We start from the raw sequence: 115,343 nt of genomic DNA, 5'->3' as shown, positions 1-115,343 counted from the left end.
CGCGGGCCGTTCCGGCCTGATCATGGCCAAGTGACACCGGACCCGCGTCGAGGCCGGACCCGCGCTGACGCCGGACCCCGCGTCTGACGCAGGCCCCGCGCGGACGCGGATCCGTACCGGTCCGGGCGTTCCTACGGCACGACCGTGACCGGCCAGCGGCCCGCCTTCACCAGCCGGATCGCCACCGAACCGACGATCCGGTGCCCCGCCTGTTCGGAGGCCCCCACCACCACGGCGTCCGCCTTCAGCTCGTCCGCGGCGGTGACCAGACCGTTGTAGGGGTCGCCGCGGAAGGTGTGGAACTCCCAGCGCACATCGAATATGTCCTTCACCCGCTCGGCGGCGTCGCGGATGTACCGGATCAGATCCTCGGCGATCTCGTCGGTCGTCCCCGCGACCGGCACCCCGAGCGCCGCTCCCGCCGCCATCACCGGCTGGACGTACACCACCGCGAGCAGCGCCCGCTGCCGCCGCGCCAGACCCCCGGCGTACGCCGCGGCGCGCAGCGAGGAGTCGGAGCCGTCCACACCGACGACGATGACCTTGGGACCGTCCGTCCCGCGCTCGAACCGATGCGCGTGCTGCTCTTCCGTCACGGCTGCGAGGCTATCGGAACCCGCAGGTCCCCCGGCCCCGGGGGGAGCGGAACGGATCCGCTCGACGGGCGGGGCACCGCCGCTCTTCCTACAGTCGGAACCATGAGTGCCACCGTGGAGGCCCGCCCACCGAAGACCGCCAGCGGCCCGGCACGGCCGCCCAGGAACGGCTTCCTCAGCAAGGTGCCCGAAGGCTTCGCGACCTTCTTCGCCGCCATCGGGCTGCTCTGCGCCCTGCTCGCCTTCATCCCCCCGGTGCGCGCGGTGCTGCGCCCCGTCGTGCGGTTCCTCGACCTTCTGATCATCCCGGTCAGCGCCAACCTCGCGTACGCCGTCTTCCTCTTCCTGCTCGCCGCCGCGACGGCCGCCCGCAAGAAGATCGCCTGGTGGCTCGTGGTCGTCTACCTCGGGCTGCTCGTCCTGACCGACGCCCTCGGGGTCGCCGCCGGCCTCTACGCCGCCTCGATCCCCTCGCTGATCGTCTGCGGGATCCTGCTCGCGCTGCTGATCGTGGCCCGCCGCGAGTTCTACGCCGACTCGCGGCGCGCCGCCGTACGGCGGGCCCTGCTCGTCCTGGTCGCCGGGCTCGTCGTGGCGATCCTGGTCGGCTGGGGCCTGGTCGAACTGGTCCCGGGCACCCTGGTGGAGAGCCAGCGGCTGCTGTGGGCCGCCAACCGGGTCTGCGGCGGACTCGTCTCCGGGCGATCCTTCGACGGCCGTCCGCCGCACTGGCTGTTCTTCGTCCTCGGCCTGTTCGGCGCTCTCGCCCTGCTCAACGCGGCCGCCACGCTCTTCCGCTCCCAGCGCCTGGTCGCGGCCCTGCACGGCGACGAGGAGTCACGGATCCGCGCCCTGCTCCAGGCGTACGGCGGCGACGACTCCCTCGGCTACTTCGCCACCCGCCGGGACAAGGCCGTCGTCTTCTCGCCCAGCGGCAAGGCGGCCGTCACCTATCGCGTCGAGGCGGGGGTGTGCCTCGCCAGCGGGGATCCCGTCGGCGACCGGGAGGCCTGGCCGCACGCCATCGACGCCTGGCTGGACATCGCCCGCCGCTACGCCTGGGCGCCCGCCGCCATGGGCGCCTCCGAAGAGGGCGCCAAGGCGTTCGCCCGCTCCGGGCTCGGCGCCCTCCAGCTCGGCGACGAGGCGATCCTGCACGTCGCCGGCTTCGACCTGTCCGGCCGCGACATGCGCGTCACCCGGCAGGCCGTCAACCGCGTCAAACGCTCCGGCGCCACCTGCCGGGTCCGCCGGCACTCCAGCCTGTCCGACAGCGAGATGGAGGAGATCGTGGGCCGCGCGGACGCGTGGCGCGACACCGAGACCGAGCGCGGCTTCTCGATGGCCCTGGACCGGCTCGGCGACCCCGAGGACGGCGACTGCCTGCTCGTCGAGGCGATGGGGTCGGACGGCAAGCTCCTCGCGCTGCTCTCCCTCGTGCCCTGGGGCCGCGACGGCATCTCCCTCGACCTCATGCGCCGCGACCGCAGCGCGCCCAACGGAGTCATGGAGTTCATGGTCGCGGAGGTGTGCGCGGTCGCCGGCAAGTTCGGGGTGCGGCGCATCTCCCTCAACTTCGCCGTGTTCCGCTCGGTCTTCGAGGAGGGCGCCCGCATCGGCGCCGGCCCGGTCCTCAGGCTCTGGCGCAGGCTGCTGCTGTTCTTCTCGAGGTGGTGGCAGCTGGAGGCCCTCTACCGCTCCAACGCCAAGTACCACCCGGAGTGGTACCCGCGCTTCATCTGCTACGGCGACACCGGCGCCCTCGCCCGCATCGGCCTGGCGTCCGCCATCGCCGAGGGCTTCGTGTCCGTACCCTCGCTGCGCAGTCTGTGGGGCAAGGGACACGCGAAGGGCGGCCCCGCGCCCGCCACGACCGCGGGGCTGCCGTCGCTGGCGGCCCTCGGCCTGGACGCGGAGGGCGGGGCCGGAACCGGCGATCCCGCCACCGGCCTGCCCGACCAGGTCCGCGTGCGGTACCGCAAACTCGACCGGCTGCGTGCCGAGGGCACCGACCCCTATCCGGTCGGCATCCCGCCCCGCACCCACGTCCTGGCCGACGTCCGCGGCGGCGAGGACGTGACCGTCGCCGGACGCGTGATGCTCGTACGCGACTTCGGCGGCATCCTCTTCGCCGTGCTGCGTGACTGGTCGGGCGATCTCCAGATCGCCCTCACCCGCAAGGAGTCCGGCGCCGCGCTCGACCGCTTCCGCCAGGTGATCGACATCGGAGATCACATCAGCGCCGACGGTCTCGCGGGCGCGAGCGACACCGGGGAGCCCACGGTCTTCGTCACCTCCTGGCAGCTCACCGGCAAGTGCCTGCACCCGCTGCCCGACAAGCGCAAGGGCCTCGCCGACCCGGAGGCGAAGGTCCGCCGCCGCTATCTCGACCTGGTCTCCAGCCCGGCCGCGCGCGATGTCGTACGCGCCCGCTCCACGGCGGTCCAGGCGCTGCGCCAGGGACTGCTCGACCGCGGCTACCTGGAGGTCGAGACCCCGATGCTCCAGCAGATCCACGGCGGCGCCAACGCCCGGCCGTTCACCACCCACATCAACGCCTACGACCTGAACCTGTATCTGCGCATCGCGCCCGAGCTCTACCTCAAACGGCTGTGCGTCGGCGGTATGGAGAAGGTGTTCGAGCTGGGCCGCACCTTCCGCAACGAGGGTGTCTCCTACAAGCACAACCCCGAGTTCACGATGCTGGAGGCCTACCAGGCCTTCGCCGACTACGACGTGATGCTCGACCTCGTCCGCGAGCTGATCCAGGGCGCCGCGACCGCCGCGTTCGGCTCGCCGATCGCCCGCAAGGACGGCACCGAGTACGACATCTCCGGGGACTGGCCCGTCAAGACGGTGTACGGCGCGGTCTCGGAGGCGCTGGGGGACGAGATCGACGCCGACACGAGTCTGGAGCGGCTGCTGCGGCTGTGCGATCGCGCGGGCGTGCCGTACACACCGGACGACGGACGCGGTGACGTCGTCCTGGAGATGTACGAGCGTCTCGTGGAGGAGAAGACGAAGCTGCCCACGTTCTACAAGGACTTCCCGACCGACGTCTCCCCGCTCACCCGGCAGCACCGCACCGACCCGAGGCTCGCGGAACGCTGGGACCTCGTCGCGTTCGGTACTGAACTGGGCACCGCCTACTCGGAGTTGACCGACCCGGTAGAGCAGCGCCGCCGGCTCACCGAGCAGTCGCTGCTGGCCGCCGGGGGAGACCCCGAGGCGATGGAGCTGGACGAGGACTTCCTCGACGCGCTGGAGTACGCCATGCCGCCCACCGGCGGGCTCGGGATCGGCGTCGACCGGCTCGTCATGTTCCTGACCGGGCTGACGATCCGGGAGACGCTGCCGTTCCCGCTGGTCCGGCGCCGCTGAATGGTCCAGCCGGGTGCATTCGTGAGGCCGTACCGGTGTTGCTCGGCCCGGCGGCCCCTCCGCCGGGTGACTGATTAGTCATGAAAAAGGATCAGCTGATTAATCGGCGCCGGGCGTTGATCGCCGGTGCCGCCGTCCTGGGGGCGGCCGGCGCCGCGGGCACAGCCCGTGTCCTGACCGCCGGCCAGGCCGCGGAGCCGGCGCGGAACTTTCCGCTCTCCGGCCCGCCCGCCTCCCGGGCCCTCAAGCCCTCCGTCTACCGTCTCCAGCCGCTCGCCGGATACGGCCCGCCGCCGCGCGGTACACAGCTGCGGACCCTCGTCAGGAACGAGCCCTTCATGCGGGTGTCGGGGCGCGGCCGCACGATGGTGCTGACCTTCGACGACGGTCCCGACCCGCACTACACCCCCGAGATCCTGCGCGCCCTGCGCGAGTACGACGTCCACGCCATGTTCTTCGTGTGCGGGATGATGGCCGCCGACAACAAGGACCTGCTGGGCGAGATGGCCGACGACGGACACATCGTCGGCAACCACACCTGGAGCCATCCGCTGCTCACCAAGCTCCCGCGCTCCGCGATCCGCTCCGAGATCGGGCGCACCAGCGACGTGATCGAGGAAGCCTACGGCGAGCCGCCCGCCTGGTTCCGGGCGCCGTACGGGGAGTGGAACCGCGCGACCTACCAGATCGGCGCCGAACTCGGCATGGAGCCGATGGCCTGGACGATCGACACGCTCGACTGGTCGAGGCCGGGGACCCGGGCGATCGTCGGCACGGTCCAGAAGGAGGCCGCCCCGGGCGTCGTCGTCCTCCAGCACGACGCCGGCGGCGACCGCTCGCAGAGCGTCCAGGCGCTGCGCACCTATCTCCCGCGCCTGCTGGACGCCGGGTACCACATGACGGTGCCGCACCGGAAGAACGTGTAGAACCGGGAAAGGCCCCGCGCACTGTGTGTCGCGGGGCTTTCGGCCGGGGCGCCGGGCGGGAGGCGGAACGCCTCGCCGACCGGCTTTTCGCGCGCCCGGTCCCGGAATCCTCAGCGCACCTCGGAAAGGCGCGCGAAAACGACCACGTTCCCGTCGTACCCGTGCTGCTTGGAGAAACCGCCGCCGCACGTGATGACGCGCAATTCGGGGGTGCCCTTGCTGTTGTACACGCGGTCGCCGGGGAAATCGCTCTTCGCGAAGACCTCGATGCCGTAGATCTCGAACACCGCGGTCTTTCCGTCCTTGCGCAGGACCTCGACCTTGTTGCCCTTCTTGAGCGCCCCGAGTCCGTAGAAGACGGCGGGGCCCCGCATGTTGTCGACATGGCCCACGACCACGGCCGTGCCCTTCTCGCCGGGCGACACCGCACCGGTGAACCAGCCGGCGAGATTCGGGTCGTCGGGCGGTGGCGCGTCGACCCAGCCGTCCAGGTCCAGACCGACCGGCATCACCGGGGCGTCGACGCGGATGGCCGGGATTCGCACCCGGTCGACCACGGAGTACGGCAGCGAGGCCGGAGTCTTCGGGAACGTGCCGACCGGCGTGCGGCTGTCCGCCGCGGCGGCCGAGGCCGGCTGCGGGGGGCCCACGTCGAACTCACCGGAACCGTTCCGAATGAGTGCGAGGCCGGTCAGCAGGACAAGCGCTATCACGCCCCAAGGAGCGCGCTTCCTCTGCCGCTCCTCCTCTTCGGCCAGCTCGGACGCAGACATTCGCAATCCCCTCTCGACGCGGCCGTCGCCTCGTCATCCGCGCATATGAGCACGCTAATGGCAGCGAAGCCGCCCGGCGACGGGACGCGGGCGAACGGGTGGTGCGAGGAATGCCCCGTGCGCCATCCGAGTTGCCGTGACCAGGAATTTTCTGACAGTCCGTGACCTGCGGCAATATCCGATTGTGCGGAATTCTCTCGGCGTGTCCTCTCACCAGGACGGACCATTCCCGAAATGCGGCCCCGTGCACGGCATCTGAGGGTCTGACTGGGAGGCGCTTTCTCGCCGATCCACCGGGGACGGTTCCCGGGGCGCCCCCGCGGAGGAACACATGCGTACTACTCGTGCCCTGGCGGTGTCCGCCGCCGCGGTCGCCGCCTTGGGGCTCGCCGCCCCGATGGCCGCGGCGTGGAACACGCCGAGCAACATCGTCGCGATGCCCAGTGTCATCGCCCGCGGCGGCCAGCTGACCGTCACGGTCGACGGCTGCCCGAGGGGAGGCACGATGACCTCTCCCGCGTTCCGTCAGACGAGACTCTCGCCGCTCCTGGGCAGCCAGAACGAGTCGTCCAGCGGTACGGCCACCATCAACCAGGACGCCCGTCCCGGCTCGTACGACATCACCGTCAACTGCGACGGGACGGGTCCGCTGACCCGCCCGGCCGCCTTCACCGTCATCGGCGGTGTGCGCGGCGGCCTCGGCGGCAGCAGCACCACCGGTGCCACGCCCACCGACATGGCGATCGGCGGCGGTCTGGTGGCCGCGGCGGCCGCCGGCGGCGGGGTGTTCTGGATGCGGCGCAGGTCGGAGCGGCACATCTGACCGTTCCGCCGGCGAGCGGCCGGTCCCGCCCCCTTCGGAGGCAGGCCGTCCGCCGCGCGGGGCGCACGTGAAGCCCTTCGCTCCGGACCCGTCCGACCGGGTCCGGGGTGAAGGGCTGTGCCGTTCCGTCAGGTCTCGTCGGAGGAGGTGCGCCGACGGGACAGGTACCAGGCCGTGCCCACGGAACCGGCGATGAGCGCCGCGCCCATGCCGATCTCCTTGAGGTCGAAGCCGCCGACGCTGCCGCCGACCCCTGCCCGGACACCCCGCTGGAGGGGTACGGGTGTCGGGGTGACCGGCCGGCCGCCGGCGATGGTCAGACCGGTGCTGCCGCTCGCTCCGCCGCACGAGAACGTCACGTCGTACACGGCCCCGGGTCTGGCGTCCCAGTCGACCATGGCGGTGGCCGAGGACTGCCCCGGCGGGATGGTGACGGTGTCGAAGACCCCGGACGTCACCGTGGCGGTTCCCCTGCACCCGCCGTCCCGCTTCAGCAGCAGGGACACCTGACCGCCCGCGGCGATGGTCGACGGCTGGACGCTGAAGGCGAACGGGGTGATCGGGGTGAGGCCGTGGTCCCCGTCACCGGCGAGGGCGGCGGGTGCGGCGAAGGTCAGGGCGGTCACGCCCAGCAGTGCGGCCGAAGCGACGCGTATCGCGCGCATGGTGAGCCTCCAGGTCCCCGAGGAGCCTTGCTGCGGACCTTTTCCGCTCGCGCCAGAAATGCACCTCGACGATCGAAACGCTAGGAAAGGGCAGGCCGGGGCGCGATCCCAGTAGCGCGAACGGGGCAATTGTGTGGGCCGTTCGAGGGACGGCGCGCGTGCGGACGGGGGACGCGCACGGCGTGGCGCACGTCCCCGGAACCGCCGGACCAGCTAGTGCGGATCAGCCGGGAATCTGCGGGAACAGTGAGGTGAAGGGTTCCGCCGACGCCGTGATCCCGCGGCTGTAGGGCGAGTCGAAGTCCCAGATCAGGAAGAGCAGGAAGGCGATCAGGGCGGAGAACAGCCCGGCCAGGATCAGTTCCCGCGCGGTACGCCGGATCTGGAGCGCGAAGATCATTCCGACCGTGACCACGGCGCCGGTGATCAGTCCGAACCACACCACCCCCGGCATGGTCGCCCCCGTGGAGCCGGCGCGGGCGCTCCGCGCGGTGTCGGCCGCCGTCACCTGGTCGAGGAGCGGCTGGTACGCCTGTGCCTCGAAGTCCGACTTCGGCCGGTAGTCGGTCACGTCGTGCCTGACCCGGTCGAGGAGACGGCCGCCCTCGGCGCTCACCCGGCCCTGTTCGGCCATCGTCCTCCACTCGGTGGTGACCACGTAGTGGACGTAGGTGTCGACGTCACCGCGGATCCGGTCACGGACGTCGGGCGGGTAGACCCGGACCCGTTCGTGGATCTCGTGCAGGGCCTGGGCCTCCGACTGCACCTGGCTCTGGGCGCCGCCGCGGGCCTCCCAGACACCGGCGATCGCCAGCCCGAGGACGATGGCGTACACCACGCCGATCATCATCGTCATGTACTCGATGACGTCCGGCGTCTCGGTGGGGTCCTCGTCCTCGCGGGCCCTGCGATGGCGTACGAGGGTCACGGCGAGGACCACGAGGCACGCGGCCGCCATCGCGAGGGCGAGAACAAGCCAATCCGACAAAGTGTGCCTCCAGGGGTCAGCGCGGGCGCAGCGCGGCGACGGCTAGCACCGCGGGCGCGGTGATGAGCAGGGTGAACGAGACCAGCGAAGGACCGTTGCGGGGCGCGTGCTTGTGCGCCGGGGCGCGGTACGCCGGATAACTGACCGGAACCGGCGGCGGAGCGGGGCGAGCGCTCGGTGTCGGTGTCGGTGCGGGCTTCGGCGCGGGTCTCGGTGCCACGACCGGAGCCGGCCGCGGCGGCAGGGGCCTCGGCTTCGGTCTCGGTGCCGGCGGAGGGGGCGGAGGCGGAGGTGGTGGCACGGGCTTCGGCGCGTGGGTGGGCGCCGGGGGTGGTGCCGGCGTCGGCTTGGGCGGCGGCGGGGGCGGGGGCGGAGGCGGTGGCGGCGGGGTCGGCGTGGGTGTCGGGGGGCAGGGCGGGGTCGGGGCCGGGCACCGGATCGGGTGTCCGGCGACGGCGACGGCCCCGTCGCCCGCCACGGCCACCGCGGTGATCCCGTCACCGTCCTGACCCGTCGAGGCGTAGGCGCAGGCGTCGGCCGCGGCCGTTCCGCTCGGCGCGCCGACCAGGAGCCAGGTGAGCGCCGTCAGCGCCAGTACCCGTATGACGAGGGCGGATCGGGTCCGCTGAGGTGCGTGCACGACGGAGATCATGGGGCGCGAGCGACCGGGTCACCCCGAAGTGTCCTGGATTGGCCACGAATTGGGTACCTGGGGCACCCGGTGGCTGACGCGCCGGGCCGGGAAGCGGCGGCGCCGGTCGAATGTGTGTGCGATCCGCGTCGAACGCGTCAGGGCCTTCCGAAAGAAATTTGGGGCCCGTTTGAACACTCCTGCACCTCCCGCCCGTACCTAGGGCCATGCGCGGCGCTGCAGGGCGCTGCAACACTTATGCGAACAGCGGGAGTTACCAATGAAGACCTCCTGGCGGAGCGCCTCACTCGTAGCGTCAGCTGCGGCCGTGCTGGCGCTCACGACGGCGTGTGGTCAGGAAAATGGCAACGCTTCCACGGGTACCCAGAACGTGGGCGCCACCGCGGCGGCAGGCGGTTACGGGTCCACCACCACCGCCGGTGCGGGCAACGGCTACGGAGCCGATTCCAAGGACGAGAGCGCCGCCGCCAAGCCGGAGGCCGCGGGCAACCTGACCGTGACCGAAAGCGTCAAGCTCGGCAAGGTGCTGACCGACGGCGCCGGATTCACCCTCTACCGCTTCGACAAGGACACCGCCGAGCCGCCGAAGTCGAGCTGTGACGGTGCCTGCGCGACCGCCTGGCCGCCCGTGCCCGCCGCCGGAGCCGAGGCTGCCACCGGCGTCGACAAGGCCCTGCTCGGCGAGGTCACCCGCACCGACGGCACGAAGCAGCTCACCATCGGCGGCTGGCCCATGTACCGCTTCGCCAAGGACACGAAGGCCGGTGACGCCAACGGCCAGAACGTGGGCGGCACTTGGTTCGCCTCGGCCCCCGACGGCAAGAAGGCCACGCTGGCCGCCCTTCCGGGTCTGTCGGTCCGCAAGGACCCGAAGCTCGGCGACATCGTCGTCGACAAGAACGGCATGACCGTCTACCGCTTCATGAAGGACCAGGCCTGGCCCGTCTCGAAGTCGGCCTGCACGGGCGCCTGCCTGGAGAAGTGGCCCGCCGTCGCCCCGGTCCCCGCGAGCGACACCAAGGGCGTCCAGAAGAAGGGCCTGATGGGCTTCACCCGCCCGGACGGCGTCAAGCAGATGACGGTCAACTGCTGGCCGATCTACACCTTCTCCGGTGACAGCGCCCCCGGCGACACCAACGGTCAGGGCGTGGGCGGCACCTGGTACGCCGTCTCGCCCGACGGAAAGCCGGTCGGCGCGGCCAAGTAGGGCATCAACTCCCCACGGTAGGACGTCAACTCCCCACGGTTGATCGGTTCGCCCGAACGAACGCGCCGCCAAGGGTCCGCCCCCTCCACCGGAGGGGGCGGACCCTTGTGCACCCACTGAGTGTCCCTGGCGGACCGGCCCTCGCGCATCCGGTGCGGGTCACGGGCGGCCCGGCCCGGCGCGCACCCGGTGCCCGCCGAAAGGTTCCGGCCGTCGCCGGAACGTGAAAGATCCGCCCTGTTGCCCGGATGTGAAAGAACGCTTCGGCCCGCTCCGGGACTTGACCACGCTTCGTGACTCCGCCGAGCTTTTTGGAATGCTTCGGAATGATTTCGCGGAGGCGGTGAGTGGCGTGCGCGGTATACGTTCGCAGTTGCCAATTCGGCACGTGCCCGAGGCAGTGACCGGGAACGGACGGTCAATTTCCGGTTTGACTCGCCCCTTTGGCGGGCGATCAGTAGCCTCTGCTCGAACACCGGATCGTCCGTGCCGTCGCCTACGCCTTGGAGAGATAGATGGAGCGTCCCGCCTGGGCCCCTCGCAGCATTGACATCTCAGTGCCGAGCGTGTCCCGGATATACGACTACTACCTGGGCGGTTCGCACAACTTCGAGGTGGATCGGGAAGCGGCGCGCAAGGCGATGGAGTTCATGCCGGGCCTTCCCAAGGTCATGCAGGCGAACCGGGCGTTCATGCGCCGGGCCGTGCGCCACGCGGCCGGCGAGGGCATCGACCAGTTCCTCGACATCGGCTCCGGCATCCCGACGTTCGGCAACGTCCACGAGATCGCCCAGGCCGCCCGGCCCGGCGCACGGGTCGTCTACGTCGACCACGACCCGGTTGCCGTCGCACACAGCCAGGCCGTGCTGCGGGACAACGAGGACGCGGACGTCGTCGCCGCGGACCTGCTCAAGCCCCAGGAAATCCTGGCGAGCCAGCCGGTTCAGCGGCTGATCGACCTGAACCGGCCGGTCGCGCTCCTTCTCGTTGCCATACTTCACTTCGTGGAAGACGCGGACGACCCGTACCGGGCGGTGGCCGAACTGCGCGACGCCCTCGCGCCGGGAAGCATGCTCGTCGTCACGCATGCCTCGTTCGAGGGAATTCCGCTCCCGCGGGAGCAGGCCGAGGGCACGGTCGACGTCTACAAGGACATCCGCAACCCGCTGATCATGCGCACGCGCGAGGAGATCGCGCGGTTCTTCGAGGGGTACGACATGGTGGAACCCGGACTGGTGCCGATGCCGGACTGGCGGCCCGACACGGCACCCGAGGACGAGGATCCCTATTCATTCTCCGGGTTCGGCGGCGTGGGACGCACGGCGTGAGCGCCGAGCCGGACGGGCCGGAGGACAGACTTCGCCGGTTCGCGACGATCTGGAGCCGCGCGGTCTTTCCCGTCACCTCCACCTCGCTGACCCGGCCGGAGTTCGAGGAACAACTGCTGCCGCTCGCGAGACGGCTGAGTGAGGCCCTGCGGGCCAGGACCTTCGAGGCGGTCGAGGGGCGGAGCGTCGGCGCCGCACTCGTCGCCGCGCACTGCACGGACCCCGAGGCCCTCAGCCGGGCGCTCGACTGCGTCGACGCCTACCTCGTGCTCTACTGCGGCGAGGACGGTCCCAAGGAGGCGCTGCGGACCCGCTCCGTACGGCTCCAGCACGCCATGGCCGCCGGATACGCCGAGGCACTGCGCGAGCGGACGCTCGCCGAACAACAGGCCATCTCGCAGGCGGCGTTGACCGCGCGAAGCGCCGTCGCCGAGGCACTGCACGACAGTGAGGCCCGCTTCCGCGCGGTGTTCGAGGGCGCGGCCATAGGCATCGGCATCGCCGACCTCGAAGGCAACATCCTCCAGGTCAACGGAGCCCTGCTGCGTATGTTCGGCGGCTCCGAGCAGACCATGCGCGGGCGCCGGGTCTTCGAATGGACGCACGCCGAGGACGCCCCGCAGGTGTGGCGGCTGTACGAGGAACTGGTGCGCGGCGAGCGCGAGCACTACCACGTCGAGAAGGCGTTCTACCGCCCCGACGGCACCGCCCTGTGGACCAACCTGACGGTCTCGCTGCTGCGCGACGCGGACGGCGCCCCCCAGTACCAGCTGGCGCTGATGGAGGACACCACCGAGCGGCGGCTGCTCAATCTGCGGCTGCGCTACGAGGCTACCCACGACGCGCTCACCGGACTGCCCAACCGGACCCTGTTCTTCGAGCGTCTGGAGAAGGCGCTGGCCGCGGGGGAGGGACAGCGCTTCGGGCTCTGCTACCTCGACCTCGACGGCTTCAAGACCATCAACGACAGCCTCGGGCACGCGGCCGGCGACCGGCTGCTCGTCGAGGTCGCCGACCGCCTCCAGTCCTGCGCCACGGCCCCCGGCGAGATGGTCGCCAGGCTCGGCGGCGACGAGTTCGTTGCCCTGACCACAGGACCGGACACCGAGCGCGAGGTCGACGAACTCGCCGGCCGCATCATGAACGCGCTCGTCACCCCGATCAGCATCGACGGCCGCGACCTGACCGTGCGCGGCAGCGTCGGCATCGTCGAGGGCCCGGCCGGGGAGCGCGGCGCCGCCGAGGTGCTGCGCAGCGCCGACATCACGATGTACCGGGCCAAGTCCGCGGGCGGCAACCGCTTCGAGCTGGCCGACCCCGAGGCCGACGCCCGCGCCATCACCCGCAACGGACTCACCACGGCGCTCCCCGCCGCCCTGGACCGGGGCGAGTTCTTCATCGAGTACCAGCCGCTGGTGCACCTCGGCGACGGCAGCGTACGGGGTGCGGAGGCGCTGGTGCGCTGGCTGCACCCGCAGCACGGCGTCCTCGGACCCGACCGTTTCATTCCGCTCGCCGAGCACACCGGACTGATCGTGCCGCTCGGCCGCTGGGTCCTGGAGCAGTCGGTCCGGCAGGCCCGCAGCTGGCAGGAACGGCACACCGGCTCGGGCCCGCTGCGCGTCAACGTCAATCTCTCGCCGTGTCAGCTCACTCATCCGGGCCTGGTCCAGGACACGGTCGACATCCTGGAGCGTGAGGGTCTCGACGCCCGGGCGCTGTGCCTGGAGGTCACCGAGTCCGCGCTGATCGGCGCGGACGACGATCTGCTCAAACCGTTGCGCCGGCTCGCCGAGATGGGCGTCGACATCGCGCTCGACGACTTCGGCACCGGCTACTCGAACCTCGCCAACCTCCGGCGTCTGCCGGTCAGCATCCTCAAGCTGGACCGGTCGTTCACCCAGGGCATGCAGCAGTTCCCGGCGGATCCGGTCGACCTGAAGATCGTCGAGGGCATCGTCTCCCTCGCCCACAGTCTCGACCTGGCGGTCACGGTCGAGGGCGTGGAGACCGGAGCGCAGGCCGAGCAGCTGCGGATACTGGGCTGTGACACCGCCCAGGGCTGGTACTACGCCCGTCCGGGACCGCCGGAGCGGCTGCACGAGCTGGCGCTGGTCGACGCCGTCGGCTGAACGCCCCGCGTGGCGCGCCCTCCCGGACCGGGGGCGCGCCGCACCGCCGGCTCGCGGGACGTCTCGCGCGTGCGGCTCTGCGTATGTCTCATGGACAGGAGGCACACCCACACATGGAGCTGAGGCGGATGAGCACCGAATTTCAGGGCAGAACGGCTGTCGTCACCGGAGCCAGCAAGGGGATCGGACTGGCGGTCGCGGAGGCACTGACCGGCGCGGGCGCGACGGTGATCGCCGGTTCCCGCGGCACCTCCGCCGGCCTCGACGCCCTGGTGGCGAAGGGGAACGTGCGATGGGTGCCGGTCGACCTCGCCGAACCCGACGCCGCGGGCAGGCTCGTCGAGGCGGCGGCCGGGCGGATCGACGTCCTGGTCAACAACGTGGGCACGGCCCCCGCCCGCACCGAGGGCTTCCTGTCGGTCACCGACGAGGAATGGCTGCGCACGCTCGACCTGAACCTGCTCACGGCCGTACGGGTCACCCGTGCGGCCCTGCCGTCGATGCTGGCGGCCGGACAGGGCTCGATCGTGACGATCGGCTCGGTCAACGCCACTCTGCCGGACCCGCTGGTCATCGACTACAGCGCGGGCAAGGCGGCGCTGGTCGCGTTCTCCAAGGCGCTGTCCAAGGAGGTCGGGCCGCAGGGCGTCCGCGTCAACACGGTCAGCCCCGGTCCCGTGGAGACCGACCTGTGGCTCGGCGGCGGGGGAGTGGCCGCGACGGTCTCGGCCGCCGCGGGACTCACCCCGCAGGACGTGGTCGCCAAGGCCTCCGGCGCGACCGTCACCGGCCGCTTCTCCGAGCCCGCCGAGGTGGCCGGCCTGGTGCTCTTCCTCGCCGGGGACCGCGCCCGCAACATCACCGGCAGCGACTTCGTGATCGACGGCGGCCTCATCCCGACCTGGTGAGTCCGGCCCGGTGAGCCCGGGCGTGCCGTGCCGCGCGCCCGCGGCGGGGCGCCGTCAGCGTTCCAGCAGCATCCGCTGGAGCTCCCGGGCCGCCCGGGGCGGCGCCACATCGCTGCGGTGCGCCAGCGCGATGGTCCGCTCGAGTCCCGGCGGGGCCAACGGCGTCACCCGCAGCCCCGGCCCGGACCGCGCGGCCACCATGCGCGGTACGACGGCCACGCCGAGGCCGGCCCGGACGAAGCCCAGAACCGCGTCCATCTCCCCGCCCTCGACCGCGAAGTCGGGCTCGAAGCCCTCGGCGCGACAGGCGCCGACGGTCAGTTCCCGCAGGTCGTAGCCGTGCCGGAACATCACCAGACGCTCGCCCTCCAGATCGGCGACACGCACCGCGCTCCGGCCCTCACCGGGTGCCGGGGCATCCGGTGACGACACCACCACCAGGTCCTCGCGCAGCAGCTCCACGGTGGTCAGCGCGGGGGACGGCGTGGGCAGGGGCAGGACGACGAGGGCGAGGTCGAGAGCGCCGCGCGCGAGTTCCCGTACGAGATCGTGCGAGCCGCCCTCCTCGATCAGCAGCCGGATGCCCGGATAGCGGTCGTGGAAGGCGCGCAGCACGTCGGGCAGCAGACCGGTGCACAGGCTCGGGGTCGCGCCGAGCCGCACCCGGCCGCTGCGCAGCTGGGCCAGCTCCTGGACCTCGTGCCGGGCCGTGTCCGCGTCGGCGAGGATGCGCCGGGCCAGCGGCAGCAGCGCCTCGCCCGCGTCGGTCAGGGTGATGTTCCCGCGCGCCCGCAGGAAGAGATCAACCCCCAACTCCCGCTCCAGCGCCTTGATCTGCTGGGAGAGAGAAGGCTGCGCGACATGCACCAGCTCGGCGGCCCGGGTGAAATGCCGGGTCTCCGCGACGGCGACGAAGTACTGGAGCTGTTGGAACTGCACCCTTCGACGATAGCCCATGTCTATGGAAACAAGCTGTTCCATGTCTTGGACTGATCGGTTCCTCGCGGCCTACCGTCTCTTCCCATGGCTCTGGCAACGCGGACGGACCGACGGTCGTCCATGGCGCGCACCGTGTGGGACAGCTCCGTCGGCAAGAAGACCGTGATGGCCGTCAGCGGCCTGATCATGCTGCTCTACCTGATCGCCCACATGATCGGGAACCTGAAGATCTACTTCGGCGCGGGGGAGTTCAACCACTACGCCCACTGGCTGCGCACCGTGGGCGAACCCTTCATGCACTACGAGTGGACGCTGTGGCTCGTCCGCGTGGTCCTGGTCGTCGCCGTGATCGCGCACGCCACGTCCGCGTACCAGCTCAGCCGCCGTGACATCAAGGCCCGGCCCGGCAAGTACGTGCACAAGAAGCGAGGAGCGAGCTATGCCACCCGCACGATGCGCTGGGGCGGGATCATCCTCGGCCTGTTCATCGTCTGGCACCTCCTCGACCTGACCACCGGCACCGTGCACTCGGGCGGCTTCCAGGAGGGCCACCCGTACCAGAACGTCGTGGACACCTTCTCCACCTGGTACGGCGACGTCATCTACATCGTCGCGATGCTCGCGCTCGGCCTGCACATCCGGCACGGCTTCTGGAGCGCCGCCCAGACCCTCGGGGCCGGCAGCCGCACCCGCGACCGTGCCCTCAAGACCATCGCGAACGCCCTCGCGCTGCTGCTCACGGCTGGCTTCATCGCCGTGCCCGTGGGCGTCATGACCGGAGTGGTGAGCTGAAATGACCTCTGAATACGCCCACTTCACGACCGGGGAGCCGGTCGCCGACACCAAGGCACCGGCCGGTCCGGTCGAAGAACGCTGGGACAGGCGCCGGTTCGAGGCCAAGCTGGTCAACCCGGCCAACCGCCGCAAGCACACCGTGATCGTCGTCGGCACCGGACTCGCCGGCGGCTCCGCGGGCGCCACCCTCGCCGAACAGGGCTACCACGTCGTCCAGTTCTGCTACCAGGACTCGCCCCGCCGCGCCCACTCGATCGCCGCGCAGGGCGGCATCAACGCGGCGAAGAACTACCGCAACGACGGCGACTCCGTGCACCGGCTCTTCTACGACACCGTCAAGGGCGGCGACTTCAGGGCCCGCGAGTCCAACGTCCGCCGCCTGGCGCAGATCTCGGTCGAGATCATCGACCAGTGCGTCGCCCAGGGCGTGCCCTTCGCCCGCGAGTACGGCGGCCTGCTCGACACCCGCTCCTTCGGCGGCGTCCAGGTCTCCCGCACCTTCTACGCCCGCGGCCAGACCGGCCAGCAGCTCCTGCTCGGCGCGTACCAGGCGCTGTCCCGGCAGATCGCCGCAGGGAACGTCGAGATGCACCCGCGCACCGAGATGCTGGACCTGATCGTCGTCGACGGACGGGCCCGCGGCATCGTCGCCCGCGACCTGATCACCGGCAGGATCGACACCTACTACGCGGACGCCGTCGTCCTGGCGAGCGGCGGCTACGGCAACGTCTTCTACCTCTCGACGAACGCCATGAACTCCAACGCCACCGCGATCTGGCGGGCCCACCGGCGCGGCGCGTACTTCGCCAACCCCTGCTTCACCCAGATCCACCCCACCTGCATCCCGCGCACCGGCGACCACCAGTCCAAGCTGACGCTGATGAGCGAGTCGCTGCGCAACGACGGCCGTATCTGGGTCCCGAAGGCACACGGCGACACCCGCCCGCCGAACGAGATCCCCGAGGACGAGCGCGACTACTACCTGGAACGCATCTACCCCTCCTTCGGCAACCTCGTGCCCCGCGACATCGCCTCCCGCGCCGCCAAGAACGTCTGCGACGAGGGCAGGGGAGTGGGCCCCGGCGGCCAGGGCGTCTACCTCGACTTCGCGGACGCCGTCAGGCGCATGGGCCGCGAGGCGGTCGAGGAGAAGTACGGCAACCTCTTCGACATGTACGCCCGGATCACCGCCGAGGACCCGTACACCGTGCCCATGCGGATCTACCCCGCCGTGCACTACACGATGGGCGGACTGTGGGTCGACTACGACCTCCAGACCACCGTCCCCGGCCTGTTCGCCGTCGGCGAGGCCAACTTCTCCGACCACGGCGCGAACCGGCTCGGCGCCTCCGCCCTCATGCAGGGACTCGCCGACGGCTACTTCGTCCTGCCGTCGACGATCAACGACTACCTCGCCCGCAACCCGCACCACACCGGGATCACCGATGAACACCCGGCGGTGCAGGAGGTGCTGGCGGACACCGAGGACCGGCTGCGGCTCCTGCTCGCCGTCGACGGCGACCGCACCCCCGACTCCTTCCACCGCGAACTCGGCGAACTCATGTGGGAGTTCTGCGGGATGGCCCGCACGGAGACGGGACTGCGCAAGGCCCTGGAGCGCATCCCGCAGATCCGCGAGGAGTTCTGGCGGCGCATCAAGGTCCCCGGCACGGGCGAGGAGTTCAACCAGTCGCTGGAGAAGGCCAACCGGATCGTCGACTACCTGGAACTCGCCGAGCTGATGTGCCTCGACGCGCTGAACCGCGCCGAGTCCTGCGGCGGTCACTTCCGCGAGGAGTCCCAGACCCCGGACGGCGAGGCGGCGCGCCGGGACGAGGAGTTCTCGTACGCGGCCGCCTGGGAGTTCACCGACACCGGCGCCGCACCCGTCCTGCACAAGGAAGACCTGGTCTTCGAGTACGTCCACCCCACCCAGCGGAGCTACGCATGAAGCTCACTCTGCGCGTCTGGCGGCAGAAGAACGCCGACGCCGACGGAGCGATGTCCACGTACGAGGTGGACGGCATCTCGGCCGACATGTCCTTCCTGGAGATGCTCGACACCCTCAACGAAGAACTCATCCTCGCCGGCGACGACCCCGTCGCCTTCGACCACGACTGCCGCGAGGGCATCTGCGGCGCGTGCAGCCTGGTCATCAACGGCGACGCGCACGGACCCGAGCGCACCACCACCTGCCAGCTGCACATGCGTTCCTTCCACGACGGCGACACGATCGACATCGAGCCCTGGCGGGCCACCGCCTTCCCGGTCGTCAAGGACCTCGTCGTCGACCGCTCCGCGTTCGACCGGATCATCCAGGCCGGCGGCTACATCACCGCCCCGACGGGAGCCGCGCCCGAGGCGCACGCCACCCCCGTCCCCAAGCCCGACGCCGACTTCGCCTTCGAGCACGCCGAGTGCATCGGCTGCGGCGCCTGCGTCGCGGCCTGCCCGAACGGCGCCGCGATGCTGTTCACCTCAGCCAAGATCAACCACCTGAACGTGCTGCCCCAGGGCGCCCCCGAGCGGGAGACCCGGGTGCTCGACATGGTGGCGCGGATGGACGACGAGGGCTTCGGCGGCTGCACCCTCACCGGCGAGTGCGCGACCGCCTGCCCCAAGGGCATCCCGCTGTTCTCCATCACCAGCATGAACAAGGAGTGGCTGCGCGCCACCCGCAAGGCGGGCAAGCGTTAGGCCCGAAGTCGTTCGCCGTACGGTGCGGACGGGCGGGACCGGGTGTGGTGCTCACACCCCGGTCCCGTCTCGCTTTCCGGGTCACCCCTGTCATTCAGCATCCTCACATCCGCCCTCCTGGCACTGGTCACGCGCACGCCAACCTGCGTCGGAAGAACAGGAGCGCGCAGACCGTTCGGATCCGGCCTGCCTCCCCCGAGCCCTCGACTCCGTTCGAGCGGGGGGTACCCCCTCCGCCGAACCGGCCCGTGACCAGGAGAGTGCCATGACCGGCGTTTCCACCCTCGACACCCCGACCCAACCCGTCGCCCCCACCCGCTACACCGTCACCCTGGCCCGCGACGAGGCCGACGTCCGGGCCGCGCAACGGCTCCGCCACGACGTCTTCGCCGGGGAGATGGGCGCCCTCCTGAACACCCCGCAGCCGGGTCTCGACATCGATGCCTTCGACGCGTACTGCGACCACCTGCTGGTCCGCGACACGCAGACAGGCCAGGTCGTCGGCACCTACCGGCTGCTGCCCCCCGACCGTGCCGCGATCGCCGGACGGCTTTACTCGGAGAGCGAGTTCGACCTCGGTCCGCTGGCCGGAATACGCCCCGGACTGGTCGAGGTGGGCCGCTCCTGCGTCCACCCCGACCACCGCGACGGCGCGGTCATCGGCCTGATCTGGGCCGGGATAGCCCGGTACATGATCGACGGCGGCCACGAATGGCTCGCCGGCTGCTGCTCCGTACCGCTCGCCGACGGCGGCACCCTCGCCGCGGGCACCTGGGACCGGGTGCGGGACAAGCACCTGGCCCCGGAGGAGTTCCGCGTCCGCCCGCTGCTGCCCTGGAGCGCCGAGGGCGTCGCCCGCCCCGCCCGCACCGAACTGCCCCCGCTGCTGCGCGGCTATCTGCGCCTGGGCGCCTGGGTGTGCGGCGAGCCCGCGCACGACACGGACTTCGGGGTCGCCGACATGTACGTGCTGCTGTCGATGCGCCGGGTCAACCCGCGCTACCTGCGGCACTTCCTCTCGCTCGTCCCCGCCTGATGAGCACGCCCCGCACCGGAGCCCCCCGGCTCACGGCTCCCGGCCGTCCCCGGTCCGGCGGAAGGCCGCGAGCGGCGGTGCTCCCCGGAATCGTCCCCGCGCCCCGGCGGCCCGCAGCCGGGCCCGTCCAGGGGGCCGGCCCCTGGCTGCCCACCGCACCCTGCTCACCGCGCGGCTGCGTGGAGTCCGCGAGGCCCTGGACGGGTGTGCCCCGGGCCGTCCTGCGGCTGGCCGCACTCCTGGCCGTCGTCGTCCTCGGGGTCGCCCTGCTGCCTCTCGTCGCCCGGCTGCGGGTCCGGCCGCGCCGGAGGTGGATCCGCCGCTGGTGCCTGGCCGTGGTGCGCACGGCCGGGGTCCGGACGCGGATCACCGGAGCCGCCCGGCCCACCGGCGGCGTCCTGATCGTGTCCAACCACATCTCGTGGCTGGACATCCCGCTGCTCGCCGCCGTCCGCCCGGCGCGGATGGTCGCCAAGACCGAGGTGCGCGGCTGGCCCGTGCTGGGCGCGCTGGCGGCCCGCGGCGGCACGCTGTTCATCGACCGCGACCGGCTGCGCGCCCTGCCCGCAACGGTGCGGGAGGTCTCCGAGACCCTGCGCGGCGGCTCGGCCGTCGCCGCGTTCCCGGAGGGCAGCACCTGGTGCGGCCGGGCCGGGGGCCGCTACCGCAGGGCCCTCTTCCAGGCCGCCCTGGACGCCGGCGTGCCGGTCCAGCCCGTGCGCATCCGGTACCGGTTCGCCGACGGAGCGGCCAGCACCGCGCCCGCGTTCGTCGGCGAGGACTCGCTGCTCGCCTCGCTGTGGCGTGTGGTGTCGGCGCGCGGCCTGGTGGCCGAGGTCGTCCTGTGGCCCCCGCTCCCGGCGGGCAGCCACCCCGACCGCCGGTCCCTGGCCGAGGCGGCCCAGGGCGCTTCCGGCGGCCCCGCCCCACGCGCCGTGGCACACGCCCTGGACGATCGGGCAGCCCCGGCCCCCGCGGTCTGATCCGGAGACCGCCAGGGAACCCGGACGACACCCTGCGTCGCCTGCTTCGGCCCTAGCGGAGCCCTGAGAGTGCCCGGGCGAGGTAGGGCGCCGTCCGGCCGGCCGCCGTCGCCACCCGCTCGGGTGGCCCGGCGGCCACGATCCGGCCGCCCTCGTCACCCCCGCCCGGGCCGAGGTCGATGACCCAGTCGGCTCCCGCCACCACCGTCATGTCGTGCTCCACCACCACGACGGTGTGACCGGCGTCCACGAGTCCGTGCAACTGGGCCGTCAGCACCTCGACATCGGCCGGATGCAGTCCCGTCGTCGGCTCGTCGAGGAGATAGAAGGTGTGCCCCCGCCGGACCCGCTGCAACTCGCTCGCCAGCTTGATGCGCTGGGCCTCGCCGCCCGACAGCTCCGTGGCGGGCTGGCCGAGCCGCAGATAGCCGAGGCCCACGTCGAGCAGCGTGTCGAGGCTGCGGGTGACGGCCGGGGTGTCCGCGTCGGCGAAGAACCGCGCCGCCGCCTCGACCGTGAGATCCAGGACCTGCGCGATGTTCCTTCCCCGGTACGTCACTTCGAGGGTCTCGGGGTTGTAGCGCGCGCCGCCGCAGTCCGGGCAAGGGGCGTAGGTGCTGGGCAGGAACAGCAGCTCCACACTGACGAAGCCCTCGCCCTGGCAGGTCTCGCAGCGTCCCCCGGCCACGTTGAAGGAGAACCGGCCCACACCGTAGCCGCGTTCCCCGGCCGCCTCGGTCCCGGCGAACACCTTGCGCACGACGTCGAACAGCCCCGTATAGGTGGCGAGATTGGAGCGGGGAGTGCGGCCGATGGGCTTCTGGTCGACGCTGACCAGCCGTCCGACGCCCGCCAGTTCCTCGCTCACCTCGCCGATCAGCGTGGACTTCCCGGAGCCCGAGACCCCGGTGACCGCGGTGAACACGCCGAGCGGGAACTCGGCGGTGACCCCGCGCAGATTGTGCCGGGTCACCGGGCCGACCGACACCTGCCCCCGGGGCGGGCGCACCGGGCGCGCCGGTGCGGGGGAGCGGTCGAAGAGGAAGCGTGCCGTCGCGGAGTCCCGTACGCCCTCCAGGGCGGCGACCGGTCCGCTGTGCAGGACCCGCCCGCCGTGCTCCCCGGCCCCCGGGCCCACGTCGACCAGCCAGTCCGCGCCGCGCACGACATCGAAGTGATGCTCCACGACGAACACCGAGTTGCCTGCGGCCTTCAGCCGTTCCAGCACGGTGAGCAGGGCCTCGGTGTCCGCCGGGTGCAGCCCGGCGGACGGCTCGTCGAGGACGTACACCACCCCGAACAGCCCGGACCGCAACTGCGTGGCCAGACGCAGCCGTTGGAGTTCACCCGCCGAGAGGGTCGGGGTGGCCCGGTCGAGACTGAGGTAGCCGAGTCCGAGCTCCACGACGGGGGCGATACGGGAGGCGAGATCCTCGGTCAGGACCCGGGCGGTCTCGGAGTCGCCCGTGAGGGACTTCGCCAGTTCGACCAGCGGCAGCGCGGCCAGCTCGGCGATGTCGCGTCCCGCGAAGGTCACGGCCAGGGCCTCGGGCCGCAGCCTGCTTCCGCCGCACGCCGGACAGGGAGCGGCGGCCAGGAAGCGCTCGGCCTTGGCCCGCAGCGTGGCGCTCTTCGTGTCGGAGAAGGTCTTCAGGACATAGCGCCGAGCGCTCATGTACGTGCCCTGGTAAGGGCGTTGGATCCGCTCGGCCTCGCGCACCGGATGCACCGTGACCACCGGCTGCTCGTCCGTGAACAGGATCCACTCCCGCTCCTCGGCGGGCAGTTCGCGCCAGGGCCGGTCCACGTCGTGGCCGAGGGTGTCGAGGATGTCCCGCAGGTTCTTGCCCTGCCACGCCCCGGGCCAGGCCGCGACGGCACCCTCACGGATCGACAGCGCCGGATCGGGGACCAGCAACTCCTCGGTCGTACGGTGGACCTGGCCGAGACCGTGGCACTCGGGGCACGCCCCCGCGGCCGTGTTCGGCGAGAACGCGTCCGAGTCGAGCCGCTCGGCGCCCGCCGGATACCGGCCCGCGCGCGAGAACAGCATCCGCAGCGAGTTGGACAGATTGGTGACCGTGCCCACGGAGGAGCGCGAGGTGGGCGCCGATCTGCGCTGCTGGAGGGACACCGCCGGCGGCAGCCCGGTGATCTCCCCGACCTTCGGCGCCCCCACCTGATGGATCAGCCGCCGCGCGTACGGGGCGACCGACTCGAAGTACCGCCGCTGCGCCTCGGCGTAGATCGTGCCGAAGGCCAGCGAGGACTTCCCGGACCCCGACACCCCCGTGAACACCACGAGGAGGTTCCGCGGGACGTCGACGTCGACACCTCGCAGATTGTGCTCCCGGGCGCCGCGGACGCGGACGTGGGAGTGGGGGTGGCCGTCGGGGCTGGGCATCGGCGGAACTCCTGGGGGCGGCCCGTACCGCGGCCGGTGGGCCGCGGCCCGGCCGTCGGCGAGGCGGGGGCAAACCCCACGATTCTAGGCCGGGCCGGGTCTCGCTACCCGGGCACGTCGGACGCGGACGGAAGGCCGTCGGCGCGGAAGGCCGTCGGACCGGTCGCCTGGAGGACCTTCACGGTCGCCGGGAGGACCTTCACGGTCGCCGAGAGGACTTTCACGGCCGCCCGATCGACCGGCCCGGAAGCGCCCGTGCCGGTCATGACGGCACGTCCTCGAGGTCCAGGAGCTGCCGCTTGCGCTCCAGGCCCCCGGCGTAGCCCGTGAGCGCGCCGCTCGCGCCGATCACCCGGTGGCAGGGGCGGACGATCAGCAGCGGGTTCGCCCCGATCGCCGTACCGACGGCACGGACCGCGGCCCGGGACGCGCCGATCAGCGCGGCGACCTCCCCGTAGCTGACGGTGGTGCCGTACGGGATGGTCTCCAGGGCCTTCCAGACGCGCCGCTGGAAGTCGCTGCCGCTCGTCACGTACTCGATGTCGAAGGCGGTCAGCCGGCCGTCGAAGTACGAGCTCAGCTGGGAGACGATCTCCCGGAAGGCGTCCGCGTCCGGGCTCCAGCCGTCCTGCACGACCGCGCCGTACTTCTGGTCCGGCACGGACAGCGCGGCGAGCGCGGTGCCGCCCTTGGCCGTGGCGGACTCCTCACCCACCAGCAGCAGTCGGCCGAGCGGGCTGTCCATGGTCGTGTAGACCGTCATCGGTCCGGTCCTTTCCGAGTTCTCGCAGCGTGTTCACCCTCAACAGTGCGCCCTGCGCGGCCTTCCGTCCGGCGGGATTCGGACAGAGCGCTGAGCGGACGGTCCGGCGACGTCGTACCGGACGCGTTCCTTTCGCCCGCTGGGGTCGCGCCCGGGCCGGTGCGGGCACACGATCGAAGTCGACCACTCCGCACGCCCCAGGAGTCCCCATGGTCTGGATCCCGCAGATCTCCGACCTCGTCGGCCGGCTCGGCGACGCCGAGCTCGCCGACGCCCTGCGCGACCCGGCGGCGGCCACCGTACCCGTCGCCCTCGACGATCCGGAGGCCGGCCGGATCAGCGGGGTCGGCGTCCTGGGGGCCTGGCTGGACGTGCAGGACACCTGGAGGGCGGAACGGAAGGTCGAGATCGAGGAGGTCGCCGTCACGCTCGGTGAGCGGCGGGGTGTGGGGGAATGGGTCGTGCATCTGGAGGGCGGGGAGGGCGGGCGCATCGGGCTGCCCGTGGCGGCCGCCGTGGACCTCGCCTCCGCGCTGCCGGTGCGGATCCACCACTCCCGCCTGCCGCTGCTCGGCCGTCATGCGGTGCGCCGTCCCATGGTGCCGCCGGACCCGTCGGCGCACGCCTCCGACGTCGTGGGCGCCTATCTGGCCGCCCTGGGGGCCGGGGACACCGCGGCCGTCGTCGCAGCCTTCGCGCCGGACGGGACCTTCCGCGGGCCGGCCGCCGACGCGCACCGGCACACCGGGACCAAGGAGCTGGCCGAGCTCCACGACACCCTCTTCGCCTCGGGCGGCGGCATCCCGCTCACGCTGTGCACCGTGACCGAGGACGGTGTCCGCAGCGCGTTCGAGTACGTCCTCGACCGCTGGGGCACCGGGGGTCTGCCTCCCCGGCCGGGCCTCGCGGTCTGTGCCCGGGGCAGTGATGGCCTGATCGTGTCGGCGCGGGTGTACGGCGACGTGGAAGGCCCCGCGGAGTAGGGCTGCCGGGTGTCCACCGCGGGCAGGGATCTGTCCTCGGATCTCCCGGCACCACCCCGGGAGCTCGTCCCCGGATCTTCCCGCCCCACCCCGGGAGTGCGTTCCCGGATCTCCACGCCCCACCCCACCGGCAGCGAGAGCAGGAGTGAGCATGCGGTACGAGAAGCTCGGTTCGACGGGCCTGGACGTCTCCCGGATCTGCCTTGGCTGCATGAGTTTCGGCCTGCCCGACCGGGGCGTCCACGAATGGACTCTCGACGAGGAGGCCTCGCGCCCCCTGATCCGCCAGGCACTCGAAGCCGGGATCACCTTCTTCGACACGGCCAACGTGTACTCGGACGGCACGAGTGAGGAGATCGTGGGACGGGCGCTCGCCGAGTTCGCGCGTCGCGACGAGATCGTCATCGCCAGCAAGGTCAACGGCGCGATGCACGAGGGCCCCAACGGCCGTGGCCTGTCCCGCAAGGCGATCATGGCGGAGATCGACAACAGTCTGCGCCGCCTCGGCACCGACTACATCGACCTCTACCAGATCCACCGCTTCGACCGCCGCACCCCTGTCGAGGAGACGATGGAGGCGCTGCACGACGTGGTCAAGGCGGGCAAAGTCCGTTACATCGGGGCGAGTTCGATGTACGCGTGGGAGTTCTCCAAGGCCCAGTACACGGCCACGCTGCACGGCTGGACCCGGTTCGTGGCCATGCAGAACCACTACAACCTGCTCTACCGCGAGGAGGAGCGGGAGATGCTGCCGCTCTGCGCCGACCAGGGTGTCGGCGTCCTGCCGTGGAGCCCGCTCGCCCGCGGCCGGCTCACCCGTGACTGGGACACGTCCACCGAACGCAGCCGGGGCGACGAGTTCGGCCGGAAGTTGTACCGGGACGGCGACCGCGAGATCGTCGACGCGGTCGGGCGGATCGCCGCCGAGCGCGGGGTGCCGCGTGCCAGGGTCGCGCTCGCCTGGCTGCTGCGGCGCGACGGTGTGACCGCGCCCATCGTCGGCGCCACCAAGGCGGGGCACGTCGAGGACGCTGTCGCCTCGCTCGGCCTGGAGCTCTCGGACAAGGAGACCGAGGAGCTGGAACAGCCGTACACGCCTCGCGCGATCAGCGGTCACTGACGCCTACGAGCCGCCGTGGCGCCGGCTGTCCCGAAACGCCGACGCCCCGGCCGCCGCGGCCGGGCCGGCCTTCTCCGGGCGTCCGTCACGGCCACGACGGCCGTGCCGGAGAGGCAGGAATTACGTGCGGAAAGGCGCTCGGATGAGCGCGTGAGAGCGCTCCCATTGTGGAGGCTTCGGGACGGAAGGTCGAGCCGTCGGGTTTCCGAATTTCTTTTGGCGCGGGGCGACTGACATTTGGTCAATATTCTCGGCGATGCCGTATTAAGAGAAAGTCCGGGATCGCTTGTTCCCGCTCGTCGCCCTGTGCAAAGGTGGGCGTTGTCGGTGTGCAGACAATATCGACCTCGTTCTGCACGCGTGCGGCGCGCCCGCTTCCCCTCGCCCGAAAGGGCTGTCAGGGGTGGTCGTTCGCGACGTCACCCTCATGAGCGGACCATCCGCTTCGAACGGGCGGTCTACATACCCATTGGTATGGACTATTTGCCGCGCTGCCTTTGGAAGGAAAGCGGAAGTGAATGACGGAACGCTGTCTCATTCATCCGACCCCGGCCGCTTGTTCGAGATATCGGATGAACGGCTCGCGGCGGAGCTGAAGAGGCAGGGAGGCGCACCCGCGAACTATCCTGTCGGAGAACTCCTGGACCGCCACTGGGAGGCGGTCTTCTCTTACGCGCGGCTGTGCACCGGCGGCGTACGTCCCGCCGGAATGCTGACCACCGCCTCATTCACGCGCCTGTTCGGGGATTCGCTGCACCAGGGCGGGCCGAGCGCCGCCTGGCGGCCTCAACTGCTCGTCACCGTCCGCCGCATAGCGGCCGAATGGCTCATGGACCCGAGGCGGGAGCTGCTCCACCCCGAGCTGCTGGCCGAGGCCGACCGTGAGGACGCCGAGGACCGTGCGGCGGCCCGGCTGCTTCCGCCCGAGGACAGACGCCTGATCTCCCGAGCGTTCCAGCGGCTGCCCGAACCGGCCCGCTGTCTGTTGTGGCACGGGGAGGTGGAGGCCGAACGACCTGAGGTCCCTGCCGCGCTGCTGGGCATCTTCCCCGAGGACGCCGTCACCGAACTGGAGCGGGCCAGGGAGCGGCTGCGCCAGGAGTGTCTGGAGATCCACCACGAACTGGCCCCCAGCCAGGAGTGCCGCCGCTACCATCGCATGCTCGACGTCTCCTTCCGGCGCGGCGGCATGGACCTCGACCCCGACCTGCGCGGTCATATGGACGAGTGCGGCCACTGCCGGTACGCGGCCGACCAGTTGAGCCGGTTCAACGGCGAACTCGCGATCCCGCTCGCCGAGGCGGTGCTCGGCTGGGGCGCGCACGCCTATGTCGCCTCACGCCAGGAGCGGGCCGAGGCGGCCGGGGAGACGGCCCCGCAGCCGCAGGGTGACCGGGCCGGCCAAGGTACGGCCTTCGCCTGGGGAGACGGTGGTCCGGCCTTCGCTCGGGGAGCGATGGGTGCGGACGGCGGCTCGGACTTCGCCGGGGGAGTGACGGGTGCGGACGGTGGTCCGGCCTTCGACGGCGGGGCCACGGGTGCCGGGAGCGGCCCAGCCGCCGGGACCGCCCACATCGTCGAGTTCCTGCCCGGCGCCGAGGACGTACGCCCTCCGGGCCTGCCTTCGCGCACCCCGTCCGACGCCGCTCAGTACACCGGCAGCCCGCCCACGGTCCTCGACGCGACCGCGCCGCAGCCGGCCGAGCGGGAAGCGCCCGCACCCGACGGGGAGGGCCGCCTCTCCCGCCGCCGGGGCGCGCCCCGCTCCGGCTCGGGAGCGCGTGCCTCCCGCCGGGCTTCCGGGCACAAGGCGTCCCGGCGCGCGCCCGGACGCCGCAACGTCGCCGTCGCCGTGCTGACCCTCGGCGCGCTGATCATGGTCCCGGTGGTCCTGTGGGCATCCGACACCGACTCGACGTCCCGGCACGGAACGACCGACGGCGGCCACTCCTCCGCGGCACCGGGCCGGGGAACGAACCCGTCGTGGGCACGCACCGGCGAGAACAAGGACGGCACCGTACGCGGCCGGCTGCGCAACGCCGCGACCGGGCTGTGCGTCGGCTTCGCCGGAACAGCGCCCGCGAGCGGTGCCGAGGCCCGGCTCGTCCCGTGCTCCTCGGACTCGGCGACCCAGTGGTCGTACGCCTCGGACGGGCTGCTGCGCGACGCGGACCACCCGAGCCTGTGTCTCGACTCGCACCTGGGCTACTCCGTCCAACTGGCCGCCTGTACGGGCACGTCGCAGCCCGGCACCAAGAACGTCCGCTACGACTTCACCCTCCAGGGCGTGCTCGTACCGCGCTGGAACCAGGATCTGGCTCTCGCCCCCGCCTCGGTCACGGGGGAGTCGGCGCTCCTTCTGAAACTCCGCACGGACGAGCGGATACAGCACTGGACGCTCGACACCTCGGCGCCCTCGCTCCAACTGGAGGTCGTCAACTGGGACTCCACGGACGGTGACGCGAAGGGCCCCTCAACCCGGGAGCCGTCGTCGACGGCACCGGCATCCGCCGGCACCCGGACACCCACCGCCACTCCCGGCCAGGCCACTTCGTCCCCCGAGCCGTCCGGTGACGTCGGCGACTCCTGCGTCTCCGCGTCCGCCTTCTGTTCCGGCGATGGGCTCAACGGCTCGGCCCAGGACGGTGGTTACGGTACGAGCTCCGGGGCCGGCGGCTACGGATCGTTCGGCGGAGGGGGCCGGGGCGGCCGCCGGTGACGTCACGGACTCCGGCGGCCCCTGCCGTCGGGCCGTCAGGGTGCAGCGGTGCCGGAGGACGCGGAGCTCGCTGATCCGGCTGTGCCCGCCGTGCCTGATGTGCCTGCCGTGCCCGCCGCGCCCAGGAACTCGGCCCAGCCGCCGAGCGGTGACTGCCCGGGGGTGAGTGTGCGCAACTTCCGCAGGACCGCGGGGTCCTGGACCTCCAGCCACTGCACGAGCTGGCGGAAGGAGACCATCCTGACGTCGTCGTGGCCCGCCATCCGGGAGAGCGACTCCTCGACGGCGTCCATGTAGATGCCGCCGTTCCAGCGCTCGAAGTGGTTGCCTATGAAGAACGGGGCCCGGTTGCTCTCGTAGGCGCGGCGGAAGCCGGCGAGGTAGCTGTCTCGGGCCTGCGTGCGCCAGGCGTCGTACCGCGTGCGGTCGCCGAGGGGGTTGGCGTTCGACTGATTGGCCATCAGGTTGTAGTCCATCGACAGGACTTGGAAGGAGTGGCCGGGGAAGGGAATGGACTGGAGCGGGAAGTCCCAGAGCTTGCCGCCCTGTACCTTCCCGGGCCACATCTGGAGTCCGCCGGGCGAGCTGGCGTCGTACTTCCAGCCCAGAGCGGCGGCGGTCGGCAGCAGACTGGACTGCCCCTCGAGACAGGGTGTGCGGCCGCCGGTCAGCTCCTTCTCGTAGTCGAACGGCAGCGGTTCGAGGTCGGTGAAGCCGGTGTTGGTCCGCCACTCGCCGACGAACTTCTTCGCCTGATCTATCTCGCTGCGCCACTCGGCGGGCGACCAGCGGCGCACCCCGTCGGCGCCGCAGAAGTGACCGTTGAAGTGGGTCCCGATCTCGTGGCCCTCCAGCCAGGCCGCGCGTATCTGCTGGAGCGTCGCGTGGATGTGCCGGTCGGAGAGGTAGCCGATGGCGGAGGCGCCGACGGGGTGCTGCGGCGGGTGGTAGAGGTGCTTCTTCGACTCCGGCAGGGTGTAGATGCCGCTGAGGAAGAACGTCATCGACGCCCCGTGGTCGGCGGCGACCTTGCGGAAGCGGGAGAAGAGCTTGTTGCTCAGTTCGCCCGCGCCGTCCCAGGAGAAGACGACGAACTGCGGCGGGCGTTCACCGGGCTTCAGCCGCTCCGCCTTCGGCTGCTTCGGCTGGGCTCCGGTGTCCGCCGTGGAACCGTCGCCGATCGTCCTGACCTTCGGGGCGCGCGCCGGGGCGTCGCCGCCGCTTCCCACGGACCAGTCCCTGGCCGAGCAGGCCGAAAGGGCTCCCAGCGCGCCGGCCGAGGCCGTCGCGGCCAGAAGTCGCCTGCGTGAGACACCGCTCATGATTCATCCCCCGATGTTCTTGGTACCGGCCTGGGTCGAGGAACCGGTGCCTTTGTCCGAGACGCTCCGTTCGCGGGGTGCGTCAAACGGTGGGATGCGTGAAATTCCGGAAAGGGTCGCGGGAAGCGGGACACGTTGCCGTTCTGTGACAAACCCGCCACCCGAGGGACGGGTGGCGGGCAGAGGGACGCCCTCCGGCGCGGCAACGGCGGGGCGCGGGGACGCGTCGCCCCGCTGCCGCTGCCGCTGCCGCTGGTTCCGCTGTCGGAGTGCCGGCGGTGGAGGCGCTACCGCCGGTGGTGTCGCCGTCGCCGCTGCCGCCGAGGTCGCCGGCGCCCGGGTGCCGGCGTTCGGTCAGGGAGCGGTTCCGGGGCTGAGGACCGTCAGACGGACCGACGACGCGTTGCCGGACACGGGCACCTTGCCCTGCGTCCACGTCACCGTGAGGGAGTCCAGCTCGTCGGGCGGAGTGACGATCAGCGAGGCGGGAGTCGCCGTGTTCGCCCCGCTGATCTCCGGGTTGGAGAAGGTCAGCCCCGACCACGCGCTGTGCCCGGGCGCCAGCACGATCGTCGTCGGCGAGCCCGGGGACCGCTGGGGGTCGGGTCCGAGCTGCTTGCCCGAGGCGTCGACGAAGGCCGCGCCGGGGTAGCCGCGCACGGTGCAGGTGCGCCCGGACTTGTTGGTCAGGACGAGCGGGAAGTTCTCCTGCCGCGCGCCGGGGTCGTTGCGGCCGACGGAGGCGCGCAGCTCCGAGGTGTGGCAGCGCCCGCCGCCCGCGGCGCTTCCGGAGGTGGCCGAGGCCGAGGCCGACCCGCTCCCCGTCCTGGTGCCGGTACCCGTACCCGTCTTCTTCGACGGCGCGCTCGCGGCCGGGCTGGCCGCGCCGGAGGAGCCCCCCTTGGTGCTCGTGTCGCCGGAAGCCGGTCCGGCCGTGCCGGGAAGTGTCTTCGGCGACCCCTGGGGGGTCCCGTTGCCGCAGGCGGTCAGCAGGCTCAGCAGGGTGACACCCGCGAGCAGCGCGGCCCGCCGGGCGGCGGGTGTACGACGGTGCGCGGGCACCGAGCCGGGCCGGTCCGTGTCCGCCACCGTGCGCGGGAAGGTCGACATGTCACCACTCCTTGCAGATCTCCGTACGAGCTCATCGCACAGGCGCGGGGTGCGTCGCGCCCCGTCACTACTCTTGGATGCGCCCGGGGGCCGAAAAGTTCGCGGGATCGCCGACGGGTTCAGCCGGGACCGCCCGCCCAGGATCAGGCCTTGAGGCGCAGGGAACCGATGACCCCGTCGGCCGTGTCTTCGTCGCCGCTCTCCTGGCGGATCTGGACGTACACCTCGGGGTGACCGCCGCCCCCCGCGGCGGTCAACGCGGCCTCGGTGAGGCGGCCCTCCTTGCCAGGACAGCCGTCCCAGGTCCGTATCAGCCCCTGCCAGCGCGTGCCGGAGTAGGAGCGGCTTCCGGCGTAGTGGCATCCCGGGTGCGTGATGGCGCGGACCTCGCCGGTCACGTCCCCGTGTTCGCTGAGACCGACGAAGGCTCCGTCGACGTCCGCGTGAAGGTCCGGCCAGCTCGCCAGGCGGTTCGCGACGACGAGGCCCGGTTCCGTGCCGCCCCCGAGTCCCAGCGACCGTGGATTCCACCCCGAGTCGCGCAACTGCCCGCCCCAGGCGGCCGGTACCTCCAGCGTGATCCGGCCCGTGCCGTCCGCGACCGGGAGGCTTCCGGCAGCGGGCTCGTTCGACAGCAGTACGGCGGTGACGCCGACCGCGCAGGCGACGGCGACACCGGTCAGCGCGAGGAGCGTGGTGCGCCGGCTCCGCCCGGACGCGGGGGCGCCCCCGCCCGCGGCCTCCCCGGCCAGTCGTTCGAGCTCCGCCGCGAATACGGCGGCGCTCGGCCAGCGCCGCTCCCGGTCGGGTTCCATGGCGCGCAGCAGTGCCCGGCCGACCTCCGGACCGACGTCCGTACGGAGCCGGTCGGGGCGCTCGACCTTGCCGGGCGGGCCCGGAACCGAACCGGTGACGAGGTGGTGGCCGAGGGCGCCCAGGCTGTACACGTCGGCCCGTGCGTCGATGCCGGAGCCGGGCCGCGCCTGTTCGGGCGGGGTGTAGCCGGCCGAGCCCGCCGCGATGGTGAGTCCGGAGGCCTGGGCCAGGCTCTTGGCGAGCCCGAGGTCGGCCAGCAGCACCCGGTCCGCTCCGCCGGGTGTGGTGCGCAGCAGCACGTTGGACGGCTTGATGTCCCGGTGCACGATCCCGGCCGAGTGCAGCGCGGCAGCACCCAGCGCCGCCAGCGCCGTCAGCCGCAGTGCCTCGGCGACGGGCAGTGGCCCGGCCTCGATCCGGTCGGCGAGGGTGCCCCCATCGGCGTACTCCATGACGAAGTAGGGCCTGCCGTCGGGGAGTTCGCCGATGTCGTAGACCTGCACGACGCGGCTGGAGTCGGCCTTGCGCAGCAGCCGGGCCTCGGAGAGGAAGCGTTCCCGGATGTCCAGGCGGTCGACCCAGTTCTCGGTGAGGACCTTGACCGCGACGGGGGCGTCGAGAACGTCGTCGCGGGCGAGCCAGACCACGCCGAACCCACCGGCGCCCAGGCGCCGTTCGAGGCGGTAGCGGCCGATCCGCTCCAGGGAGTGCATACGACTATCATGCCTGGCCTCTGATCGGCATCGAGGGGAGCACCAGGTGGGGGACACGGGGAACACCGAGGAGCTCGCGCTGCGGGCGGCGGCCGGGGACCGGGCGGCACTCGACGTCCTGCTCCGGCAGGTCCGGCCCGAGGTCGTTCTGCGGTGCGGGCGCTTTCTGCCCTGCCGTGAGGACGCCGAGGAGGCGGCCCAGGACGTACTGCTCCAAGTCGCCCGGAAGATAACGGCGTTCGAGGGCCGCAGCCGGTTCAGCACCTGGCTGTACACGGTGGTCGCCAACTGCGCCCGGCAGAAGTACCGCGAGCTGAAGCGCCGTGCCGCCGAGCGGCCGGAGGCCATCGACGCCGCCCGGTACGTGGATCCTCGCACGACGAGTGTGATCGCGGGTTCCAGGATCGATCTCCTGGAGGCGCTTGAGCGGCTGGAGCGTGAACACCCGCATCTGGTGGAGGCGTTGGTCTACCGCGACATCTGCCAGCTGGAGTACGCGGAGGTCGCCGAACGCGTCGGCATCCCGCTCGGCACGCTCAAGTCCCGTCTGCACGAGGCCCGCAGAAGGGTCAGGCCCTGGCTGTCGGACGCGTCCTGAGCGACAGGCCGGCGGGCGGTCGAAGCGGATTCCCGCCGGGTCCGGGGAACCCGCCGGGTCCGGGAATCCGGCGGGTCCGGGAATCCGGCGGGTCCGGGAATCCGGCGGGTCCGGGAATCCGGCGGGTCCGGGAACCCGGCGGGTCCGGGAACCCGGTGTTCCCGCCGGGTCCGGGACCCGGCGGGAACCGGTTCGCCGCCTGCCGCCCGGTCGGTCAGCGCTGGGTGTAGATGAAGCCGATCTTGTCGACCTCGTCCCCCGCACGGCCGTGGAAGCCCGCGATCTGCCGGCCGCTCGGCGCGGTGCGGGTCACGCAGTCCGAAGTCGTCGTGCCCCCGGCCAGAGTGCGGCCGAGGTTCGTGGCGAACTTCACGTAGAAGATGCGGGTGTGGCTGTCCTTCACGCCTTCGCACAGCTGCGCGGAGGTGACGTATTCACCGCTGCCGAGCGTCAGTGAGGTGGCCGTACCGCCGGTGCCGCCGTGCGTGAACGTGGTGCCGTCGCTCAGCGTCAGCCCCATGCGGTCGACCCGTGCGCCGCTGCCGATGGACACGACGGACGCGCGGGCGCCGGCCGGCACGCGGGCGATGTCGTTGAAGTAGTCGCCGTGCGGCCCGCCGAACTGGTCGCTGAGCTGGAAGGCGGTGTTCCGCGACCAGGTGAACGACGCCGTGATCGGGTCGTGGTCGGAGAGCATCAGGCCGCCGGAGGTCAGGAAGCGCGTGTGCTCGTTGTGATAGTTCGTGGCGCCGAGCGTGACGAGCTTGCTGCCGCGGAAGAGGATCTTGTCGACGACCTCGCAGGTGTCGGGCACGGTGGTGCCGCTCTGGTCGCAGACGAGGGCGTCGCTTCCCTTGGCGGGCGCGGTGCCGCCACGGACGAGCTGGACCCAGGCGTCCGTCAGCCCGTTGGCGGCGGCGAACTCCGCGATGGTGTCGCCGGAGCGGGTGTAGCGGGTGTTCGTGTCGCCCATGACGACGACGGCGTTGCCCGCGGAACGGGTGCTGATGAACGAGGTGAGCTGGCTGAGGTTGTCGGCGCGGGAGGCCAGGTCGCCGTCGTTGGTGCCCGCGTTGGTGTGCACGTTGTAGAAGTCGACGTAGACGCCCTCGGCGAGGCGCTCGCGCATGAAGGTGAAGCCCTTGGGCGTGAGGCAGTCGCCGGAGTCGATCTGGCAGGAGTTCCAGCCGACCCGCTCGAAGTCGTCGGTGTCGTACGAGATCTTCGAGAGGGTGTTGAGACCGCTGCCGATGCCCGCGCCCCCGCTGGTCGGGGTGCGGTAGGCGTGTGCGGTGTCGGCCGCGTACAGGGCCGCGTGGTAGTTGAAGTCCTCCTCGACATGGACGATGTCGTAGGGGGCGATGAGCCCGCCGATCGCCGTGGTCGCGGCCTGGCGGGGTGTCGGCGCGCTGGAGATGCCGTCGGGCAGCCCGGCGACGTTGTAGCTGAGCACACTGAACGTGCCCGAGTCGGCGGCCGCGGCGGGAGACGCGGCGGCGGTGAGTCCGCCGAGTGCGGCGGCCGCGGCCACCGCACCGGCGAGAAGTCTGCGAAGAGGGGACATCGGGGGTTGTCTCCTGGGGACGAAGGGGCGTCAAGAACCGACCGAGAAGGTGGCGTCGGCCTTGTCGGTGGAGGTGGAGATCGGATCGATGCGCAGCACGAAGTCTGCGTGCCTGAGGTAACGGTCAGGTTGGTTGTAGGAGCGGAACGATGACCACGACGTGTCGGCCAGGCCCGCGGTCCGGTAGAACGTGGCGTCCTGCGCGAACGTCGTGGTCCCGTCGTTGACGTCGAGCGCCATCTGGTAGTTGCTGTGCCGCAGGTGGCGCGTGGGGTAGTTGACCGAGCGGAACGAGACGCCCGCCGTGTCGGCGAGTCCGGGGACCAGCGTCCACTGCGAGTCCGCGTACGGGTCGAAGGGGTATTCGTCGATCCGGCCGACGTAGTTGGAGTGCCGGACGTAACGGGCCGGATAGTTGTAGGACTTGAGCCGGTTCCAGGCGGGAGCGCCCCACTTGGCGAGGAGGTTGTCGTACTCCGTCGTGGTGACGGGCTGGATGCTCGCGTGCTTGGAGTTCAGCGGCTGGGTGTAGAGCCGCTGGTCGACCGCCGTCCAGGTGCCGCTCGCGAGATCGGCCGACTGCCAGGCGTAGAACACCCCGTTGGGCGTGTACGTGTCTCCCCAGAGGTGCCAAGTCCCGGTCGACTGGCTTCTGATGAGGATCGGCGCCTCGGTGCCGCCGTGCGCGACCGGTGTGCTGAACACGGTGAAGCTGCCCGGGTTCAGGGACGTCGACCTGGCGCCCACCAGAGTCTGGTCCTTCTTGAAATAGAGGTAGTTCACGCCCCCGACGCCCACGGCGAGATCGCCGTCGATCACGTCGTAGCCCGGGTCGAAGAAGACCTGCGCGGCCGACGCCGTCACGAAGTCGGACGTGTAGTTGACCATGATGACGTTGTGGCCACTGGAATCGACCGCGGAGTAGATGATCCCGTACTGGCCGCGCCCCGCGTCCCAGTACGCCTCGGGCGCCCAGCTGTGAGTGGCCATGTCGTGCAGCTTCAGCCGGCGGTAGCCGCTGAAGGTCCGCAGGTCGGCGGAGTCCCAGATGTGGACGTACTGGCTCTGGAGGCTCCAGTCGGTGCCCTTGAGGTCGGTGGCGAGCACCACGAACGTGCCGTCCTGCCTGCGCAGGATGAACGGATCGCGCAGTCCGCCGGTGCCGCCGGACGGCGTCACGACGGGCTTGTTCTGGTTCAGCGGTGTCCACTGGAGGGAGTCGGGGCTGACGGCCAGATGCAGGCCGTAGTCCGCTCCGTCGCCGTTCGGCGACTCGGTGAAGTAGCCCATCACGTAGGCGGTTCCGGCCGCGGCGCGGGCGGTCGGGGTGCCGAGGGCGAAGGCGGCGGTGAGGCCGGCCATCGCCCCCAGCGCGACACGCCGGGAGGGCTGAAGGTGCCTGTCGTTCATGCCGGTCTCCTCGATGCTCGAGCCTCGGCGCCGGAACACGCCCACACCGGAGGTCCGGTCGCGCGGTGGGGTGTGCGAGGACGCCGTCAGCGGGCGGAAGCCGGTCACGCCGTCCGGCTCGCGACGTCGACGGGACCGACTCGGTTCGAAATATCGAATGCTGTGCGACATGCTGTGCGAGGGATTACGGTAAGGGCTTACTCGTGATGTGAACAGGGTCTGAAGAGACGCAAGTTGAACGTGTTCCCGCCGCTTCGCTTTCCCGGGGCGGGTTGTTGTGGCCCGCTCGCCACAGGAACCCGTCCGGCCGGAACCCGCGCTTTCGGATCTCCCGCAGCCGGAGCCCTGTCGCCAGAACCGGTGTTGCCTGAGCCGGAGCACTGTTGCGTGAGCCGGAGCCCTGTCGCCGGCATCGGTGTTGCCGGAGCCGTCGTTGCCCGAGCCGTCGTTGTCGGAGCCGCTGTCTAGGCTGGTCCGCGTGAAGGATCAGAGCAGCAGACCATTCGCCGTGTTCGATCTGGACGGCACACTCGCGGACACCGCGCACCGGCAGCGGTTCCTGGAGCGCGCGCCCCGGGACTGGGACGCCTTCTTCGCGGCGGCGTCCGATGATCCGCCGCTCGCGGAGGGCGTCGCGCTCGCGCTGAGCAGCGCGCGGGAGTGCGAGGTGGTCTATCTGACCGGCCGCCCCGAGCGATGCCGGCGGGCGAGCGTGGACTGGCTGGCCGAGCACGGCCTGCCCGAGGGGCGCATGTGGATGCGGCGCAACGACGACCGCAGGCCCGCCCGCCGCACCAAACTGGAGATCCTTCGCCGGCTCGCCCGCGACCGGGAGATCCGCGTGCTCGTCGACGACGACGAATTCGTCTGCGAGGAGGCGGAGCGGGCCGGCTTCACGGTCGTACGGGCACGGTGGGCTGCCTCGTCGGCGGCGCTGAAGGACGCACAGGAGCGGGAGGGGCGGACCTGAGGGGCTTCTCGGTGGGTGGGGGACCCCGGCTGCGGGGGTCGGGTCAGTCGGCGTCCTCCAGCCGGAAACCGAGCTTCAGACCGACCTGGTAGTGCTCGATCCGCCCGTTCTCGATCTGGCCCCTGACCTGTGTGACCTCGAACCAGTCGAGATTGCGCAGGGTCTGCGACGCCCGGGTGACCCCGTTGCGAATGGCCTGGTCGATGCCTTCGTGGGAGGTCCCGACGATCTCGGTGACCCGGTAGGTGTTCTCGGACATGCGGCTGCTCCTCTCCGCCGTGGCGGGAGTGCCAGGCGTGATTCCACGGTGCCCCACCGGATGGCGCTCCGCGAGACGGCGGGGTGTCGCGGGTGATGCGGGGGCGCCCGGGGCGGCTCCGGGGACCGGACGGGCCGTCGGCCAGGGTGTGCTTGAGTTGGTCCCGGAGCCCCCGGAGCCCCCGGAGCCCTGCGCCCCTGGCCTCGCTGCCCATGCCTCATCCACTCCGCGGAAGGGAACCGGACGTCGTGCACGTACTGATCCTGGGTGGTACGACCGAGGCCCGTCGGCTCGCCGAGAGCCTGGCGGCGGGGACGCGCCCGGACCTCCGGGTGACGAGCTCGCTGGCAGGACGGGTGGGCGCGCCCCGGCTGCCGCCCGGCGAGGTGCGGGTGGGCGGCTTCGGCGGCGCGGAGGGGCTGGCGCGGTGGCTGAGCGAGCACGCGGTGGACGCGGTCGTCGACGCCACGCATCCGTTCGCCGGAACCATCAGCTCCAACGCGGCCTCGGCGGCGGCCGGCACCGGTGTTCCCCTGCTCGCCCTGCGGCGCCCCGGCTGGGTCCCGGTCGCGGGCGACGTCTGGCACGAGACCGGGTCCTTGGAGGAGGCCGCCGAACTCCTGCCCTCGCTGGGCCGCAGGGTGTTCCTGACGACGGGCCGGCTGGGTCTGGCGGCCTTCGCGGCCCTGGAGGACCTGTGGTTCCTCGTACGCTCCGTGGACGCGCCCGGTGCACCGGCGCCGGCCCGTATGGAGGTGCTGCTCGACCGCGGCCCGTTCACGCTCCAGGGAGAGCGGGAGCTGCTGCTGCGCCACGCCGTCGACGTCGTCGTGACAAAGGACAGCGGCGGCCACGCCACGGCACCGAAACTCACCGCGGCCCGTGAGGCCGGCCTCCCGGTGGTCGTGATCCGCCGGCCGCCGGTGCCCACCGGCATCCCGGTCGTGACGGCCCCCGAGGCAGCCGCCGCCTGGATCACGGAGCGGCTCCGCCCGAACGTCTCCCCGCGCCGGACGGAACCGTGACGGGCGAGGCACGTATCTCAGGGTGACGTGCTGCCGAAGGACCGGACCGGCGCCGCCCTTGGCGCCAGGTCGGCGTCCTACGACTTGCCGGTCCCGGTCCCGGACCTGGTTCCGCACCCGGTTCCGGTCACTCCTCCTCGCTCGCGATCGCGTTGATCGCGGCCGCTGCGATGGCGCTGCCGCCGCGGCGGCCCCGTACGACCAAGTGGTCGAGGGCGGAGGGGTGTTCGGTCAGGGCTTCCTTGGACTCGGCCGCGCCGACGAAGCCCACGGGGACGCCGATGACCGCGGCGGGGCGTGGCGCGCCCTCCTCGATCAGCTCCAGGAGGCGGAAGAGCGCGGTGGGGGCGTTGCCGACGGCCACCACGGCGCCGTCCAGGTGATCGCGCCACAGTTCCAGGGCGGCCGCGCTGCGCGTGGTGCCCAGTCGCGCCGCCAGGTCGGGCACCGCCGGGTCGGAGAGCGTGCAGATCACCTCGTTGTCCGCGGGCAGCCGCCTGCGCGTGATCCCGCTCGCGACCATGGAGACGTCACAGAGGATCGGCGCGCCCGAACGCAGGGCTTCGCGGGCGCGGGCCACGACGTCGGGCGTGTGGGCGAGGTCGCGGACGAGGTCCACCATGCCGCAGGCGTGGATCATCCGGACCGCCACCTGGCTGACATCGGCGGGCAACCCCGAGAGGTCTGCTTCCGCACGGATGGTGGCAAAGGACTCGCGGTAGATGGCCGCGCCGTCCTTCTCGTAGTCGAACACTGTCTTCTCGCTCATCCGTTGACGTTCTGGTTCGGGCGCGTGCCGCCGCCGGAGATCCACCCGAGGGCGCGGGCATCGGCGTGAGCATACCGATCATCATCAGGCGGCAAGGCAGGCAGGCAGGCAGGGGCCGAGGCAGGCGGCACGGTGAGCAGCAAGGCAGCAAGGCAGGCGGCGTGAAGGAAGGGCTCCTGCGAAGGTGTGCTTCGCAGGAGCCCCCAGGAGCCCCTTCGCGCGGCGCGGCCAGGTCCGGCGCCCGTTTCCTGGAGTGCGGTCAGCGAGCCGTGGCGAGGATCAGGGTGAATCCCGCCTCGGGGTCGGCCCAGAGCCGATCGGTGTGCAGGCCCGCGTCGGCCATCTCCGACCGCAGGCCGTCGACGGTGAACTTCGCGCTGCGCTCGGTGATCCACTCCTCCCCGTGCTCGAACGGCACCGACAGGCCGAGCCCCCGGATCTTCACGCGCTGTTCCGCCCGGCTGCGCAGCCTCATCTCGATGTGGCTCTCGTCGCCGTTCCACACCGCGACATGGTCGAAGCTGTCCAGGTCGAAGTCGGCGTCCAGTTCGTGGTTCAGGACGTGCAGCAGGTTCTTGTCGAACTCGGCCGTGACCCCTTGGGCGTCGTCGTAGGCGGACACCATCTCGTCCACGTCCTTGACCAGATCCGCGCCGATCAGCAGGAAGTCCTCGGGGCGCATGATGTCCCGGAGCCCGCGCAGGAAGGGGCCGCGGGTGGACCGGCGGAAGTTGCCCAGGGTGCTGCCGAGGAAGGCGATCAGGCGTGAACCGCTGTCGGGCAGTTCGGGCAGGACGAGGGGAGCGGTGAAGTCGGCGCGCAGGGCGTGCAGACTGATCCCCGGGTAGTTCTCCACGAGTTGGGCGCTCGCCCGGTGCAGCGCGTCCGCGCTGACGTCGACCGGAACGTACCGAAGCTCAGCCGGTCCCAGCGCCTCGATGATCAGCTTGGTCTTGGTCGAACTCCCGGATCCGAGCTCGACGAGGCTGCGGGCCGACGTGCGGGCCGCGATGTCGCCGGCGTGCAGTCGCAGCAGCCCCAGTTCGGCACGCCACAGCGGGTATTCGGGGAGCTGGGTGATCTGCTCGAAGAGGTCGCTGCCCCGGGCGTCGTAGAACCAGGTGGGCGCCGTGGACTTCGGGGTGCTGGTCAGCCCGTCGTGGATGTCGGCGTTCAGCGCCCTGGCGTAGTGCTCGGTGTCGAGGGTGTCGGTGTAGCCGTAGGCGCGGGTGCCGGTCATGAGTGCCTCTCTTCGGTCGACGTCGACGTCGCAACGGCGGAGTGCCGGGAGCGCGGTTCACCTGCCGAAGCGGCGGCACAGGCGGCCGGGGCGGCCCTGCGCGCACCGGAGAGCGTGTACGGGGGTGCTGGCGTGGTGTCCTCGTGAAGCGTGGGGGTCAACAGGAACGGACTCACGTACGGGGCTCCTTGCGCTGTGCGGATGCCATGTCGTCGCTCATGTCCTTGAGGGGGGTGAGCAGGACGTCGGTGCGGTTCGCGGTGAGAAGGGTGCGGTCGGGTACCTCGCGCCAGAGGGGGTCGTCGTCGTGCGGCTCGGAGGCCACGAGGGTGCGGCGGCCGGGCTCGATCAGATACCAGAGGGTGTCGCCCCAGGCCGTCGCGGTGATCGTCTCGCCGTTGGTGAGCAGCAGGTTGAGCCGGGACCCGGGTGCCGCCTCGGCCACCTCCACAACGGTGTCGGCCAGCGCCTGGCCCTCCTCGTCACCGGCACGCAGCCGGTGCAGGACCAGGGCCCACACGAACGCCGAGTCGCACCTGGCCTCCAGCGACAGCAACTCGGCCGGAGACAGGGCCGATACGAGCGGGGCGAGCGTGTCGGGCCAGCCGCGGACCGCGCCGTTGTGGCTGAACAGCCAGGGGCCCGCGGCGAACGGCGCCGCCGCGGCCTCCCCGTCCGCGCCCGCCACGGTCGCGTCCCGCACCGCGGCGAGCAGCGCCCGCGTCCCGACCACCCGGGCCAGGTCCGCGAACGACTGGTCGCCCCAGATCGGTCCCGTGCGCCGGTAGCGTGCCGGGACCGGATCCCCGGCGGCGTACCAACCCACTCCGAAACCATCTGCGTTGACGGTCCCGTGCCGCTGGCGCCGGGGTGCCCACGACTGCCGGTACAGGCTGTGTTCCGGTGTCACGAGGAGCGTGCCCAGTCTCTCCTCGCCGCCCAGGAACGCCAGATGACGGCACATCAGGCGTCCCCGTCCCTGGCGGTGCGGAACCCGGAGAAGATCTGCCGGCGGATCGGGTAGTCCCAGTTGCGGAACGTGCCCCGGCAGGCCACCTGGTCCACCGCGAACGAACCGCCGCGCAGCACCTTGTACTCCGGGCCGAAGAACACCTCCGAGTACTCCCGGTAGGGGAACGCGACGAACCCGGGGTAGGGCTCCAGATCGCTCGACGTCCATTCCCACACGTCGCCGATCAACTGTCGTACGCCGAGCGGTGAGGCACCCGCGGGATAGCTGCCCGCCGGGGCCGGGCGCAGATGGCGCTGGCCCAGGTTGGCGTGGACCGGCGAGGGGTCCTCGTCGCCCCACGGGTAGCGGGTGGAACGGTCCGACACCGGGTCGTGACGGGCCGCCTTCTCCCACTCGGCCTCGGTGGGCAGCCGCCGCCCCGCCCAGCGCGCGTACGCGTCGGCCTCGTACCAGCACACGTGCAGCACCGGCTCCTCGGGCGGCACGGCCTCCGTCACCCCGAAGCGGCGCCGCAGCCACTGTCCGCCCTCGCGCCGCCAGAACAGCGGCGCCTCGATCCCGTGCGCGCGGATGTGGTCGAAGCCCGCGGGAGTCCACCAGCGTTCCTCGTCGTAGCCGCCGTCCTCGATGAAGGACCGGTACGCGCCGTTGGTGACCGGAGTGGTGTCGATGAAGAACGACGGGACCGTGCGCCGGTGCGCGGGGCGTTCGTTGTCGAGCGCCCACGGTTCGGTGGAGGTCCCCATCACGAACGTCCCCCCGGGCACCAGGACTTCGGCGGGTCCGGCGAGGGGTGGGGCGGGCGCGGGGTCCGGTGCCGTGAGGGCGGTGGGGCCCCGCCGGAGCTGATGGGTGATCAGCATGGTCTCGTCGTGCTGCTGTTCGTGCTGCGCGATCATGCCGAACGCGAATCCCGACTCGGTCAGCCGGGTGCCCTCGAACGCGGCGCCCTCCAGGACGCCCAGCGCCCGGCCGCGCACCTCGGCCGCGTACGTACGGGCCTCGGCGGGCGGCAGCAGCGGCAGGGATGGCCGTTCGGCGCGTGCGTGCTCGAACGCGTCGTAGAGCCCGTCTATCTCGGGCCGCATCGCCTCGCGCCCGGCGACCGCGCGCAGGAGCCACAGCTCCTCCTGGTTGCCGATGTGCGCGAGGTCCCACACGAGCGGGGACATCAACGGCGAGTGCTGCGCCGTCAGTTCGGGGTCCTCCACACACGAGGTGAGCAGGGCCGTGCGGTCGCGGGCGGTGGTGAGCGCGTCCAGCGCGCGTCGCCGGAGCGACTCCGGATCCGTGCGCGGACCGGAAGCGGTCGTGCCGGTCATGTGCTGATGTCCTTCCCGTCGGACAGACCGTGCGGACGGCCTGCCGGGCGGCGCCCGGATCCGCGGTCGTGATGGGACGCGGCCGCGCCGGCCAGGTCGTCGGCGGGGCAGCGGCCCCGGGCCACATAACGCTCGGTGAAGGAGGCCACCGCGTCGAGGACCTCGATGGTCGCGCCGAGCCGGGGCAGCGCCTCGTAAGCCGCCGCGAAGCAGACCGCCGCGACCTCGCGCAGCTCCGGATCGCTGAGGCCGTACCGCGCCGCGTCGTGCCACAGCGGGTTGCGCGGCGCCGGAGCGGGGCCTGCCCGCTCCGCGAGAGGCTTGACGGTCCGGTAGGCGACCTCGGCCGCTTCCGGGTCGTCGAACAGCGCCGCCGTCACCGCGAGCGGCACGATCCAGCCGTCCTCACCCGGCTGCGCGTCGATCATGCGGAGCTCCAGATGGCCGCGCGGCCGTACCGGCGGGAACAGCGTGGTCATGTGGTACGCCAGGTCCGCCCGGTCCGGTGGCGCGGCGGACCGCGTCCAGTCCCGGAAACTGAGGTTCTCCGGCACCTCCCAGGGTGCCTCGGACCCTCGTACGCACATCACCGGCGCGTCCAGCACGCGCCGGGCCCAGGCCGCGCGGGGATCGCCGTCCAGGGGCGGCGCGTCGGTCCGCCCGGGGTCCATCGACGCCCACAGCGACTGACGGGTGGAGCGCCAGCCGGTATGACGTCCGTGGGCCATCGGGGAGTGGGCGAACGCGGCCAGCAGGACCGCGCCGAGCTGATGGGCCAGCCACCAGCGGCGCCCGTGCCCGAGCGGGCCCGGTTCCTCGTATCCGGCGTCCACGCACACCTGGACCGAGGCCGACGTGCACATCATGGCTCGGCCCTCGGGCCCGGCGCGGTCGAGATACCGCTCCATGGCGTCGTACCTGGGATCATGGAGATAGCGGCTCGGGGGATTCCATGGATCCTGGCCGAAACCGCTGAGGCCGAGATCCGCCTCGCGCAACGTGGCGCGGACGGCGTCGAGATCGGCCGAGACGGAGCCCACGCACTCCATCAGGGAAGTGGCGGGGGCGGAGCTGAGCTCCAGTTGTCCGCCGGGTTCGACGGTGAGCGCCGAACGCAGGGACAGGGGGCGCAAGGCGGCATAGGCCGCTTCGAGTCGTTCGGGTGATACGGGGAGCCGCGGCCCGCGCAGCTCGTGGACCAGCCATTCCACCTCGACACCGAGCAGGCGGGGCGGACCGGTCTTGAAGCAGATGCCACGGACCAGCGCCTCCACCTCGGCCTCGGTGACAGCGGAGCGTCGTCGCTCCGTACAGTCACTCACCGAATCGGACATGTCGGGATCCTCCTGAGATTCCACCATGCCGCCGGCCCCGGGGTCTGATGGGCCGGACCGACAATGACCGTTCCACCCAAGACCTTCTCGCCGGTTCGCACAAGGGTGCAAATCGTTTCTTTGGGGACCGGGAAGCGCTGTTTGCGGGGTCGGGAAACTCTGTTGCGCCGCACGACCAGCATCGCTCACGATGCGTTCATGGGCACGACGGGGGAAAGCACGCAGGCCGCGCCCGTGGCGCGTACGGGGGTCGCGCCATGAGCGCGCGCCTGCGTGCGATCGCCCGGGAGACCGAGGAGATAGTGGCGGCCGGCGGCTACCGCGGCCCCTCCGGGGGCAGGGTGTCCATCGCCGCTGCGGTCGAGGCCGCGCGCGCCGGGACACTGCTGCACGGACCGGAGCCGGTGGGGACACCGTCGGTGACGAAGGTCGTGACAGCGTTCGAGGTCACGGGCGAGAGCAGCCTGGAGGCGGCCCGACGGCTGACCTCCGGGGGCGCGGACCCGGTCGCCGTGCTGAACTTCTCCTCGGCGCGCAATCCCGGCGGCGGCTATCTGAACGGGGCGCAGGCCCAGGAAGAGGCCCTGTGCCGGGCCTCCGCGCTGTACACCTGTCTGCTGCGGGCCCGTGGTTTCTACGATCATCACCGCGCCCACCGTGACGCGTTCTACACGGACCGTGTCATTCACTCACCCGGCGTACCGGTGATCCGGGACGACCGCGGCCGGCTCCTCGACGAGCCGTTCGCGGCCGGATTCCTGACCGCGGCGGCCCCGAACGCCGGGGTCGTCCTGCGCACCGCCCCGCGGCGGGCGGCCGACCTGCCGGGCGCGCTGGCGGTCCGCGCCGAACGCGTCCTGGAGACGGCCGCCGCCCACGGCTACCGTCGCCTGGTCCTCGGAGCCTGGGGCTGCGGGGTGTTCCAGAACGACCCCGCGCAGGTGGCGCGGGCCTTCCACGGAGTCCTGGCCGGGGGCCGCCTGGAGGGGTACTTCGACCACGTGGTGTTCGGCATCCTGGACCGCACCCCGGGCCGGACCACACACGAGGCCTTCGACCGTGTGTTCGCATCCGGACTCCGGGGAGCGTGAACCACCCGTCCTCGCTTTCGCCCGGCGCCTGCCCCGCGGCGGGCCCCATGCCCGGTACCAGCCCCCACGCGGCCGTCGCCGAAGGGCGCTCAGCGCCAGCCGTACAGCTCCCGCAGCCGGTGCACCACGGAGTTGAACCGCATCCGGTCCATCGCGCACGCCTCCCGCCGCATGCCCTCCTCGTGCAGCCGCAGCACGCGGTCCAGGTTCACCCAGGAGTCGCGTCCGGTCCGGTCCCACGGTCCGCTGCCGATGGCCACCCACTCGCGGTCGCCGTCGTGCCGCTTGCTGGAGAGCTGGACGGCGAGCAGGGTGCCCGCGGCCTCCCGGGCCACGACCATGACCGGGCGGTCCTTGCCCCGGCCGTCGTTCTCCTCGAAGGGCACCCACGTCCAGACGATCTCACCGGGATCGGGGTCGCCGTCGTGCGCGGGGGAGTACTCGGTCCTCACGGGGCCGACCTCACGGGGCTCGGCCTCGGTGGTCGCGGAGGGGCCGTAGCGGCCGGGGACGTCTTCTTCGGTCTCATCCGTAAACGCGTTCACGCGGGCCACGGTAGAGCCTGCGTCCGAGGTCACGGCGGGCGGGGCCGGTGACCGGAGAGCTCGGCACGGACCCGGGACCCGGTCCGACTTCCCTGCTGCGCCCGTCGTACGGCACCACCCGGGCCGGTGGAACGGCGCCGGGCGTACGGGAGCTGTGACCCAACTCCCGTACGCCCGCGCCCTACTGTTCAGAACCGCTGGTGCACGTGCGCCTCAGCGCGCCGGCCTCATCCCTCCTTCTCCACGGGCACCTTCTCGCTGACCGGTGCCGTGAACCCGTTGAGTTCCGCCTTCGGGTTCTTGGCCGGGCCCCCCTCCGGGTTCATCGAGGCGAGCAACTGGCGTGCCAGCCCCAGGCCGGTGCCGCCCATGGTCAGGGCCTTGGCGAACATGTCCGCCATACCGTCCGCCCCGTTGAGCAGCACCATGTGATCCACGTTGCCGAACGCGCTCGCGCCCGCCTGGACGATCTCCGGCCAGTTCTCGGCGAGTTGCTGGGCGACGACGGCCTCCTGGTTCTCGGCCAGCGCGGCGGCCCGGGCCTGGATGGTCTCCGCCTCCGCGAGACCCTGGGCCCGGGTGGCCTCTGCTGCCGCGAGACCCTTGGCCTGGGCCGCGGCGGCCTCTGCCTCGCCGGTCGCGCGGGTCGCCGTGGCGGCGGCCGCACCCCGTGCCTTGGTCGCCTCGGCCTCGGCGTTCGCGGCCGTCTTGACCCGCGTCGCCTCCGCCACGGCGGCCAGTTCGGTCTCCTTGGCCTTGGCCTGCGCCGCCGAGATCCGCGCGTCGCGCTCGGCCTCGGCCCGTGCCCGGATCTCGTACGCGTGGGCGTCCGCGGGCTTGCGGACGTCCGCCTGGAGCTGCTGCTCGCGACGGTGCGCCTCGAGCTCGGCGACCCGCGTCTCCTGGACGACGACATCCTGCTGAGCGGCGGCCGCCGCGAGCGGTCCGGCCATCTGGGCCGTCGCCGCCGCCTTGTCCCGCTCGGCCTGGTAACCGGCCTGCTGGATCTCGCTGTCCCGGGTCGCCTCCGACATCCGCGCCGCGGCCTTCTGCTCCGCCTCGGTGGCCAGTCGGTTCGCCTCGGCCTGCGCGATACGCGCGTCACGCTGCACGGCGGCGGCGTGCGGCATGGCCAGGTTCCTGATGTACCCGGTCGGGTCCTCGATCTCGTGGATCTGGAGCGAGTCGACGATCAGACCGAGCTTCTCCATCTCCGTACCGCACGCGGCACGGGTCTGGCCGGTCAGCTTCTCCCGGTCGCGGATCATGTCCTCGACGGTCAACCCGCCGACGATGGACCGCAGATGACCGGCGAACACGTTGTGGACCCGCTCCGCCATCATCTTCTGCTGATCGAGGAAGCGACGGCTCGCGTTGGCGATCGACACGAAGTCGTCGCCCACCTTGAAGATGACCACGCCCCGCACCTTGAGCGGAATGCCCTGGGTGGTCACGCAGTCCACGTGCAGCTCGGTCTCGTTCAGGTCGAGCGAGATCTTCCGCACCGCCTGCACGCCGGGGACTACCAGCGTGCCGCGCCCCGTCACGATGCGGAAACCCATGCCTTCTTCGAGACCCTCGGTCCGATGCTTCGAACCGGAGATGACCAACGCTTCGTTGGGCTCCGCGACACGCCACATGAGCTTGAAGACCACAACGATGAAGATCAGCGCGAGGACAACCGTCCCCGCAACGACGCCGACAACCATCGGCATACGCCCCCTTTTGATGGTGCCCTATCGGCACCGAACGAAGGGAGTGTGCTCCTCGCCGACACCGTGGTACAGGGCTCGGCGATTCCTTGTTGCGTTCTTGACGCATACGGCTCTCACCTGGGACAAGCGCAGCTCAACTGTCATATGAACTGAGCGAGTTCGTCGGTTTCGGCGTGGGGCGGCCGGAGCCGTGGGGGAGCGGGATTCGGCTGTGGGGAGCGGGAGCGGGGGCGGGGGCGGGAGTCGGTTGTCCGGAGCGGTAGTCAGCTGTCGTACGCGGCCGAGACGTAGACCGTGCGCGGGGGCAGGTACTCCACCACCATCACCACCGTGCCCCGCTCGATGCGGTCCCGCGGCGCGGCCGGATATGCGAGGAAGTGCTCGGCGCCGCCGCGCACCCGGACCATCACCTCACCGACGAGCCCGGGTCCGACCGTGCCGGTGACCCGTCCCATCAAACCGACCATCGAGGCATCGTCCATGGTCACAGCGTAAGGCCGGAACTCGCCTACACGGCCGTGGAGTTCGCGACGGCTTCGTGCGGAGGCCACAGTTCGTGCCAGCGCCGGTCCGCCTCCAGCTGCGCGGCCAGCGACACCAGCAGCGGCTCGCTGTCCGCCGGGCCGAGCAACTGCGCGCCCACCGGCAGTCCTTCGCCGACGAAGCCCGCGGGGACGTTGACGCCCGGCCAGCCGAGGATGTTCCACGGCCAGGCGTACGGGCAGGCCGCGATCATGGCCCGGTCGGTGCCGAGACCGCTCAGGCCGAGCATCGAGCCGATCCGCGGCGGGGGAGCGGCGGTCGTCGGCGCGAGCAGCACGTCGTACGTGCCGAAGAGCGCGCCGACGCGCCGTTGAAGCCGCACCTCCGCACGGCGGGCCGCCCGCAGCGGAGCACCGCCCAGCAGCCGGCCGAGGCGCGCCGCGTCGTGGGTGCGCCGGTCCAGGAGCTCGGGGAACGGCGAGGTGCGCACGCGTTCGGCGATGCCCGCCGTGGCCCGTGGGACGAACGTGAGCCCGATCGGCCCGTAGCGCGGCTCGGCCTCCTCGACCGTGTGCCCGAGCGCGGCGAGCCGCTCCGCGAGCGCGAGGACCTTCGCCCGTACGGCGGGGTCCAGTCGCGCGGGCAGCGCGGTGAAGGGCGGTTTCAGCGACAGAGCGATGCGCAGCCGGCCCGGATCGCGGCCCACGGCGTCGTGGACGCGCAGCGCGGCGGGCCGGTGCAGATCGCCTTCGTGGCTGCCGCTCACCGCGTCCAGCAGCAGGGCCGCGTCGGCGACCGTGCGGGCGAGCGTGCCGTTGACCGTGATGCCCTGGAAGGACTCCGGGAGCGGCCAGGTGGAGATGCGGCCGCGCTGCGGCTTGATGCCGACGAGATGGGTCCAGGCGGCCGGGATGCGTACGGAGCCCGCCCCGTCCGAGCCCAGTGCCGCGGGTACCAGGCCCGCCGCCACGGCGGCCGCGGAGCCCCCGGAGGAACCGCCCGGCGTGTGCCCGTGATGCCAGGGATTGCGGGTCTCGCCGAAGGCCGGGCCCTCGGTGAACGGCCACTGGCCCAGCTCGCAGGCATTGGTCTTGCCGACCACGACGGCCCCGGCCGCGCGCAGTCGTCGTACCGCCTCGCCGTCCTCGGCCACCGGGGGAAAGTCACCCCGGCAGCCGAACGCGGTGGGTTCGCCCGCCACGTCCATGTCGTCCTTGACCGCGACCGGCACCCCGAGCAGGGGTCGCCGCCCGCCCGCCGCCAGCTCCTTGTCCGCCGCGTCCGCCTCCGCGAGGGCGGCCTCCGCGCGCACCAGCCGGAAGGCGTTCACCGTGGGCCGGGCCGCCTCGATCCGGGCGAGCGCCCGCTCGACCAGCTCGCGCGAACTCACCTCGCCCGCGGCCAGCGCACGCGTGCTCTCCGTCAGTCCTGGGGCACGGTCGGGAGCCATCCGGGTCACCTCCGATACGGTCGTTTACCGAACGGTAACCTGTGGGGCGGCGCTGCGGTAAGGGGACCGCAACCCTCTTTGCGGAAGCCGGAGTTCCGTGAAATCGAACGCCGATCGGGTGCCCCGGCGCACGGCGGTGCCGGGGCCCTCTGCGAGGATGCCTGGCGTCATGGTGCAGATACCGAACCAGTCCGCCCAGCCGGCGCCCGCACGTCGACCCGTACCGACCAGTGCCGACGTGGCACGCCTCGCGGGTGTCTCGCGCGCGACCGTCTCGTACGTCCTGAACAACACCAGCGCCGTCCGGATCAGCGAACCCACCCGGCGCCGGGTCCGTGAGGCCGCAGAGGAACTCGGGTACGTTCCGCACGCGGCCGCCCGCAGTCTGCGCGCCGGGCACAGCCGCATGGTCCTGATGCCCGCCCCGACGATCCCCGTGGGTCCGCTCTACCACCAGTTCTTCGCCGAACTCCAGTCGGAGCTCGGGCGGCTCGACTACACCGTCGTGCAGCACGGCAGCGTCGGTCTGCACGGCGACGAGGCCGCCCGCGCCTGGGCCGAGCTGCGCCCCGTCGCCGTCCTGGTGCCCGGCAGCGGCCTCGGACCCCAGGGGGTGGCGGTGCTCAAGCGGGCCGGCGCCCGCGCCGTGTTCACCCTGGGCCCCGAACGGGTCGAGGGCGCCCACGCGCTGCTCATGAACCACGACCGGGTCGGCCGCTGCGCGGGTGCCCATCTGCTGTCCGCGGGCCGCCGCAGCGTCGGTGTGGTCATGCCCGAGGAGAGCGGCCTGGAGATCTTCTCCAGGCCCCGCCTCGACGGCGTACGGCAGGCCTTGAGCGACACGGACGCGACGGTGACGGAACTGCCGCTGGCGTACGAGGAGGAGGCCGCCGCCCGGCTCGCCGCGCGCTGGCGCTCCCTCGGCCTCGACGCCGTCTTCGGGTACAACGACGAGTACGCGATGCTCCTCATGCGCGCCCTTCAGGACGAAGGTGTCGCCGTGCCGGACGAGACCGCCGTCGTCGGCGCCGACGACCTCATGCTCGGCCGGCTGCTGAGACCCCGGCTCAGCACCGTGCGCCTGGACCTGCCCTCCGGCCGCGACCTCGCGGAACTGGTGGACCGGGCGGTCCGTGAGCCGGGTGCCGAGCCCGAGACGCACGAGGTGCTGGGCGCACGAGTCGTGCACCGCGCGTCGAGCTGAGAGAGGCTGGTGCCGCAGGGGGCAAGGTTCGCCCGGTCCGTGCGCGGCCGGACCGGTCCCCGTGCCGGAGCCCGGCCCCGGCGGCATCGGACAGCGGAGGCGCGTCATGCGGACCACGGTCGGCATCATCGGCGGAGGCCCGGCGGGGCTTCTGCTGGCCCGGCTGCTGCACCGGACGGGCATCGACTGTGTGGTCCTCGAGAGCAGGACGCGCGCGTACGTCGAGCGGCGCCAGCGGGCCGGCATGCTGGAGCAGGGCACGGTCGACGTCCTGCGCGCGTGCGGAGCGGGCGGGCGGCTGGACGCCGAGGGCCTGGTCCACCAGGGGATCGAGCTGCGCTTCGAGGGGGAGCGCCATCACATCGACTTCCCCGGACTCACCGGCGGCCGGACCGTCACGATCTACGCCCAGACGGAGATCGTGAAGGATCTGGTCGCCCTCCAACTCGCCGGCGAGCCACCTCTGTTGTTCGAGGCCGAGGCGCTCGGCGTGGAGAAGCCGGAGAGCACCTCGCCCGTCGTACGGTTCCTGCACGCGGGGCGCGAGCGCACGCTGGCCTGCGACTGGGTGGTGGGCTGCGACGGCGGTCACGGTGTCGCGCGCTCCGCGTTCCCGGCCGGGTCGGGCCGCTCGTTCGCCCACGACTACCCGTATTCCTGGCTCGGCGTACTCGCCGATGTGCCGCCCTCCTGCGAGGAGTTGATCTATGCCCGGGGTACTCGCGGCTTCGCCCTGCACAGCATGCGCTCCCCGTCGGTGTCCCGGCTCTACCTCCAGGTCCCGAACGGCACCGATCCCGCCGACTGGCCCGACGGGCGGGTCTGGGACGAACTGGCCGCGCGTTTCGCGATCGACGGGGACTGGCGGCTGGAACGCGGGCCGGTCACGGCCAAGTCGGTCACTCCCATGCGTAGTTGGGTGCACGAGCCAATGCGCCACGGGCGGCTGTTCCTGGCCGGGGACGCCGCCCACATCGTGCCGCCCACCGGCGCCAAGGGCCTCAACCTCGCGGTGTCCGACGTACGGCTCCTGGCGCGCGGCTTCGCCGAGCTGCACCACTCCGGGTCAACCGAACTGCTCGACAGTTACTCGGAGTTGGCCCTTCAACGTGTCTGGCAGGCCACACGCTTCTCGTACGACATGACTAGAATGTTGCACGCTCAACCAGATGGGGACGCCTTCGAGAACCGGATGCAACTCGCGCGACTGCGCCGGATCACCGTGTCCCGTCCCGCCGCCGCCGAACTGGCCGCGAACTACACGGGACTTCCGCTGCCCGAACCGCAGGGCCCGACGGGTCCCGCCGGTGATCAGTGAACGATCGGAGAGCCGACATGCCGTTGCTCGACCCCACGACCTGGCAGTCCCGCCCGCTCCGGGGCGACGAGTACACCGTCACCGAACCCGCCACCGGCGAGGGCCTCGGCACCCTCACCCTCGCCGCCGCCGAGGACGTCGCGACGGCCGCGCGGACCGCCCGCGCCGCCCAGAGCGAGTGGGCCAGGGCCCCGCACTTCGTCCGCGCCGCCGTACTGCGCCGGGCGGGCGACCTCTTCGCCGCGCACGCCGACGAACTGCGCGACTGGATCGTGCGGGAGTCCGGCTCCATCCCGGGCAAGGCCGACTTCGAGCTGCACGTCGCCGCGCAGGAGTGCTACGAGGCGGCCGCCCTCGCCTCCCGCCCGACCGGCCAGGTCCTGCCGTCGGAGGCGCCGCGTCTGTCGTACACGCGCCGCGTCCCGGTCGACGTCGTGGGCGTGATCGCGCCCTTCAACGCGCCGCTGATCCTCTCGATCCGCTCGGTCGCCCCGGCGCTCGCCCTCGGCAACGGCGTCGTGCTGAAGCCGGATCCGCGCACCGCCGTGTGCGGCGGCCTCGCGCTCGAAGCCGTCTTCGCCGAGGCGGGCCTGCCGGAGGGGCTGCTCCAGGTCGTACCCGGCGGACCCGAGGCCGGCCAGGCCCTGGTCGCCGACCCGCTGGTTCCGGTCGTCTCCTTCACCGGCTCGACCGCCGCGGGGCGTGCGGTGGGTGAGGCGGCCGGCCGCCATCTCAAGCGCGCGCACCTGGAGTTGGGCGGAAACTCCGCCCTTGTCGTCCTCGAGGACGCCGATCTCGACGCGGTGATCTCCACGGCGGCCTGGGGCTCGTTCTTCCACCAGGGCCAGATCTGCATGACGACCGGCCGTCATCTGGTCCACGCCTCGCTGTACGAGGAGTACGTCGAGCGGCTCGCCGCCAAGGCCGACTCGCTGGCCGTCGGCGACCCGCACCGCGAACAGGTGCACCTGGGCCCCATCATCGACGACGCCCAACTCGCCAAGATCCGGGGGCTGGTCGAGTCCAGCACGGCGAACGGCGCGAAGCTGGCGGCGGGCGGCACGCACGAGAGGCTCTTCTACCGGCCGACCGTGCTGGCCGGCGTCGACGACACGACGCCGGCGTACGCGCAGGAGGTCTTCGGCCCGGTCGCGCCGGTCCGCTCCTTCGGCACCCTCGACGAGGCGGCGGCCCTGGCCGCGACGGGACCGTACGGCCTCTCCCTGGGCATCGTCACCAGGGACACCGCACGCGGCCTCGCACTCGCCGAACGCATCCCGACCGGAATCGTGCACATCAACGACCAGACGGTCAACGACGAGGCCGTCGCCCCCTTCGGCGGTACCGCCGCCTCCGGCACCGGCGCCCGCTTCGGCGGCGAGGCCAATCTGGACGCCTTCACCGACCTGCGGTGGACGACGGTGCGCGGGGATGTGGCGGGCTACCCCTTCTAGAACCTCGGGGGCCGGGGCCGAAGCCGGGGGTCCAGGTAGGTTCGGGGGTCCAGGTTCGGGTGCACCGCACCTGGACCCCCGAACCACCCGCTGTCCATAGCCTGCCCGGTGCAGCCGGCCCAGGGCCGGGCGGACGGGAATTGTCAGACAGGCACTGGAGCCGGGGCGCCCAGCCTGTCCGGCGTTCGTGGCCTATTCGGCGTTCTTGGCCTGCTGAGCCGCGACGGACTTGCGCACCTCTTCCATGTCCAGTTTCCGGGCCTGCCCGATGACGTCGTCCAGGGCGGCCGCGGGCAGCGAGCCGGGCTGGGCGAAGATCGCGACCTGGTCGCGGACGATCATCAGGGTCGGGATCGACTGGATGTCGAAGGCCGCAGCCAGCTCCGGCTGGGCCTCCGTGTCCACCTTGGCGAAGACCAGGTCCGGGTTGGCCTCGGCGGCCTTCTCGTAGACCGGGGCGAACTGACGGCACGGCCCGCACCAGGACGCCCAGAAGTCGATCAGGACGAACTCGTTGTCCGTGACCGTCTGGTCGAAGTTCTCCTTGGTGAGCTCAACGGTGCTGCTCATTCCATTTCCCTCTTCCTCGCGTCCGGGTCATGCCGGTCAGCACAACGCCTCCCACCGGGGGCCTATTCCGGGCCCGTACCCGTGTGGCCACGGCGCACACCAGCAACCAGACTGGCCCCATGACGGAAACGGAATCCATCGCCTACGACGTCGTGGTGCTCGGTGCCGGACCCGTGGGGGAGAACGTCGCCGACCGTGCTCGCGCCGCCGGCCTCTCCACCGCGGTCGTGGAGAGCGAACTGGCCGGCGGCGAGTGCTCGTACTGGGCGTGCATGCCCAGCAAGGCCCTCCTCCGCCCGGTGATCGCCCGCGCCGACGCCCGCCGCGTACCCGGCCTCGCCGCCGCCGTACAAGGCCCACTCGACGCCTCCGCGGTGCTCGCGCGCCGCGACTACTTCACCTCGAACTGGAAGGACGACGGCCAGCTCGCCTGGCTGGACGGCATCGGAGCCGACTTCTACCGCGGACACGGCCGGCTCGCCGGACCGCGCACCGTGACGGTCGACGGGCCCGACGGAGAGCGCCGTGTGCTGACCGCCCGGCGAGCGGTGGCCGTCTGCACCGGCACCCGCGCCCAGCTCCCCGACCTGCCCGGCCTCGCCCAGGTCAAGCCCTGGACGAGCCGCGAGGCAACCAGCGCCCACGCCGTGCCCGGACGGCTGATCGTGGTGGGCGGTGGTGTCGTCGCCGCCGAGATGGCCACGGCCTGGCAGGCGCTCGGCTCGCAGGTCACCCTCCTGGTCCGCGGCAAGGGCCTGCTGCCCCGTATGGAGCCCTTCGCCGGGGAGCTGGTCGCCGAGGCGCTGACCGAGGCGGGCGCGGACGTGCGCACCGGCACCTCGGTGACCGCCGTCTCGCGCGAGGGCTCCACGGTGGTGGCCCTCACGGACACCGGTGACCGCGTCGAGGCCGACGAGATCCTGTTCGCGACCGGCCGCGCGCCTCGAACGGATGACCTAGGCCTGGAGACGGTCGGCCTGGAGCCGGGCAAGTGGATCGAGGTCGACGACAGTCTTCGGGTCATCGGCAGCGAATGGCTGTACGCGGTCGGCGACGTCAACCACCGCGCGCTGCTCACCCACCAGGGCAAGTACCAGGCCCGGATCGCCGGTGCCGCCATCGCCGCCCGTGCCGCGGGAGTACCGCTGCTGGAGACGGACGCCTGGGGCGCGCACTCCGCGACCGCCGACCACGCGGCCGTACCGCAGTGCGTCTTCACCGACCCGGAGGCGGCGGCCGTGGGCCTCTCCCTCGCGGAGGCCGAGCAGGCCGGTCACCGGGTCCGGTCCGTGGACGTCGACATGGCCTCGGTGGCCGGCGCGGGTCTGTACGCGGACGGCTACCGGGGCAAGGCCCGCATGGTCGTCGACCTCGACCGCGAGATCGTCCTCGGCCTCACCATGGTCGGGCCCGGCGTCGGCGAACTGATCCACTCCGCGACCGTCGCCGTAGTCGGCCAGGTGCCCGTCGACCGCCTGTGGCACGCGGTCCCGTCCTACCCGACGGTCAGCGAGGTGTGGCTGAGGCTCCTGGAGGCGTACCGGGACGCGTGAGCCGGGGGCGGCACACCGAGGGCGACGAGGGCCGACTGCCCGGGGACGCGCGCCGGGCGACGAGGACCGGGTGACGAGGACCGGGCGACGAGGGTCGGGCTGATCGGGGAGGAGCACCGGGCGTCGCGCCGCTTCGCGCGCCGCCCGGTGTGCCGCCGTACTCCCCGCTGTCAGTACAGTGACACCAGCTCCCGGTACTCCTCGCTCCAAAGATCCTCGTCGGCGTCCGGGAGCAGCAGCACCCGGTCGGGACGCAGGGCGTCGATGGCTCCCGCGTCGTGGGTGACCATGACCAGTGCGCCCGGATACGTGGCCACCGCCGCCAGGACCTCGGCGCGGGAGGCCGGATCCAGGTTGTTGGTGGGCTCGTCCAGGAGGAGCACGTTCGCGCCCGAGTGGACGAGACCCGCCAGGGCCAGCCTGGTCTTCTCGCCCCCGGAGAGGACCCCGACCCGCTTGTCGGCGTCGTCGCCCGTGAAGAGGAACGAGCCGAGCACCCCCCGCACCTCGCCGTCGCCGAGATGCGGCGCGGCCGCGGCCAGATGGTCGCGGACCGTTCCGGCGGGGTCGAGCGTGTCGTGTTCCTGCGCGAAGTAGCCGACGCGCAGCCCGTGCCCGCGCACCACGCGCCCACCGTCCGGCTCGTCGTGACCGGCGAGCAGCCGCAGCAGCGTGGTCTTGCCCGAGCCGTTCGGGCCGAGGATCACCAGACGGCTGCCCCGGTCGACGGCGAGGTCGACGCCCCCGAGGACGCGCAGATCGCCGTACGACTTGGCCAGCGCCACCGCGCCGAGCGGCATCCGTCCGCACGGGGCCGGTTCGGGCAGCCGGATCCGGGCCACCTTGTCCGTCTTCCGGACCGGATCGAGACCGGCGAGCAGACGGTCGGCGCGGCGGTCCATGTTCCTGGCGGCCACGGCCGTGGCCACGTGCGAGCGCATCCTGTCGGCCTGAGCGTGCAGCGATGCCGCCTTCCGCTCGGCGTTCGCCCGCTCCCGGGCCCGCCGTCGCTCGTCGGCGTCGCGCTGGGCGAGGTAGGCGGCCCAGCCCGTGTTGTGGACGTCGAGCGTGGCGCGGTGCGGGTCCAGATGGAAGACGCGGTTGACCACGTCGGCCAGCAGGGAGGTGTCGTGGCTGATGAGGACGAGCCCCGCCTGACGGGTTGCCAGGAACCCGCGCAGCCAGGCGATCGAGTCGGCGTCCAGATGGTTCGTCGGCTCGTCGAGGAGCAGGACGCCGTCGTCCGCGAACAGGATGCGGGCCAGTTCGACGCGTCGCCGCTGTCCGCCGGACAGGGTGCCGATCGGCTGGTCCAGCACCCGGGCCGGCAGACCGAGACCCGCTGCGACCCGGGCCGCCTCGGCCTCGGCCGCGTACCCGCCGCGCGCCTGGAACTCGGCCTCGGCACGCGCGTAGGCGTTCATCGCACGTTCGGATCCGTCGGCCATCGCGGTCTCGGCCGCCCGCAGGGCCCGTACGGCACGGTCGAGGCCGCGGGCCGACAGGATCCGGGCGGTGACCGTGACCGCGGGGTCCGCCGCGGCCGGGTCCTGGGCGAGGTGACCGACCGTTCCGGTACGGGACACGGAACCGGCGGCGGGGCGCAGGAGCCCCGCGAGCGTGCTCAGAAGGGTGGTCTTGCCCGCGCCGTTGCGGCCGACCAGGCCGACGCGGTCGCCGGGGGAGATGGTGAAGGAGATGCCGGACAGCAACAGACGGGCGCCGACGCGCACGTCGACACCGCGAACGGTGATCATGGGAAAACGCTCCAGAAGTCAATCGGCTCGAGGACACACGTGTGGCGTGGAAGCGGGTCCTGGAGCTAAGAGACGCGGGGCGTAGACATACCGGCAGGCTAACGGAGGCGGGGGCGGGGCGCCCGGGAATTACCGGCCGGAGTGACCGGCTGGGGAGGCTCGACGGGTCGGGCGTCAGGCCGGGTGCCGGGTCGAGTGCCGAGTCGGCGGCCGTGCCGGCCGCCGGTTCCGAGGCCAGGTGACTGGTGCGGGTGCCGGTGCGGTGTCGGTGCAGGTGCCGGGTGCCGAGGCTGGGTGCCGGTGCCGGTGCCGGTGCCTGGTGCGGGTGCGCGGGTGCCGAGGCCGGGTGTCAGCTCGGGAGGTCGAAGCCCAGGACCTTGGCCGCCTGCTCCGGCGTCGGCTGGGACCACAGTTCCGCTGTCGCCTGGTTCGAGGACAGCGAGCGCAGTTCCGCGTGGTCGAGGTAGAGCACGCCGTCCAGGTGGTCCGTCTCGTGCTGGACGATGCGCGCCGGCCAGCCGCTGAAGACCTCCTCGACCGCCTGCCCGTGCTCGTCGAGCGCCGTCAGCCGTACGTCGGTGTGCCGGGCCACCACGGCCTGCCAGCCCGGAACGCTCAGGCAGCCCTCGAAGAACGCCGCCCGCCCCGGACCGATCCCCTCGTACGACGGATTGACCAGCACACGGAAGGGCTGCGGCACCCGCCCGCGTACGAGGCGTACCTCGTCCGAGACCGGCGCCGGGTCCTCGATGACGGCGATGCGCAGCGGCACCCCGACCTGCGGCGCGGCGAGACCGACGCCCGGTGCCGCGTGCATCGTGGCGCGCAGGGCGGCGACGAACCGGGCCAGCAGCACCGCGTCCAGCTGCCCGTCGAACGGCTCCGTGCCCCGGCGCAGCACGGGATCACCGGCCGCGACGATCGGCAACGGACCCTCGTGGACGAGGAGTTCTTCGACCATGTCGCTCAGGGTGATGCGCGGGCCGCTGCGGTCACGTTCTGATGCCATCGAGCCAGGATGCCAAGAGGACGCAAAGCGATCGAGGCGGCACGGGCGGAGTCCGGCGACTTTCCCTGTGTGGCACGGGTCACAGCGCGACGTCGTGTCGGCTCCGGGCTGCGCCCGTCAGACGCGCCGGCGTCGCCGCGGACGTCGCGTCAGGGGTCGAACCGGGCCCGTGGGGAGGGATCGCGGACACCGCCGCGTCCTCGAACAGGGCATCCGCCTCGACTCCGTGGCGGACACCCTGCCCCCGGGGCGATCCCGAGACAGCCGGGGTCGATCCCGAGACCGCCGGGGTCGATCCCGGGATCATCGGGCCCGACCCCGGACTCACCTGGGGCGGCTCAGGTCAGGCTTCCTCGAACTCGCCCCCGAGCGCCGACGCGATCCGCAGGTGTGACGCCGCCTCGTCGGGGCGGCCGAGGCGCTGGAGTGTGCGGCCCAGCATCAGCCGGGCGTAGTGCTCGACCGGGTCGAGCTCCACGAGTGTGCGCAACTCCGTCTCGGCGCGGCGCAGTTGGGCCGAGTGGTAGTAGGAGCGTGCCAGCAGCAGCCGGGGCCCGGTCTGCTCCGGCACCTCCTCGACCAGTCCGCCCAGCACGCGGGCCGCCGCCGAGTAGTCCTTGGCCTCGAAGAACATCCGCGCCCGCTCCCAGCGCTCCGCGGCCGTCCCGTGGTCGTAGTACGTCGTGTTCACTGCCGACCTCCTTCGACGGGCCAGAACCACGACGATTGGTTGAATATTCCACGACCTTCCACGACCTTCCGCGGCTGTGAGCGGTCGAGGTGTCCGAGATGCCTGAGTGCGGCTCTGGAGGTCCCGGCGGTCCTCCGGCCGGCTACGCGCCCGCGAGTTCCGCGTTGGCGCGCTCCGTCACGAGGGCCAGCACGCGCCCCGCGGTGGCCAGGTCCTCGGCCGGGATCCCCGCGTACACCCGAGCCGCGATGTCGTCACCCGCGGTGCGGATCGACTCGAACAGTTCACGGCCGGCGTCCGTGAGGGACACCTGGTGGGGCGTCGGCTCCTCCAGGAGCTTCAGCGCCGTCATCTCCTCGACGGCCCGCCGGGCCGCCGACTCCTCGATCTTCAGTCCGTCGGACAGCCGGCCCACGACCCGCGCCCGCTCGGCGGTCCCGCCGTCGTCGGACACGGCCCGCAGAGCCACGGACTGCTCGAAGGTGGTGCCGCTGCGGGCCAGTACCCGCTCCAGGGCGGCGCGGCTCGCGTAGTGGGCGAGCCCGATGGCCCGGCCGTTGACAGGCGGAACAGAGGTGGTCATGACTACTCCTCGGGTGAAACCACTTCGGAAGGTGGTGAAGCCTCGCCGGAACGCGGCTCGGCTGCGGTGCGCGGATCGAGCGGTACGTCGAGCAGGGTGGCCAGTTCGCGACTGAACGCCCGTGTGCGTTCGCCGCCGAGGCCGCCCAGCGGTTCGAGAAGCTGCTCCAGCAGGCCCTGGACCACGGTGATGGCGCGCAGGGTGACCGCGCGCCCGTCCTCGGTGAGGGACAGCCGCACCGCGCGGGGGTCCGCCGGGTCCCGGGTGCGGTCGAGAAGTCCGGCCGCCTCCAGGGAACGGGCCAGCTTCGAGACGTAGAGCGGTTCGAGTCCGGTGTGGTCGGCGAGCCGGCGCTGACTGGGCTGCTCTCCGGCCCTGTGCATGCTGTACAGCGACGCCATCAGCGAGTACTGCGCGTGCGTCAGGCCCAGCGGGCCCACCGCCCGGTCCACCGCGACGCGCCATTTCATCGACAGGCGCCAGACGAGGAATCCGGGTGTCGCGTTCTCGGAAACCGACTTCGCTGAACTCATGCAAGAAACAGTACATGGCTATTATGTCCATGGCTACTATTTCCGCGAAGCTCGGCTTCGGTCCTGCCGCATGCCGGTGTGCCCGGTCGATCGTGGAGTTGATCGAGGCGGTCCGTTCCCCCCGGCTTGCGGCCGACTCACCTCGACCTGCCGCACGATCAATGATCAGAGTGCTCGCTGCCGGACTCGCACGCCGGGTCCGCCGCGAACCGGCTCAGCCGGTGGGTGGTCGGCTGGACCAGGCGGCCGCACAGGGTGTCGATCCGGATCATCGACAGGTCGATTCGCGCCTCCCGGAGGCTGCGCAGGTACGCGCGCAGCTCCGCCTGGTCCCGAGTCTCGAAGATCACTTCCCACCGTCCCGCATCAGGTGCGGTACGAGCAGCGAGCCGTTGCCTCTCGGCGTCCTGTCGCCGCTTCCTCTTCCGCTGTCCTGGCACCGGCCCAGAATCACTGGTCGGCTTCGGAGCGGCAAGGCAATTGAACCGAGGGCGCGTCCCCGCTCAGTGATCATTTGGCATACAAACTCCAGGCCGAGGCGTTGGTCTCGCCTTCGATCCCGGCTTCGGTCCCGGTCTCGGTCTCGGCTTCGATCTCGGCTTCGTCCTCGAACGGCCCCGGTCGAGGCGTGTCGAGGCGTGTCGGGTCTACGGGCCCGGGGCCCGGGGTCCCGGGCCGCCGCGCCGGTTCTGAGTCAAGTGCCCCCCAATGTGCGGATCGATGGACTGACGAGAGGCGTCCGGCGGGGCTAGGTTGTGGGGCATGAGCAATCTTGATCGGGAGGCGGTTCCCGCCCTCTGCGGTGGCCGCGGGTTCGTGGTGGCCGAGCCGGTGCGCGAACTCCTCAGCCCCCGCCGGGTCAAGCTCGGCGAGGCGACCGAGGTCCGCCGTCTGCTGCCCAACCTGGGCCGGCGCATGGTCGGCGCCTGGTGCTTCGTCGATCACTACGGGCCCGACGACATCGCCGGCGAGCCCGGCATGCAGGTCCCGCCGCACCCCCACATGGGCCTCCAGACCGTCAGCTGGCTGCACGAGGGCGAGGTGCTGCACCGCGACTCCACGGGCAGCCTCCAGACGATCCGCCCGCGCGAACTCGGCCTCATGACCTCGGGCCGCGCCATCAGTCACTCCGAGGAGAGCCCGCGCGCGCACTCCCGCCTGCTGCACGGCGCGCAGCTCTGGGTCGCGCTGCCGGACAACCACCGGCACACCGAGCCGCACTTCGAACACCACGCCGAACTGCCCGTCGTCACCGCCCCCGGCCTGCGGGCCACGCTCCTGCTGGGCACGCTCGACGGCGCGGCCTCGCCCGGCACGACGTACACACCGATCGTCGGCGCCGATCTGGCCCTGACGGGCGGCGCGGACGTTCGCCTGCCGCTGGAGCCCGACTTCGAGTACGCCGTGCTCGCCATGTCCGGAGAGGCAGAGATCGACGGCGTACCCGTGCTCCCCGGCTCCATGCTCTACCTCGGCTGCGGCCGCACCGAACTCCCGCTGCGCGCCACGACCGACGCGGGTCTCATGCTGCTGGGCGGTGAGCCGTTCGAGGAGGAGCTGATCATGTGGTGGAACTTCATCGGGCGGTCCAATGAGGACATCGCCCAGGCCCGTTCGGACTGGATGAAGGGCTCCCGATTCGGTGAGGTGGTGGGGTACGACGGGGCACCACTGACCGCTCCCGAACTCCCGCCTGTCCCGCTGAAACCGCGCGGGAGGGTGCGCTGACCTGGGGTTCCAGCTCTAGTGCACGCCTCTCGCGGGACGCGGTTGTCCCCGCTCGGCACCCGGTGTTCCCGAGGGGCGATCGCTCCTCGGGAACGCATCGACGGACAAAGCCGCGCTCTCATGTCTGGACATCTGCAGACGGATTTAGTCAGCCTAATACTGCCCCAGTGCTGGCTTTCCTGACGGAACGTCAGCACTATTGCGTTGCTGTCACAGCTGTTGGAGCACCCGCCCCGGAGCTGGCGCTCGCGTGTTGGCCAGGCCGATGCTGACCTTGGTGCCTTGCGCTGGGGCAAGGCACGACCACGTGCCTGGGCAGCGATGCTGAGGAGAGGTCCGTGACGAGGGGGCTTTGTGGGAATCCGCCAATGCCCCGGCGTGCTGCTGCTGCCCTACTCACCCCTTGGGCGGACCGCCATGGGGAGAGTGCAGTTGTAGCGACGGGTCCCGGAAGCGGCTTGTCGGCAAGTCGGGCTCTGCTTCAGAACGGGTGAGTGGCAGTCAGCAGATTCTTCGTCTGCTGGTGGTACACGGGTGTGCTGCCTGCTGACCTGCGCAGATGGCGTACGCCAGAGGTTCTGCGCGGTGCTTTGGCCCGCGACTGGTCCGGATCTTGGATTGAGAGAGGAGGCAGGATGGTCTCCAGCCGGAGATGAGGCAGACGGTCCCGGCGTGCGGTGCCTCGGCCGTCATCAACGGCCTTAGCTGATTAGCTGGTTCGGGATCGGAGTGCAGCGAGATGAACAGGCCGGACACGAGGGGGCCGTCTTTGCTGCGGATTTGGTCGGCGACCATGTCGAACCATTGACCGTCGTCGACCTGAGTCGGGCCGACCTTCAGGGCCGCCTGCGCAGCGGGATGCTCCTCGTGCGCCCGGATCGGCACGTTGCATGGGCCGCCGACGCGGTACCCACTGATCCGGGGAGCGTTCTGGACCGCGTCAGAAGTGGGCCAGGGCCTGCCGGTTGCCGTCCTCTCCCAGCCGCGCGGCCATCGGTTCCACCGACTTGCGCCGCCCGTCCAGCAGCAGGCCGCGCAGGCAGACCCTTCCCCCCTGACGCTGATCCGCCCGCGAAAACGGCTCGAACTGACCAGGCGCCACCAGGACCTGTGTGGCGGATCGGGTCGCAGACGCGGGGTCTGGCACGCTCTCCCTCAAGCTCTTCGAGCAGGGGGTGCCCTCAGCGGCGTTGTCGTCACTCGCCGACTCCCCCACGCTCGACACAACCTCGCGCGGGGGACCCCCCCATGGCGTCGGCTCCCTCCTCCGCCTTGCGGCTGCACGCACCAGAACCCGCTCCCCTGGGTCTATGAGGCGCCGCAGCTTTCCTCCGACCTGATCCGCCGGACAGGCCCTGGCCGACTTGATCGGCGTCATCGGCCGGGGCGGAACCGCTGGCGCCGAATCGGCCTTCACTGTGGCTGCTTCGAAGGGTTCTGTTGCGGCACTTGGCCGTATGGCGGTCGCTGGGGGCACGCCGCCGGAGGGCGAGGAGATCCGCCGTGTCCCGACCGGCGACCCGGCATGGGCGTGATCCGCCACCTGGACGTGAGCTCCGGCCGCGCGGGCAGGTCGCGATCATGCGGGGCGCACCGGTGCCGATGAGGGGCAGGGGCACCCCTGTCCGGTCGGCGTTCTGTGTGTTCGGATCCTTGACCCCTGCCCGGCCCTCCATAATGCTGTGTTGCGGCAAGTGAGATACGTGCCGTAATAAGCAACATTTGAATCGGGTCTCGTACCAGCTGAGGAGTGGCCATGACTCACCGGGTCCGTGCTGTCGTCGCGCGGGGGAAGGGCGCCCCCGTCAGCCTGGAAACGATCATCGTGCCCGACCCCGGCCCGGGCGAGGCGCTGGTGAAGATCGAGGCCTGCGGGGTCTGTCACACCGATCTGCACTATCGCGAGGGTGGCATCAGCGACGACTTCCCGTTCCTGCTGGGCCACGAGGCCGCGGGTGTCGTGGAGTCGGTGGGAGAGGGCGTCACCGACGTCGCTCCGGGTGACTTCGTCATCCTCAACTGGCGTGCCGTGTGCGGGCAGTGCCGGGCCTGTCTGCGTGGACGGCCGCAGTACTGCTTCAACACCCACAACGCGAAGCAGAAGATGACCTTGACCGACGGCACCGAGCTGTCCCCGGCCCTGGGTATCGGCGCGTTCGCGGAGAAGACGCTGGTGGCGGTGGGGCAGTGCACCAAGGTCGACCGGGCGGCATCGGCGGCCGCCGCCGGACTGCTGGGCTGCGGAGTGATGGCGGGCATCGGCGCGGCCATCAACACCGGCAACGTCGGACGCGGTGACAGCGTGGCGGTCATCGGCTGCGGTGGTGTGGGGGACGCGGCGATCGCCGGTGCCCGGCTCGCCGGGGCGGCCACCGTCATCGCGGTCGATATCGATGACCGGAAACTCGAGACTGCGAAGAAGATCGGCGCGACCCACACCGTCAACTCCAAGCAGGGCGATCCGGTGGAGGCCATCCGCGAGCTGACCGGCGGCTTCGGCGCGGACGTCGTCATCGAGGCGGTCGGCCGCCCGGAGACGTACAAGCAGGCCTTCTACGCCCGCGACCTGGCCGGCACTGTTGTCCTCGTCGGCGTACCGACCCCGGAGATGAAGCTCGAACTGCCGCTGCTGGACGTCTTCGGCCGGGGCGGCGCGCTGAAGTCCTCCTGGTACGGCGACTGCCTGCCCTCCCGTGACTTCCCGATGCTCATCGATCTCTACCTGCAGGGCCGACTGGATCTGGACGCCTTCGTCACGGAGACCATCGCACTGGACGACGTCGAGAAGGCCTTCGAGCGGATGCACGGCGGCGACGTACTGCGCTCGGTGGTGGTCTTCTGATGGCCGGCATGGCGGGTGCGCGCATCGAACGCCTCGTCACCTCGGGGACGTTCTCCCTGGACGGTGGCACCTGGGAGACAACAATGTCTGGATCATCGGTGACGACACCGAGGCCGTCGTCATCGACGCCGCGCACGACGCCGAGGTGATTGCCGAAGCCCTCGGCGGACGCACGCTGCGGGCCATCGTGTGCACTCACGCCCACAACGACCACATCGACGCAGCCCCCGAACTCGCCGACCGTACCGGAGCTCCGATCCTGCTCCACAGCGACGACCTGCCGCTGTGGAAGCAGACCCACCCGGAGCGGTCACCCGACGGCGAACTGGCCGACGGGCAGGTCGTCACGGTGGCGGGTGTCGAGCTGACCGTGCTGCACACTCCCGGCCACGCCCCCGGCGCGGTGTGCCTGTACGCGCCGGGCCTGCAGGCACTCTTCAGCGGTGACACGCTCTTCGCGGGCGGACCGGGGGCGACGGGAAGGTCGTACAGCCATTTCGGCACGATCGTCGAATCGATCCGGGACCGGCTGCTGACCCTGCCGGGCGACACGGTCGTGCACACCGGGCACGGGGAGACGACCACCATCGCCGCCGAGGCCCCGCGTCTTCAGGAATGGATCGACCGCGGATTCTGACCGCTGCCGACCGCGCGGCGGCGGCCTCGTCTCGACATTCGAAGACGCTCAGCACTTGTTGACGTCTCAGCACTCGATGACGTTGACCGCGAGTCCTCCGCGAGAGGTCTCCTTGTCCTTGGCCTTCATGTCGGCACCGGTCTCGCGCATCGTGTTGATGACCTTGTCGAGTGAGACCACATGGGTGCCGTCGCCGCGCAGCGCCATTCGTGCCGCATTGATCGCCTTGACGGATGCGAGGGCGTTCCGCTCGATGCAGGGGATCTGGACCAGGCCTCCGACCGGGTCGCAGGTCAGCCCGAGATTGTGCTCCATGCCGATCTCCGCGGCGTTCTCGACCTGCTCCGGCGTGCCGCCGAGCGCCTCGGCGAGACCGGCGGCGGCCATGGAGCAGGCGGATCCGACCTCGCCCTGGCAGCCCACCTCGGCCCCGGAGATCGACGCGTTCTCCTTGAACAGCGCCCCGACCGCGCCAGCGGCGAGCAGAAAGCGGACGACTCCGTCCTCGTCGGCCCCGGGAACGAAGCGCGTGTAGTAGTGCAGTACCGCGGGCACGATCCCGGCCGCACCGTTGGTGGGCGCGGTGACCACGCGACCGCCCGAGGCGTTCTCCTCGTTGACGGCCAGCGCGAAGAGGTTGACCCAGTCCATGATGTGCAGCGGATCCACATCCTCGGAGTCCTCGGCGAGGCTGCGCAGCAGCTGCGGGGCACGGCGGGGCACCTGCAGCCGCCCGGGCAGGGTGGTCTCGGTCCGTGAACAGCCGCGCTCCACGCACTCCTGCATCACCCTCCAGATCCGCAGCAGGCCGGCGCGCACGTCGCTCTCGCTCCGCCGGGACAGCTCGTTGGTGAGCATCACCCTGCTGATCGGCAGGCTGGTCTCGTAGGCGCGCAGCAGCAGTTCGGATGCCGAGCCGAAGCGGAGCGGTACCGGGGTGTCGTCGGGCATGATGCGGTCGGCACCCGTCGCGCTCCCGTCCACCACGAAGCCCCCGCCCACCGAGTAGTACGTGCGCGCCCTCACCTCGCGGTCATCGTGGTCCCGGGCCGTGAACACCATGCCGTTGGGGTGGAACGGCAGCGTGCGGCGACGGTGCAGTACCAGGTGCTCGCGCTCGCGGAACTCCACCTCCCGGCGGCCCAGCAGCCGCAACCGGCCGGCCTCGTGGATCCGGTGCACCCTTTTGTCCACGGTGTCGGTGTCGACGGTTTCCGGATCCTCGCCTTCGAGGCCGAGGAGTACGGCCGTGCCGCTGCCGTGGCCGTGACCGGTGGCGCCGAGCGATCCGAAGAGTTCTGCCCGGACCGAGGCGGTGTGGGGGAGCAGGTCGTCTTCGTGTAGCTCGGTGGCGAAGAGGCTGGCGGCCTTCATGGGCCCGACGGTGTGGGAACTCGACGGTCCGATGCCCACCTTGAACAGGTCGAAGACGCTGAGCGCCCGCCGGTTCCTTCTGCGGTGGGTTGCCTATGGCGCAAAGCGTTGCGTAAAAAGCAACATTGAACAAGGGGTCGGCCTGTCCTCTGGATGCCTTGACAAGGGTTTGGGGCCGCCCTCAAACTGACGTTGCGCTTACCGCAATCCGTTTCGCTATACGCACCGAGGTGTCATGATGATTCCCGCGTGCCTTCTCGTGGATCTGCCGCGAGGCGAGGCCTACCGGCTAGACATCGATCCGCCGGTTTCGGTGTTCCACACCGATGACGGCGAGGTCTTCGCCATCGATGACACCTGCACCCACCAGGACGCGTCGCTCGCCGACGGCTGGCTGGAGGGCTGCGAGGTGGAATGCCCGCTGCATGCTTCGAAGTTCGACCTCCGGACCGGAGCCGTCGACGCCCCGCCGGCCAAGCGTCCGGTCCGCACCCATGAGGTCCTCATCGAGGACGGCACGATCTACGTCCGGCCGTCCACGGAGGCACCCAACCTGCCGCCCTGTGTTGCGTCCCGGCTCGCCGGAGGTCCCGCGTGAGGACAGTGGCCGTGGTGGGTGCCTCGCTGGCCGGTCTGTCGGCGGCGCGCTCGTTGCGGAGACGGGGGTACGACGGGCGGCTGGTCGTCATCGGCGACGAACCGCACCGCCCGTACGACAGGCCGCCGCTGTCCAAGGAGTTCCTGGCCGGTGACATCGGCGAAGCCGATCTCGCGCTGGAGTCGGACGACGAGGACCTGCAGGCCGAGTGGCTGCTCGGCGCCCGCGCCGCCGGACTCGACAGCGCGGATCGCGCCGTGCGGCTCGCCGACGGCCGCGAGGTCCGGGCCGACGGCTTCGTCATCGCGACCGGCGCGGCCGCGCGGACGCTGCCCGGCACCGACGGCCTGGCCGGGGTGCACACATTGCGCACCCTGGACGACGCCCGCGCCCTGCGGGACGAACTGGCCCTGGGCGGGCGGCTGGTCGTGATCGGCGGCGGGTTCATCGGTGCCGAGGTCGCCTCCACCGCCTCCGCTCTCGGACTCGACGTGACGGTGGTCGAGGCGGCGCCGACGCCGCTCGCCGGACCGCTCGGCGAGACCATGGGCGGCATCGTCTCCGCCCTCCATGCGGACCACGGCGTACGGCTGTTGTGCGGCGTGGGGGTCAAGGGGCTGAGAGGGGAGAGCCGGGTCGACGCCGTCCTGCTCGAGGACGGCCGCAGTATCCCCGCCGACACCGTCGTCGTCGGTGTCGGCGCGCGTCCGTGCGTCGAGTGGCTGGAAGGATCCGGCGTCGCGCTCGACAACGGCGTCAAGTGCGGCGCGGACGGCCGCACCAGCCTCGCCGGTGTGGTCGCCGTCGGTGACTGCGCCTCCTGGTACGACCCCCACGCGGGGATCCACCGCCGTGTCGAGCACTGGACCGGTGCGCGCGAGCGGCCCGACGTGGCCGTGGCCACGCTGTTGTCGTGGGGTGCGGCGGAGCCGGGTGTGCCCCGGCCGCCGTACTTCTGGTCGGACCAGTACGGCGTGAAGATCCAGTTCGCCGGTCATTCAGCCGGTGCCGACAGTGTGACGGTCGAGGAAGGCGTCCCGGGCGACCGCAGCTTTCTGGCCGTCTACCGTCGTGCCGGGCATCCGGTCGCCGTGCTCGCGATGAACCAGCCGCGGCTTTTCATGCGTTGGCGCAAGCAGCTCACCGCCGCGACATCTTGACATCATCGATGCGGCATTTCATGCTCCTGTTGCGTATAGCACGCAGCGTTGCTCCATACAAAACGCCGTCCGGAGTCGCTCTTCCCGGCGCGTGAATGACCGATCCACGACGTTCTCCGAGGAGTGCACTGTGACCTCGACCAGCCTGCCGGACAGCCTGATCGCCACCCTGCCCGGCTCCTCCTACACGGATCCGGGGACCTTCGCCCAGGAGCAGGAGCGCATCTTCGAAACGATGTGGATCTGCGCCCTACGCTCCTCGGATCTGGCCAAACCCGGCGCCTTCCGGACCGTCGAGGTGGGCCGCGAGAGCATCCTGCTCACGCGCGCACGGGACAACTCCATACGCGCCTTCTTCAACGTCTGCCGCCACCGTGGAGCCAAGCTCTGCACCGAGGAGGCCGGCGAGGTCAAGCGCGCCTTCCAGTGCCCCTACCACGCCTGGACGTACGACCTGACGGGCAAACTCGTCGCCGCGCCCAACCTCACCAAGATGCCCGACGTCAGCCGCACGGAGTACGGCCTGGCGAGCGCGGCGACCCATGAATGGCTCGGCTATGTGTGGGTGTGCCTCGCGGAGAACCCGCCTCCCTTCGAGGACGTCGTGCAGGACGTCGTCGCACGCCTCGGCGACACCGAGTCGATCGAGCACTACGACATGGAGAACCTCGAGGTCGGCAAGCGGATCGTCTATGACGTCAAGGCGAACTGGAAGCTGATCGTCGAGAACTTCATGGAGTGCTACCACTGCGCCACGATCCACCCCGAACTCACCGAGGTACTCCCGGAGTTCGCCGACGGGTACGCCGCTCAGTACTACGTGGGTCACGGCGCGGAGTTCGGCGCCCAGGTCAAGGGCTTCACCATTGACGGCTCCGAGGGACTGGACCGCATTCCGGGGGTCTCCGAGGCGCAGGACCGCCGCTACTACGCGATCACCGTCAGGCCGCAGGTGTTCATCAACCTCGTCCCCGACCATGTGATCTTCCACCGGATGTACCCGGTCGCCGCGGACCGCACGATCGTCGAGTGCGACTGGCTCTACCTCAAGCACGTCGTCGAAAGCAGCAAGGATGTCAGCCGGTCGGTGGAGCTCTTCGACCGCGTCAACCGGCAGGACTTCGACGCGTGCGAGCGCTGTCAGCCCGCGATGAGCTCCCGGCTGTACGCCAAGGGCGGCGTACTGGTGCCCAGCGAGCACCACATCGGCGAGTTCCACGACTGGGTCCAGGAGCGTCTCGGGGCAGGGCAGTCGCAGTAGCAGCGGTTCTCGGCGGGTCTACGGCGGCGGCTGAAGGTGCCGTCGGTGGCGGCGCCCGGGCGTTCAGCCCAGGTAGCCCATCCGATGGCTGATCTCCTCCGCGCCCTTGACCAGCACCGGAGCGAGCTCGTGCATGCGCTCCTCGGTGAACCGGTATGCGGGGCCGGAGGCGCTGAGTGCCGCGATGACCTCTCCGTCCCGGTCACGGACCGGTGCGGCCATGGCGTGGAGCCCGATCTCCAGCTCCTCCAGGGTCCAGGCGTAGCCACGCTCCCGAGCCTCGGCGAGATTCTTCTCGAGCTTCGTCTTCGAGGTCAGGGTGTGCGGGGTCACCTTCTTCAGGCCGGCCTCGGACAGTAGCGCGGCGCGCTGCTTGGCGGGCATGTGGGCCAGCAGGATCTTGCCGCTGGACGTGGCGTGCAACGGGGTCAGCTGGCCGATCCAGTTGTGCGCGGTGACGGCCCCCGGGCCGCGCACCTGGTACAGGTTGATCGCGTAGTGCTCCTGCATCACGGCGATGTTGACGGTCTCGCCGATCTCCTCGGCGAGGCGCTCGCAGACCGGGCGGCCCTGCTGGGTGATGTCGATGCGTCCCGTGACCCCGCCGGCCAGGCGTACGATGCCGAAGCCGAGGCGGTATTTGCCGCGCTCGCCCGCCTGCTCCACCAGACCGCGCGCCTCCAGGGCGCCGAGCAGTCGGAACGCGGTCGACTTGTGAACATCGATCTCGGCGGCCACCTCGCTGACGCCGGCCTCGCCGCGCTGGGCCAGGATTTCCAGCACGCTGATGGCGCGGTCGACGGACTGTACCCCGCCGGACTGCGAACCTGTCGTTTCGGTATCTGGACTGTAGTTGCTCATAGCGAAACTATACGCGCAGTAAACAACAGCATGGCAAGCAACAGCATTGAAACGCAGACCATGCAAGTTGCGTTGCTCGCAACCTAGTGCGTATAGCGATACCCGTACTAGCATGCCACGCGTATCTACGGCGCGAGCGAGACGAGGCACCATGGCTCCCCTGCAATACGACTTCGTCATCGTCGGCGGTGGATCCGCCGGCAGCGCACTGGCGAACCGACTCTCCGCCGACCCGGGCAACCAGGTGCTTGTCCTGGAGGCCGGCCGGCCCGACTACCCGTGGGATGTCTTCATCCACATGCCCGCGGCGCTGACCTATCCGATCGGCAGCCGGTTCTACGACTGGAAGTACGAGTCCGAACCCGAGCCTCACATGGGCGACCGGCGCATCTACCACGCGCGCGGCAAGGTGCTGGGCGGTTCCAGCAGCATCAACGGCATGATCTTTCAGCGTGGCAACCCCATGGACTACGAGCGCTGGGCCGCCGATGCCGGCATGGAGTCCTGGGACTACGCGCACTGTCTGCCGTACTTCAAGCGGATGGAGAACTGTCTCGCGGCCGACCCCGACGACGAGTTCCGCGGCCACGACGGCCCCCTCGTCCTCGAACGCGGCCCCGCCTCCAACCCGCTGTTCACCGCCTTCCTCAAGGCCGTCCAGGAGGCGGGTTACCCCCGCACCGACGATGTCAACGGCTATCAGCAGGAGGGTTTCGCCCCCTTCGACCGCAACGTCCACAGGGGACGCCGTCTGTCGGCCTCGAAGGCGTACCTCAAGCTCGCGAAGAAGCGGCCCAACCTCACCGTCACCACCCGCGCCCTGGTCACCCGCGTCCTCTTCGAGGGCAAGCGTGCTGTCGGTGTCGAGTACCGGCGGCGCGGAAAGGTCCAGCAGGTGCGAGCCCGCGAGGTCATCCTCTGCGGCGGCGCGATCAACTCCCCTCAGCTGCTGCAGCTCTCCGGCGTCGGCAACGCCGAGGAACTGAGCGCGATCGGCATCGACGTCGTCCACGACCTCCCGGGCGTCGGCGAGAACATGCAGGACCACCTGGAGGTGTACATCCAGTACGCCTGCAAGCAGCCCGTCTCCATGCAGCCGTACATGGCGAAGTGGCGCGCCCCCTTCATCGGCCTGCAATGGCTCTTCCGCAAGGGCCCCGCCTCGACCAACCACTTCGAGGCCGGCGGCTTTGCCCGCAGCAACGAGGACGTGGACTACCCCAACCTGATGTTCCACTTCCTGCCGATCGCGGTCCGCTACGACGGCTCCTCGCCCGCCGGCGGGCACGGCTACCAGGTGCACGTCGGTCCCATGTACTCCGACGCCATCGGCTCGGTGAAGATCAAGAGCAAGGACCCGAACGAGCACCCGGCGCTGCGCTTCAACTACCTGTCCACGGAACAGGACCGCCGCGAGTGGGTCGAGTCGATCCGCGTTGCCCGCAAGCTCCTCAACCAGCCCGCGCTGGCCCCGTACAACGACGGGGAGATCTCCCCCGGCCCGTCAGTGGAGAGCGACGAGGAGATCCTCGCCTGGGTCGCGACGGAGGGTGAGACCGCCCTGCACCCCTCGTGCACCTGCAAGATGGGCACCGACGAGATGTCCGTCGTCGACCCCACCAGCATGCGCGTGCACGGTGTGGAGGGACTGCGCGTCGTCGACGCGTCGGTGATGCCCTATGTCACCAACGGCAACATCTACGCGCCGGTGATGATGATCGCGGAGAAGGCGGCCGACCTCATCCTGGACAAGGACCCATTGGCCCCTTCCAAGGCCGCGTACTACCGGTACCGCGACGCCCAGAAGCAGGCCGGTTAGACCTTGGACGTCGAACACTTCCGGGCGCTGCTGCATAGCGTCCGCTACGAGGTGCTGCCCGCGAAGGCGACCGAGGACAAGGTCCTCGCCCATGTCCCGCGCGACGTCGTCGTCACCGTGACGGCGTCGCCGGTCAAGGGCCTGGAACCGACGCTCGACCTCGCCACCCGGCTCACGGCGCACGGCTGTCGCGTCGTCCCGCACGTGCCCGCGCGGCTGCTGCGGGACGACGCGCATCTGAAGGATGTCGTCGACCGGCTCCGGGAGGCGGGCATCGACGACGTCTTCGTCCCGGCCGGCGACGCCGATCCGCCGGCGGGGGCCTACGACGGGGCACTACCGGCGCTGCGCAGGCTGAGCGAGCTGGGCAGCCCCTTCGCTCATGTCGGCATCACCGGTTACCCCGAGAGCCACCCGCTCATCCACGACGACCTCACCATCCAGGCGATGTGGGACAAGCGCGCGTACGCCACGTACATCGTGAGCAACCTCTGCTTCGACCCGCGCGTGCTGGGTGACTGGGTCGGCCGGATACGCCGCCGCGATATCACCCTGCCCGTCCACGTGGGCGTCGCGGGGCCGGTGCAGCGGGCGAAGCTGCTGTCCATGGCGGCGAAGATCGGGGTGGGGGAGTCGACGCGCTTTCTGACCAAGCACGCCTCGTGGTTCCTGCGCTTCGCGACACCCGGCGGTTACTCGCCCGAGCGGCTGCTCGCCCGTTCCGCGGGCGCGCTCTCTTCTCCCTCGGCGGGGGTCGCCGGCCTGCACCTCTTCACCTTCAACCAGATCGCCGAGACCGAGCGGTGGCGCTGCGCTGTGCTTGACCGGTTGGGAGGGTAGCTACTTGCCCCTGAAAAAGCGTTCGGCCTGGTAGCAGGGCTGATGTGGAGAAGCGGCGGCATCTCGTCAATCTGCCGGTGGCCTCCGCTACCGGCTAAGGACGGTCATCCGGTGGAGGTTGTAGGCGAAGATCCCGAGTCCGGCCCAGGTCTGGGCGTCGGCCAGGCGGCGGAGGCGGGTGCGGCGGAATCCGAAGCTGCGCTTGAGGTGGCTGATACGGGCCTCGATGCCGACTCTCCAGTTGCGCATCCGTCGGAACGGGCGGCTGCGTTCGTACTCCCGGCGGGCCTTGCCCGGGGTGCCGTTGCGTTGGAGACCGATCCGCCCAACTCCGAGCTCGGCGAGTGCCCGGTCGTTGGCCGCGGTGCCGAAGCCGCGGTCGGCGACCACGGTTGCCGGCACCCAGCCGGTCAGCGTGGTCACCCGCTCGACCGCAGGCACCAGTTGCGGGGCATCGGCCGGGTTCCCGCGGTGGACTTGGTGGTCGGCGACGAATCCGTGTTCGTCCTCGGCCACCAGCGCGGTGTAGCCGAACTGGGTGGGATGCTGGGGCTTGCCCTTGCGGATCGGCCGGGCGTCCGGGTCGGCCAGCGACACCAGCCGGTCGGGGATCGTGCGGATCCCCGTCAGCCGTAACGCGGTCTGTTCCAGCAGGCGTCGGGTGCCCGCCACCGTCCCGGCCAGCTCACCGACCAGATGCGCCAGTCGTCCCGAAGGCCGCCCGCGCAGTGCACGCCGTGCGTTGCGCTCCACGGCGGCCACGTCCCGCAGCGTCGCACGGGCGATGGCGGCGACCTCGCCGGTGAGCCGGTCGATCTCGCCCAGCGCCTGACCGGTGCGCCGCCGCAGAGTGCGGGAGATCTGCTTCAGGCGGCGGCCTGCCGACCGGCTGCGATCCCGGAAGGGAGCGCGCCCGGCGGCCCCGGCGGCCTTGATCCGGTGCACCAGCCGGCCCAGCTTGCGGACGCCGTGTTCCAGCAGGTCGGCGTCCGTGGGGTGGTCGATATCCGCTTCGATCACTGTGGTGTCGATACGCAGTTTGCGGCACCGCAGCAGCTTGTCCTCCACCAGCTTGCCCAGCAGCGCGGCGTTGAGCTGCTCGATCATCTGGGGGCCGCTGCGGCGCACGAGCTTGACCAGCGTGGTCGGGTGCGGCACCGGGGAGATCAGCGGGATCCGGCAGAACCGCCGCCAGCTCAGCGAGTCCGCCACCTCACGGCACAGCGACTCGTAGCCGAGCTGGTAGCGGTGCTTGAGATACAGCAGCCGCAGCAGCGTCTCGACCGGGACCGACGGCCGCCCCAGGCGTTCGGCAAACACCGCCCGCCACGGGGCGATGAACCGCTCGTCGTCCAAGTACGCGTCGATCTCGGCCAGCTCGGCAGGCAGCTGCCGCGCTTGCTCCGGCAGGACCTCCCACCACGTGTCCCGTGGCCCGGACACACGCAACATCGACACCACCCCCGGCCGCCAGACCCACTCCCACTGTGACGGCCGCAGGCGACCCGCACCAGCACTCCGCGCAAGTCACCCCAGCGCAAGCCCTGACTTCTTCAGGGGCAAGTAGCTAGGGTCTGTGTGGAGTTGTGATCAAGGCTGTGATCCGAGGTGTCGGATCCAGAGGAGGCCGGCGCATAATTCGAGTCCGGCCTGGTAGCTTTCAGGCCTTTTTGTCGTAGCGGACAGCGAGACCGCGCCAGTCCTTGATCTTGTTGATGGTGCGTTCGACGCTGTTGCGGAGCTTGTACAGCTGCTTGTCCCAGGTGACGGGCCGTCCGCCGCGTGAGCCGCGGTTCTTGCGGTGGGCGGCCTGATCCTTCTTCTCGGGGATGACCGCTTTGATCCCACGTTTGCGCAGGTGGGAACGGTTCTGGCGGGACGAGTACGCCTTATCGCCCGCGACTGCGTCGGGCCGGGTGCGGGGCCGGCCGACCGGACCGGGGACGCGGATCTTGTTCAGGACGGGGATGAACTGCGGACTGTCTCCGGCTTGCCCCGCAGTGATCTTGAGTGAGAGGGGCAGGCATTGCGGCACACAGGACAGGTGCGTCTTGGTGGTCAGTCCGCCGCGGGACCGTCCCAGGTCAGCAGCGGCGAGTCGGGCCCTGCGGCGACGCCTCGCGCGTCGTCGTTCTTCCCGCTCCGGGTCCAGTTGCCCGTCTTGGTCCTGGCTGGCGCCCCTTTTTCCGCGGCGGCCTTCTCCAACGCGTCCAGGATCTCGGGCTCCACGATCATCCCGGCAGCATCATGATGGGCCCGGACCGTGGTCGAGTCCACGCTGACCAGCGACAAGTCCACCAGGCCCCGCTTCGCCGCCTCGGCGATCGCACCCTGGAACACCGCGGTGAACACCCCAGCATCCCGCCACTGCCGAAACCGGCCGTAAACGGTAGACCAGTGCCCGAACCGTTCGGGCAACTCCCGCCATTTCGCACCGTTCCTCAACCGCCACACGACGCCCTCGAAGTGCGCCCGCAGGTTCTCCGGGTACGGCCCGTACTCACCGACCGGCAGGAACGGGGAAATGAACTCCCACTCGGCATCCGAAAGTTGAGGTCGAGACGCCCCACCGTTTTACTCCAAGGCCCCCGACCCACCCGGGCCGGGGGCCCACGAGATCACAACTCCACACAGGCCCTAGGGGCGCCCTGGGGGAGCCTCACTGGCGCCCGGGGCGCAGCGGGCCTCGCTGGGGCTGCGCCCCAGACCTCCCTGTCGCCTCAACGCCTCGTCCTCAAACGCCGGACGGGCTGTTTGTGTCGGCCTGCGCCCCAAGAGCCGGCGTCAGAGGCCGTATACAGCGATGGGCGGGGCCGGATTCCGGCCCCGCCCATCGCTCGTGCTCGGCTCAGCGGAAGACAACCGTGCGGTTGCCGTCCACCATGACGCGGCTTTCGCTGTGCCACTTCACCGCGTGTGCGAGTACCTGCGCCTCCACATCCCGCCCGACCGTGACCAGCTCGTCCGGATCGAGGGAGTGGTCCACCCGGACCACGTCCTGATCGATGATCTGTCCCTCGTCCAGGTCCGGTGTCACATAGTGCGCCGTCGCGCCGACAAGCTTCACCCCGCGCGCGTACGCCTGCTGGTAGGGGCGCGCGCCCTTGAAGCTGGGGAGGAAGGAGTGGTGGATGTTGATGGCGCGGCCCTCCAACTGTTTGCACAGGTCGTCGGAGAGGACCTGCATGTAGCGGGCCAGCACCACCAGGTCGATGTCCAGCTCGCGCACGAGCTCCAGCAGGCGCGCCTCGGCGTCGGCCTTGGTGTCCTTGGTCACCGGGATGTGGTGGAAGGGGACGCCGTAGGTCTCCGCCAGTCCCTCGAAGTCCCGGTGATTGGAGACGATCGCGGGGATCTCGATGTTGAGAGCTCCGGTGCGCTGCCGGAAGAGCAGATCGTTGAGGCAGTGTCCGAACTTGGACACCATGATGAGCGTCCGGGTCGGTGTCGAGGCGTCCCAGAGGGTCCAGGAAATCCGGTAGGCCTCGGCGACCGGACCGAATCGGTAACGCAGATTTTTCAAATCGGCGTTTGGATCGGAAACGTCGAAGTGGACCCTCATGAAGAAACGGCCCTGGAGTCGATCATCGAACTGCTGGCTCTCCAGGATGTTGCCGGAGTTCCTGACGAGAAAGCCGCTCACGGCGTGGACCAGTCCGGCGCTGTCCGGACACGAGAGAGTGAGGACGTACTCACGGCCAGGATGCGGTCGAGGGGACATGTACAGCCTCCGTCGGTGCGTAATGCACAACATGGTGAGCGATACGCAACATGGTTGGGCTTGGCGCGGCTTGTGGTCAAGAGTGGCCGCGCAACTGCCCGCATGGCGAAATCGTCATCTGCCAACCCCTTGACGTATGTCCGCACATTCGCCAGGGTGTTCCACCACAAGCAATACGGTGCACGATGCGCAACGGAATTCGCTCGAAGGGCTCCACACGTGGCAGACCTGTATGTGGATGGAGAATGGCGCGATGCGGTGGCCGGAGGGCACCGGGAAATCCGCTGTCCCGCTGACGGCACGCTCGCGGCGACCGTGTCCGAGGGGACGCGTCCCGACACTGAGGCCGCGATCGCCGCGGCCCGCCGGGCCTTCGACGAAGGACCCTGGCCGCACACCCCCGAGCGGGAGCGCGGTGCGCTGCTGCTGCGCACCGCCGACCTCATCGAACGCGACGCCAAGGAATTCGCCCGCGCCGAATCGCTGGACACCGGCAAACGGCTGGTGGAGAGCGAGTACGACATCGCCGACGTCGTCTCCTGCTTCCGCTACTACGGCGGGATCGGGGGCACCGATGCCGGCCGGGTGATCGACACCGGCCGCGACGACGCCGTCAGCCGCGTCGTCCACGAACCGGTCGGCGTGTGCGGGCTCATCACCCCCTGGAACTACCCGCTGCTCCAGGCGTCGTGGAAGGTCGCGCCCGCCCTGCTCGCGGGCAACACGATCGTCCTCAAGCCCAGCGAGCTCACCCCCTCCACCTCGATCCTGCTGATGCGGGCCCTTGAGGAGGCCGGGCTCCCGGCCGGCGCCGCCAATCTCGTCCTGGGCACGGGCCCCGAGGTGGGCGCACCGCTCTCCGAGGAACCGGCCGTCGACATGGTCTCCTTCACGGGAGGCCTGGAGACCGGCAAGCGCATCATGGCCACCGCCGCCTCGACGGTGAAAAAGGTGGCGCTGGAGCTCGGCGGCAAGAACCCCAACGTCATCTTCGCCGACGCCGATTTCGAGACGGCCGTGGACTTCGCCCTCACGGCCGTCTTTCTGCACTCGGGCCAGGTCTGTTCGGCAGGCGCCCGTCTGATCGTCGAGGACTCCCTCCACGACGCCTTCGTCGACGAGGTCGTCCGCCGCGCCCGGCAGATCCGCCTCGGCGGACCGTTCGACCCCGAGGCCGAGACCGGGGCCCTGATCTCCGCGCATCACCGGGAGAAGGTCGAGGCGTATGTCGCGGCGGGGCTCGCCGAAGGCGCCGTACTGCGCTGCGGCGGCGAACGCCCCGGCGACCCCGCACTGGCGAACGGCCACTACTATCCGCCCACCGTGCTCGACGAGTGCCGGCAGGACATGCGTGTCGTGCACGAGGAGTCCTTCGGCCCCGTGCTCACCGTGGAGCGCTTCCACGGCGAGGACGACGCCGTACGCATCGCCAACGACACCGAGTACGGACTCGCCGGCGCCGTCTGGACGCAGGACGCAGGAAAGGCCCAGCGGGTCGCCCGGCGGCTGCGCCACGGCACGGTGTGGATCAACGACTACCACCCCTACGTGCCGCAAGCGGAATGGGGTGGCTTCGGGCACTCGGGCGTGGGCCGGGAGCTGGGACCGACCGGCCTGGACGAGTACCGAGAGCCCAAGCACATCTGGCAGAACATCCAACCCCGGCCGCAGCACTGGTTCCGCGGCTGAACGCCGAAAAGAGGTCGATCGTGACCCCAGCACAGACCGAGGTGCCGCAGCGGCGCGGCACGCCACAGGACTCGGCCCCCACCCCGGTCATATCCGTGCGCAAGCTGTGGAAGGTGTTCGGGCCGAAGGCAGACCAGGTACCGGACTCCGAGGAGCTGTGCGGGCTCACCCGCCGCGAGCTGATGGACCGCACCGGATGCACCGCCGCCGTGCGCGACGTGAACTTCGAGGTCTCGCCCGGCGAGGTCTTCGTCGTCATGGGTCTGTCCGGCTCCGGCAAGTCCACCCTGGTGCGATGTCTGACCCGGCTGATCGAACCCACCGCCGGGGAGATCGTCTTCGAGGGCGAGGACATCCGCGACGCGGACGACAAGCGTCTGCGTGAACTGCGGCGCCGCAAGTTCTCCATGGTCTTCCAGCACTTCGGGCTGCTGCCCCACCGCCGGGTCGTCGACAACGTGTCCTTCGGTCTGGAGATCCGCGGCATGAGCAAGGCCGAGCGCACCAAGCGGGCGCTGGAGGTCGTCGAACTGGTCGGCCTCTCCGGCTATGAGAACTCCTACCCCGACCAGCTCTCCGGCGGTATGCAGCAGCGCGTCGGTCTCGCCCGGGCGCTGGCCGGTGATCCGGACGTGCTGCTCTTCGACGAACCGTTCTCGGCGCTCGACCCGCTGATCCGCCGTGACATGCAGAACGAGGTCATCCGTCTGCACCACGAGGTCGGCAAGACGATGGTGTTCATCACCCACGACCTCTCCGAGGCGCTCAAGCTGGGCGACCGCATCCTCATCATGCGTGACGGCAAGATGGTCCAGTGCGGTACCGGCGACGAGTTGGTGGGCGCCCCGGCCGACGACTACGTACGCGAGTTCGTCAAGGACGTGCCGCGCGGCGACGTACTGACTCTGCGGTGGATCATGCGTCCGGTGGTGGACGGCGACGCCCTGGACGGTCCCGAGCTGGGCCCGGACGTCGTGGTGCGGGAAGCCACCCGGGCCGTACTGGCGGCGGACAAGCCGGTCAAGGTCGTCGAGAACGGCAAGCTGCTCGGCATCGTCGGTGACGAGGAGATCCTCGCGGTGGTCGCCGGGCAGGAAGGCGACACGTGATGACCGTCGCCACAGAGAAACCGGAGAAAACCGAGCAGGTGGCGGAGGCCGCGCCGGCGGTCGCGGGCGTGCGCAAGGTCAGCCGCTCCATGATGGTGGCCGCGATCCTGGTCGTCTGGCTGGTGCTCTTCGCCGTGCTGCGCGGAAAGCAGACCCTGACGCTGGCGGCGGCAGACCTCACCGGTCTGCACCGCTGGTTCAACGACCTCAGCGACTCGGTCGGAGCCAACCGCAACTCCAACCCGCTCTTCCTCTACTTCTTCAACGAGATCCGCCTGGTCATCGACAACCTGGTGACCTTCGTCCAGGACCTGATCTCGCAGTCGAGCGGCGACCGCCCGGTGCCGCAGATCGGCTGGCTCGGTGTCGTCGGCATCACGGGCTTCGTCTCCTGGGCCGTGGGCAACTGGCGGGTCGCGCTCCTGGCCATGGCCGGCTTCACGTTCTTCGGGCTGCAGGGCCTGTGGCAGCAGAGCATGGACACCCTGGCGCTCACCCTCTCCGCGGTTCTCGTGGCGCTGGTGTTCGCGATTCCACTGGGTGTGTGGGCGGGGCTGTCCGACCGGTTCAACCGGATCATCACGCCCTTCCTGGACTTCATGCAGACGATGCCGACCTTCGTCTACCTGGCCCCGCTGACCCTGATCTTCCTCATAGGCCCGGCCTCCGCCGTGATCGCCACGGTGATCTACGCGGCCCCGCCGGCGATCCGTATCACCGCGCACGGCATCCGTTCCGTACCGGAGACCACCGTCGAGGCGGCCGACTCGCTGGGCTCGACCCGGTGGCAGTCGCTGCTGAAGGTGCTGCTGCCGATGTCCAAGCGGACCGTGGTGATGGGCGTGAACCAGACCATCATGGCCGCCCTGGCCATGGTGACCATCGCGGCCCTGATCGACGCACCCGGCCTCGGCAAGACCGTCGTCCAGGCCCTGCAGTCGCTCGACGTCGGTACGGCCTTCAACGCGGGCCTGGCCATCGTGATCATGGCCATCGTCCTCGACCGGGTCACGACCGCGTCGAGCACACGTGCGGAGCAGGCCCGCAACTCGGGCGGCCGCTTCCTCAAATGGCGCCGGCCACTGCTCGCGGCGGGCGGGGTGGTCGTGCTGGTGCTGGTGTACCTGTCGCACACGTACCTGTGGGCGGCGCAGTTCCCCGGCCAGGGCAGCACCGGCAGCCATATCGCGAGCGCGGCGGACAGCGTGACGACGTGGGCGCAGGACAACCTGTCGGGCATCACGAACGGATTCCGCGACGCCATCACCAACGGACTGCTGAACCCCTTCCAGTCGCTGCTCACCGACTCCCCGTGGTGGCTCGTGGGTGCGGCGCTGATCGGGATCGGCGTGGTGCTCGGCGGCTGGCGGGCCGGGGTCACGACCGCTGTGTGCGTGGTCCTCCTCGTCGGCACGGGCGTGTGGTCGGACAGCATGACGACGCTGGCGTCGACGCTCGTGGCGACCGTGCTGGTGATGGTGTTCGGCATCGCCTTCGGAGTGTGGATGGGGCGCAGCATGCTGGTGGACCGGCTGCTGCGGCCCACCCTGGACGCGGCGCAGGTCATGCCGCCGTTCGTCTATCTGGTGCCGTTCCTCGCGCTGTTCGGCGCGACGCGCTTCACCGCGATCGTCGCCGCCGTCGTCTATGCCGCGCCGGTCGCCATCAAGATCACCGCCGACGGAGTGCGGGCCGTGCCCGAGACCACCGTCGAGGCGGCCACCGCTGCCGGGTGCAACACCTGGCAGATCATCACCAAAGTTCAACTGCCGATGGCACGCAGCGCCCTGACTCTCGCGACCAACCAGGGCCTGATCTATGTGCTGTCGATGGTTGTTGTGGGCGGCCTGGTGGGAGCCGGCGCCCTCGGCTACGACGTCGTGGCCGGATTCTCGCAGGGAGAGCTGTACGGCAAGGGGCTGGCGGCGGGGCTCGCCATCGTACTGCTCGGAGTCATGTTCGACCGGATCACTCAGGCAGCGGCGCGCCGTACCAGCGCTTAAGGAGCACGACACCATGGCAAGACACTGGCGAACCGGCGCGGCCGGCCTGGCCGTCCTCGGTCTCACTCTCACCGCATGCGGCGGAGCGAAGGTCGGCGACACCGCGTCCTCCGGCTCCAAGAGCTCGGGCAAGTGCGGCACCTTCAACCTCGCGGTCAACCCGTGGGTGGGCTACGAGGCGGACGCGGCGGTCGTCGCGTACGTCGCGCAGCACGACCTCGGCTGTACGGTCAACAAGAAGGACCTGAAGGAGCAGATCGCCTGGCAGGGCTTCGGCACGGGCGAGGTCGACGCGGTCCTGGAGAACTGGGGCCACGACGACCTGAAGAAGAAATACATCTCCGGGCAGAAGACCGCCGTCGAGGCGGGCCAGACCGGCAACAAAGGCATCATCGGCTGGTACGTGCCGCCGTGGCTGGCCAAGGCGCACCCGGACATCACCGACTGGAAGAACCTCAACAAGTACGCGTCCAACTTCAAGACCTCGGAGTCGGGCGGCAAGGGCCAGCTCCTGGACGGCGACCCGTCGTACGTCACCAACGACGCGGCGCTGGTGACGAACCTGAAGCTGGACTACAAGGTGGTGTACGCGGGCAGCGAGACCGCGCTCATCCAGGCCTTCCGGACCGCCGAGAAGAACAAGCAGTGGGTGATCGGCTACTTCTACGAGCCGCAGTGGTTCCTGTCCGAGGTGCCGCTGGTCAAGGTGAACCTGCCGAAGTACACGACGGGCTGCGACGCCGTCGCGGCCAAGGTCGCCTGTGACTATCCCGTGTACGACCTGGACAAGATCGTCAGCGCCAAGTTCTCCACGTCGGGCAGCCCCGCCTACAACCTGGTGAAGAACTTCAACTGGACGAACGACGACCAGAACACCGTGGCCAAGTACATAGCCCAGGGCAAGATGTCCGACGACGCCGCGGCGAAGAAGTGGGTCGACGCCAACCGCGACAAGGTCGACGCCTGGATCAAGTAGGGCGCGACGCGGCTCCGTCTCCGGCACCCCTCCGGAGCTGGACCGTTGACGCACGAGCGACCCGGAAACCCGCCGGACGGGCCCGGCAGGCTGCGCTGGCAGCCTGCCGGGCCTCGTCGCGTTTCGGGCTGTTTTCCGACGTCACGGACCCCTTGACACCCACTCCTCGTGACAGGCACATTGAGTTGCGCAACCTGAAGCATGTTGCGCAGACAGCAACTTGATTGCTTTCAAGTCGGAGGTGCGGCGATGGCGGGACCCCGAGTGGTCATCATCGGAGCGGGCGTCGTGGGAGCGGCGCTCGCCGACGAGATTTCCGCGCGAGGCTGGACCGAAGTGACCGTCGTCGACCAGGGCCCGCTCCCTTCCACCGGGGGATCGTCGTCGCACGCCCCGGGCCTGGTCTTCCAGACGAACTCCTCCAAGACCATGACCGAGTTGGCCCGCTACACGGTCGAGAAGTTCTGTTCCCTCGACGTCGACGGCCGGCCCTGCTTCCTGCAGGTCGGCGGCCTCGAAGTGGCGACCACCCCCGAGCGCGTCGCGGAGCTGCACCGCCGCCACGGCTGGATCACCGCCTGGGGCATCGAGGCCCGGCTGCTGAGCCCCGAAGAGTGCGTCGAGCAGCACCCGCTCGTGAACCCGGACAGGGTCCTCGGCGGCCTCCTGGTACCGACCGACGGCCTCGCGAAGGCCGTCCTCGCCGTCGAGGCGCAGATCCGCCGGGCCACCGAGCGCGGTGTGCGCTTCCTCGCCCGCCACGAAGTCCTCGACGTGCGGCAGAGCGAGGGCCGCGTCATCGGCGTCCTCACCGACCAGGGCGAGATCCCCGCCGACATCGTCGTGTGCTGCGCCGGCATCTGGGGCCCGAAGATCGCCCGCATGGTCGGCATGAACCTCCCGCTCACCCCCCTCGGCCACCAACTGGCCTGGACCGGGCCGGTACCGGCGCTGGCGGGCCAGACCGAGGAGGCGGTGCGCCCGATCCTGCGCCACCAGGACGCCGATCTCTACTACCGCGACCGCTTCGACACCCTGGGCATCGGCTACTACGGCCACCGTCCGATGCCGGTCTCCGTCGACGAGATCCTGTCCGTGGACGAGGCCGACGAGATGCCGTCGGTCCTGAAGTTCACCGAGGACGACTTCGAGGACGCCTGGACCGAGACCCAGTCCCTGCTCCCCGCGACGCGGGAGGCCAAGGTCGAGGAGGGCATCAACGGCCTGTTCTCCTTCACCACCGACGGCCAGCCGCTCCTCGGTGAATCCCCGGACGTCAAGGGCTTCTGGGTCGCCGAGGCCGTCTGGGTCACCCACTCCGCGGGCGTCGGCCGGGCCATGGCCGAATGGCTGGTCGACGGCTACTGCTCGTCCTTCGACCTGCACGAGTGCGACGTCAACCGCTTCGAGTCGCACCAGCTCGCCCCGGAGTACGTCCTGGCCCGCGACTGCCAGAACTTCGTCGAGGTCTACGACATCCTGCACCCCCTCCAGCCGTCGGGGGACCCGCGCCCGATCCGCACGAGCCCCTTCTACGCCCGCCAGCAGGAACTGGGTGCCTTCTTCCTGGAGGCGAACGGCTGGGAGCGCCCCCAGTGGTACGAGGCCAACGCGGGCCTGGTCGAGGGCCGTTCCATCCCCACGCCCAACGACTGGGCCGCGCGCTACTGGTCGCCCATCGTCGGCGCCGAGGCACAGGCCACCCGTGAGACCGTCGCGATGTACGACATGACGGCCCTCAAACGCCTGGAGGTCAGCGGCCCCGGTGCCGCCGACTTCCTGGAGCGCCTGTGCACCGGCAAGGTCGCCAAGTCGGTCGGCTCGGTGACGTACACCCTGCTCCTCGACCACGACGGCGGCATCCGCAGCGACATCACCGTCGCCCGCCTGGCCCGCGACCTCTTCCAGGTCGGCGCCAACGGCAACCTGGACCTCGACTGGTTCACCCGCCACCTCCCCGCCGACGGCACGGTCCAGGTCCGTGACATCACCCCGGGCACCTGCTGCATCGGCCTGTGGGGACCGCTCGCCCGCAAGGTCTTGGGGCCCCTCACCGACGCGGACTTCTCGAACGACGGCCTGAAGTACTTCCGCGCCAAGCGCGCCTACATCGGCTCGGTGCCCGTCACCACCATGCGGTTGTCGTACGTCGGTGAGCTCGGCTGGGAGCTCTACACCACCGCCGACCAGGGCCAGAAACTCTGGGACACCCTGTGGCAGGCGGCCGAGCCGCTCGGCGGCGTCATCGCCGGCCGCGGCGCCTTCAACAGCCTGCGCCTGGAGAAGGGCTACCGCTCCTTCGGCACCGACATGACCTACGAACACGACCCCTACGAGGCCGGGGTCGGCTTCGCCGTCAAGCTCGACAAGGACGACTTCATCGGCAAGGCCGCGCTGGAGCGGCGCAAGGCCGACGTGCGGCGCAAGCTCACCTGCCTCACCATCGACGACCCGGGGGCCGTCGTCCTGGGCAAGGAGCCGGTGTACGACGGCGACCGCCCCGTCGGCTATGTCACCAGCGCCGCCTACGGCCACACGATCGGCAAGGGCATCGCCTACGCGTGGCTCCCGGCGGAACTCGCCACCCCCGGCACCACCGTGCACATCGGCTACTTCGACCAGCGCGTCGAGGCGGTCGTCGCCGAGGAGCCCCTGTTCGACCCGACCATGTCCCGCCTCCGTGGCTAGCACGACATCGTCGGCTTCGAGGGAAGGAGTACTGCCAGTGACCGCACAGCTGCTCGACGGCAAGGCGACCGCCGCCGCGATCCATCGCGAACTCGCCGAACGCGTGGCCAAGTTGACGGCCACCGACGGTCGCCCGCCCGGGCTCGGCACGGTCCTGGTCGGCGACGACCCCGGCAGCCATGCCTACGTCGGCGGCAAGCACCGTGACTGCGCGCAGATCGGTGTCGCCTCCATCCGCCGCGAACTGCCCGCTGATGCCACGCAGCGCCAGGTCGAGGACGTGATCGACAAGCTCAACGCCGATCCGGCCTGCACCGGCTACATCGTCCAGCTCCCGCTCCCGCGCCACCTGGACGCGAACGCCGTCCTGGAACGCATGGACCCGGCCAAGGACGCCGACGGCCTGCACCCTGTCAGCCTCGGCCGGCTCGTCCTCGGCGTCGAGGCCCCGATGCCGTGCACCCCGCGCGGCATCGTCGAACTGCTCCGCCGTCACGACGTGCCGCTCGCCGGAGCGCGGGTGTGCGTGATCGGACGGGGCATCACGGTCGGACGGCCCATCGGGCTGCTGCTCACCCGCAAGTCCGAGAACGCCACCGTGACCCTGTGCCACACCGGCACCAAGGGCCTGGCCTGGCACGTACGCGAGGCGGACATCGTCATCGCGGCCGCCGGCTCACCCGGGCTGATCACCAAGGACATGCTGCGCCCCGGCGCGGCGGTCCTGGACGTCGGCATCACCCGCACCGACCACGGGCTGGTCGGCGATGTGCACCCGGACGCCGCCCAGGTCGCCGGATGGCTCGCACCGATGCCCGGGGGCGTAGGACCCATGACGCGGGCGATGCTGCTCGCCAATGTCGTCGAGGCCGCCGAGAGGAACGCGAACGCCGTATGAACGCGCTGAACACCCCCCTGGCGGAACTGGACCCCGAGGTCCACGCCGCACTCCGCGCCGAGCTGCACCGCCAGCAGTCGACCCTCGAAATGATCGCCTCCGAGAACTTCGCGCCCTCCGCCGTGCTGGAGGCCCAGGGCTCGGTCCTCACCAACAAGTATGCCGAGGGCTATCCCGGCCGCCGCTACTACGGCGGCTGCGAACACGTCGACGTCACCGAGCGCCTCGCCATCGAGCGGATCAAGTCCCTCTTCGGTGCCGGGTTCGCCAACGTCCAGCCGCACTCGGGCGCCCAGGCGAACACCGCCGTCTTCTTCGCCCTGCTGCAGCCCGGCTACACCATCCTCGGCCTCGATCTCGCGCACGGCGGGCACCTCACGCACGGCATGCGCATCAACTACAGCGGCAAGACGCTCAACGTCGTGCCCTACCACGTCGCCGAGGCGGACAACCTCGTCGACATGGACGAGGTGGAACGCCTCGCCAAGGAACACCGCCCCAAGATGATCATCGCGGGCTGGTCGGCGTACCCGCGGCAGCTGGACTTCGCGGCCTTCCGGCGGATCGCCGACGAGGTGGGCGCCCTCCTCATGGTCGACATGGCGCACTTCGCCGGTCTCGTCGCCGCCGGGCTGCACCCCAACCCCGTACCGCACGCCCACGTCACCACCACGACGACGCACAAGACGCTCGGGGGTCCCCGCGGCGGCGTCATCCTCACCAATGAGGCCGACCTCGCGAAGAAGATCAACTCGGCGGTGTTCCCCGGCATGCAGGGCGGCCCTCTGGAGCACGTCATCGCCGCGAAGGCGGTGTCGTTCAAGGTCGCCGCGTCACCCGAGTTCGCCGAGCGCCAGGCCCGTACGCTCGCCGGCTCCCGCATCCTCGCCGAACGCCTCACCCGGGCCGACGCGGCGGCCGCCGGGGTGAAGGTCCTCACCGGCGGCACGGACGTCCACCTCGTCCTGGTCGACCTGCGGGACTCCCAGCTCGACGGCAGGCAGGCCGAAGATCTGCTCCACGAGACCGGCATCACCGTCAACCGCAACGCCGTGCCCTTCGACCCGCGCCCGCCCATGGTCACCTCGGGACTGCGTATCGGCACCCCGGCGCTGGCCACCCGAGGCTTCACGGATGACGACTTCGAAGAGGTCTCCGATGTGATCGCTCTGGCCCTCCAGCCCGAGCCCGACATCGCCGCCCTGCGCGCCCGCAGCGAGGCGCTGGCCGCCAAGCACCCGCTCTACCCGCACCTTTCAGAAGCAGAAGCAGAAGCACAAGAAGCCGGAGAAGTCCGATGAGCCCCCGCACCCCCGGCGCCGAGCTCCCCGAGCACCCCGACTGGCTGTGGCGCACGCCGGAGCCCAAGCGGTCGTACGACGTGGTGATCGTCGGCGGCGGCGGCCACGGTCTCGCCACCGCCCACTACCTGGCGAAGAACCACGGCATCACCAACGTCGCCGTGCTGGAGAAGGGCTGGCTCGCGGGCGGCAACATGGCCCGCAACACCACGATCATCCGTTCCAACTACCTGTGGGACGAGAGCGCCGGGATCTACGAGCACGCGCTCAAGCTGTGGGAGGGACTGGAGGAGGAGCTCGACTACCCGATCCTCTTCTCCCAGCGCGGTGTGCTCAACCTCGCCCACAGCCTCCAGGACGTCCGGGACAGCGTGCGCCGTGTCGAGGCGAACCGGCTCAACGGAGTGGATGCCGAATGGCTCGACGAGCGGCAGGTCAAGGACGTCTGCCCGATCGTCAACATCTCGCCCGACGTGCGCTATCCGGTCATGGGCGGCACCTACCAGCCGCGCGCCGGCATCGCCAAACACGACCATGTCGCCTGGGGCCTGGCCCGCTCCGCCGACGCGGCCGGCATCGACATCATCCAGAACTGCGAGGTCACGGGCCTCGACATCGTCGGCGGCCGGGTCGTAGGAGTGCAGACGACGCTCGGCCCGATCGCGGCGGGGAAGGTGGCGCTCTGCTCGGCCGGCCACACCTCGGTGCTCGCCGCCATGGCCGGCATCGAACTGCCGTTGCAGAGCCACCCGTTGCAGGCGCTCGTCTCCGAGCTCCTCGAACCGGTGCACCCGACGGTCGTCATGTCCAACGCGGTCCATGTGTACGTCAGCCAGGCACACAAGGGCGAGCTGGTGATGGGCGCGGGCATCGACTCGTACAACTCCTACACCCAGCGCGGCGCCTTCCACATCATCGAAGAGCAGATGTCCGCCGCCCTGGAACTCTTCCCGGTCTTCGCCCGCGCCCATGTGCTGCGCACCTGGGGCGGCATCGTCGACGTCAGCCCCGACGCCTCACCCATCGTCGGACTCACCCCGGTCGACAACCTCTACCTGAACTGCGGCTGGGGTACCGGCGGATTCAAGGCCACCCCGGGCGTCGGCTGGGTCTACGCCCACACCATCGCCCACGACACCCCTCACCACCTCAACGCCCCCTTCTCGCTCGACCGTTTCACCACCGGCGCGCTCGTCGACGAGCACGGCGCGGCCGCGGTGGCCCACTAGGGAGCCGAACCCATGCTGCTCATCCCATGCCCCTGGTGCGGGCCCCGTGACGAGGCCGAGTTCCACTACGGCGGCCAGGCACACGTGCCCTATCCCGAGGACTCCGCCGCCCTGACCGACGAGGAGTGGGCGCGCTACCTCTTCTTCCGCGACAACCCCAAGGGCCCGTTCGCCGAACGCTGGAGCCACGCGGCCGGATGCCGCCGCTGGTTCAACGCGGTGCGCGACACGGCGACGAACGAGATTCTCTCCGTGTACCGCTCGGGCGAGCCGAGGCCGGACAGTTCCATCCGGCCTGGGTTGTGGGCAGGCGTTCTGCAGGGCGGACCAGGTGGGCACAACCCACCCACGGACCCGCAGTCGTCGACGGACCCCGCGGGGTCTGGGGCGGCAGCCCCAGTTTCGGCAAGGGGCGGGCTCGGGGAAGAAACCCCTCCCGTCGCCACCCAACCGTTCCGGCTGCCCACCGGCGGCCGAGTCCACCGCGGTGAGCGCCTCCGCTTCACCTTCGACGGTACGCAGTACGAGGGCTTCCGCGGCGACACCCTCGCCTCCGCCCTCCTCGCCAACGGCGTCATCGAGGCCGGCACGAGCATCAAGCTCGGCCGCCCGCGCGGCATCTTCTCGGCCGGTGTCGAGGAGCCCAACGCCGTCATCCAGATCGAGGCACCCTTCCCCGAACCGATGCTGCCCGCGACGACCGTCGAACTGTACGACGGTCTGGTGGCGAGCAGCCTGCCCGGTCAGGGACGCCTCGCCACCGAACCGGACCCCGCCCGCTACGACGCCGTCCACGCGCACTGCGACCTGCTCGTGGTCGGCGCCGGACCGGCCGGACTCGCCGCCGCCGCAGCCGCCGCGCGCAGCGGAGCGCGCGTCATCCTCGCCGACGACCAGCCGGAGCTGGGCGGCAGTCTGCTGGGGTCGGGCGAACTCCTCGACTGGGCGGAAGAGATCGGCGCGCTCCTCGATGGCGTGCCCGAGGCGCGCGTGCTGCGTCGCACCACGGTCTTCGGCCACTACGACGACAACCACCTCCTCGCCGTCGAGCGCCGCACCAGTCACCTCGGCGCCGAGGCCCCGGAGCATGTCTCCCGCGAGCGTGTCTGGCGCATCCGCGCCCGTCGCGTCGTGCTCGCCACCGGCGCCCACGAGCGTTCGCTGGCCTTCGCGGACAACGACCGCCCCGGTGTGATGCTGGCCGCCTCGGCCCGCGCCTACGTCAATCGCCACGGCGTCCTTCCCGGCCGCCACGCCGTCGTCTTCACCACCAACGACAGCGCCTACGCCGCCGCGCTGGATCTTGCTGCGGCGGGCGTGGAAGTCGCGGCGATCGTCGACACCCGGCCCGAGCCGGGGGAGTGGGCGCGCCGTGCCCGGGAGTCCGGCATCGAGGTGCTGAGCGGACACGCCGTGGTCGGCACCGAAGGCGCCCCGCGGCTCACCGCCGTGACGGCCGCTCCGTACGGGGAGTCGGCAGGGACCCGGGAGTTCGCCGCCGACCTGCTGCTGGTCTCCGGCGGCTGGAACCCCGTAGCGCACCTGTTCAGCCAGTCGGGCGGAAAGCTGCGCTACGACGACACACTCGGCTCCTTCGTCCCCGGCACCTGCCGCCAGGCCGTCGAGGTCGCGGGCAGCGCGAACGGCGTCCTCGACCTGGCCCGGGCCCTCGCGCAGGGCGCGGCCGCCGGTGCCCGCGCGATCGAGGCCGAGGGCTACGCCTCCGAGGCGCCCCGCCTCCCCGAGGCGACCGCCGAACCGCACTCGCCGGCCATGCAGGTCTTCCTCGTCCCCGGCCCCGCCGGCGCACCCCGTTTCGTCGACCTCCAGCGCGATGTCACCGTCGACGACCTGACCCGCGCGACCGGCGCAGGTCTGCGCTCGGTCGAGCACACCAAGCGCTACACCACGGCCGGTACCGCCAACGACCAGGGCAAGACCTCCGGGGTCCTGGCCAGCGGCGTCGTCGCCGAACTGCTCGGCGTGGACGTCTCGGCCCTCGGCACGACGACGTTCCGCCCGCCCTACACGCCGGTCTCCTTCGCCACGCTCGCGGGCCGCGACCGCGGCGCACTGCACGACCCGATCCGTACGACCGCTCTGCATGACTGGCACGTCGTGCACGGCGCCCTGTTCGAGAACGTCGGTCAGTGGAAGCGGCCCTGGTACTACCCGCGGGATGGCGAGGACATGGAGACCGCCGTGCTGCGCGAGTGCGCCGCCGCCCGCGACGGCGTCTCCTTCATGGACGCCTCCACCCTCGGCAAGATCGACGTACAGGGCCCGGACGCCGCCGTCTTCCTGGACCGCCTCTACACCAACATGATGAGCACCCTGAAGGTCGGCATGATCCGCTACGGCGTCATGTGCCACCTGGACGGCATGATCTTCGACGACGGCACCGTCATCCGCCTCGCCCAGGACCGCTTCCTGGTCACCACGACGACGGGCAATGCGGCCGCTGTACTGGACTGGATGGAGGAATGGCTGCAGACCGAATGGCCCGGGCTGCGCGTCCACTGCACCTCCGTCACGGAACAGTGGGCCACCGTCGCCCTGGTCGGCCCCCGTTCCCGCGAGGTGCTGGGGACGCTCGCGCCGGCGCTGGCGGTGGACAACGACAGCTTCCCGTTCATGGCGTGGCGGGACACGACCGTCGCGGGCGTCGAGGCCCGGGTGTGCCGGATCAGCTTCTCCGGCGAACTGGCCTATGAGATCAATGTGTCACCGTGGGAGGCGCTCGCCCTGTGGGAAGCCCTGTACGAAGCCGGTGCCCCGTTCGGCATCACCCCGTACGGAACCGAGACCATGCACGTCCTGCGCGCGGAGAAGGGCTACCCGATCATCGGCCAGGACACCGACGGCACCGTCACTCCGCACGACCTCGGCATGAGCTGGGCGGTGTCGAAGAAGAAGCCCGACTTCATCGGCAAGCGCTCCTACGCCCGCGCCGACGCCGTCCGACCCGACCGCAAGCACCTGGTCGGCCTGCTCCCGGAGGATCCGGGCACCTTCCTCCCCGAAGGCACGCAGCTGGTTGCAGACAGCGTGCTGCCCGCCCCGCCCGTCCCGATGCTCGGCCACGTCACCTCCAGTTACCGCAGCGCGGCGCTCGGCCGGACCTTCGCCCTCGCCCTGGTCAAGGGCGGCCGGGACCGCATCGGCGAGCGGCTCTACGCCCCCGTGGGCGACCGGCTGGTTCCGGTGACCGTCGCAAGCCCCGTCCTCTACGACCCCGAGGGAGCCCGCCGCGATGGCTGACACCGCCCTTACCATCCCGCGCCGCAGTCCCCTGTCGCATGCCGCCGACCGCCTGGCCGCCGCGACACGCACCTCCGGGGGCGCGGTCCGGCTGGCCGAACTCCCCTTCCTGGCCCAGGTCAACGTCCGGCTCGACGCCAAGGGAGCGGCAGCGGACGCCGTCGGGCTCGCGCTGGGCCTCCAGCTGCCCCTCGAACCCAACACCGTCGTACGCGCCGGCGAGCTGACCGCTGTGTGGCTGGGCCCCGACGAATGGCTGGTGGTGGGTCCGACCGGCGGTCAGCGGGATTTGGAGAGCCGGATCAGGGCGGCGAGCGGCGACGAGCCCGTGGCTGTCACCGACGTCTCCGCCCAGCGCACCACCCTCCTCATCACTGGTCCACGCGCCCGTGACCTGCTGGCACATGGCTGCCTCCTGGATCTGCACCCGCGTATCTTCGGGGCCGGGTGCTGCGCCCAGACCACCCTGGCCCGCACACAGATCGTGCTGGTCGCCAGGGACGAACCCAAGGCCGGGTTCTGGGTACTGGTCCGTTCGTCCTTTGCCGACTACCTGACGGACTGGCTGCTGGACGCGGCGGCGGAATACGTCTGAACGAGCTCAACAGGGCGTGATATCCACGGGAGATGGGACGCGTCCGCGACCGACAGGCCGATGTTGTCGTGGGGAAGTCGTTCCCCACGATGCGCAAGATGACGTCGTGCCGTGAACAGAACCAGATACAGCAATGCGCAGATCGTTGCGCAGCTCCCTTCTGGTTGTGCAGTGCATTTGCGCAGTCTCCCGGCGCAGTGCGCAGCAGGAAGCGAGTTGCGTCGTCGTTTCTGATGTTGTCGACGTGTGGTGGTGGCATTCGTTCGGCCGGGGGGTGGCTGTGCGGGCAGAGTTGCGCAGTCGGCCCGCGCCGGCCTGGAAGCGCAGAGGTGAAGCGGCAGCGCGGGCCTGACAGCGCGGGAGGAACAGATCCTGCGCATCATCCGCTTGTCCGTCGAGGGGCTGGCCGTGGCGGAGATCGGCGCAGCGGTGGGACTGCGCAACAAGGGATCTGTGGCCTACTGCCTGTGCCATCCGAGGAGCGCGGTGCTCTGGTCGGCGTGGATGGAGCTGGCGCACCTGCCGACTCCCCCGACCGCGACTTGGCCGCCGTTGATCGGGTCTTGCACCTGATGGCGCGCGGCGGGCACGGGAATCCGGCGGCGTCCGGCTGGTGGCGTTGACCGTCTTGCACTTGTGAGATTGAGTCGCGACCCGGACTGAGGACACCGCCCGGAGCGAGGCCGCTCCAGTACGTGCGGGCGACGATCAGCGCCGCGCGTTCGCGCTGCCTCACCCGCAGCGAGGCGAGATCCGCCGGATCCTCGGGATCCCGACCCGGGGGAGGAGGAGCGGGATGACTGCCGCCAGGCGTTCTCGCGGATCTCCCCTGCATCCGGCGGTTCGGTCGGCCACGGCACCCGCTGGAAGAGCGTCCACAGATCCGCGCGGACCTGGCTGCGTTCGTCCTGGGCGTCGATCAGAGCCGTACACGGATGCCACGGCCCGACGGAACTGCCGTTCGAACCGCGCCGCGGGTAGGCCTCGCGACACCATCTCTTGCCGCATCTCCTGCGAGTTCTCTTGCGACTTCTCTTGCGCGAGCCTCGCCCACATCGCGGAATCCGTGCAGGTCACCCCACCGTGCGGACGCGGTCGGGCCTCTGACATCCCCTTTGCGGCCGCTTTGCCCATGCCCTGGTTGGAGTTGAGGAGAGGGAGGGCGGGATGGGCGGCGCGGACGCTGCCGGGGATCACAGCGCGTACTCAGCCGGTTGCGCGTCGGTGGGGCCGCCGCGCCCGTGCCGCCGTCATGGTGGTAGCGCTGTCATGCGGTGGCATCGGCGGGGAGAGGGTCGTGCGGGCACGGTGCAGGCGTGCGGAGGCATCGCGGGCGAGGTCGACGGGATAGCTGGTGCTCAAGCTGGCCGTCCGGCGGCCGACGGGGCTGAGGTCGATCGTCGTCGCCGACGGATTTGCGTCCTCGCTGACATACCGCGAGGAGGCACCTTTCGCTGGCCTCCGGTGGACTCGAAAGCGTCTGATCTGCGGAAAAGACCGAGCTGTGTGATATGTGGTGGAACTTCATCGGCCGCACCCAGGGGGAGATCGAACGGGCTCGCGAGGACTGGGCCAAGGGCACGCGCTTCGGCGAGGCGAAGGGGTACGACGGCGCACCGCTGTCCGCGCCGGAACTCCCCCCGCTGCCGTTGAAGCCGCGCGGAAGGGTGCGCTGACAGGGGTGCGCCGGCAAGTGCGCGCTGACAAGGGCGTGCCGACCGCGGAACGCGCCCCCCGGTCCGCGTGGGACCGAGGGGCGCGTTCCGCGAAGTTGGGTGTGTCCGGTCAGACGGTCTCGGCCGTCACGGCCGGGTCGTTCTGGACATCGCGCCGGGTCAGCGCCAGGTAGGCGACGAAGCCGACGATGGCCACGGTCCAGGATGCGGTGACGGGGCCGAGGCCGAGGGCGAGACCGCCGCGCGCGTGGCTCAGCGCCATCCAGTCGGCGACCGACGCCCCGAGCGGGCGCGTGATGACGTACGCGGTCCAGAAGGCGGCGACCGCGTTCAGGGAACCCCAGCGGTGGGCGACGGCCGGGACCGCGATGGCCACGGCGTACAGCACGGCCGAGCCCAGGTAGCCGAGGCCGGCGGTGGCGGAGAGGTCGCCGGCGGCGGTGCCGAGCGCGAAGGTGGCGAGCACGGTGGCCCAGTAGAAGATCTCGCGGCGGCGAGTGCGGATGCTGTGGATGGAGAGCGTGCGCTCGCTGGCGTACCAGACGGCGAACACGGCGCCCAGCGCGACCATGAAGAGCGGCGTGGAGATCATGTACGGAACGCCGAGGCCGACATGGAGCACGTCCGCGGCCATCGTGCCGAACACGCTCACCATGACGATCGCGGTCCAGTAGATCCAGGCCACATAGCGGCGTACGGCGAACTGGAGCGCCAGCGAGGCCACGAGTGCCAGCCCGCCGAGGCCCACGGCGGGAATGGGGCCGAGCCAGTGGGCCAGGAAGTCGGAGGCCGTCTCTCCCATTCCGGTGGTCAGCACCTTGATCATCCAGAAGTACAACGTAACTTCCGGGACCTTGCTCGCCAGGACTGCGGCAGGCGGGATGCTTGGAGAGTGACGGGTGAGGTGCTCGGTGCTCATGACCCGCACCATGACACGGCCGACCGGCCTCGCCACAGAGGTCTTTGCCATCGCTTGGACGCTTCTGGAGCATGATTTGCCAGGAGCCGCGACGAGCCTGAACACGACCTGAACGACCGGGCGGAACGCCTGGTCGGCGCCATGATCCGGGTGATACGAAGGGAGGTCGCGCGGAGCTCCCGCGGCGGGCGCGGCTCCCGGAACCCCGGCAGGTCGGTACGTGTCGAGAATGTGCCCCCGGAACCTGTCCTGGCAACCCCCGGGCGCGTTCCGGCGTCGGCGCGACGCGCAGGAGAGGCCACGGGCCCGCCGACGTGAGGTCGGATGCGGCGGACCGGGACGGCCGGACTGTCAGTGCCACGCGTTACGTTGCGGGCATGGGTGTCTATCTGGTCAGCATCGGTGCGAGGGAGTGGTTCGGTGAGGACGAGAGCGAGGGCGGGTACGAGGACGAGGAGCAGGCCGGATTCGGCGAGCTCGCCTCCGCGCTGAACGGGGAGTTGCTGCGGCGCGGCCTGCCGCCGTTCGTGTCCCTGCCCGAGGCGGCGCCCTTCGTCCGGGGCTCCGGGACGGCGTTCGAGGAGAAGCTGAGCCCTCCGATGGACGGCTTCACCGAGCTGTGCCGGGCACATCTGTCACGCGAGGAGACCGACACACTGTGCGGCTGGTCGGCGCTCGTGCCGATATCGCTGGACGACGAGATCTGCCTGCCCGTCGAATGCGGCTACGCGGACGAGACGGTGGTCGCCGGTGCTCCGCAGGTGCTCGCGATCGCGGAGCGGCTGGCGCGGATCCTCGAGCTGCCGCCCGAGATACCGGCGGCCTCCGACAACCTGGATCTGACCATGTGGTTCCTGGACGGGCCGGCGAAGGACCTGGCCGCCGCCCGCCCGGCGCCATGGGGCGACGACCTCGACGCGGCCTTCTACGCGGCGCTGTACCTCCGCGCGGCCCAGTTCGTGCTGCGCCGCGGCTCCCCGGTCGTCTACTCCTGACCCGTCACGCTTCGCTCGTGAGCAGTACGACCTCCAGGGTGCGCGGACCGTGCACCCCCTCCACCCGGTCCAGCTCGATGTCGCTGGTGGCGGAGGGGCCGGAGATCCAGGTCAGCGGGCGCGCCGGGTCCAGGCGTTCCAGGGCCTGGGGGACGGAGGCCACCACTTGGTCCGGGACCCGGACGACACAGATGTGGTGGTCCGGGATCAGGGTGATCCGGCGCCGCCCCTGTTCCGGGCCGCCGTCGAGGACGATCGTGCCGGTCTCGGCGACGGCGAGGGCGCAGCCGGTCACCACGCTCTCCGCCTTGTCGAGTTCACCGGGCGTGCTCACGGCACGGTCGTGGATCCGGGTGGGATCCGCCGCCGACATCCAAGCGGGCGGGAGCCCCGGGGGCACGAGCACGTACTGGGGCCCGCGTTCGGCGAGCAGGCGCATGATGAGGTACGGGAGTTCCTCCTCGGTCGCGCGGTGCACGACGGCCCGGTAGTCCGCAAGGTTCTCCGCGAGGAGGTCCACCGTCTCCGCGGCACTGCGCGCGCCGTGCTCGCGCAGATAGCTCCGGCCGACGGCCCGCTCGTACCGGGAGTCACTCCCGGGCTGTTCGGGCGCCTGGGGAGTGTCGTCGTCCCGGGCCACGTCCGCGAGGGCCCGGCGCACCCGGCCGAGGACCAGATCCCTGCTGCTCACTTCGTCATGTCCTTTCCGCCCCGCGTCCGCTGCCACCACGCGCGGAACGACTCCGCCGGGACCGCGGGCAGTTCCCGGGTTTCGCTCCACGCCCTGCCGGGGCCCGGCAGGGTCCTTGGGTGGAAGCGGCGGGTCCCGGACGCCAGCCGCTGTCCGGCGCGCAGGGCGCCGGGACGGCCGAACGCCCAGCGCGCCGCGCGCATCGCCGCCCGCTCGGCGGCGTGTCCCTTGGCCGGCCTCAGTACGACCCTGTTGCCGTCGCGGGTCGCGGGTCCGCCCTGAGCCACCCGCTCGCGCAGATGGACGAGGACTTCGGGGATGTCGATGGCGACCGGACAGACCTCGTAACAGGCGCCGCACAACGAGGAGGCGAACGGCAGGGAGGCGTCGATCTCGCTCGCGGTGCCCCGGAGCTGCGGACTGAGGATCGCGCCGATCGGGCCCGGGTAGACCGAGCCGTACGCGTGGCCGCCCGCCCGCTCGTACACCGGGCAGACGTTGAGACAAGCCGAGCAGCGGATACAGCGCAGCGCCTGGCGTCCGACCTCGTCGGCGAGGGTGTCCGTACGGCCGTTGTCCAGCAGGACCAGATGGAAGTTCCGGGGTCCGTCCCCGTCCGTGGTGCCCGTCCACATCGACGTGTACGGGTTCATGCGCTCGGCCGTCGAGGAGCGCGGCAGGGTCTGAAGGAACACCTCCAGGTCCCGCCAGCTCGGCACGATCTTCTCGATGCCGACCACCGAGATCAGCGTCTCGGGGAGGGTCAGGCACATCCGGCCGTTGCCCTCGGACTCGACGACCACGAGGGTGCCGGTCTCGGCGACCATGAAGTTGGCGCCGGAGACGCCGACCTTGGCCCGCAGGAACTTCTCGCGCAGATGCAGACGCGCCGCCTCGGCCAGCTCGGCGGGAGTGTCGGTGAGTCCCTCGGGCGCCGCGCGGCCCCACGCGCCCATCTCGCGGACGAAGATGTCACGGATCTCGCCGCGGTTGCGGTGGATCGCCGGGACGAGGATGTGCGACGGCCTGTCCTTGCCCAACTGCACGATGAGCTCGGCGAGATCGGTCTCGTACGCGTGGATGCCCGCGGCCTCCAGCGCCTCGTTGAGCCCGATCTCCTGCGTGGCCATCGACTTGACCTTGACGACCTCGCTCTCGCCGGTCGCCCTGACCAGCTCGGTGACGATGCGGTTGGCCTCCTCGGCGTCGGCGGCCCAGTGCACGACACCACCGGCCGCGGTCACCGACTCCTCCAACTGCACGAGATACCGGTCGAGATGACGGAGCGTGTGGTCCTTGATCCGCTTGCCCGCCTCGCGCAGCTCCGCCCAGTCGGAGACCTCGGCCACCGCCTTGGCGCGTTTGGTGCGGATGGTGTGGGTGGCGTGGCGCAGATTTCCGCGCAGGGTCGGGTTGTTGACGGCCTCGTGCGCGGCCTTCGGGAAGGCCGGCATACCGACGAAGGTTCCGCTCATGCGCCCGGCTCCTCTGCCTCGCCCGCTTCCGCGCCTGTTGCTCCGGCCGCCGTGGTACGGCCTTGCGTGCCCGCCGCCGTACGCGCTGCCTCGCCCGCTTCGGTGCCGGCCGTCGGGCCCGCCTCCGTGCTCGCCAGGATCTCCGCGATGTGCACCGGCCGCATCCCCGTCCTGAGGCGGCCCATCGTGCCGCCGATGTGCATCAGACACGAGTTGTCCGCGGCGCACAGCACCTCGGCGCCCGTCGACTCGGCGTTGCGCACCTTGTCGGCGCCCATCGCCGCGGAGACGTCGGCGTTCTTGACGGCGAAGGTGCCGCCGAAGCCGCAGCACTCGTCCGCGCCGGGCAGCTCCCGCAGCTCAAGTCCTTTGACGGCGCTCAGCAGTCGGCGCGGGCGGTCGCCGAGTCCGAGGCTGCGCAGGCCGTGACAGGTGGGGTGGTACGTCACCGTGTGCGGGTAGTACGCCCCGACGTCCGTCACCCCGAGGACGTCGACCAGGAACTCGGTGAGCTCGTACGTCTTCGGCACGACCGGCGCCAGCGTCCTGGCCAGGGTGTCGCCGCGCCCTTCCGCGCGGGCCCGTTCACCCATCCGCGGATACAGCTCCCGCACCATCGCCCCGCACGATCCGGACGGCGTCACGATCGCCTCGTACTCCCTGAACACCTCGGCGAAACGCCGGGCGAGCGGTTCGGCCTCGTGGCGGTAGCCGGTGTTGTAGTGCGCCTGGCCGCAACAGGTCTGCCCCATCGGGAAGTCGACGTCGACACCCAGCCTGGTCAGCAGTTCCACCACGGCGCGGCCGGTGTCCGGATACAGCGTGTCGTTGACACAGGTCAGGAACAGGGCGACACGCATCGCGGCTCCTCGGGGTCGGTCATCAGATTCCTAGTGGCTACTCCGCCCTTCAGGGCGGAAAGGCACGGACTCCTGCGGAGCAGGGTGGAGAACGGCGATGTGTCGCCAGGGCAGAATGCGGCGCCGCAACCAGCTGGTTTGATCGTCATCTGAATTCGGGCTAGCTTGCGGCTATGGCCACGAGTCATGTGAAGCGGGCGTTCAAATACCGCTTCTATCCGACGGACGCGCAGGCGGTTGAACTGTCGCGAACGTTCGGGTGCGTGCGCAAGGTCTACAACCTGGCGCTGGCTGCCCGTAGCGAGGCGTGGGCGCGGCAGGAGCGGATCAACTACAACGTCACATCGGCGATGTTGACGGCGTGGAAGAAGACCGAGGAACTGGCCTTTCTCAACGACGTCTCGAGTGTTCCGCTCCAGCAGTGCTTGCGGCATCTGCAGGTGGCTTTCACGAATTTCTTCGCCAGGCGGTCGAGGTACCCGCGGTTCAAGTCGCGCAAGAAGTCGCGCAAGAGTGCGGAGTACACCACCAGCGGGTTTCGCTTCCGTGACGGCAGGCTGACGCTGGCCAAGATGTCTGAGCCGTTGGCCATCGTGTGGTCGCGGCTTCTGCCGGAGGGCGCGGTCCCGTCGACGGTGACCGTGTCGCAGGACGCGGCCGGCCGCTGGTTCGTCTCCATGCTCGTCGAGGACCCTGCCGTCGGACCCCTCCCCGCCGTGGACGCGGCGGTCGGTATCGACGTGGGCCTGACTCACCTGTTGACCCTGTCCACCGGTGAGAAGATCGCTAACCCGAGGTACGAGCACCGCGACCGTGCCCGGCTCGCGCTCGCCCAGCGTCGCCTGGCGAAGAAGGCGAAGGGCGACGGCGCGAACCGGGCCAAGGCCCGGCGTGAGGTCGCCAAGATCCACGCCCGGATCACTGACCGGCGCCGCGATCATCTGCACCGGCTGACCACCCGACTCGTGCGTGAGAACCAAACGCTCGTGATCGAGGACCTGCGTGTCCGCAACCTGGTCAAGAACCGGAACTTGGCCCGCGCCATCAGCGATGCGGCATGGTCGGAGTTCCGGAGCATGCTCGAGTACAAAGCCGCCTGGTACGGGCGAGAAGTGATCGTGGTCGACCGCTTTTTCCCCTCCTCCAAGCTGTGCTCTCACTGCGGCACCCTCGCCGGGACGGTGCCGCTCAGCGTCCGCGCCTGGACGTGCGGCTGCGGCACGGTCCACGACCGGGACGTGAACGCGGCGAAGAACCTGCTGGCCGCCGGACTGGCGGTGACAGCCTGTGGAGCGGGTGTGAGACCTCAACGGAAAACTCCGGGCGGGCAGTCGGCGATGAAGCAGGAAGTCCCACGGCGCGAGCCGTAGGAATCCCCGTCTTCAGGAGGGGAGGAAGTCAAGGATGGGTGCAGGGTACGTGGCGGTGTCCGCTTCACGGGTGTTTCACCCCTGGTGCCTCACGGCGTGCCGAGCCTCGCCTCGGCGGCGCGCCACGCCGCCGTGCCGCCGCGTGGCTCGTAGCGGCGGAGCGGCTGGGTGCGTGCGACCAGTCCGCGCATCTCGGCACGGTCGCCGACCAGCCCGTCCGCCCGCGCCTGGACGAGGACGTTGCCGAGCGCGGCCGCCTCCGCCGGGCCCGCCACGACCGGCAGTCCGCAGGCGTCGGCGGTGAGCCGGCACAACAGCTCGTTGCGGGTGCCGCCGCCGACGATGTGCACGACGTCGACCGGATGGTCCGCCAGGGACTGCGCCTCCTCGATCGCCCGGCGGTGGGCGAGCGCCAGGGAGTCGAGGATGCAGCGGGTGATCTCGGCGCGGGACTCCGGCACCGGCTGCCCCGAGGCCCGGCAGGCGTCCGCGATCCGCGCCGACATCCGGCCCGGCGCGAGGAACGCCGCGTCGCTCGCGTCCACGACGGACCGCAGCGGCGCCACCTCGGCCGCAGCCGCGAGGAGTTCACCCAGGCCGGGGTCGCCCCACTCCCGTACGCACTCCTGGAGCAGCCACAGGCCCATGATGTTGCGCAGGTAGCGGACCGTGCCGTCCAGGCCCAGTTCATTGGTGAAGTTGGCGGCCCGGCTAGCCTCGGTGAGGACGGGGGCGTCCAGCTCCAGGCCTGCCAGGGACCAGGTGCCGGTGCAGATGTAGGCGAACCGCTCCCCGGTCGCCGGGACGGCGGCCACCGCCGAGGCCGTGTCGTGCGAACCGACCGTCGTCACCGGCACCGGGCCGCTCATCCCGGTCTCCTCCAGCACCCGAGGCAGCAGGGTTCCGGCCCGGTCGCCGGGGCGGCGCAGCGGCGGGAACAGGCCGAGGTCGATCCCGAGCCGTTCCGCGAGACCGTACGACCAGTCGCGGGTCCTCGGATCGATCAGCTGGGTGGTGGAGGCGTTGGTGAGCTCGGTGCCCATGTCGCCCGTGAGCCAGTACGCCAGCAGGTCCGGTATCAGCAACAGGTGCTTCGCGGAGCCGAGTTGGACGGAGGAGCGGGCCGCCGCGAGCTGGTACAGGGTGTTGAAGGGCGCGTACTGGAGCCCCGTGGCCGCGTACAGCTCGGTGGCCGGCACACTCGCCCACACCTTCTCCGCGACACCCTCGGTACGGGCGTCGCGGTAGTGGACCGGGTTGCCGAGCAGTGCTCCGTCCGCGTCCAGCAGACCGTAGTCCACCGCCCAGCTGTCGATGCCGACGGAGTCGACCTGCCCGGCCGCGCGGAGTCCGTCGATGACGCCCGCGTACAGCCCGAGGATGTCCCAGCGCAGCCCCTCGGGGATGCGGACCGGCCGGTTCGGGAAGCGGTGCGCCTCGGTCAGGCCGAGTGTGTCCGGGCCGACGCGGCCGGTCATGACGCGCCCGCTGGACGCCCCGAGGTCGACGGCGGCGTAGGTACGCTCCGGGGCGGTGCGCGCGGACGAGGTACGCGCGGGGGAGGTGTTCGGGGAACTCATCGACGTCATCGCAGGAACGCGGCGGCCACGCCGGCGTCGACCGGGATGTGCAGGCCCGTCGTGTGGGTCAGGTCCCCGCCTGTCAGGGCGAACACGGCGGCCGCGACATGCTCCGGGAGCACCTCCCGCTTGAGGATGGTCCGCTGGGCGTAGAACTCGCCGAGCTTCTCCTCCTCGATGCCGTACGTCGCTGCCCGCTGCGCGCCCCAGCCGCTCGCGAAGATGCCGGAGCCGCGCACCACCCCGTCGGGGTTGACGCCGTTGACCCGGATGCCGTGCTCACCCAACTCGGCTGCCAGCAGACGGACTTGATGGGCCTGGTCGGCCTTGGTCGCGGAATAGGCGATGTTGTTGGGGCCGGCGAACACCGCGTTCTTGGACGCGATGTAGACGATGTCGCCGCCCAGCTTCTGCGCGATCATGATCCGGGCCGCCTCGCGCGAGACGAGGAAGGAGCCGCGCGCCATGATGTCGTGCTGGAGGTCCCAGTCCTTGGCGGTGGTCTCCAGGAGCGGCTTGGAGATGGAGATGCCCGCGTTGTTGACCACCAGGTCGACACCGCCGAAGGCCAGCACCGCGGCCTGGAAGGCTTCGGTGATCCGCTCCTCGGAGGTGACGTCCACCCCGACGGCGACGGCCTTGTCGGGGCCCCCGAGTTCGGCGGCGACCCGCTCGGCCCCCTCGGCGTTCAGGTCCGCGACCACGACGCAGGCGCCCTCGGCCACCAGCCGTTCGGCGATCGCCTTGCCGATGCCGCTGCCCGCGCCCGTCACCAGGGCGACCCGGGTGGCGAGCGGCTTGGGCTTCGGCATCCGCCGGAGCTTGGCCTCCTCGAGGGCCCAGTACTCGATGCGGAACTTCTCGGACTCCTCGATCGGCGCGTACGTCGAGACGGCCTCGGCCCCTCGCATCACGTTGATCGCGTTGACGTAGAACTCGCCCGCCACGCGCGCCGTCTGCTTGTCCTTGCCGAAGGAGAACATGCCGACCCCGGGGACCAGCACGATCGCCGGGTCCGCGCCGCGCATCGCGGGTGAGTCGGGCAGCGCGTGCCGCTCGTAGTAGGCCGCGTATTCCACGCGGTACTCGGCGTGCAGCTCCGCGAGCCGGGCGATCGCCTCGTCGAGCGGGGCGGCCGGCGGAAGGTCGAGCACGAGCGGCCTGACCTTGGTGCGCAGGAAGTGGTCCGGGCACGAGGTGCCGAGCTCCGCGAGCCGGGGGTGCTCGGCGCGGGCGAGGAAGTCCAGCACCTCGTCGGAGTCGGTGAAGTGGCCGACCTGCGGACGGTCCTGGGAGGCGAGGGCCCGGATGCGCGGGGCGAGCGCGGCGGCCCGCTCGCGGCGGTCCCCGGGGGCGAGCGACTCGTACCCCTCGACGGCCGGCCCGAACGGTTCCGGCTTCCCGCGGTCGGCGAGGAACGCCTCGGCGGTGCGGATGACGTACAGCGAGTTGCGCTCGCACTCCTCGGCGGTGGCGCCCCACGCGGTGATGCCGTGTCCGCCCAGGACACAGCCGACGGCCTGAGGGTTGGCCTCCTTGACCGCCGCGATGTCCAGCCCCAGCTGGAATCCCGGCCGGCGCCACGGGACCCACACCACACGGTCGCCGAAGCACTCGGCGGTCAGCTTCTCCCCGTCGGCCGCGCAGGCGAGCGCGATCCCCGAGTCGGGGTGCAGATGGTCCACGTGCGCGGCTTCTACGAGTCCGTGCATCGCCGTGTCGATGGACGGCGCGGCACCGCCCTTGCCGTGCAGGCAGTAGTCGAACGCGGCGACCATCTCGTCCTCGCGCTCCACCCCCGGGTACACCTCGGTCATCGCCCGCAGCCGGTCGAGCCGCAGCACCGCGAGCCCGGCCTCGGTGAGGGTGCCGAGGTCGCCGCCGGACCCCTTCACCCACATCAGCTCCACGTCACCGCCGGTCACGGGGTCGGTGCCGGTGCCCTTCGCGGAGGTGTTGCCGCCGGCGTAGTTGGTGTTGCGGGGATCGGCGCCGAGCCGGCGAGACCGGGCCAGCAGAGCGGCGGCTTCGGGATGGGGTGCCATGTTCCTGGTCCTTAGAGAGAGTTTGTACGTGCACTGGGACGAACCCGAGGAGGAGTGCCTCGTCAGGGGCGCGGGGAACTGCGCGACCGGCCACGACGCGACGTGCGGCCCGCGGACCACCGAGTGGGGCATACGCGACACGGAGGCCAAGGCCCCGACTCCGCGGGGTCGGGTCTCGCGGGCGGGGGGCGGCCGCCTGCGGGAGCCTGTCCCGCCGGGCCCCTCGATGGAGAGGCAGGCGGGCCGGTAAGAGGCCTACGCCCCCCACCCCGCCTGTTGCCCCCCGACCCGCTCGGCGGCGATCCGCTCGGCCCATCCGGACCGGTGGTACGCGGCCACCGGATCGGGGTCGAGCCCCAGCTCGGTGCGAACCTCCGCGAGCAGCGGTCGCACGTCCGTGTTGTAGGCGTCCATCACCACCGCGTTCGCGGCCAGCACGTCCCCGCTCCGCTGCGCCGCGGCGAGCGCGGCGCCGTCGACGAGGAGGGCCTTGGCGGTGGCCTCCTGGACGTTCATCACGGACCGGATGATCGCCGGGATCTTCGCCTCGATGTTGTGGCACTGGTCGAGCATGAAGGCGACGTCCGGGGTGAAGCCGCCGCCGCGGATCACCTCGTACATGATCCGGAACAGCTGGAAGGGGTCGGCGGCGCCCACCATCAGGTCGTCGTCGGCGTAGAAGCGGGAGTTGAAGTCGAAGGCGCCGAGCTTGTTCTCGCGCAGCAGCGTGGCGACGATGAACTCGATGTTGGTGCCGGGGGCGTGGTGGCCGGTGTCGACCACGACCTGCGCCTTGGGTCCGAGCTTGAGGCAGTGCGCGTAAGCGGTACCCCAGTCCGGGACGTCCGTCGCGTAGAAGGCGGGCTCGAAGAACTTGTACTCCAGCAGCATCCGCTGGTCGTCGCCGAGCCGGTCGTAGACCTGTGCCAGGGCCTCGGCAAGCCGGTCCTGGCGCTCGCGCAGGTCGTCCTGGCCGGGATAGTTCGTCCCGTCGGCGAACCACAGCTTCAGGTCCTTCGAACCCGTCGCGTCCATGATGTCGACGCATTCGAGCAGGTGGCCGACGGCCTTGCGGCGCACCGCGGCGTCCGGGTGGCAGACGGAACCGAGCCGGTAGTCGTCGTCCTGGAAGGTGTTGGAGTTGATCGCGCCCAGCTTCAGGCCGCGCTCCTCCGCGTGCTTGGCGAGCGCCGCGTAGTCGTCGGTCCTGTCCCAGGGGATGTGCAGCGCGACGATCGGGGCCGCGCCGGTGAACTCGTGCACCTTGGCCGCGTCGTCCAGCTTCTCCTGGGGGGTCCTGGGCACACCCGGTTGCGCGAACACCTTGAACCGGGTTCCCGAGTTCCCGTACGCCCACGACGGCGTCTCGACGGCCTGGGTCTTGAGCGCGGCCTTCACCGCGGCGAACTCGGTCACTTCGGGACTCCTACGACTTCGGATGGGACGGCATGTGCGACGGCTCCCTGAACCGTTCGGGGACGGTGTCCCCGGGCGCTGCCCGACGGACTTCTCCCAGGACGTCATCCCGTGCTGGTCACCGGGCTTGCCGAACGCATTGTCTGAAACGATTCAGAAGCTGAAGCTATGAGCCGCTCGAAGGGCTGTCAACCCCTCCGGCGGCGACGGTTCACGGTGACCCTCTTGTGACACAGGGCCGTCGAAGAATTTCGACACGAACCCATTGACGTGACCTGGGTGGCATGCCTAACGTCCCGGCAACCCAATTGAAACCTTTCACGACGCTGTGGGGCCGTCCCGCCGGCGTTGTCGAGGAGCCCCTCATGACCCACCCGTCCGACACGGGACCGACCCCGGTGCTGGCGCTGAAGGACATCTCGAAGTCCTTCGGAGCCGTACGCGCCCTGCGGGACGTGTCCCTGGAACTGTTCCCCGGCGAGGTGCACGCGCTCGCCGGAGAGAACGGCGCGGGCAAGTCGACCCTCATCAAGACGCTCGCCGGCGTGTATCGACCCGACGCCGGCCAGGTGCTGCTGGACGGCGAACCCACGGTCTTCCACGGCCCCGCCGACGCCCGTGACGCGGGCATCGCGGTGATCTACCAGGAGCCGACGCTCTTCCCCGACCTTTCCATCGCCGAGAACATCTTCATGGGCCGTCAGCCCCGGCGGGCCCTCGGCCGCATCGACCACGGGGCGACCCACGCGGCGACCGCCGCGCTGATGGAGCGCCTCGGCGTCCAGCTCGACCACGAGCGTCCGGCGCGCGGACTGTCCATCGCCGACCAGCAGATCGTCGAGATCGCCAAGGCGCTCTCCTTCGACGCCCGCGTCCTGATCATGGACGAGCCGACCGCCGCCCTCACCGGCAGCGAGGTGGCCCGCCTGTTCGGAGTCGTCCGCACCCTGCGCGAGCAGGGCTCCGCGGTGCTGTTCATCTCGCACCGGCTGGAGGAGATCTTCCAGATCTGCGGGCGGGTCACGACCCTGCGCGACGGTGCCCTGATCTCCAGCGAGCCGCTGGAGGGCATGACGGAGGACGACCTCGTACGCCGGATGGTCGGCCGCGACCTCGACGAGCTCTACCCCAAGCAGGACGTCGAGGCCGGCGAAGTCGCCCTCAGTGTGCGCCGGTTGACCCGCGAAGGCGTCTTCACCGATGTCTCCTTCGATGTGCGGCGCGGCGAGATCGTCGGGCTCGCCGGGCTCGTCGGCGCCGGCCGCACCGAGGTCGCGCGCTCCGTGTTCGGCGTGGACCGCTGGGACGCCGGAGAGGTGCGGGTCGACGGCCGCGCGCTGACGAACGGCGCGCCCTCCACCGCCATGGCCGCCGGGCTCGCCCTCGTCCCCGAGGACCGGCGCGCCCAGGGCCTGGTGATGGACATGTCCATCGAGCGCAACATCGGCCTGACCGGGCTGCGTACGACGGTCAGGGCGGGACTGATGGACCGCGGCGCCGAGCGCAGCCGCTCCCTCGACTGGGCGGTCAGGCTCCAGGTGAAGTACGCCCGGATCGGCGACACCGTCGCCACGCTCTCCGGCGGCAACCAGCAGAAGGTCGTCCTCGCCAAATGGCTGGCGACCGGTCCCAAGGTGCTGATCGTCGACGAGCCCACCCGTGGCATCGACGTCGGTACCAAGGCCGAAGTGCATCGGCTGCTCAGCGAGTTGGCCGCCGACGGAGTGGCCGTCCTGATGATCTCCTCCGATCTGCCCGAGATCCTCGGCATGGCCGACCGCGTGCTCGTCATGCACGAGGGCCGGCTCACCGCCGAGATCCCACGTTCCGAAGCCACCGAGGAATCCGTGATGGCCGCCGCCACCGGGAGGGCCGCCGCATGACAGCCGCCGAGAGGGCTGCCCGAATGACCCCGATCATCCCCCGGAGGGCCGCCGCATGACGGTGACCGCGCCCACCCCCGCCCCGCCCACCGAGGTGCCCAGGTCCAGCGGCACCCGGCTGGTGGACCGCGTCTTCAAGATGCGTGAACTCGCCATCCTGGCCGTCTTCCTGGTGATGATCGCCGTCACCCAGTTGGGCAACAGCGAGTTCCTGTCCGAGCAGGGCATCAAGGATTTGCTGCTGAACGCGACCATCCTCGTGCTCGTCGCCACCGGCCAGTCCCTCGTCGTCATCACCCGCAACGTCGACCTGTCCGTCGGCTCGACCCTCGGCATCAGCGCCTTCGCGGCCGGCACCTATCTCCAGGGCGGCGGCGACCCCGTCGTCGCGATCCTCCTCGCGGTGCTGCTCGGGATCGGCTGCGGACTGGTCAACGGCCTGCTCGTCAGCCTCGGCCAGGTACCCGCCCTCGTCGTCACCCTCGGCACCCTCTACATCATCCGCGGCATCGACTCCATCTGGGTCGGCTCCCGGCAGATCACGGCTGCCGATCTCCCCGGCGGCTTCGTCGACTTCGGCTCCGGCGGCCTCTCTGCGGTCCCGTACCTCGCGCTGATCGCCGTGGCCGTCCTGGTGGTCACCGCGAACTACCTCAAGCACTTCGGCAGCGGCCGCGAGCTGTACGCGCTCGGCTCCAACCCGGAGGCCGCGCGGCTGGCCGGCATCCCGGTCCGCAAGCGCATCCTGACCGCCTACACCGTCTGCGGCGGACTCGCGGGACTCGCCGGCGCCCTGTACCTCGCCCGGTTCGGCAACGTCGACTCCGGCACCGGCAACGGCTACGAACTCACCGTCGTCAGCGCGGTCGTGGTCGGCGGCGTCGTCTTCACCGGCGGCTCCGGCAGCGTCTACGGCGCCGCCCTCGGGGCGCTGCTGCTCACCTCGGTGAACAGCGTCCTGCCCGCCCTCGGCGTCAGCTCCGTCTGGGTGCTCGCCATCAACGGCGTCCTGCTCATCCTCGCCATCGCGGTCGACCGGATCGTCGCGCTGCGCGTGGCCTCCGCACTGAAGAAGAGGAACGCCCGCCATGGCTGACTCCGCTCTCGCGCGCGCCGTCCGCTGGGACACGGTCGTCGGCGCCCTCCTCATCGTCCTGCTGCTGTTCTCCTTCTCCTTCGTGGACGGCTTCGGCAACGCCCTCAACCTGTCGTTCCTGATCGGCAACACCCTGCCGATCGCGCTGGTCGCCCTGCCCATGACGCTGCTCGTGGTGGCCGGTGAGATCGACCTGTCCGTCGCCTCCACGGCCGGGCTGTCCGGCTCGGTGATGGGTGCCCTGTGGAACCAGGGCATGTCGATCGAGACGATCATCCCGCTCTGCCTGGTGCTCGGCGTGGTGTGCGGGCTCGTCAACGGCCTGCTGGTGACCCGGCTCGGGCTGTCGTCCCTGGCCGTCACCATCGGCACGCTCGCGGCCTACCGGGGCATCGCGCAGATCGTGCTCGGCTCCGACGCGGTCACCGACTTCCCCACCCAGTACCAGGACTTCGCGGCCGGACGCATCGGGGACAGCTTCGTGCCCCAGGCGCTCCCGCTCTTCCTGGTGCTGCTCGTGATCGCCGTGATCGTGCTGCACGCCACCCCCTTCGGGAGGTCGGCGTTCGCGATCGGCGCCAACGAGGAGGCCGCCCGGTTCGCCGGCATCCGCGTCAAGCGGCAGAAGCTGGTGCTGTTCGTAGCGACCGGCTTCATGGCCTCACTGACCGGTGTGTTCTGGGCCCTGCACTACGCGAGCGCCCGCTTCGACAACGCCACCGGGCTCGAACTGTCCGTCGTGGCCGCCGTCCTGCTCGGCGGTATCGACTTCGACGGCGGCAGGGGCACGCTGGGCGGCGCCATAGCGGGAGTGTTCCTGCTCGGCTCGCTTCAGAACGTGATGAGCCTGGTCAATGTCTCCGCGCAGTCGCAGATCGTCGTCACCGGCGTTCTGCTCGTCGTCTCCGTGCTCGGCCCCCGGGTCGGGCGCCAGATCTCCGTGGCGAGGGCGGGCCGCAGAGCCGCCGCCTCGACTCCGATCTCGTAACCCCGCTCCGCTCACCCTCGTAAAGGAACCTCACCCATGCGCAAGTCATCGATCCGCCGTACCTGCGCGGCGCTCGCCGCCGTCACCTCCCTCGCCCTGGCCGTCACCGCCTGCGGCGGCACCACGAAGAACGACGTCAAGGACTCGGGCGCCCCCAACGCCGCCGCCGGCGGCAAGGCCGACCCGAACGCGGCCACCAAGAAGGGCCTCACCGTCGGCTTCCTGCCCAAGCAGGTCAACAACCCGTACTTCACCTCCGCGGACAAGGGCGGCGAGAAGGCGCTCGCCGAACTGGGCTCGAAGTACAAGGAGGTCGGGCCGTCCTCCGCGACCGACACCAGCGGCCAGGTGAGCTACGTCAACACGCTCACCCAGCAGCAGGTCGACGCGATGGCGGTCTCGGCGCAGGACCCGGGCGCCCTGTGCACCGCGCTCAAGCAGGCCATGACGAACAAGATCAAGGTCGTCACCTACGACTCCGACACCAAGGCCGACTGCCGCAACGCCTTCGTCTCGCAGGCGAGCGCCGAGGACCTCGGCCGCACCGAGGTGCAGCTGATCGCGAAGCAGATCGGCTACAAGGGCGAGATCGCGATCCTGTCCGCCGCGCAGACCGCCACGAACCAGAACACCTGGATCGACTTCATGAAGGACGAGCTGAAGGACCCCAAGTACAAGGACGTCAAGCTCGTCAAGGTCGCCTACGGCAACGACGACGCCCAGCAGTCCTTCCAGCAGACCCAGGGCCTGCTTCAGGAGCACCCGGGGCTCGCCGGGATCATCTCCCCGACCACCGTCGGCATCAAGGCCGCCGCCCAGTACCTGTCCGGCTCCAAGTACAAGGGCAAGGTCAAGCTGACCGGCCTCGGCACCCCCAACGACATGCGCAAGTACGTCAAGAACGGCACCGTCGAGGGCTTCGAGCTGTGGGACCCGGCCAAGCTCGGCGAGCTGGCCGCCCGTACCGCCGTGGCGCTGTCCTCCGGCCAGATCACCGGCAAGGAGGGCGAGACCTTCAAGGCCGGTGACATGGGCTCGTTCACCATCGGCAAGGACGGCGTGATCAGCCTCGGCAAGCCGACCGTATTCGACGCGAAGAACATCGACCAGTTCGACTTCTGACGCCCCGTCGGGCCGGCGTTCCCGTTGTCTCGCCGGCCCGACTCCCAGGCCCCGGAGGGTCATTGATGCAACGCGTGTGCTTTCTGCTGAGGGTCCGTGCGGACCGCCTCGACGAGTACCGCGAGCGGCACGCCGCCGTGTGGCCGGAGATGCTCGACGCGCTCTCGGCCACCGGCTGGCACAACTACTCGCTCTTCCTGCGCGAGGACGGTCTGCTGGTCGGCTATCTGGAGACCGCGGATTTCGCGGCCGCGCAGGCCGCCATGGAGGCCACCGACGTCAACGCCCGCTGGCAGAAGGAGATGGCGCCGTTCTTCACCGCGCTGGACGGCGCCGGGCCCGACGAGGCGATGAAACCCCTCACCGAGGTGTTCCACCTCGCCTGACCCACCCGTCCGCGGAGCAGGCCCGGTTCGCCCGCCCGCGAGCCGGCCCCGACCCACCGGCCGGACAGCCCCCGGCCATCCGCCCGCGTACCAGCCCCGACCCGCCCGCCCGCAGCCCGACCGAGGAGCCCGTACATGAGACGACGCACCGTACTGACGACGGCCCTGCTGGGCGCCGTGGCGGGACCCGCCGTCACCGCAGGGACGGCACGGGCGGCCGATCCCGGCCCCTCCGTGACCCTGTCAGGCACCACCCGACTCGACTCCCAGGCGATCTACTTCGTCTCCTACGACGGTCTGGTCAACAACAACTCGTTCCAGAAGAACGGCCTGTTGACCTACCGCGGCTACCAGTACGCGGCCTGGTACACCGCGGACCGCAGTGCGGTCGTCGCCCGCCGCGTCCTCGGCGCCACCACCTGGTCCAGGATCACGCTCGGCCACAAGCTCAAGAGCGACGACTCCCACAACGTCATCTCCATGGGCGTCTCAAGGGCCGACGGCAGGCTGCACCTGAACATGGACTCGCACAGCGACGGCTTCTTCTACGTCAAGTCGGTGGCCGGGCTGCTCGACAGCCCCGCGTCGACGGCTTGGACCTCCGCCGTCCTCGGGGCGGTCCAGACCTCACTGGACGGCCTCGCGCTCACCACGCAGTTCACCTATCCGCAGTTCGTCGCGACGCCCGAGGGCCGTCTCCAGCTGAGCTATCGCGTCGGCGTCTCGGGGAACGGGCGCAACGCCCTGGCGGAGTACGACGGTTCGTCCTGGACAGCGCTCGGCGAATGGTCCTCGGCCACCGGCACCTACACCAGCGCGCACGGGTCGAGCACCGCCCGCAACATGTACCTGCACGGCATCGACTACGACGTGAACGGCCGACTGCACTCCTTCTTCACCTGGCGCGAGCAGAACGCCGCCGTGATGTGCAACGCAGGCGGCATCACCAACCACGACACCGGCTACGTCTACTCCACCGACCGGGGCCGCAGTTGGCGCAACGACGCCGGCACGGTCGTCGGCACCACGGGAACCTCCGGCACGGTCGCCGTCACCGACGCGGGACTCGTCGTGGACTCCCTCGACCCCGACCACTCCCTGATGAACCAGGAGAGCCAGGCCACCGACTCGGCCGGCCTGCCGCACGCGATCATCAGCTATGTGCCCGGCCGTTTCGGGCAGTGCACGACGAACTACGTGAGTGACCGGACGGCGAACGGCCGGGCCTTCCACCTCCGCAAGAACGCCTCGGGCGGCTGGACCAAGACCGAGATCCCGGTCGCCCTCGGTTCAAGCCAGCGCACCAAGCTCGTCCTGGACCGGTACGGCAACGCCTACGCGATCCTGCCGTTCGGGCGGATCGCGGGCGCCTCGAAGTCCTCCGGGTACACCGACTGGACGCTCCTGTTCGACGGCGCAGGCCTGAACGCCTTCGGTGAGGTCGTGATCGACGAGACACGCGTCCCACAGGACGGAACGCTGTCCGTGATGTACCAGGAGAAGTCCGGCGGTACCACTCCGTCCGCCCTGCACGTCATCGATCTCCGACTGCCCGCATGACCACTGGATCCGGCCCGTTCGCGGGTAATCTGAGGGCCGGCCTGCCGCTTCTCGTTCTTCTGGAGGTTCCCGCCTGATGGCCCAGTCGGTGGGTATCAAGGACGTCGCCCGTGCCGCCGGAGTCTCCGTCGGCACGGTCTCGAACGTGATCAACCGCCCCGAATCGGTGGCCTCCGAGACCCGGGCACGCGTCCAGTCCGCCATCGACAGGCTGGGCTATGTGCGCAGCGAGTCGGCCCGCCAGCTGCGGGCCGGGCGCAGCCGGATCATGGGGCTCCTCGTGCTCGACATGGGCAACCCCTTCTTCGTGGACGTCGCGCGCGGTGCCGAGCGCGCCGCGCGGAACGCCGGGCTCGGGGTGATGGTCTGCAACAGCGCGCAGTCCCCGAGCGAGGAGGCCGACTATCTGTCGCTCTTCGCCGAGCAGCGGGTGCGCGGGGTGCTGCTGACGCCGTCGGACGCGAGCGGGCGCAACATCGAGGCGTTCCGCCGCAACGGCATCCCCTTCGTGCTGGTCGACCGGGTCGCCGAGGGCACCACCGAGTGCTCGGTATCGGTCGACGACGTGGCGGGCGGCGCGCTGGCCGTCCGGCACCTCGTCGACGCCGGACACCGCTCGATCGCGTACGTCAGCGGACCGCCCGGGCTGAGCCAGGTGAGGGACCGCCGTACGGGCGCGCTGAAGGCCCTGCGCGAGGCGGGCCTCGAACCCGGGAATCTGCGCGAGCTGCCCACCGAGCGCCTCGACGTCGCCGCGGGCCGTGACGCCGGCGCCAGGCTCCTCGGCCTCGCGGAACGGCCCACGGCCGTCTTCTGCGCCAACGACCTGCTCGCCCTCGGCGTCCTCCAGGCCATGTACGCGGCCGGTGTCGGCGTGCCCGACGACCTGGCGATCGTCGGCTACGACGACATCGAGTTCGCGGCCGCCGCGGCCGTCCCGCTCACCTCCGTGCGCCAGCCGGCCGTGACGATGGGCGCCCTCGCGGCCGAGCTGCTCCTGGAGGAGATCGACGCGGAGACCGCGCCCGCTCCGCACGAGCACCGCCGGGTCGTGCTCCAGCCCGAGCTGGTCGTACGCCACTCCAGCCTGGCGGCGCGCTGACCAGCCGTTCAGTTCCCCGTCGCCGGGCTGCTGAGTCGCTGTTCAGTCCATCTTCCCGATCCCCGGGCCGCGGAGCGCGGGCGACATGTGCTCAACTGGGACGCAGCCTGGAATCCGTACGTCTCGGGAGACCTGTTGACCGTCAGCTACCGCCAGCCCGGTGTCGTCCTCACCGACCACCGCTTCACCGTGCCGCTCGACCACGACCGACCGGCGGGCGAGACCATCGAACTGTTCGCCCGCGAGGTCGTCGCCGCCGACAAGGCGCACCAGAACCTGCCCTGGATGGTCTACCTCCAGGGCGGCCCCGGCTTCGGGGCGAATCGTTTCGTCGGCCGTCAGGCCTGGCTCGACCGGGCGCTGAACGACTTCCGTGTCCTGCTCCTCGACCAGCGCGGCACCGGATTCTCCACCCCCGCGAACCGGCAGACGCTCCCGCTGCGCGGAGGCCCCCGCGAGCAGGCCGACCACCTCGCGCTCTTCCGTGCCGACTCCATCGTCCGGGACTGCGAGGCCATCCGGCCCGGACTCACCGGCGGAGCGCCCTGGACGGTGCTGGGCCAGAGCTTCGGCGGCTTCTGCACGGTGCACTACCTCTCCAGCGCCCCCGAAGGGCTGAGCGCCGCCGTCGTCACCGGCGGCCTGCCCTCCCTCGACGGGCACGCGGACGACGTCTACCGCGCCGCCTACCCGCGCATCGAGCGCAAGGTCGCCGCGCACTACGCCCGCTACCCGCAGGACGTCGAGCGCGCCCGCCGCATCGCGGAGTACCTGCTCCAGCACGAGCCGGTGCTGAACGGCGGCTACCGCCTGACCGCCGAGGCCTTCCAGTCGCTCGGCATCCTGCTCGGCGGCAGCGACGGCAGCCACCGACTGCACTTCCTGCTGGAGGACGCGTTCGTCCGCACCCCGCAGGGGCCCGCCCTCTCCGACGCCTTCCAGGAGGAGGTCCAGGCCCTCCTGTCGTACGCGGGCCACCCCCTGTACGCCCTGGTCCACGAGGCCATCTACGCCCAGGGCGGCCGCCCCACCGCGTGGTCCGCCGAGCGCGTGCGCGCCGAGTTCCCCCAGTTCGACGCGGCCAAGACGCTCACGGACGACGCGCCGCTGCTCTTCACCGGCGAGTCCGTCCACCCCTGGACCTTCGAGACCGACCCGGCGCTGCGCCCGCTGCGCGACACCGCCGAGGAACTGGCCGCCCGCACCGACTGGGCGCCGCTGTACGACCCGGCCCGCCTCGCCGCGAACGAGGTACCCGTCGCGGCCGCGGTCTACCACGACGACATGTACGTCGACGCGGACCACTCGCTGCGCACCGCCCGTGCCGTCCGGGGACTGCGCACCTGGGTGACCGACGAGTTCGAGCACGACGGAGTGCGCGCCGGCGGCC

The 115,343-nt window shown here is 70.8% G+C and carries 92 protein-coding genes and 6 pseudogenes (2 of these 98 cut by a window edge); 54 read left to right on the top strand and 44 right to left on the bottom strand.

The features are described 5' to 3' along the window. Positions 1-34: the end of a CapA family protein gene (locus ABZV42_RS24255; protein WP_356053565.1), read on the top strand. 1,121 nt of this gene lie to the left of the window's left edge; the window shows 34 of its 1,155 coding nt (coding positions 1,122-1,155); its start codon lies beyond the left edge, outside the window; its stop codon occupies positions 32-34. A 97-nt stretch (positions 35-131) separates the two neighbouring features. On the opposite strand, the gene ABZV42_RS24250 is transcribed toward ABZV42_RS24255, so the two are convergent. Continuing rightward, positions 132-596: a universal stress protein gene (locus ABZV42_RS24250; protein ID WP_355984759.1), complete on the bottom strand. Its 465-nt coding sequence runs from the start codon at positions 594-596 to the stop codon at positions 132-134. Between the two features lie 102 nt (positions 597-698). On the opposite strand from ABZV42_RS24250, the gene lysX reads away from it, so the two are divergent. Together lysX and ABZV42_RS24240 are read left to right on the top strand one after the other, a co-directional pair. Next, positions 699-3,977, top strand: a complete 3,279-nt coding sequence (gene lysX, locus ABZV42_RS24245) for a bifunctional lysylphosphatidylglycerol synthetase/lysine--tRNA ligase LysX (protein WP_355984756.1) — start codon at positions 699-701, stop codon at positions 3,975-3,977. Between the two features lie 80 nt (positions 3,978-4,057). Beyond that, the gene (locus ABZV42_RS24240) at positions 4,058-4,903 is read left to right on the top strand and encodes a polysaccharide deacetylase family protein (protein WP_356053562.1); all 846 of its coding nucleotides are present in this window, start codon (positions 4,058-4,060) and stop codon (positions 4,901-4,903) included. 110 nt (positions 4,904-5,013) lie between these two features. On the opposite strand, the gene ABZV42_RS24235 is transcribed toward ABZV42_RS24240, so the two are convergent. After that, the gene (locus ABZV42_RS24235; protein ID WP_355984751.1) at positions 5,014-5,676 is read right to left on the bottom strand and encodes a class F sortase; all 663 of its coding nucleotides are present in this window, start codon (positions 5,674-5,676) and stop codon (positions 5,014-5,016) included. Between the two features lie 331 nt (positions 5,677-6,007). Here ABZV42_RS24235 and ABZV42_RS24230 point away from each other — a divergent pair, with 331 nt between their 5' ends. Next, positions 6,008-6,499, top strand: coding sequence for a hypothetical protein (locus tag ABZV42_RS24230; protein WP_355984749.1), 492 nt, complete (start codon positions 6,008-6,010; stop codon positions 6,497-6,499). A gap of 128 nt (positions 6,500-6,627) precedes the next feature. Here ABZV42_RS24230 and ABZV42_RS24225 read toward each other — a convergent pair whose 3' ends face one another. The 3 genes from ABZV42_RS24225 to ABZV42_RS24215 form a co-directional block, all read right to left on the bottom strand. After that, positions 6,628-7,164, bottom strand: a complete 537-nt coding sequence (locus ABZV42_RS24225; RefSeq protein WP_355984747.1) for a hypothetical protein — start codon at positions 7,162-7,164, stop codon at positions 6,628-6,630. Positions 7,165-7,387: 223 nt separating this feature from the next. Beyond that, on the bottom strand, positions 7,388-8,152 hold the full coding sequence (locus ABZV42_RS24220) for a hypothetical protein (protein WP_355984746.1): 765 nt from the start codon (positions 8,150-8,152) through the stop codon (positions 7,388-7,390). A gap of 16 nt (positions 8,153-8,168) precedes the next feature. After that, a complete protein-coding gene (locus tag ABZV42_RS24215; protein WP_356053560.1) occupies positions 8,169-8,372 on the bottom strand; it encodes a hypothetical protein in 204 nt (67 codons plus the stop codon). Between the two features lie 691 nt (positions 8,373-9,063). Here ABZV42_RS24215 and ABZV42_RS24210 point away from each other — a divergent pair. The 4 genes from ABZV42_RS24210 to ABZV42_RS24195 all read left to right on the top strand — a co-directional run bounded on the left by ABZV42_RS24210 (position 9,064) and on the right by ABZV42_RS24195 (position 14,379). Then, a complete protein-coding gene (locus tag ABZV42_RS24210) occupies positions 9,064-10,011 on the top strand; it encodes an SCO0930 family lipoprotein (protein ID WP_355984742.1) in 948 nt (315 codons plus the stop codon). A gap of 515 nt (positions 10,012-10,526) precedes the next feature. Beyond that, the gene (locus ABZV42_RS24205) at positions 10,527-11,339 is read left to right on the top strand and encodes an SAM-dependent methyltransferase (RefSeq protein WP_355984740.1); all 813 of its coding nucleotides are present in this window, start codon (positions 10,527-10,529) and stop codon (positions 11,337-11,339) included. Further along, entirely contained in the window at positions 11,336-13,471 is a 2,136-nt protein-coding gene (locus ABZV42_RS24200; protein ID WP_355984738.1) for an EAL domain-containing protein, read from the top strand. Before ABZV42_RS24205 ends, ABZV42_RS24200 begins: the two co-directional genes overlap by 4 nt. Positions 13,472-13,599: 128 nt before the next feature. Next, complete coding sequence (locus tag ABZV42_RS24195) at positions 13,600-14,379, top strand: oxidoreductase (protein WP_355984737.1); 780 nt, start codon at positions 13,600-13,602, stop codon at positions 14,377-14,379. Between the two features lie 54 nt (positions 14,380-14,433). On the opposite strand, the gene ABZV42_RS24190 is transcribed toward ABZV42_RS24195, so the two are convergent. Further along, entirely contained in the window at positions 14,434-15,318 is an 885-nt protein-coding gene (locus ABZV42_RS24190) for a LysR substrate-binding domain-containing protein (protein ID WP_355984735.1), read from the bottom strand. A 120-nt stretch (positions 15,319-15,438) separates the two neighbouring features. Here ABZV42_RS24190 and ABZV42_RS24185 point away from each other — a divergent pair, with 120 nt between their 5' ends. The 5 genes from ABZV42_RS24185 (at position 15,439) to ABZV42_RS24165 (ending at position 20,829) form a co-directional block, all read left to right on the top strand. Beyond that, complete coding sequence (locus tag ABZV42_RS24185; protein WP_355984835.1) at positions 15,439-16,110, top strand: succinate dehydrogenase; 672 nt, start codon at positions 15,439-15,441, stop codon at positions 16,108-16,110. A gap of 1 nt (position 16,111) precedes the next feature. Next, positions 16,112-18,064, top strand: a complete 1,953-nt coding sequence (locus ABZV42_RS24180; RefSeq protein WP_355984733.1) for a fumarate reductase/succinate dehydrogenase flavoprotein subunit — start codon at positions 16,112-16,114, stop codon at positions 18,062-18,064. Then, the gene (locus ABZV42_RS24175; RefSeq protein WP_355984731.1) at positions 18,061-18,810 is read left to right on the top strand and encodes a succinate dehydrogenase/fumarate reductase iron-sulfur subunit; all 750 of its coding nucleotides are present in this window, start codon (positions 18,061-18,063) and stop codon (positions 18,808-18,810) included. Before ABZV42_RS24180 ends, ABZV42_RS24175 begins: the two co-directional genes overlap by 4 nt. Positions 18,811-19,075: 265 nt before the next feature. Continuing rightward, on the top strand, positions 19,076-19,846 hold the full coding sequence (locus ABZV42_RS24170) for a GNAT family N-acyltransferase (RefSeq protein WP_356053558.1): 771 nt from the start codon (positions 19,076-19,078) through the stop codon (positions 19,844-19,846). A gap of 179 nt (positions 19,847-20,025) precedes the next feature. Then, positions 20,026-20,829, top strand: a complete 804-nt coding sequence (locus ABZV42_RS24165; RefSeq protein ID WP_355984727.1) for a lysophospholipid acyltransferase family protein — start codon at positions 20,026-20,028, stop codon at positions 20,827-20,829. A gap of 52 nt (positions 20,830-20,881) precedes the next feature. Here the strand turns inward: ABZV42_RS24165 and ABZV42_RS24160 are convergent, their stop codons facing one another. The 3 genes from ABZV42_RS24160 to ABZV42_RS24150 form a co-directional block, all read right to left on the bottom strand. After that, entirely contained in the window at positions 20,882-23,233 is a 2,352-nt protein-coding gene (locus ABZV42_RS24160; protein ID WP_356053556.1) for an excinuclease ABC subunit UvrA, read from the bottom strand. A gap of 104 nt (positions 23,234-23,337) precedes the next feature. Further along, positions 23,338-23,499, bottom strand: a complete 162-nt coding sequence (locus ABZV42_RS24155) for a hypothetical protein (RefSeq protein ID WP_356053554.1) — start codon at positions 23,497-23,499, stop codon at positions 23,338-23,340. Further along, positions 23,496-23,996, bottom strand: a complete 501-nt coding sequence (locus tag ABZV42_RS24150) for a methylated-DNA--[protein]-cysteine S-methyltransferase (RefSeq protein WP_355984722.1) — start codon at positions 23,994-23,996, stop codon at positions 23,496-23,498. The genes ABZV42_RS24155 and ABZV42_RS24150 overlap by 4 nt, the downstream gene beginning before the upstream one ends. 209 nt (positions 23,997-24,205) lie before the next feature. Between ABZV42_RS24150 and ABZV42_RS24145 the strand changes: the two genes are divergently transcribed. The 3 genes from ABZV42_RS24145 (at position 24,206) to ABZV42_RS24135 (ending at position 28,818) form a co-directional block, all read left to right on the top strand. Further along, the gene (locus ABZV42_RS24145; RefSeq protein ID WP_355984720.1) at positions 24,206-24,979 is read left to right on the top strand and encodes a nuclear transport factor 2 family protein; all 774 of its coding nucleotides are present in this window, start codon (positions 24,206-24,208) and stop codon (positions 24,977-24,979) included. 151 nt (positions 24,980-25,130) lie between these two features. Further along, positions 25,131-26,099, top strand: a complete 969-nt coding sequence (locus ABZV42_RS24140; RefSeq protein ID WP_356053552.1) for an aldo/keto reductase — start codon at positions 25,131-25,133, stop codon at positions 26,097-26,099. Positions 26,100-26,808: 709 nt separating this feature from the next. Further along, a complete protein-coding gene (locus ABZV42_RS24135) occupies positions 26,809-28,818 on the top strand; it encodes a ricin-type beta-trefoil lectin domain protein (protein WP_356053582.1) in 2,010 nt (669 codons plus the stop codon). A 35-nt stretch (positions 28,819-28,853) separates the two neighbouring features. Here ABZV42_RS24135 and ABZV42_RS24130 read toward each other — a convergent pair whose 3' ends face one another. From ABZV42_RS24130 to ABZV42_RS24120, 3 genes are all read right to left on the bottom strand, one after another. Then, complete coding sequence (locus tag ABZV42_RS24130) at positions 28,854-30,140, bottom strand: hypothetical protein (RefSeq protein WP_355984716.1); 1,287 nt, start codon at positions 30,138-30,140, stop codon at positions 28,854-28,856. A 354-nt stretch (positions 30,141-30,494) separates the two neighbouring features. After that, complete coding sequence (locus ABZV42_RS24125) at positions 30,495-31,250, bottom strand: DUF4232 domain-containing protein (protein WP_356053550.1); 756 nt, start codon at positions 31,248-31,250, stop codon at positions 30,495-30,497. A gap of 143 nt (positions 31,251-31,393) precedes the next feature. Beyond that, entirely contained in the window at positions 31,394-32,779 is a 1,386-nt protein-coding gene (locus ABZV42_RS24120) for a serine/threonine-protein kinase (RefSeq protein ID WP_356053548.1), read from the bottom strand. Between the two features lie 46 nt (positions 32,780-32,825). On the opposite strand from ABZV42_RS24120, the gene ABZV42_RS24115 reads away from it, so the two are divergent. After that, positions 32,826-33,377 carry an RNA polymerase sigma factor gene (locus tag ABZV42_RS24115; RefSeq protein WP_355984710.1) on the top strand — a complete coding sequence of 184 codons (552 nt, stop codon included), beginning with the start codon at positions 32,826-32,828 and terminating at the stop codon, positions 33,375-33,377. 214 nt (positions 33,378-33,591) lie between these two features. Here ABZV42_RS24115 and ABZV42_RS24110 read toward each other — a convergent pair whose 3' ends face one another. Beyond that, a complete protein-coding gene (locus ABZV42_RS24110) occupies positions 33,592-34,941 on the bottom strand; it encodes a jacalin-like lectin (protein WP_355984708.1) in 1,350 nt (449 codons plus the stop codon). A gap of 30 nt (positions 34,942-34,971) precedes the next feature. Continuing rightward, on the bottom strand, positions 34,972-36,351 hold the full coding sequence (locus tag ABZV42_RS24105) for a glycoside hydrolase family 43 protein (RefSeq protein ID WP_355984706.1): 1,380 nt from the start codon (positions 36,349-36,351) through the stop codon (positions 34,972-34,974). A gap of 478 nt (positions 36,352-36,829) precedes the next feature. Here ABZV42_RS24105 and ABZV42_RS24100 point away from each other — a divergent pair, with 478 nt between their 5' ends. Continuing rightward, a complete protein-coding gene (locus tag ABZV42_RS24100) occupies positions 36,830-37,321 on the top strand; it encodes a hypothetical protein (protein WP_355984704.1) in 492 nt (163 codons plus the stop codon). Positions 37,322-37,364: 43 nt separating this feature from the next. On the opposite strand, the gene ABZV42_RS24095 is transcribed toward ABZV42_RS24100, so the two are convergent. Beyond that, complete coding sequence (locus ABZV42_RS24095; protein ID WP_355984702.1) at positions 37,365-37,580, bottom strand: dodecin; 216 nt, start codon at positions 37,578-37,580, stop codon at positions 37,365-37,367. Positions 37,581-37,828: 248 nt separating this feature from the next. Here ABZV42_RS24095 and ABZV42_RS24090 point away from each other — a divergent pair, with 248 nt between their 5' ends. Continuing rightward, positions 37,829-38,605, top strand: a complete 777-nt coding sequence (locus ABZV42_RS24090; protein WP_355984700.1) for a cobalt-precorrin-6A reductase — start codon at positions 37,829-37,831, stop codon at positions 38,603-38,605. Positions 38,606-38,732: 127 nt separating this feature from the next. On the opposite strand, the gene ABZV42_RS24085 is transcribed toward ABZV42_RS24090, so the two are convergent. The 5 genes from ABZV42_RS24085 to egtA form a co-directional block, all read right to left on the bottom strand. After that, on the bottom strand, positions 38,733-39,374 hold the full coding sequence (locus ABZV42_RS24085) for a precorrin-8X methylmutase (protein WP_356053547.1): 642 nt from the start codon (positions 39,372-39,374) through the stop codon (positions 38,733-38,735). A gap of 259 nt (positions 39,375-39,633) precedes the next feature. Beyond that, positions 39,634-40,614, bottom strand: a complete 981-nt coding sequence (gene egtD / locus ABZV42_RS24080; RefSeq protein ID WP_356053545.1) for an L-histidine N(alpha)-methyltransferase — start codon at positions 40,612-40,614, stop codon at positions 39,634-39,636. Between the two features lie 172 nt (positions 40,615-40,786). Then, a complete protein-coding gene (egtC, locus tag ABZV42_RS24075) occupies positions 40,787-41,578 on the bottom strand; it encodes an ergothioneine biosynthesis protein EgtC (protein ID WP_356053543.1) in 792 nt (263 codons plus the stop codon). Continuing rightward, complete coding sequence (egtB, locus tag ABZV42_RS24070; protein ID WP_356053541.1) at positions 41,578-42,909, bottom strand: ergothioneine biosynthesis protein EgtB; 1,332 nt, start codon at positions 42,907-42,909, stop codon at positions 41,578-41,580. Before egtB ends, egtC begins: the two co-directional genes overlap by 1 nt. Next, positions 42,906-44,243, bottom strand: a complete 1,338-nt coding sequence (gene egtA / locus ABZV42_RS24065; protein ID WP_356053539.1) for an ergothioneine biosynthesis glutamate--cysteine ligase EgtA — start codon at positions 44,241-44,243, stop codon at positions 42,906-42,908. The genes egtB and egtA overlap by 4 nt, the downstream gene beginning before the upstream one ends. 257 nt (positions 44,244-44,500) lie before the next feature. Here egtA and ABZV42_RS24060 point away from each other — a divergent pair, with 257 nt between their 5' ends. Continuing rightward, positions 44,501-45,334, top strand: a complete 834-nt coding sequence (locus ABZV42_RS24060) for a TIGR02452 family protein (RefSeq protein WP_355984692.1) — start codon at positions 44,501-44,503, stop codon at positions 45,332-45,334. 89 nt (positions 45,335-45,423) lie between these two features. On the opposite strand, the gene ABZV42_RS24055 is transcribed toward ABZV42_RS24060, so the two are convergent. The 4 genes from ABZV42_RS24055 to ABZV42_RS24040 all read right to left on the bottom strand — a co-directional run bounded on the left by ABZV42_RS24055 (position 45,424) and on the right by ABZV42_RS24040 (position 49,527). After that, on the bottom strand, positions 45,424-45,879 hold the full coding sequence (locus ABZV42_RS24055) for a type II toxin-antitoxin system PemK/MazF family toxin (RefSeq protein WP_355984691.1): 456 nt from the start codon (positions 45,877-45,879) through the stop codon (positions 45,424-45,426). A gap of 227 nt (positions 45,880-46,106) precedes the next feature. Continuing rightward, the gene (locus ABZV42_RS24050; protein ID WP_355984690.1) at positions 46,107-47,594 is read right to left on the bottom strand and encodes an SPFH domain-containing protein; all 1,488 of its coding nucleotides are present in this window, start codon (positions 47,592-47,594) and stop codon (positions 46,107-46,109) included. A 263-nt stretch (positions 47,595-47,857) separates the two neighbouring features. Then, positions 47,858-48,082, bottom strand: a complete 225-nt coding sequence (locus ABZV42_RS24045) for a hypothetical protein (RefSeq protein ID WP_355984689.1) — start codon at positions 48,080-48,082, stop codon at positions 47,858-47,860. Positions 48,083-48,102: 20 nt separating this feature from the next. Beyond that, the gene (locus ABZV42_RS24040; RefSeq protein ID WP_355984688.1) at positions 48,103-49,527 is read right to left on the bottom strand and encodes an amidase; all 1,425 of its coding nucleotides are present in this window, start codon (positions 49,525-49,527) and stop codon (positions 48,103-48,105) included. A gap of 169 nt (positions 49,528-49,696) precedes the next feature. On the opposite strand from ABZV42_RS24040, the gene ABZV42_RS24035 reads away from it, so the two are divergent. The 3 genes from ABZV42_RS24035 to ABZV42_RS24025 all read left to right on the top strand — a co-directional run bounded on the left by ABZV42_RS24035 (position 49,697) and on the right by ABZV42_RS24025 (position 53,503). Continuing rightward, complete coding sequence (locus ABZV42_RS24035) at positions 49,697-50,731, top strand: LacI family DNA-binding transcriptional regulator (protein ID WP_356053537.1); 1,035 nt, start codon at positions 49,697-49,699, stop codon at positions 50,729-50,731. A gap of 106 nt (positions 50,732-50,837) precedes the next feature. Further along, complete coding sequence (locus tag ABZV42_RS24030; protein WP_356053535.1) at positions 50,838-52,049, top strand: 4-hydroxybenzoate 3-monooxygenase; 1,212 nt, start codon at positions 50,838-50,840, stop codon at positions 52,047-52,049. A gap of 17 nt (positions 52,050-52,066) precedes the next feature. Beyond that, on the top strand, positions 52,067-53,503 hold the full coding sequence (locus ABZV42_RS24025) for a benzaldehyde dehydrogenase (protein ID WP_356053533.1): 1,437 nt from the start codon (positions 52,067-52,069) through the stop codon (positions 53,501-53,503). Positions 53,504-53,695: 192 nt separating this feature from the next. On the opposite strand, the gene trxA is transcribed toward ABZV42_RS24025, so the two are convergent. Continuing rightward, on the bottom strand, positions 53,696-54,073 hold the full coding sequence (gene trxA, locus ABZV42_RS24020; protein WP_355984684.1) for a thioredoxin: 378 nt from the start codon (positions 54,071-54,073) through the stop codon (positions 53,696-53,698). Positions 54,074-54,192: 119 nt separating this feature from the next. On the opposite strand from trxA, the gene ABZV42_RS24015 reads away from it, so the two are divergent. After that, positions 54,193-55,626, top strand: coding sequence for an NAD(P)/FAD-dependent oxidoreductase (locus ABZV42_RS24015; RefSeq protein WP_356053532.1), 1,434 nt, complete (start codon positions 54,193-54,195; stop codon positions 55,624-55,626). 170 nt (positions 55,627-55,796) lie between these two features. Here ABZV42_RS24015 and ABZV42_RS24010 read toward each other — a convergent pair whose 3' ends face one another. The 6 genes from ABZV42_RS24010 to ABZV42_RS23985 all read right to left on the bottom strand — a co-directional run bounded on the left by ABZV42_RS24010 (position 55,797) and on the right by ABZV42_RS23985 (position 60,549). Next, on the bottom strand, positions 55,797-57,383 hold the full coding sequence (locus ABZV42_RS24010) for an ABC-F family ATP-binding cassette domain-containing protein (protein ID WP_355984682.1): 1,587 nt from the start codon (positions 57,381-57,383) through the stop codon (positions 55,797-55,799). A gap of 349 nt (positions 57,384-57,732) precedes the next feature. Then, positions 57,733-58,392, bottom strand: coding sequence for a peptide deformylase (locus tag ABZV42_RS24005; protein ID WP_355984680.1), 660 nt, complete (start codon positions 58,390-58,392; stop codon positions 57,733-57,735). Between the two features lie 343 nt (positions 58,393-58,735). After that, positions 58,736-59,083 carry a tetratricopeptide repeat protein gene (locus ABZV42_RS24000; protein ID WP_355984679.1) on the bottom strand — a complete coding sequence of 116 codons (348 nt, stop codon included), beginning with the start codon at positions 59,081-59,083 and terminating at the stop codon, positions 58,736-58,738. 142 nt (positions 59,084-59,225) lie between these two features. Then, complete coding sequence (locus tag ABZV42_RS23995; RefSeq protein ID WP_355984677.1) at positions 59,226-59,666, bottom strand: MarR family winged helix-turn-helix transcriptional regulator; 441 nt, start codon at positions 59,664-59,666, stop codon at positions 59,226-59,228. 2 nt (positions 59,667-59,668) lie between these two features. Then, entirely contained in the window at positions 59,669-60,199 is a 531-nt protein-coding gene (locus tag ABZV42_RS23990) for a MarR family transcriptional regulator (protein WP_355984676.1), read from the bottom strand. 158 nt (positions 60,200-60,357) lie between these two features. After that, the gene (locus tag ABZV42_RS23985; protein WP_355984675.1) at positions 60,358-60,549 is read right to left on the bottom strand and encodes a hypothetical protein; all 192 of its coding nucleotides are present in this window, start codon (positions 60,547-60,549) and stop codon (positions 60,358-60,360) included. A gap of 412 nt (positions 60,550-60,961) precedes the next feature. Here ABZV42_RS23985 and ABZV42_RS23980 point away from each other — a divergent pair, with 412 nt between their 5' ends. After that, positions 60,962-61,927, top strand: a complete 966-nt coding sequence (locus tag ABZV42_RS23980) for a pirin family protein (protein ID WP_355984673.1) — start codon at positions 60,962-60,964, stop codon at positions 61,925-61,927. Positions 61,928-62,656: 729 nt separating this feature from the next. Next, positions 62,657-62,842 (top strand): annotated as a pseudogene (locus ABZV42_RS23975) (hypothetical protein); the annotation flags it as partial. A 37-nt stretch (positions 62,843-62,879) separates the two neighbouring features. On the opposite strand, the pseudogene ABZV42_RS23970 reads toward ABZV42_RS23975, so the two are convergent. Then, a pseudogene (locus ABZV42_RS23970) lies at positions 62,880-63,032 on the bottom strand (transposase); the annotation flags it as partial. A 651-nt stretch (positions 63,033-63,683) separates the two neighbouring features. Between ABZV42_RS23970 and ABZV42_RS23965 the strand changes: the two are divergent. Next, on the top strand, positions 63,684-64,769 hold the full coding sequence (locus ABZV42_RS23965; RefSeq protein ID WP_355984672.1) for an S-(hydroxymethyl)mycothiol dehydrogenase: 1,086 nt from the start codon (positions 63,684-63,686) through the stop codon (positions 64,767-64,769). Positions 64,770-64,777: 8 nt separating this feature from the next. Next, positions 64,778-65,406 (top strand): annotated as a pseudogene (locus tag ABZV42_RS23960) (MBL fold metallo-hydrolase). 66 nt (positions 65,407-65,472) lie between these two features. Here ABZV42_RS23960 and ABZV42_RS23955 read toward each other — a convergent pair. After that, positions 65,473-66,828, bottom strand: coding sequence for an L-serine ammonia-lyase (locus ABZV42_RS23955; RefSeq protein WP_356053580.1), 1,356 nt, complete (start codon positions 66,826-66,828; stop codon positions 65,473-65,475). A 187-nt stretch (positions 66,829-67,015) separates the two neighbouring features. Here ABZV42_RS23955 and ABZV42_RS23950 point away from each other — a divergent pair, with 187 nt between their 5' ends. The 3 genes from ABZV42_RS23950 to ABZV42_RS23940 all read left to right on the top strand — a co-directional run bounded on the left by ABZV42_RS23950 (position 67,016) and on the right by ABZV42_RS23940 (position 69,799). Further along, a complete protein-coding gene (locus ABZV42_RS23950) occupies positions 67,016-67,378 on the top strand; it encodes a bifunctional 3-phenylpropionate/cinnamic acid dioxygenase ferredoxin subunit (RefSeq protein ID WP_355984669.1) in 363 nt (120 codons plus the stop codon). Then, a complete protein-coding gene (locus ABZV42_RS23945) occupies positions 67,375-68,538 on the top strand; it encodes an FAD-dependent oxidoreductase (protein ID WP_356053530.1) in 1,164 nt (387 codons plus the stop codon). Before ABZV42_RS23950 ends, ABZV42_RS23945 begins: the two co-directional genes overlap by 4 nt. Before the next feature lie 130 nt (positions 68,539-68,668). Beyond that, positions 68,669-69,799 (top strand): aromatic ring-hydroxylating dioxygenase subunit alpha, encoded by a 1,131-nt coding sequence (locus ABZV42_RS23940; RefSeq protein ID WP_356053528.1) that lies wholly within the window; start codon positions 68,669-68,671, stop codon positions 69,797-69,799. 63 nt (positions 69,800-69,862) lie between these two features. Here ABZV42_RS23940 and ABZV42_RS23935 read toward each other — a convergent pair whose 3' ends face one another. Continuing rightward, on the bottom strand, positions 69,863-70,660 hold the full coding sequence (locus ABZV42_RS23935; RefSeq protein ID WP_355984666.1) for an IclR family transcriptional regulator: 798 nt from the start codon (positions 70,658-70,660) through the stop codon (positions 69,863-69,865). A 151-nt stretch (positions 70,661-70,811) separates the two neighbouring features. Between ABZV42_RS23935 and betA the strand changes: the two genes are divergently transcribed. Further along, entirely contained in the window at positions 70,812-72,479 is a 1,668-nt protein-coding gene (betA, locus tag ABZV42_RS23930) for a choline dehydrogenase (RefSeq protein WP_355984665.1), read from the top strand. A 3-nt stretch (positions 72,480-72,482) separates the two neighbouring features. After that, positions 72,483-73,319 carry a 5,10-methylenetetrahydrofolate reductase gene (locus tag ABZV42_RS23925; RefSeq protein WP_355984664.1) on the top strand — a complete coding sequence of 279 codons (837 nt, stop codon included), beginning with the start codon at positions 72,483-72,485 and terminating at the stop codon, positions 73,317-73,319. Between the two features lie 87 nt (positions 73,320-73,406). Here ABZV42_RS23925 and ABZV42_RS23920 read toward each other — a convergent pair whose 3' ends face one another. From ABZV42_RS23920 to purU, 3 genes and pseudogenes are all read right to left on the bottom strand, one after another. Continuing rightward, positions 73,407-74,771, bottom strand: a complete 1,365-nt coding sequence (locus tag ABZV42_RS23920) for an ISNCY family transposase (RefSeq protein ID WP_356053526.1) — start codon at positions 74,769-74,771, stop codon at positions 73,407-73,409. Between the two features lie 138 nt (positions 74,772-74,909). After that, positions 74,910-75,845: pseudogene (locus ABZV42_RS23915) on the bottom strand (IS5 family transposase). Positions 75,846-76,167: 322 nt separating this feature from the next. Further along, positions 76,168-77,040, bottom strand: coding sequence for a formyltetrahydrofolate deformylase (gene purU, locus ABZV42_RS23910; RefSeq protein ID WP_101407795.1), 873 nt, complete (start codon positions 77,038-77,040; stop codon positions 76,168-76,170). Positions 77,041-77,259: 219 nt separating this feature from the next. On the opposite strand from purU, the gene ABZV42_RS23905 reads away from it, so the two are divergent. The 11 genes and pseudogenes from ABZV42_RS23905 to ABZV42_RS23855 form a co-directional block, all read left to right on the top strand. Then, the gene (locus ABZV42_RS23905; RefSeq protein ID WP_356053524.1) at positions 77,260-78,729 is read left to right on the top strand and encodes an aldehyde dehydrogenase family protein; all 1,470 of its coding nucleotides are present in this window, start codon (positions 77,260-77,262) and stop codon (positions 78,727-78,729) included. A gap of 20 nt (positions 78,730-78,749) precedes the next feature. After that, a complete protein-coding gene (locus ABZV42_RS23900) occupies positions 78,750-79,838 on the top strand; it encodes a glycine betaine/L-proline ABC transporter ATP-binding protein (protein ID WP_356053522.1) in 1,089 nt (362 codons plus the stop codon). Beyond that, a complete protein-coding gene (locus ABZV42_RS23895; protein WP_356053520.1) occupies positions 79,838-81,841 on the top strand; it encodes an ABC transporter permease subunit in 2,004 nt (667 codons plus the stop codon). The genes ABZV42_RS23900 and ABZV42_RS23895 overlap by 1 nt, the downstream gene beginning before the upstream one ends. 13 nt (positions 81,842-81,854) lie before the next feature. Next, positions 81,855-82,817 (top strand): ABC transporter substrate-binding protein, encoded by a 963-nt coding sequence (locus ABZV42_RS23890; RefSeq protein WP_355988175.1) that lies wholly within the window; start codon positions 81,855-81,857, stop codon positions 82,815-82,817. 249 nt (positions 82,818-83,066) lie between these two features. Further along, positions 83,067-85,505: an FAD-dependent oxidoreductase gene (locus tag ABZV42_RS23885; protein WP_355988177.1), complete on the top strand. Its 2,439-nt coding sequence runs from the start codon at positions 83,067-83,069 to the stop codon at positions 85,503-85,505. 37 nt (positions 85,506-85,542) lie between these two features. After that, positions 85,543-86,403, top strand: coding sequence for a bifunctional methylenetetrahydrofolate dehydrogenase/methenyltetrahydrofolate cyclohydrolase (locus ABZV42_RS23880; RefSeq protein ID WP_356053518.1), 861 nt, complete (start codon positions 85,543-85,545; stop codon positions 86,401-86,403). Continuing rightward, positions 86,400-87,704, top strand: coding sequence for a serine hydroxymethyltransferase (gene glyA, locus ABZV42_RS23875; RefSeq protein ID WP_356053516.1), 1,305 nt, complete (start codon positions 86,400-86,402; stop codon positions 87,702-87,704). The genes ABZV42_RS23880 and glyA overlap by 4 nt, the downstream gene beginning before the upstream one ends. Beyond that, positions 87,701-88,933, top strand: coding sequence for a sarcosine oxidase subunit beta family protein (locus tag ABZV42_RS23870; protein WP_099918837.1), 1,233 nt, complete (start codon positions 87,701-87,703; stop codon positions 88,931-88,933). Before glyA ends, ABZV42_RS23870 begins: the two co-directional genes overlap by 4 nt. Positions 88,934-88,945: 12 nt before the next feature. Next, positions 88,946-92,194 (top strand): sarcosine oxidase subunit delta family protein, encoded by a 3,249-nt coding sequence (locus ABZV42_RS23865; RefSeq protein ID WP_356053513.1) that lies wholly within the window; start codon positions 88,946-88,948, stop codon positions 92,192-92,194. After that, entirely contained in the window at positions 92,187-92,789 is a 603-nt protein-coding gene (locus tag ABZV42_RS23860) for a sarcosine oxidase subunit gamma family protein (protein WP_355988188.1), read from the top strand. The genes ABZV42_RS23865 and ABZV42_RS23860 overlap by 8 nt, the downstream gene beginning before the upstream one ends. 1,511 nt (positions 92,790-94,300) lie before the next feature. Continuing rightward, positions 94,301-94,465, top strand: a pseudogene (locus ABZV42_RS23855) (pirin family protein); the annotation flags it as partial. A gap of 109 nt (positions 94,466-94,574) precedes the next feature. Here the strand turns inward: ABZV42_RS23855 and ABZV42_RS23850 are convergent. After that, positions 94,575-95,384: a hypothetical protein gene (locus ABZV42_RS23850; RefSeq protein WP_356053511.1), complete on the bottom strand. Its 810-nt coding sequence runs from the start codon at positions 95,382-95,384 to the stop codon at positions 94,575-94,577. 377 nt (positions 95,385-95,761) lie between these two features. Here ABZV42_RS23850 and ABZV42_RS23845 point away from each other — a divergent pair, with 377 nt between their 5' ends. Beyond that, positions 95,762-96,379, top strand: a complete 618-nt coding sequence (locus ABZV42_RS23845) for a hypothetical protein (protein WP_355988193.1) — start codon at positions 95,762-95,764, stop codon at positions 96,377-96,379. A gap of 4 nt (positions 96,380-96,383) precedes the next feature. On the opposite strand, the gene ABZV42_RS23840 is transcribed toward ABZV42_RS23845, so the two are convergent. The 3 genes and pseudogenes from ABZV42_RS23840 to ABZV42_RS23830 form a co-directional block, all read right to left on the bottom strand. After that, positions 96,384-97,070 carry an LUD domain-containing protein gene (locus tag ABZV42_RS23840; RefSeq protein WP_355988195.1) on the bottom strand — a complete coding sequence of 229 codons (687 nt, stop codon included), beginning with the start codon at positions 97,068-97,070 and terminating at the stop codon, positions 96,384-96,386. Further along, a complete protein-coding gene (locus ABZV42_RS23835; RefSeq protein ID WP_356053509.1) occupies positions 97,067-98,545 on the bottom strand; it encodes a LutB/LldF family L-lactate oxidation iron-sulfur protein in 1,479 nt (492 codons plus the stop codon). The genes ABZV42_RS23840 and ABZV42_RS23835 overlap by 4 nt, the downstream gene beginning before the upstream one ends. A 122-nt stretch (positions 98,546-98,667) precedes the next feature. Beyond that, positions 98,668-99,405, bottom strand: a pseudogene (locus ABZV42_RS23830) ((Fe-S)-binding protein); the annotation flags it as partial. Between the two features lie 173 nt (positions 99,406-99,578). On the opposite strand from ABZV42_RS23830, the gene ABZV42_RS23825 reads away from it, so the two are divergent. Next, complete coding sequence (locus ABZV42_RS23825; RefSeq protein ID WP_356053507.1) at positions 99,579-100,775, top strand: RNA-guided endonuclease TnpB family protein; 1,197 nt, start codon at positions 99,579-99,581, stop codon at positions 100,773-100,775. 89 nt (positions 100,776-100,864) lie between these two features. Here the strand turns inward: ABZV42_RS23825 and ABZV42_RS23820 are convergent, their stop codons facing one another. From ABZV42_RS23820 to rhaI, 3 genes are all read right to left on the bottom strand, one after another. Further along, positions 100,865-102,355, bottom strand: a complete 1,491-nt coding sequence (locus tag ABZV42_RS23820; protein WP_356053505.1) for a rhamnulokinase family protein — start codon at positions 102,353-102,355, stop codon at positions 100,865-100,867. Between the two features lie 5 nt (positions 102,356-102,360). Next, complete coding sequence (locus ABZV42_RS23815; RefSeq protein ID WP_356053503.1) at positions 102,361-104,400, bottom strand: bifunctional aldolase/short-chain dehydrogenase; 2,040 nt, start codon at positions 104,398-104,400, stop codon at positions 102,361-102,363. A 255-nt stretch (positions 104,401-104,655) separates the two neighbouring features. Then, entirely contained in the window at positions 104,656-105,816 is a 1,161-nt protein-coding gene (gene rhaI / locus ABZV42_RS23810; protein WP_355988205.1) for an L-rhamnose isomerase, read from the bottom strand. 365 nt (positions 105,817-106,181) lie between these two features. Here rhaI and ABZV42_RS23805 point away from each other — a divergent pair, with 365 nt between their 5' ends. The 8 genes from ABZV42_RS23805 to ABZV42_RS23770 form a co-directional block, all read left to right on the top strand. Then, positions 106,182-107,699 carry a sugar ABC transporter ATP-binding protein gene (locus ABZV42_RS23805; protein ID WP_356053500.1) on the top strand — a complete coding sequence of 506 codons (1,518 nt, stop codon included), beginning with the start codon at positions 106,182-106,184 and terminating at the stop codon, positions 107,697-107,699. A gap of 55 nt (positions 107,700-107,754) precedes the next feature. Beyond that, positions 107,755-108,795, top strand: a complete 1,041-nt coding sequence (locus tag ABZV42_RS23800; protein ID WP_356053498.1) for an ABC transporter permease — start codon at positions 107,755-107,757, stop codon at positions 108,793-108,795. Beyond that, complete coding sequence (locus ABZV42_RS23795; RefSeq protein ID WP_356053496.1) at positions 108,788-109,783, top strand: ABC transporter permease; 996 nt, start codon at positions 108,788-108,790, stop codon at positions 109,781-109,783. Before ABZV42_RS23800 ends, ABZV42_RS23795 begins: the two co-directional genes overlap by 8 nt. 36 nt (positions 109,784-109,819) lie before the next feature. Then, positions 109,820-110,905, top strand: a complete 1,086-nt coding sequence (gene rhaS, locus ABZV42_RS23790) for a rhamnose ABC transporter substrate-binding protein (protein WP_356053494.1) — start codon at positions 109,820-109,822, stop codon at positions 110,903-110,905. A 65-nt stretch (positions 110,906-110,970) separates the two neighbouring features. Further along, positions 110,971-111,291 carry an L-rhamnose mutarotase gene (locus ABZV42_RS23785; protein ID WP_356053492.1) on the top strand — a complete coding sequence of 107 codons (321 nt, stop codon included), beginning with the start codon at positions 110,971-110,973 and terminating at the stop codon, positions 111,289-111,291. Positions 111,292-111,426: 135 nt separating this feature from the next. Next, positions 111,427-112,851, top strand: coding sequence for a BNR repeat-containing protein (locus ABZV42_RS23780; protein WP_356053490.1), 1,425 nt, complete (start codon positions 111,427-111,429; stop codon positions 112,849-112,851). A gap of 76 nt (positions 112,852-112,927) precedes the next feature. Then, on the top strand, positions 112,928-113,953 hold the full coding sequence (locus tag ABZV42_RS23775) for a LacI family DNA-binding transcriptional regulator (protein WP_356053488.1): 1,026 nt from the start codon (positions 112,928-112,930) through the stop codon (positions 113,951-113,953). Positions 113,954-114,088: 135 nt separating this feature from the next. Then, a protein-coding gene (locus ABZV42_RS23770) for an alpha/beta fold hydrolase (protein ID WP_355988221.1) crosses the window boundary here: on the top strand, positions 114,089-115,343 show its 5' portion. The gene runs 47 nt beyond the window's last position; only the first 1,255 of its 1,302 coding nucleotides appear in the window; it begins with the start codon at positions 114,089-114,091; the stop codon falls past the right edge of the window.

Origin of the sequence: Streptomyces sp. NPDC005281 (genome assembly GCF_040607495.1) — a bacterium.
In the GTDB taxonomy this organism is placed as follows: domain Bacteria; phylum Actinomycetota; class Actinomycetes; order Streptomycetales; family Streptomycetaceae; genus Streptomyces.
The sequence above is the reverse complement of the archived record's forward strand: the minus strand, read 5'-3'. Positions and strand labels throughout refer to the sequence as shown.

Excerpts from the sequence above, each read along its gene's own strand:
- lysX (WP_355984756.1), top strand. The coding sequence starts at position 699 with ATGAGTGCCACCGTGGAGGCCCGCCCACCGAAGACCGCCAGCGGCCCG.
- ABZV42_RS24240 (WP_356053562.1), top strand. The coding sequence starts at position 4,058 with ATGAAAAAGGATCAGCTGATTAATCGGCGCCGGGCGTTGATCGCCGGT.
- ABZV42_RS24235 (WP_355984751.1), bottom strand. The coding sequence starts at position 5,676 with ATGTCTGCGTCCGAGCTGGCCGAAGAGGAGGAGCGGCAGAGGAAGCGC.
- ABZV42_RS24230 (WP_355984749.1), top strand. The coding sequence starts at position 6,008 with ATGCGTACTACTCGTGCCCTGGCGGTGTCCGCCGCCGCGGTCGCCGCC.
- ABZV42_RS24225 (WP_355984747.1), bottom strand. The coding sequence starts at position 7,164 with ATGCGCGCGATACGCGTCGCTTCGGCCGCACTGCTGGGCGTGACCGCC.
- ABZV42_RS24210 (WP_355984742.1), top strand. The coding sequence starts at position 9,064 with ATGAAGACCTCCTGGCGGAGCGCCTCACTCGTAGCGTCAGCTGCGGCC.
- ABZV42_RS24205 (WP_355984740.1), top strand. The coding sequence starts at position 10,527 with ATGGAGCGTCCCGCCTGGGCCCCTCGCAGCATTGACATCTCAGTGCCG.
- ABZV42_RS24195 (WP_355984737.1), top strand. The coding sequence starts at position 13,600 with ATGAGCACCGAATTTCAGGGCAGAACGGCTGTCGTCACCGGAGCCAGC.
- ABZV42_RS24185 (WP_355984835.1), top strand. The coding sequence starts at position 15,439 with ATGGCGCGCACCGTGTGGGACAGCTCCGTCGGCAAGAAGACCGTGATG.
- ABZV42_RS24180 (WP_355984733.1), top strand. The coding sequence starts at position 16,112 with ATGACCTCTGAATACGCCCACTTCACGACCGGGGAGCCGGTCGCCGAC.
- ABZV42_RS24175 (WP_355984731.1), top strand. The coding sequence starts at position 18,061 with ATGAAGCTCACTCTGCGCGTCTGGCGGCAGAAGAACGCCGACGCCGAC.
- ABZV42_RS24170 (WP_356053558.1), top strand. The coding sequence starts at position 19,076 with ATGACCGGCGTTTCCACCCTCGACACCCCGACCCAACCCGTCGCCCCC.
- ABZV42_RS24160 (WP_356053556.1), bottom strand. The coding sequence starts at position 23,233 with ATGCCCAGCCCCGACGGCCACCCCCACTCCCACGTCCGCGTCCGCGGC.
- ABZV42_RS24155 (WP_356053554.1), bottom strand. The coding sequence starts at position 23,499 with ATGACCGGCACGGGCGCTTCCGGGCCGGTCGATCGGGCGGCCGTGAAA.
- ABZV42_RS24150 (WP_355984722.1), bottom strand. The coding sequence starts at position 23,996 with ATGACGGTCTACACGACCATGGACAGCCCGCTCGGCCGACTGCTGCTG.
- ABZV42_RS24145 (WP_355984720.1), top strand. The coding sequence starts at position 24,206 with ATGGTCTGGATCCCGCAGATCTCCGACCTCGTCGGCCGGCTCGGCGAC.
- ABZV42_RS24140 (WP_356053552.1), top strand. The coding sequence starts at position 25,131 with ATGCGGTACGAGAAGCTCGGTTCGACGGGCCTGGACGTCTCCCGGATC.
- ABZV42_RS24135 (WP_356053582.1), top strand. The coding sequence starts at position 26,809 with ATGCTGACCACCGCCTCATTCACGCGCCTGTTCGGGGATTCGCTGCAC.
- ABZV42_RS24130 (WP_355984716.1), bottom strand. The coding sequence starts at position 30,140 with ATGAGCGGTGTCTCACGCAGGCGACTTCTGGCCGCGACGGCCTCGGCC.
- ABZV42_RS24125 (WP_356053550.1), bottom strand. The coding sequence starts at position 31,250 with ATGTCGACCTTCCCGCGCACGGTGGCGGACACGGACCGGCCCGGCTCG.
- ABZV42_RS24120 (WP_356053548.1), bottom strand. The coding sequence starts at position 32,779 with ATGCACTCCCTGGAGCGGATCGGCCGCTACCGCCTCGAACGGCGCCTG.
- ABZV42_RS24110 (WP_355984708.1), bottom strand. The coding sequence starts at position 34,941 with ATGTCCCCTCTTCGCAGACTTCTCGCCGGTGCGGTGGCCGCGGCCGCC.
- ABZV42_RS24105 (WP_355984706.1), bottom strand. The coding sequence starts at position 36,351 with ATGAACGACAGGCACCTTCAGCCCTCCCGGCGTGTCGCGCTGGGGGCG.
- ABZV42_RS24095 (WP_355984702.1), bottom strand. The coding sequence starts at position 37,580 with ATGTCCGAGAACACCTACCGGGTCACCGAGATCGTCGGGACCTCCCAC.
- ABZV42_RS24085 (WP_356053547.1), bottom strand. The coding sequence starts at position 39,374 with ATGAGCGAGAAGACAGTGTTCGACTACGAGAAGGACGGCGCGGCCATC.
- egtD (WP_356053545.1), bottom strand. The coding sequence starts at position 40,614 with ATGACCGGCACCCGCGCCTACGGCTACACCGACACCCTCGACACCGAG.
- egtC (WP_356053543.1), bottom strand. The coding sequence starts at position 41,578 with ATGTGCCGTCATCTGGCGTTCCTGGGCGGCGAGGAGAGACTGGGCACG.
- egtB (WP_356053541.1), bottom strand. The coding sequence starts at position 42,909 with ATGACCGGCACGACCGCTTCCGGTCCGCGCACGGATCCGGAGTCGCTC.
- egtA (WP_356053539.1), bottom strand. The coding sequence starts at position 44,243 with ATGTCCGATTCGGTGAGTGACTGTACGGAGCGACGACGCTCCGCTGTC.
- ABZV42_RS24060 (WP_355984692.1), top strand. The coding sequence starts at position 44,501 with ATGAGCGCGCGCCTGCGTGCGATCGCCCGGGAGACCGAGGAGATAGTG.
- ABZV42_RS24050 (WP_355984690.1), bottom strand. The coding sequence starts at position 47,594 with ATGCCGATGGTTGTCGGCGTCGTTGCGGGGACGGTTGTCCTCGCGCTG.
- ABZV42_RS24040 (WP_355984688.1), bottom strand. The coding sequence starts at position 49,527 with ATGGCTCCCGACCGTGCCCCAGGACTGACGGAGAGCACGCGTGCGCTG.
- ABZV42_RS24035 (WP_356053537.1), top strand. The coding sequence starts at position 49,697 with ATGGTGCAGATACCGAACCAGTCCGCCCAGCCGGCGCCCGCACGTCGA.
- ABZV42_RS24030 (WP_356053535.1), top strand. The coding sequence starts at position 50,838 with ATGCGGACCACGGTCGGCATCATCGGCGGAGGCCCGGCGGGGCTTCTG.
- ABZV42_RS24025 (WP_356053533.1), top strand. The coding sequence starts at position 52,067 with ATGCCGTTGCTCGACCCCACGACCTGGCAGTCCCGCCCGCTCCGGGGC.
- trxA (WP_355984684.1), bottom strand. The coding sequence starts at position 54,073 with ATGAGCAGCACCGTTGAGCTCACCAAGGAGAACTTCGACCAGACGGTC.
- ABZV42_RS24015 (WP_356053532.1), top strand. The coding sequence starts at position 54,193 with ATGACGGAAACGGAATCCATCGCCTACGACGTCGTGGTGCTCGGTGCC.
- ABZV42_RS24010 (WP_355984682.1), bottom strand. The coding sequence starts at position 57,383 with ATGATCACCGTTCGCGGTGTCGACGTGCGCGTCGGCGCCCGTCTGTTG.
- ABZV42_RS24005 (WP_355984680.1), bottom strand. The coding sequence starts at position 58,392 with ATGGCATCAGAACGTGACCGCAGCGGCCCGCGCATCACCCTGAGCGAC.
- ABZV42_RS23995 (WP_355984677.1), bottom strand. The coding sequence starts at position 59,666 with ATGACCACCTCTGTTCCGCCTGTCAACGGCCGGGCCATCGGGCTCGCC.
- ABZV42_RS23990 (WP_355984676.1), bottom strand. The coding sequence starts at position 60,199 with ATGAGTTCAGCGAAGTCGGTTTCCGAGAACGCGACACCCGGATTCCTC.
- ABZV42_RS23980 (WP_355984673.1), top strand. The coding sequence starts at position 60,962 with ATGAGCAATCTTGATCGGGAGGCGGTTCCCGCCCTCTGCGGTGGCCGC.
- ABZV42_RS23965 (WP_355984672.1), top strand. The coding sequence starts at position 63,684 with ATGACTCACCGGGTCCGTGCTGTCGTCGCGCGGGGGAAGGGCGCCCCC.
- ABZV42_RS23950 (WP_355984669.1), top strand. The coding sequence starts at position 67,016 with ATGATGATTCCCGCGTGCCTTCTCGTGGATCTGCCGCGAGGCGAGGCC.
- ABZV42_RS23935 (WP_355984666.1), bottom strand. The coding sequence starts at position 70,660 with ATGAGCAACTACAGTCCAGATACCGAAACGACAGGTTCGCAGTCCGGC.
- betA (WP_355984665.1), top strand. The coding sequence starts at position 70,812 with ATGGCTCCCCTGCAATACGACTTCGTCATCGTCGGCGGTGGATCCGCC.
- ABZV42_RS23920 (WP_356053526.1), bottom strand. The coding sequence starts at position 74,771 with ATGTTGCGTGTGTCCGGGCCACGGGACACGTGGTGGGAGGTCCTGCCG.
- purU (WP_101407795.1), bottom strand. The coding sequence starts at position 77,040 with ATGTCCCCTCGACCGCATCCTGGCCGTGAGTACGTCCTCACTCTCTCG.
- ABZV42_RS23895 (WP_356053520.1), top strand. The coding sequence starts at position 79,838 with ATGACCGTCGCCACAGAGAAACCGGAGAAAACCGAGCAGGTGGCGGAG.
- ABZV42_RS23890 (WP_355988175.1), top strand. The coding sequence starts at position 81,855 with ATGGCAAGACACTGGCGAACCGGCGCGGCCGGCCTGGCCGTCCTCGGT.
- ABZV42_RS23885 (WP_355988177.1), top strand. The coding sequence starts at position 83,067 with ATGGCGGGACCCCGAGTGGTCATCATCGGAGCGGGCGTCGTGGGAGCG.
- glyA (WP_356053516.1), top strand. The coding sequence starts at position 86,400 with ATGAACGCGCTGAACACCCCCCTGGCGGAACTGGACCCCGAGGTCCAC.
- ABZV42_RS23870 (WP_099918837.1), top strand. The coding sequence starts at position 87,701 with ATGAGCCCCCGCACCCCCGGCGCCGAGCTCCCCGAGCACCCCGACTGG.
- ABZV42_RS23865 (WP_356053513.1), top strand. The coding sequence starts at position 88,946 with ATGCTGCTCATCCCATGCCCCTGGTGCGGGCCCCGTGACGAGGCCGAG.
- ABZV42_RS23860 (WP_355988188.1), top strand. The coding sequence starts at position 92,187 with ATGGCTGACACCGCCCTTACCATCCCGCGCCGCAGTCCCCTGTCGCAT.
- ABZV42_RS23850 (WP_356053511.1), bottom strand. The coding sequence starts at position 95,384 with ATGAGCACCGAGCACCTCACCCGTCACTCTCCAAGCATCCCGCCTGCC.
- ABZV42_RS23845 (WP_355988193.1), top strand. The coding sequence starts at position 95,762 with ATGGGTGTCTATCTGGTCAGCATCGGTGCGAGGGAGTGGTTCGGTGAG.
- ABZV42_RS23835 (WP_356053509.1), bottom strand. The coding sequence starts at position 98,545 with ATGAGCGGAACCTTCGTCGGTATGCCGGCCTTCCCGAAGGCCGCGCAC.
- ABZV42_RS23825 (WP_356053507.1), top strand. The coding sequence starts at position 99,579 with ATGGCCACGAGTCATGTGAAGCGGGCGTTCAAATACCGCTTCTATCCG.
- ABZV42_RS23820 (WP_356053505.1), bottom strand. The coding sequence starts at position 102,355 with ATGAGTTCCCCGAACACCTCCCCCGCGCGTACCTCGTCCGCGCGCACC.
- ABZV42_RS23815 (WP_356053503.1), bottom strand. The coding sequence starts at position 104,400 with ATGGCACCCCATCCCGAAGCCGCCGCTCTGCTGGCCCGGTCTCGCCGG.
- ABZV42_RS23805 (WP_356053500.1), top strand. The coding sequence starts at position 106,182 with ATGACCCACCCGTCCGACACGGGACCGACCCCGGTGCTGGCGCTGAAG.
- ABZV42_RS23800 (WP_356053498.1), top strand. The coding sequence starts at position 107,755 with ATGACGGTGACCGCGCCCACCCCCGCCCCGCCCACCGAGGTGCCCAGG.
- ABZV42_RS23795 (WP_356053496.1), top strand. The coding sequence starts at position 108,788 with ATGGCTGACTCCGCTCTCGCGCGCGCCGTCCGCTGGGACACGGTCGTC.
- rhaS (WP_356053494.1), top strand. The coding sequence starts at position 109,820 with ATGCGCAAGTCATCGATCCGCCGTACCTGCGCGGCGCTCGCCGCCGTC.
- ABZV42_RS23785 (WP_356053492.1), top strand. The coding sequence starts at position 110,971 with ATGCAACGCGTGTGCTTTCTGCTGAGGGTCCGTGCGGACCGCCTCGAC.
- ABZV42_RS23780 (WP_356053490.1), top strand. The coding sequence starts at position 111,427 with ATGAGACGACGCACCGTACTGACGACGGCCCTGCTGGGCGCCGTGGCG.
- ABZV42_RS23775 (WP_356053488.1), top strand. The coding sequence starts at position 112,928 with ATGGCCCAGTCGGTGGGTATCAAGGACGTCGCCCGTGCCGCCGGAGTC.